The organism is Vibrio sp. 10N.286.52.F8 (assembly GCF_041468745.1).
GTDB lineage: Bacteria > Pseudomonadota > Gammaproteobacteria > Enterobacterales > Vibrionaceae > Vibrio > Vibrio crassostreae_C.
Map to the genome: position 1 here is coordinate 1 of NZ_JBFRJF010000018.1, position 89,853 is coordinate 89,853.

General features: G+C 44.6%; 79 protein-coding genes, 2 pseudogenes and 1 riboswitch. Of the genes and pseudogenes, 38 read left to right on the forward strand and 43 right to left on the reverse strand.

Going from position 1 to position 89,853, the window contains the following annotated elements:
• The first annotated feature begins 710 nt into the window (after positions 1–710).
• Positions 711–1,886 carry a threonine/serine exporter family protein gene (locus tag AB4133_RS10420; RefSeq protein ID WP_229649951.1) on the forward strand — a complete coding sequence of 392 codons (1,176 nt, stop codon included), beginning with the start codon at positions 711–713 and terminating at the stop codon, positions 1,884–1,886.
• Between the two features lie 312 nt (positions 1,887–2,198).
• Here AB4133_RS10420 and AB4133_RS10425 read toward each other — a convergent pair whose 3' ends face one another.
• The 16 genes and pseudogenes from AB4133_RS10425 to AB4133_RS10500 form a co-directional block, all read right to left on the reverse strand.
• A complete protein-coding gene (locus AB4133_RS10425; protein ID WP_032548688.1) occupies positions 2,199–3,182 on the reverse strand; it encodes a GTP-binding protein in 984 nt (327 codons plus the stop codon).
• Positions 3,183–3,274: 92 nt separating this feature from the next.
• On the reverse strand, positions 3,275–4,951 hold the full coding sequence (locus tag AB4133_RS10430) for an amidohydrolase family protein (protein ID WP_017062008.1): 1,677 nt from the start codon (positions 4,949–4,951) through the stop codon (positions 3,275–3,277).
• Between the two features lie 109 nt (positions 4,952–5,060).
• The gene (locus tag AB4133_RS10435) at positions 5,061–5,696 is read right to left on the reverse strand and encodes a hypothetical protein (RefSeq protein ID WP_372123016.1); all 636 of its coding nucleotides are present in this window, start codon (positions 5,694–5,696) and stop codon (positions 5,061–5,063) included.
• Positions 5,656–5,778 (reverse strand): annotated as a pseudogene (locus AB4133_RS10440) (carboxylesterase family protein); the annotation flags it as partial. The pseudogene AB4133_RS10440 and the gene AB4133_RS10435, both read right to left, overlap by 41 nt.
• 44 nt (positions 5,779–5,822) lie before the next feature.
• Positions 5,823–6,107 (reverse strand): hypothetical protein, encoded by a 285-nt coding sequence (locus AB4133_RS10445; protein WP_017062010.1) that lies wholly within the window; start codon positions 6,105–6,107, stop codon positions 5,823–5,825.
• A 377-nt stretch (positions 6,108–6,484) separates the two neighbouring features.
• A pseudogene (gene tnpC / locus AB4133_RS10450) lies at positions 6,485–7,444 on the reverse strand (IS66 family transposase); the annotation flags it as partial.
• On the reverse strand, positions 7,345–8,085 hold the full coding sequence (locus AB4133_RS10455) for a YegS/Rv2252/BmrU family lipid kinase (protein ID WP_372111589.1): 741 nt from the start codon (positions 8,083–8,085) through the stop codon (positions 7,345–7,347). The pseudogene tnpC and the gene AB4133_RS10455, both read right to left, overlap by 100 nt.
• 19 nt (positions 8,086–8,104) lie before the next feature.
• Complete coding sequence (locus AB4133_RS10460) at positions 8,105–9,010, reverse strand: LysR family transcriptional regulator (RefSeq protein WP_372148004.1); 906 nt, start codon at positions 9,008–9,010, stop codon at positions 8,105–8,107.
• A 78-nt stretch (positions 9,011–9,088) separates the two neighbouring features.
• On the reverse strand, positions 9,089–10,471 hold the full coding sequence (locus AB4133_RS10465) for a BatD family protein (protein ID WP_372224377.1): 1,383 nt from the start codon (positions 10,469–10,471) through the stop codon (positions 9,089–9,091).
• Positions 10,468–12,192, reverse strand: coding sequence for a VWA domain-containing protein (locus AB4133_RS10470; RefSeq protein ID WP_280590273.1), 1,725 nt, complete (start codon positions 12,190–12,192; stop codon positions 10,468–10,470). The genes AB4133_RS10465 and AB4133_RS10470 overlap by 4 nt, the downstream gene beginning before the upstream one ends.
• A complete protein-coding gene (locus AB4133_RS10475; protein ID WP_372224378.1) occupies positions 12,185–13,264 on the reverse strand; it encodes a VWA domain-containing protein in 1,080 nt (359 codons plus the stop codon). Before AB4133_RS10475 ends, AB4133_RS10470 begins: the two co-directional genes overlap by 8 nt.
• Positions 13,257–13,817 (reverse strand): DUF4381 domain-containing protein, encoded by a 561-nt coding sequence (locus AB4133_RS10480; RefSeq protein WP_372224380.1) that lies wholly within the window; start codon positions 13,815–13,817, stop codon positions 13,257–13,259. Before AB4133_RS10480 ends, AB4133_RS10475 begins: the two co-directional genes overlap by 8 nt.
• On the reverse strand, positions 13,818–14,780 hold the full coding sequence (locus tag AB4133_RS10485) for a DUF58 domain-containing protein (protein ID WP_102449432.1): 963 nt from the start codon (positions 14,778–14,780) through the stop codon (positions 13,818–13,820).
• A gap of 12 nt (positions 14,781–14,792) precedes the next feature.
• A complete protein-coding gene (locus AB4133_RS10490) occupies positions 14,793–15,776 on the reverse strand; it encodes a MoxR family ATPase (protein WP_004730485.1) in 984 nt (327 codons plus the stop codon).
• 184 nt (positions 15,777–15,960) lie between these two features.
• A complete protein-coding gene (locus tag AB4133_RS10495) occupies positions 15,961–18,369 on the reverse strand; it encodes a tetratricopeptide repeat protein (RefSeq protein WP_372224382.1) in 2,409 nt (802 codons plus the stop codon).
• Positions 18,370–18,561: 192 nt separating this feature from the next.
• On the reverse strand, positions 18,562–20,109 hold the full coding sequence (locus AB4133_RS10500) for an arylsulfatase (RefSeq protein WP_372224384.1): 1,548 nt from the start codon (positions 20,107–20,109) through the stop codon (positions 18,562–18,564).
• 346 nt (positions 20,110–20,455) lie between these two features.
• On the opposite strand from AB4133_RS10500, the gene AB4133_RS10505 reads away from it, so the two are divergent.
• From AB4133_RS10505 to AB4133_RS10525, 5 genes are all read left to right on the forward strand, one after another.
• Complete coding sequence (locus tag AB4133_RS10505; RefSeq protein ID WP_017064704.1) at positions 20,456–22,018, forward strand: arylsulfatase; 1,563 nt, start codon at positions 20,456–20,458, stop codon at positions 22,016–22,018.
• 352 nt (positions 22,019–22,370) lie between these two features.
• The gene (locus tag AB4133_RS10510; RefSeq protein ID WP_017060011.1) at positions 22,371–23,465 is read left to right on the forward strand and encodes a cytochrome-c peroxidase; all 1,095 of its coding nucleotides are present in this window, start codon (positions 22,371–22,373) and stop codon (positions 23,463–23,465) included.
• Complete coding sequence (locus tag AB4133_RS10515) at positions 23,458–25,845, forward strand: ATP-binding protein (RefSeq protein ID WP_372224386.1); 2,388 nt, start codon at positions 23,458–23,460, stop codon at positions 25,843–25,845. The genes AB4133_RS10510 and AB4133_RS10515 overlap by 8 nt, the downstream gene beginning before the upstream one ends.
• 13 nt (positions 25,846–25,858) lie before the next feature.
• A complete protein-coding gene (locus AB4133_RS10520) occupies positions 25,859–26,284 on the forward strand; it encodes a hypothetical protein (RefSeq protein WP_017060013.1) in 426 nt (141 codons plus the stop codon).
• Positions 26,285–26,390: 106 nt separating this feature from the next.
• Positions 26,391–27,056 (forward strand): DUF2057 family protein, encoded by a 666-nt coding sequence (locus AB4133_RS10525; protein ID WP_017060014.1) that lies wholly within the window; start codon positions 26,391–26,393, stop codon positions 27,054–27,056.
• 179 nt (positions 27,057–27,235) lie between these two features.
• Here AB4133_RS10525 and AB4133_RS10530 read toward each other — a convergent pair whose 3' ends face one another.
• From AB4133_RS10530 to AB4133_RS10540, 3 genes are all read right to left on the reverse strand, one after another.
• Positions 27,236–28,258: an adenosine deaminase gene (locus tag AB4133_RS10530; protein WP_372224389.1), complete on the reverse strand. Its 1,023-nt coding sequence runs from the start codon at positions 28,256–28,258 to the stop codon at positions 27,236–27,238.
• A gap of 90 nt (positions 28,259–28,348) precedes the next feature.
• A riboswitch (purine riboswitch) is annotated at positions 28,349–28,448 on the reverse strand.
• Between the two features lie 75 nt (positions 28,449–28,523).
• Positions 28,524–29,018 carry a GNAT family N-acetyltransferase gene (locus tag AB4133_RS10535; RefSeq protein WP_017060016.1) on the reverse strand — a complete coding sequence of 165 codons (495 nt, stop codon included), beginning with the start codon at positions 29,016–29,018 and terminating at the stop codon, positions 28,524–28,526.
• A gap of 166 nt (positions 29,019–29,184) precedes the next feature.
• Positions 29,185–30,168, reverse strand: coding sequence for a DUF2860 family protein (locus AB4133_RS10540; RefSeq protein WP_102332872.1), 984 nt, complete (start codon positions 30,166–30,168; stop codon positions 29,185–29,187).
• A gap of 221 nt (positions 30,169–30,389) precedes the next feature.
• On the opposite strand from AB4133_RS10540, the gene AB4133_RS10545 reads away from it, so the two are divergent.
• Positions 30,390–30,887, forward strand: a complete 498-nt coding sequence (locus AB4133_RS10545; protein WP_372224391.1) for a fasciclin domain-containing protein — start codon at positions 30,390–30,392, stop codon at positions 30,885–30,887.
• Positions 30,888–31,014: 127 nt separating this feature from the next.
• On the opposite strand, the gene AB4133_RS10550 is transcribed toward AB4133_RS10545, so the two are convergent.
• The 6 genes from AB4133_RS10550 to AB4133_RS10575 form a co-directional block, all read right to left on the reverse strand.
• A complete protein-coding gene (locus AB4133_RS10550; protein ID WP_017064710.1) occupies positions 31,015–31,311 on the reverse strand; it encodes a hypothetical protein in 297 nt (98 codons plus the stop codon).
• Between the two features lie 131 nt (positions 31,312–31,442).
• Complete coding sequence (locus tag AB4133_RS10555; RefSeq protein ID WP_017060020.1) at positions 31,443–31,700, reverse strand: hypothetical protein; 258 nt, start codon at positions 31,698–31,700, stop codon at positions 31,443–31,445.
• Positions 31,701–31,865: 165 nt separating this feature from the next.
• Positions 31,866–32,348, reverse strand: a complete 483-nt coding sequence (locus AB4133_RS10560; protein ID WP_372224393.1) for a GNAT family N-acetyltransferase — start codon at positions 32,346–32,348, stop codon at positions 31,866–31,868.
• Positions 32,349–32,446: 98 nt separating this feature from the next.
• Positions 32,447–32,761 (reverse strand): cupin domain-containing protein, encoded by a 315-nt coding sequence (locus AB4133_RS10565; protein WP_065584628.1) that lies wholly within the window; start codon positions 32,759–32,761, stop codon positions 32,447–32,449.
• Positions 32,762–32,821: 60 nt separating this feature from the next.
• The gene (locus AB4133_RS10570) at positions 32,822–33,325 is read right to left on the reverse strand and encodes a YgjV family protein (protein WP_017060023.1); all 504 of its coding nucleotides are present in this window, start codon (positions 33,323–33,325) and stop codon (positions 32,822–32,824) included.
• A 123-nt stretch (positions 33,326–33,448) separates the two neighbouring features.
• Complete coding sequence (locus AB4133_RS10575) at positions 33,449–34,249, reverse strand: PhzF family phenazine biosynthesis protein (RefSeq protein WP_065584627.1); 801 nt, start codon at positions 34,247–34,249, stop codon at positions 33,449–33,451.
• A gap of 581 nt (positions 34,250–34,830) precedes the next feature.
• On the opposite strand from AB4133_RS10575, the gene AB4133_RS10580 reads away from it, so the two are divergent.
• Together AB4133_RS10580 and AB4133_RS10585 are read left to right on the forward strand one after the other, a co-directional pair.
• Entirely contained in the window at positions 34,831–35,862 is a 1,032-nt protein-coding gene (locus AB4133_RS10580; protein ID WP_102449420.1) for an extracellular solute-binding protein, read from the forward strand.
• Between the two features lie 3 nt (positions 35,863–35,865).
• Positions 35,866–38,298 (forward strand): putative bifunctional diguanylate cyclase/phosphodiesterase, encoded by a 2,433-nt coding sequence (locus AB4133_RS10585; RefSeq protein WP_372224395.1) that lies wholly within the window; start codon positions 35,866–35,868, stop codon positions 38,296–38,298.
• Positions 38,299–38,540: 242 nt separating this feature from the next.
• Here the strand turns inward: AB4133_RS10585 and AB4133_RS10590 are convergent, their stop codons facing one another.
• Together AB4133_RS10590 and AB4133_RS10595 are read right to left on the reverse strand one after the other, a co-directional pair.
• Positions 38,541–39,566: a GGDEF domain-containing protein gene (locus AB4133_RS10590; RefSeq protein ID WP_372224397.1), complete on the reverse strand. Its 1,026-nt coding sequence runs from the start codon at positions 39,564–39,566 to the stop codon at positions 38,541–38,543.
• Between the two features lie 9 nt (positions 39,567–39,575).
• Entirely contained in the window at positions 39,576–40,031 is a 456-nt protein-coding gene (locus tag AB4133_RS10595) for a hypothetical protein (RefSeq protein ID WP_017069847.1), read from the reverse strand.
• Positions 40,032–40,492: 461 nt separating this feature from the next.
• Here AB4133_RS10595 and AB4133_RS10600 point away from each other — a divergent pair, with 461 nt between their 5' ends.
• The 6 genes from AB4133_RS10600 (at position 40,493) to AB4133_RS10625 (ending at position 46,056) form a co-directional block, all read left to right on the forward strand.
• The gene (locus tag AB4133_RS10600; protein WP_372155575.1) at positions 40,493–40,867 is read left to right on the forward strand and encodes a cytochrome c; all 375 of its coding nucleotides are present in this window, start codon (positions 40,493–40,495) and stop codon (positions 40,865–40,867) included.
• A gap of 37 nt (positions 40,868–40,904) precedes the next feature.
• Positions 40,905–42,329 (forward strand): cytochrome-c oxidase, cbb3-type subunit I, encoded by a 1,425-nt coding sequence (gene ccoN, locus AB4133_RS10605; protein ID WP_372224400.1) that lies wholly within the window; start codon positions 40,905–40,907, stop codon positions 42,327–42,329.
• Positions 42,330–42,944 (forward strand): cbb3-type cytochrome c oxidase subunit II, encoded by a 615-nt coding sequence (locus AB4133_RS10610; RefSeq protein WP_017064719.1) that lies wholly within the window; start codon positions 42,330–42,332, stop codon positions 42,942–42,944.
• The gene (locus AB4133_RS10615; protein ID WP_372224402.1) at positions 42,941–45,097 is read left to right on the forward strand and encodes a c-type cytochrome; all 2,157 of its coding nucleotides are present in this window, start codon (positions 42,941–42,943) and stop codon (positions 45,095–45,097) included. The genes AB4133_RS10610 and AB4133_RS10615 overlap by 4 nt, the downstream gene beginning before the upstream one ends.
• Positions 45,098–45,363: 266 nt before the next feature.
• Positions 45,364–45,591 (forward strand): PAS factor family protein, encoded by a 228-nt coding sequence (locus AB4133_RS10620; protein ID WP_004730426.1) that lies wholly within the window; start codon positions 45,364–45,366, stop codon positions 45,589–45,591.
• Positions 45,592–45,873: 282 nt separating this feature from the next.
• Positions 45,874–46,056: a hypothetical protein gene (locus AB4133_RS10625; RefSeq protein WP_004730424.1), complete on the forward strand. Its 183-nt coding sequence runs from the start codon at positions 45,874–45,876 to the stop codon at positions 46,054–46,056.
• A gap of 171 nt (positions 46,057–46,227) precedes the next feature.
• Here AB4133_RS10625 and AB4133_RS10630 read toward each other — a convergent pair whose 3' ends face one another.
• The 7 genes from AB4133_RS10630 to AB4133_RS10660 all read right to left on the reverse strand — a co-directional run bounded on the left by AB4133_RS10630 (position 46,228) and on the right by AB4133_RS10660 (position 55,819).
• Positions 46,228–47,520: an alpha/beta fold hydrolase gene (locus AB4133_RS10630; protein ID WP_372224404.1), complete on the reverse strand. Its 1,293-nt coding sequence runs from the start codon at positions 47,518–47,520 to the stop codon at positions 46,228–46,230.
• A 396-nt stretch (positions 47,521–47,916) separates the two neighbouring features.
• Complete coding sequence (locus tag AB4133_RS10635; protein ID WP_017066505.1) at positions 47,917–48,654, reverse strand: DUF3726 domain-containing protein; 738 nt, start codon at positions 48,652–48,654, stop codon at positions 47,917–47,919.
• A complete protein-coding gene (locus AB4133_RS10640) occupies positions 48,651–50,453 on the reverse strand; it encodes a hypothetical protein (RefSeq protein WP_372224406.1) in 1,803 nt (600 codons plus the stop codon). Before AB4133_RS10640 ends, AB4133_RS10635 begins: the two co-directional genes overlap by 4 nt.
• A gap of 279 nt (positions 50,454–50,732) precedes the next feature.
• Positions 50,733–52,340 (reverse strand): BCCT family transporter, encoded by a 1,608-nt coding sequence (locus tag AB4133_RS10645; protein WP_372224407.1) that lies wholly within the window; start codon positions 52,338–52,340, stop codon positions 50,733–50,735.
• 230 nt (positions 52,341–52,570) lie between these two features.
• Positions 52,571–53,566: a membrane dipeptidase gene (locus tag AB4133_RS10650; protein ID WP_136974448.1), complete on the reverse strand. Its 996-nt coding sequence runs from the start codon at positions 53,564–53,566 to the stop codon at positions 52,571–52,573.
• A gap of 206 nt (positions 53,567–53,772) precedes the next feature.
• Positions 53,773–55,233, reverse strand: a complete 1,461-nt coding sequence (locus AB4133_RS10655; RefSeq protein ID WP_017060834.1) for an aldehyde dehydrogenase family protein — start codon at positions 55,231–55,233, stop codon at positions 53,773–53,775.
• 187 nt (positions 55,234–55,420) lie between these two features.
• Positions 55,421–55,819: a RidA family protein gene (locus AB4133_RS10660; protein ID WP_017060835.1), complete on the reverse strand. Its 399-nt coding sequence runs from the start codon at positions 55,817–55,819 to the stop codon at positions 55,421–55,423.
• A gap of 157 nt (positions 55,820–55,976) precedes the next feature.
• On the opposite strand from AB4133_RS10660, the gene AB4133_RS10665 reads away from it, so the two are divergent.
• The 10 genes from AB4133_RS10665 (at position 55,977) to AB4133_RS10710 (ending at position 64,479) form a co-directional block, all read left to right on the forward strand.
• A complete protein-coding gene (locus AB4133_RS10665; RefSeq protein WP_372224410.1) occupies positions 55,977–56,861 on the forward strand; it encodes a LysR substrate-binding domain-containing protein in 885 nt (294 codons plus the stop codon).
• 717 nt (positions 56,862–57,578) lie between these two features.
• A complete protein-coding gene (locus AB4133_RS10670; RefSeq protein ID WP_017060837.1) occupies positions 57,579–57,980 on the forward strand; it encodes a hypothetical protein in 402 nt (133 codons plus the stop codon).
• 1 nt (position 57,981) lies between these two features.
• Positions 57,982–58,752 carry a F0F1 ATP synthase subunit A gene (atpB, locus tag AB4133_RS10675; RefSeq protein ID WP_017060838.1) on the forward strand — a complete coding sequence of 257 codons (771 nt, stop codon included), beginning with the start codon at positions 57,982–57,984 and terminating at the stop codon, positions 58,750–58,752.
• 47 nt (positions 58,753–58,799) lie between these two features.
• Positions 58,800–59,036: a F0F1 ATP synthase subunit C gene (gene atpE / locus AB4133_RS10680; RefSeq protein ID WP_004730405.1), complete on the forward strand. Its 237-nt coding sequence runs from the start codon at positions 58,800–58,802 to the stop codon at positions 59,034–59,036.
• A 54-nt stretch (positions 59,037–59,090) separates the two neighbouring features.
• Complete coding sequence (locus tag AB4133_RS10685; protein WP_017060839.1) at positions 59,091–59,561, forward strand: F0F1 ATP synthase subunit B; 471 nt, start codon at positions 59,091–59,093, stop codon at positions 59,559–59,561.
• A gap of 11 nt (positions 59,562–59,572) precedes the next feature.
• The gene (locus AB4133_RS10690; protein ID WP_017060840.1) at positions 59,573–60,124 is read left to right on the forward strand and encodes a F0F1 ATP synthase subunit delta; all 552 of its coding nucleotides are present in this window, start codon (positions 59,573–59,575) and stop codon (positions 60,122–60,124) included.
• Between the two features lie 9 nt (positions 60,125–60,133).
• Positions 60,134–61,675 (forward strand): F0F1 ATP synthase subunit alpha, encoded by a 1,542-nt coding sequence (gene atpA, locus AB4133_RS10695; protein WP_136974446.1) that lies wholly within the window; start codon positions 60,134–60,136, stop codon positions 61,673–61,675.
• A gap of 46 nt (positions 61,676–61,721) precedes the next feature.
• Positions 61,722–62,591: a F0F1 ATP synthase subunit gamma gene (atpG, locus tag AB4133_RS10700; RefSeq protein ID WP_017064727.1), complete on the forward strand. Its 870-nt coding sequence runs from the start codon at positions 61,722–61,724 to the stop codon at positions 62,589–62,591.
• 44 nt (positions 62,592–62,635) lie between these two features.
• A complete protein-coding gene (gene atpD / locus AB4133_RS10705; protein WP_017068485.1) occupies positions 62,636–64,021 on the forward strand; it encodes a F0F1 ATP synthase subunit beta in 1,386 nt (461 codons plus the stop codon).
• A gap of 14 nt (positions 64,022–64,035) precedes the next feature.
• Positions 64,036–64,479, forward strand: a complete 444-nt coding sequence (locus tag AB4133_RS10710) for a F0F1 ATP synthase subunit epsilon (protein WP_017060844.1) — start codon at positions 64,036–64,038, stop codon at positions 64,477–64,479.
• A gap of 158 nt (positions 64,480–64,637) precedes the next feature.
• On the opposite strand, the gene AB4133_RS10715 is transcribed toward AB4133_RS10710, so the two are convergent.
• Positions 64,638–65,600: a nitrilase family protein gene (locus tag AB4133_RS10715; protein ID WP_372224412.1), complete on the reverse strand. Its 963-nt coding sequence runs from the start codon at positions 65,598–65,600 to the stop codon at positions 64,638–64,640.
• Positions 65,601–65,706: 106 nt separating this feature from the next.
• Between AB4133_RS10715 and AB4133_RS10720 the strand changes: the two genes are divergently transcribed.
• Positions 65,707–66,588 (forward strand): LysR family transcriptional regulator, encoded by an 882-nt coding sequence (locus AB4133_RS10720; RefSeq protein WP_372224414.1) that lies wholly within the window; start codon positions 65,707–65,709, stop codon positions 66,586–66,588.
• 136 nt (positions 66,589–66,724) lie between these two features.
• Here AB4133_RS10720 and AB4133_RS10725 read toward each other — a convergent pair whose 3' ends face one another.
• The 5 genes from AB4133_RS10725 to AB4133_RS10745 all read right to left on the reverse strand — a co-directional run bounded on the left by AB4133_RS10725 (position 66,725) and on the right by AB4133_RS10745 (position 73,061).
• A complete protein-coding gene (locus AB4133_RS10725) occupies positions 66,725–67,261 on the reverse strand; it encodes an RNA-binding S4 domain-containing protein (RefSeq protein ID WP_017064730.1) in 537 nt (178 codons plus the stop codon).
• 117 nt (positions 67,262–67,378) lie between these two features.
• Positions 67,379–69,001: a microcin C ABC transporter ATP-binding protein YejF gene (yejF, locus tag AB4133_RS10730; protein ID WP_372224416.1), complete on the reverse strand. Its 1,623-nt coding sequence runs from the start codon at positions 68,999–69,001 to the stop codon at positions 67,379–67,381.
• Between the two features lie 9 nt (positions 69,002–69,010).
• On the reverse strand, positions 69,011–70,033 hold the full coding sequence (locus AB4133_RS10735; RefSeq protein WP_017060847.1) for an ABC transporter permease: 1,023 nt from the start codon (positions 70,031–70,033) through the stop codon (positions 69,011–69,013).
• 31 nt (positions 70,034–70,064) lie between these two features.
• Complete coding sequence (locus tag AB4133_RS10740; protein ID WP_004730359.1) at positions 70,065–71,153, reverse strand: microcin C ABC transporter permease YejB; 1,089 nt, start codon at positions 71,151–71,153, stop codon at positions 70,065–70,067.
• Positions 71,154–71,165: 12 nt separating this feature from the next.
• Entirely contained in the window at positions 71,166–73,061 is a 1,896-nt protein-coding gene (locus AB4133_RS10745) for an extracellular solute-binding protein (RefSeq protein WP_372224418.1), read from the reverse strand.
• Between the two features lie 336 nt (positions 73,062–73,397).
• Here AB4133_RS10745 and AB4133_RS10750 point away from each other — a divergent pair, with 336 nt between their 5' ends.
• Entirely contained in the window at positions 73,398–74,441 is a 1,044-nt protein-coding gene (locus AB4133_RS10750) for an endonuclease/exonuclease/phosphatase family protein (RefSeq protein WP_372073216.1), read from the forward strand.
• Between the two features lie 115 nt (positions 74,442–74,556).
• Here the strand turns inward: AB4133_RS10750 and AB4133_RS10755 are convergent, their stop codons facing one another.
• Complete coding sequence (locus tag AB4133_RS10755; RefSeq protein ID WP_372169869.1) at positions 74,557–75,069, reverse strand: outer membrane protein; 513 nt, start codon at positions 75,067–75,069, stop codon at positions 74,557–74,559.
• 419 nt (positions 75,070–75,488) lie between these two features.
• Between AB4133_RS10755 and rbsD the strand changes: the two genes are divergently transcribed.
• The 7 genes from rbsD (at position 75,489) to AB4133_RS10790 (ending at position 84,495) form a co-directional block, all read left to right on the forward strand.
• Positions 75,489–75,908 (forward strand): D-ribose pyranase, encoded by a 420-nt coding sequence (gene rbsD, locus AB4133_RS10760; RefSeq protein ID WP_017060853.1) that lies wholly within the window; start codon positions 75,489–75,491, stop codon positions 75,906–75,908.
• 99 nt (positions 75,909–76,007) lie between these two features.
• Positions 76,008–77,513 carry a ribose ABC transporter ATP-binding protein RbsA gene (gene rbsA / locus AB4133_RS10765; protein WP_009844906.1) on the forward strand — a complete coding sequence of 502 codons (1,506 nt, stop codon included), beginning with the start codon at positions 76,008–76,010 and terminating at the stop codon, positions 77,511–77,513.
• A complete protein-coding gene (rbsC, locus tag AB4133_RS10770; protein ID WP_017068492.1) occupies positions 77,510–78,496 on the forward strand; it encodes a ribose ABC transporter permease in 987 nt (328 codons plus the stop codon). Before rbsA ends, rbsC begins: the two co-directional genes overlap by 4 nt.
• A 149-nt stretch (positions 78,497–78,645) precedes the next feature.
• Positions 78,646–79,524 (forward strand): ribose ABC transporter substrate-binding protein RbsB, encoded by an 879-nt coding sequence (rbsB, locus tag AB4133_RS10775; RefSeq protein ID WP_017060856.1) that lies wholly within the window; start codon positions 78,646–78,648, stop codon positions 79,522–79,524.
• Positions 79,525–79,715: 191 nt separating this feature from the next.
• Complete coding sequence (gene rbsK, locus AB4133_RS10780) at positions 79,716–80,660, forward strand: ribokinase (RefSeq protein ID WP_017060857.1); 945 nt, start codon at positions 79,716–79,718, stop codon at positions 80,658–80,660.
• A gap of 151 nt (positions 80,661–80,811) precedes the next feature.
• Entirely contained in the window at positions 80,812–81,813 is a 1,002-nt protein-coding gene (locus tag AB4133_RS10785; protein ID WP_136975001.1) for a substrate-binding domain-containing protein, read from the forward strand.
• A gap of 222 nt (positions 81,814–82,035) precedes the next feature.
• Positions 82,036–84,495: a CHASE3 domain-containing protein gene (locus tag AB4133_RS10790; RefSeq protein WP_372224421.1), complete on the forward strand. Its 2,460-nt coding sequence runs from the start codon at positions 82,036–82,038 to the stop codon at positions 84,493–84,495.
• 118 nt (positions 84,496–84,613) lie between these two features.
• Here AB4133_RS10790 and AB4133_RS10795 read toward each other — a convergent pair whose 3' ends face one another.
• The gene (locus AB4133_RS10795; RefSeq protein ID WP_372224423.1) at positions 84,614–85,405 is read right to left on the reverse strand and encodes a carbon-nitrogen hydrolase family protein; all 792 of its coding nucleotides are present in this window, start codon (positions 85,403–85,405) and stop codon (positions 84,614–84,616) included.
• Between the two features lie 154 nt (positions 85,406–85,559).
• The gene (locus AB4133_RS10800; protein WP_372224425.1) at positions 85,560–85,982 is read right to left on the reverse strand and encodes a lysozyme inhibitor LprI family protein; all 423 of its coding nucleotides are present in this window, start codon (positions 85,980–85,982) and stop codon (positions 85,560–85,562) included.
• Positions 85,983–86,327: 345 nt separating this feature from the next.
• Here AB4133_RS10800 and AB4133_RS10805 point away from each other — a divergent pair, with 345 nt between their 5' ends.
• The 4 genes from AB4133_RS10805 (at position 86,328) to AB4133_RS10820 (ending at position 89,711) form a co-directional block, all read left to right on the forward strand.
• Positions 86,328–87,899, forward strand: a complete 1,572-nt coding sequence (locus AB4133_RS10805) for an EAL domain-containing protein (RefSeq protein ID WP_372224426.1) — start codon at positions 86,328–86,330, stop codon at positions 87,897–87,899.
• A gap of 96 nt (positions 87,900–87,995) precedes the next feature.
• Positions 87,996–88,394, forward strand: a complete 399-nt coding sequence (locus tag AB4133_RS10810; RefSeq protein WP_017064752.1) for a hypothetical protein — start codon at positions 87,996–87,998, stop codon at positions 88,392–88,394.
• Between the two features lie 788 nt (positions 88,395–89,182).
• Positions 89,183–89,431 (forward strand): type II toxin-antitoxin system Phd/YefM family antitoxin, encoded by a 249-nt coding sequence (locus AB4133_RS10815; RefSeq protein WP_004730320.1) that lies wholly within the window; start codon positions 89,183–89,185, stop codon positions 89,429–89,431.
• Entirely contained in the window at positions 89,421–89,711 is a 291-nt protein-coding gene (locus tag AB4133_RS10820) for a type II toxin-antitoxin system RelE/ParE family toxin (RefSeq protein ID WP_005377002.1), read from the forward strand. Before AB4133_RS10815 ends, AB4133_RS10820 begins: the two co-directional genes overlap by 11 nt.
• Positions 89,712–89,853 lie beyond the last annotated feature (142 nt).

Genomic DNA, 89,853 nt, shown 5'->3' on the forward strand with positions numbered 1-89,853 from the left:
GAGATACCGACTACTTCTTGGAAAGCCGCGATGAACCACAAATAAGCGGCTCTTTTTTAGCCCAACTTTCTGCTCTTAAACCTTATCGACTGTATCCGCCCCATGAACCCACGGGACGATATTGTTAATACGTGAGCGCCGCAATCACACTGTTAGCGCTAAGGAACCTTTGAAACCGTCATCAAAGCTCACTCATAATAAGCTATTATTTACAGTAGATTTCGGTTAATTTTCCAAAGGCCATTATGAAAAACAAACTGAGTTTAGCAATTCAAGCATACTGCAACTGGATTGATTCAAACATTATTGAAATTGCTTATGTCGGTTCCATTCTAGTTGTGATTCTAACGCTCATCATCAATCTTATTTAGGCTTCCATTTCCTAAATATTAGTTTCCTTTACTCATTACCGAGCTTTTCTAAAAGCCTCAGAGTTAAATCAATCACCTCATGGATTTGGAGTTTTACGCCTTCAAATAGCTGCGTGAGCGGATCTATTTTTGAGGTTGCAGCTTCAACAATGACTGATTTACCTCAACGATAAACTGATAACCTCTCATTCAATGAATCCTATCTTTTTAACCATTGCCTTGTTCGTTTGTAGGGGCCCGTCCTCTATACACGACTATTGGTTACGCTTGAATGAGGATACTATTGAATTAGAATGCCCCTCAAACATATATCGCCTTGGTTATTGAGAAACAAACAGAATGAAACAAACAAATCATATCGAACAATGCCAGCAAGAAATTTTGAGCTTTTCGGACCGATTACATCAATCTGGTTGTGCGCCTTACTCGGTAGCTCAATACACTCAAGCTTATGCAAAACGCCAGAACATTGATGTCTCTATTGATGTGACCCCGACAAAAGTCATCACTATTTTTGAGCAACCCACGCAAAAAGTCGTGATGGAAAACAAAAAACCACCCTCGGTTAACTTACGTGATTTAGTCGCAACGCTTAAAGGGTTTTCGACTCATTCCCATTACGAAGGTTCAGAAACCTACTCGAATCGTACCTTGTGCTTTGCCAATTTATTGCTTCCGCCATGTTATTTAATGTTAGTTGGCAGTACTTATCTGGCGGTCGGTTTATCCATTATTCTGGGCGCTATAGCCTGGCTAGCACAAATTTTCCTGACTGGGCCAAGAAGCATTCTTGTCGAGTTCTTTGTCGCCTTAGTAGCCAGTTTCTTAACCGGTATGATAGCGGCACAGGTTCCCGGCTTACCAACATTGGCACTGTGCATTTCTTCCATTGTCCTTTTTATTCCTGGGTTAACCGTCACCAACGGCTTAGCCAGTCTTGCTCTCAATGACTTTCGGTCAGGTATCGAACTGCTTGCACAAAGCGCACTCATAGTAATGAAAATATTCATCGGCATTGTTATGGGGTTAGGCTTAGCCAACATAATCAATCAACCATTATCGGTACCGGTATTTATTGATGAAATCCCATTCGTTCTTCATGTCACCGCACTGATCGGGATTTCTGTCGCTATTGGCCTTATTTTCAACGCAAGTATGACAGAAATTCTCTTAGGCCTTCCTGTCGCGGCAATTGGCATGTGGGGGCCACATTGGTTTACTTCCGATTGGGTTGTAGGTACATGGGTAAGCACAATACTCATTACGCTTTACGGGTTGGGGATGGGAAAATTGCGTCACGTTCCACCACTCATATACATTATTCAAGGGATCATCATTCTTGTCCCCGGTAGTCGAATCATTGTCGGAGCAAGTGAGTCCTTCTTTGCGACCTCCATTTTACCCATTCCGAATATTGGTCTGTCCGCCTTGCTGATGTTTGGCGCGATTATGGCGGGACAAGTCATGGTTTATTCTATATTTAGTCGTCATTTTGATTCCATCATTGAGGAATAACCATCGATCTAACAATCGCTGATCAACACGCCCTAATAACCCACGATTGAGTCTTTATCTGCTTTTTGACGTTAACCGATTCTGAGAAGGTACTGATGAACAGAGTCTCGAAAATCGATAAGACTATTTTGTTTCAGATGGCGAGGGGAATGAGCAATATGGATTTGGAAAAACCGAATAGAATCGAAAGTAGCCAATAATTCAATAAGATAAGGATGCTTAGGATGAGTCAATGCAAAGTAGGCAGAGGTAAGCTAGGTATAGGCAAGCGCTAGGTTGATAGGCTTGCCATCTACTCCATTTCCGTTCTAACTACGCCACCAGTGCGTTCAGTTTTTTACGCATACTCTCTTTATCAAGGCCACCTTTAGGTCCAATGAAGACTAACCGTGACGAACGAGATTCATCATCTTCCCATGCATCTCCAACCGTCACATTGGCTCGCTGGCCCGTGCACTGAAATACACAGCGATGATCAGGACGATCGGTTAAATTTAAAATACCTTTCATGCGATAAGCATCAATTGAAAACTGTTGCAGTAGAGGATACAAACTTTGTAGATTAAGCGGTTGATCAGTTTCAAAGCTGAATGTTTCGAAATCATGGTTCACGTGATGACAGTGCTCATCATGACAATCATGGTGCTGGCATTCCCTTTGATCAGCCGCTATTTTGTTAGTAACAAAGCGCGTACTTTCAGGGGCATCAAATAAGATAGGTAAATCCACTTCGCCGAATGAAATATCAATCAATTTAGCAAACGGAGCTTGTACTCGGCACCATGCTTTGACTTGCTCTAGTTTATCAGCATCGACTAGGTCAACTTTATTAACCAGAACAATGTCAGCCACTTGAATTTGCTGCTTCGACAACGTCTCCATTGGGCCTTCTAGCCCTAAAATGTTTTCCGCATCGATCGTCGTCACGATTGCATTTAAAGGTGCGTGTGCTTGCAGTTCCGGATCTTCAAATTGAAGTGCCACTTCTTTGGGTTCTGCGATACCTGAAGTTTCAACAATAATATGGTCTGGGCGTTCCTCTAATGCGAGTAAACGCATTACCGAAACGACTAGTCCTTCTGCAAGGTTACAACAGATACAGCCATTCTCTAGGCTGATCATATTTTCACTTTCAGATTTAACTAACTCCGCATCAACATTGATTGATCCAAAATCATTGACGATCACAGCCATGCGCATTCCATTTGCATTGGTTAATATATGGTTTAGTAGGGTCGTTTTCCCTGCTCCTAAAAATCCGGCTAAAATTGTTACTGGAATAGGCTTCTTGCTCATAGCATGCTCTCTTTCGATTTTCGTTGTCTATATTTACTCGGTAAGCAATAAAAAAGGTTGAGCTAATGCCCAACCTTTTAAGTCAGGATAACTTAGCCAGTAACTTTGTTGCGAACCGCTTCACCTGGGTTTGAATCTAACAACATTTCACCAGCTTCAATGATAGGTGTCCCGTTTACAAGTACGTATTTCATGCCTGTAGAAAGGGCATTTGGTTTATCAAATGTTGCAACGGCTTTTACTTCATCAAGTTTGAAAATAGCTAAATCAGCATCTTTACCTACTTGAATACGACCTTTATTTGCCATTTGTGGCACAGCATCCTCAAGAATACGACATGCGTTTAAGCTAGTTCTTTCCATCGCTTCTACTAATGTTACCGCTTTGTATTCCTCGACATATTTTTCAATAAAACGAGAGAAACAAGCAAGTGAGCGAGGGTGAGCTATTGCGTTGCTTGGAAGTGGCCATACATCACCTTCAATTAATACGCCTTTATCATCCATCCAAGGCATTGCATCTGAAGCGATAGCTGCACCTGGGAACAATACTGAACGGTCCATTTTAGCGCGATCTTCTTTGTTCTCATCGGGTTTTAAGAAGTGCATGACAACCACGGTACCGGGCGCTGATGCTTGTAGTTCAGTGACTTTTTCTTGGTTTAGTGCTTTACCATTCGCTTCCATGTAGCTAGCGCTTGGTACACCCCAACGTTGTAACCAATCGTCACCACGGAAAACTTCTGCGCCAATAACGGAAGAGCCAGCACCATAAGGATAAGCTTCAGTAGTAACGGCTAAACCTTGATCAATGGCGGATTGAACTAAATCGGCACAATCTTCGATATCTTGTACTGACGTGCTGTTGAGGTGACAAATGTGCATGTGTGCACCCGTTGTCGCCGACAGGCTAATGAGTTCTTGGTATGCTTCAAAGCTTGATTGTGGCTCTGCGCTGTTTAGGTAACGAACGTGAGTGTAGGTTGGTACTTCATAGCGTTTTGCTAGTTTAGCAAGATCATAGTACTCTTTGTGGCCATAACCTGGTGCGTAACCCGCGTTAATACCAATGCCTAAGCCCCCCTCTTTAAGACCTTGCTCAACCGAGCCCAGAATTTGTTTTAATTCATCTGGGGTTGCTAGGGTATTTTGCCAATTGTTTTTAGAAAAAGCTTTCTGGAACCAAACAATCGTACCATCAGGAGCAGGCATCGTAGGTTCTTTTGCTTGAATACGAGCGTAAGTCCATGCTACAGAAGCGCCGTAATTAATCGGGCGACCTTCAGCAGCAGTAATATCGTAGTACGTTCCGATTGGGAATAGACCAGATTCCATCTCAAGAGCGGTGGTTACGCCATCGAATGCTTGAGCACGGGCAGCAGGAAGTTGTTGTCCGTGAGCGTGCATATCGATAAAGCCAGGTGCAACCACGAGACCTTCAGCATCGATGATTGTTTTGCCTTGCAGCTTTTTGTCTGAGATTGCAGCAATACGCTTACCTTTAATACCGACGTGACGAATTGCGTCGAGTCCAGTTTCAGGATCAACAACACGGCCATTTTCGATAACGATATCAAATGGCCCTTTCTCGTTAGGCATCAGTTTGATGTTTTGACCAACCAGTTTTTCAGGGGCTGCATGTAAAACAGAGGCAAAAGGCAGTGCCGCAGCCCCAACCGCTAACTTAGTCAAAGTCGAACGTTTATCTGTATCGACACCATCAAGTAATACTTGCGTAGCGTCCAATTCATTTGGGTCGTAATTTTTCATATTGATACCTGTTATGTTTGTTGTAAAAGAATATTAGTTCATGATTGCTATGAAAACTATGCTGCATGTAGAAAAATCAATCGATTGACTAACACCCACCTTTCCATCATTAGAATCCACTGCCAACCGTTATATAAAACGCGCTGTCAACGTCACTAAAAGCGAGGTCTACCCCCATGTGTAACCCATATCGGCAAGCTATCTGATAGCGAAATCCAGCACCATACGCATCGACACTTTCATCGTCTGACAGACTGCCCTCTACTGTCGCTTTACCCAGGCCATAAAACGCAGAAACGGTCCAACGATTATCAATCGTATTATCGTATTCCGCGACAACACCCAGCCCAGAGGTCACCGAGCTTTCGCCCATAAAATATTGAATAACGCCATTGATAGCGTTATTCACATCTTCATTACTGGTCTCAAACTCTACCGAGCTCTGGCCAATAATATGTTTCACACCCAGCATCAATGGTGTGTTTGCCACTCGAAACTGGAGCTGCTGAAGCGCAGCGACTCCCGAGTTTTTTGTGCCGAATTGAATCGTTTTGTTGTACGACGCACCTATACTGAACTCTTTGAAAATATCGAGGTTCGCCTTTCCAGCGCCAACGCCACCCGTATATCGAATGGTATCTTTTAGCCACGACGGTATCACCGTTAATGTCGGTATCAGAACCTGCGCCATATTCAAAGTCCCCACCATGAATAAAGACATACACGGGTAATGACTCTGAACCATTGATCTCCGAAGGACGCCAAATATTAAGATTCAAGCAATCTTCAGATTGCTCTTGCTGGGTTATTTTAAGCTGTGGGCACACGGCGCCAAATTGTGTCGCATCTATAGCGCTATCAGCATTGTGTTCTAATTGACGGAGTGACTGTGCTGAAAACGTTGTTGATCGGCGTAAGTGATTCCTTTAAACGCTTCAATGGATACGCGTTGCTCGTCACCTGCTAAGGTATTGATCACAACAGACTCTCTATTTGCGAAAAGAGTCGCGTCCCCGATGGATACTGAAACCTGCTCTGTTGGTAATGTCTGAAGCGGTTCTGGCTTAATAGGACGTGAGCTGGTTTCATCACTACCCCACGCAGAAAGAGCAACAGTGATAGCGATAACCATGAGTGAGCGATGCGTTAAATTCATGGTTGTACCCATAAATGTGTTCGGCCATCTGACCTGATATTGGTATCATCAAACCTGAGAATCCCTATGCTCAGCCATGCTCATTTCTGGAGTATTTGAAGTATTTTTTCTTTATGGTGCGATATTAATTCACTCTTTAAATTTGAATAAATCGCTTATGCAGGACGTGATCCTACATATATTCACTACCGTGAGTGGATGTCGCTTTTTATTTATCACAAAGACTTCTTGTTGTACCTTCTTTGGCTGACTATCTAGGGTTGATAAAATTTCAACGGGTTCTTGAAACAGCTCTATAGGGGGTTGCTGTGACTCTCCTTCTGAAGCTTCAAACTCATCAAAGAACCCAAATATGTTATTAGAGTCCGATGGCATAGTTAGCACCAAACGTAAGTTTCGAGGCCAAAGCCAATATTGTTGAGGTCTGTTTTGACTTGACCCGAAGAGGTCCAAGGTAGAAGTGCGTCGATATCAGGCTCTGCTTTCGCGAGCTCTTTCATGCACTTGACCATGTAGTCTTAGAGGATAAGACCGTTGGCTTTTGCAGTCTCGACGATACTGTAAAGCATCGCGCTCGCCTCAGCACCGTTTGGTGTGTTGGAGAATAGCCAATTTTTCCTGCCAATAACCAGCGGTTTAATTGCGCGTTCAGCGCGATTATTATCGATAGATAAGTGACCATCGTCGATATAACGAATGAGTTTAGGCCATTGCCCGAGCTAGTACTTTATTGCTTTGCCTAGTGGGCTAGAGCCTATCACCTTCTGGGTTGTCATCCATTGGTAAAGCTCATCCAGTATCGGCTTGGCATACGCTTAACGCTCTGCTTTGCGTTCTTCGGCAGGCGCACCTTTTAAGCGTGATTCTATCCCGTAGAGCTTTTGGGGTTTAGCCAGCACTTTATCAGCCTTGCCCGATTTACCTTCCCCTTGAAGCTTCTTCGCGTCCATGAACTTGCGTTAAGCACCCCACATTAGTGACGTGATGCAGACCATGATAAGCCGTGTAGCCATCGGTTTGTAGATAACCGTTGTAGTCACCTAAAAAGTCCACGGGGCACACCCTCGCGCGACTGTTTTGATAGTCGTACAAGGCGATTTTTTCACATTCGGCAGTGCCGCTTCGGGCGAGTCAGCGCCTGAGCAGTAAAGCCACATATAACACTGCTTCTCTTCTTTGAGCACATTGAGCGGCGTTTCATCCGCCTGAACCACCACTTGTTGAAGTAGGTTCTCCTTCAAGGCCACATACAGCGGGGCGAACTTCTCACTGACTTGGATAACCCACCTTGCCATGGTGGCGCGTGATAGCTCGATACCCGACTGGGTAAACAGCGATCATCAATCAATGCATTGGGTGCTAACTCTTGTCCTCCACCCGCTAAGCGACCATTACAAAAAGCACCAACAAGGATCTCGCCGGTAAAGCTGCCTTTGTCTATGGGCAACGTGCCACTGTAGGGCTTAAAGCCAAGTGCTTTCACCACACCTGTTAGTGTATACGCACCGCCACCGAGAAAATCTTTAAGCTCGACTGGCGTTTCAGCTGTGACTTCAGCACCAAAACCCGCCGCAGCGACATTCATAAAATAGCGGTCATTCGCACGCACGCTATCCACCGCAAACGCCTTGCCTTCCAGCGCTAGTTCAAAAGCACCCGAAATATCGTTAGGTATTCCCGTTGCGGTAGCAAAATCATTCGCAGTGCCCATTGGGACAAGCGCCAGTTGTGGTCTTTCACTGGCACGGAACAGGTTGAGCGCGTTAACGGCTTCATTCACCGTTCCATCGCCACCGACAACAATCAGACGCTTAACACCATCGCATATTGCCTCGCTTACCAAACGAAACATGTCCGACGATTCCCAAGTCACTCTAACTTGCAGGTCAATATCATTGTCCCTCGCCGCAAAGGTGGCTTGCCTTAATTCCGGGATATTGGCTTTCTTTCCGTTTAAAATCACGCGAATGCTGTCCATGGCTATGTCCTTGTATAGGCTAACTTGATAACTCTTTTGCTGCCGCTTTGATCTTAGCTCGTAACCACTTATGGCTTGGTTCATTAGTACGGCTTGGATGCCAAATCATACCAATATCGAGGTCTTCCAACTCGAAGGGTAATGGTAGTGTTTTTACCGCGTACTTTTCAGCAAAACAACGCACTGATGAAACAGGCATTACTCCGATGTACTCAGAGCCTTCGATAACAGGAAGCATCTCTACAATGCCCGCTGCGCGATACACGATTCTACGTTTCTCAAGGTCACTATAGTGCTCAGAGCTTAATAAGCTTTTGCGCGCATGCCACCTAGAGACCACCACATGCTCGAGTGCTAAGAACTGTTCCATATCGATGGTATCGCCAACCGTAGGATGATCACTACTACACACCACGACCAGCTCTTCTGTAGAAATCACCTCGTGCTTAAGCATGGTTCTTCCTTTAGGCGTCATATCAACAATCACGTCGTGTCTTTGCAGCCTTAAATCAGACTCATAGTCTTCGGTAAACAGAGGATGAACCTCTAACGCGATACCTGGTGCGACTTGGCTGATTAACCGCATGACTTTTGGCATCATTTCGTAGCTCGCCGCCGAGACGCAGGCAATGGAAAACACGCGGCCTGAGGTTTTAGGATCGAAGTCTCTTGATGCGGATAAGGTAGAAGTAAAGTTTTTAAGTGCAGCGGCCATTGCAGGATAGATATCAATAGCGAATGTGGTTGGCTCTACGCCTGATGTGGTGCGATGAAACAGTGGCTCATCATAGATATCTCTCAACCTTGCAAGTGCTTTACTCACTGCTGGTTGGCTTATATCCATGCGATTAGCAGCTCTAGATAAGTTCTGCTCTTCATAAATAGCGACAAATATAGGAATTAGATTTAGTTCGGTACTTTTCATACAGTTCCATATTAAAGAAACAGGTTCTCCATAGTAGAGAACCTGTCGATTATGTTCGATGCGAATGACTAAAGTTTGCTACTTAGTTCTATCTTTTAAGTCTGGCAAGGCTTTAGGGATTTTCAAGCGAGCAGCAATTGAACGAGAATTGCTTGAGTTTGATGTGTCACTGGGCAAGTTACGTAACCCTTTCCATAAACGAGTGAATACGTTTTTATCTTCACATCCTTGTTGAAGGGCTTCGCTATCTTCTAGCCAACGCTTTTGTCCATTTGATTTACCATGTTGCGCTTTATCTAGTTGCACTTTATTCAGTTCTAACTGAGAGGTTTGGTTTCGCAATTGACGGTAGATAAAGGTTCTTAATGCAGCCCAATTACCTTGCTTAACTAAACGACGTAGTACCAGCCAACTCGGTGTTGGGCGGTTTGCGTAGTAACGCTTAACGGAAATAATCAACGCAATGCAGACTAATAACGCCAAACCAACAGTAATAAACACCGACATGTAGGCTTTGATGAAAGATTGGACTGTGTGTTTGGCTTCAAACACTTCGCCTTTTATCACCACGTTTTCAAGGCGTTGATTTTTGCTGTCCCACCACTGAAATGAAAACTCTGGCAGCGTAAACTCACCACCCTGCTGAATCACATATACAGTCTGTTCAACTCGGCTTGAGCGATAATCACCACGTTCTTGAGTGTCATCCAAACGGTTGGGCTGTGGGTAAGCTTGGAACTGCTTAGTGGACTTATTGGTTAGCACATCTGGCAGCAACACAGAAAAGCTGTCTTTTGCCTTAATCGTGATAGTTCGAGTAATAGCATCGCCAACTTTTAGCTCTTCACTTGAGCGTTGCCATTGCTGCTCTATATCTACTTTTGTCGCAGAAAACCAAGGCGTTTCATTATCGAGTAAACCTGAAGGCAACGAAGCTTCAAACTTAATCGGCTGCGTGTAAAGCGTACCGCCCACGTTTGAACCATCAGGAGCAGAAACTTGGATACGAACCGGTACGGTTGGAATAACAAACTCACCGGAAGTCATCGGATAAAGCGTCAATTCCCAACGCTGACGTGACCATGTAGTACCACCGACTCTTTCTGTGTAATTAGTCGCGAGTTGGTTACGTTGCTTAGCGATCACGTTAGGGATTTCGATACTGCCGATTCGAGTCCCTCCCGTTAACCAACGCGGCGTCGCCACCTCAATGTTCAGAATTACCTGCTCATTAACGCTCACTTTAGTCGGCGTTATCTTATCGCCTGACTTTGGCTTTTCCCCTACCCAAGCGATCAGTTCAACGTCACCACTTTTTTGCAGATCGAAGATATCGGCAGCAGAAGCAACAAAAGGAGAAAACCAACTCAATATAAGAGTCATCGACAGTAACCACTTATGAGTTCTGAATCGCACTCTCTTTGATTGAATGGCTTCAAGAGCTAAATCATATCGACTCATTGGGTTTGCTCCTGTTTTGATGCCTGTTCCTGTTTTGACGCTTGTTCGATGGAAGGTGCAGGGTCTCGTAGCTGAATTTGGAATTTAGATTTTAAGAAGAACTTAGGGTCCGCTTCTACTCGTTTTAACCACTTATCGGCAAGCTCTTGGCTACCCAAAATTTCATTGGCATTAAGCGTTTCCTTGAGCATCAATTCCGCTACCGTTTCTTCTACAGCGCCATCACCCGTTCTTGGCTGATCGTCTTCGAGTTCTAACGACTCTTCAGGGCCATCTGTAGTTCCGGACTGACTTTCACTGGTTCGGTTTACCTCTTCGACAATTCCACTAAGTACAGCAAGATTGTTCTCCACATCCGTTCTTAGTTCTGGTGACAGATCCTCTTTCTCGCTTAATGATTTCAAAAGGTCTCGCGCAGCAAGGTATTCACGCTGCCTGGCTAACGCACTGGCTGCATTGTACAAACCAAGGTCAGTTTTGGTTTGCAGGAACGCACTGTGAGCGAGCTTAAAATCACGAGCATAGTAATAAGCCGCGCCCTTTCGCATAGGATCAGTAAAATGTTTGGCAGCTTGAAGGTACTCTTTCTGGTTCAACAAACGTTGACCTTGTTGGTCGGGCGTTAGCCATAAGTCCCACCACCATTGAGTGGTCTTATCCCAAGCTGTAAGCGACTCCACCACAACGGGTTTCTCAGCGGTTAAGTTGACCGTTTTCGCCAAAGTGTCTGGTGAATACATGCTGCTTGTGATCATCAAACCAACGACACACCACTGCACCAACCAGCCTTTTCTGAACCACAACAACATGATAATCGCCATTGGGATAAGCAAGCCATAGCCCATGTCTTTCCAAGGCATTGAAGATTCGCCGTTGAGCTGCATGTTTCTTTCAACCGCTCTGTTCAGTTGTTGGATATCCGAATCATCAACGGTCACCTCAACCACTCGTCCGCCCGTCTTGCTCGCTAAGCTACGTAATGAATCGAGATCGACTGGATTATCACTCACCACATTGCTATTTCCTGCGGCGAGAATGAGCAACTGATATGGATTGTCGTTAAAGAAACTCTCGTACGCCCTAATGGTGCTTGGGTTTACACCATCTGATACCAACAGTACAGAAGAGCCTAACTCACCAGACAGTTGCTGATTAATCAATGGCAGTGCTTCTTCTGCTGACTTACCTGATACCGGCATGATATCGGGTGTGATAGCCGCTAGAAACGGTTCGAATACCTTGCTGTCTTGAGTAACGGGCATCGCGACGTGTGCGCTGCCTGCGTAAACCACTAAGCCCGTATTACCGCCTTTCCGAGCTGCCAATAAGTCTCTAATTTTCTGCTTAGATCGTTCCAAGCGACTCGGTGGTAAGTCTTTAGCGAGCATAGATTCACTGTTATCAAGCACAACCAACATCGACGCTTTGTCTTCACCAAAAGGCGAAGCCTCACGCTGCCATGTTGGGCCAGAACAGATAATGATGGCGATAGTTACAATCACCACCAATAGCTTCAATGGCAGCTGCTTACGCCAGCCTGTTTCGCCAATCGTCAATGCATCACGTAAGTGTGCAGGTAGAATGTCTTTCCACGTTGGTTTGGTCTCTTCTCTCCAACGAACCCATAACAGGAAGAACATCGGAATAAAGGCCAACAACCACAAAGGTCGGATAAAATGAAACTGGGTGAAGAACTGTTGTAGAGTGAGAGAATCAGGCATCATCCTCTCCTTTCAAATTTTTCTTTGAAGAAACCAAAAGCGATCTTCTACGGATTGTCGCCAAGCTAAACGCAGTCAAATACATCACAACAACAATGGCCATCAAGTAATGATGTAACCCCTGTTTAGGACGATAAGTCGTACTCTCGTACAGCTGAGGCTCTAGTTCACCGATTTGAGCGTAGGCTTTGGTCAGTTCATCGCGATTGAGCGCTTCAAAGGCTTCACCTCCGGATTCTTGCGCTACACGTTTGATGGTTTCCATATCCAACGCCACTTCTCCCACGGTTTGGGGATCACCCATGGCGATAACGTGAATACGAACGCCTTTCGCCTTGGCGACTTTGGCGGCATCGATAGGTTCGACAAAGCTTCCGGTGTCATTGCCATCAGTTAGCACAATCACAACTTTCTCTTTCACATTCGCATCAATACTTGAATCTTGAACCGCGGCACTCTGCTTTTCGCTTTGTTCAAACACCTTAATCGCAAGACCAATCGCATCGCCTAAGTGTGTGCTTTGCCCTGCCATCGCGACATCGGTTTGATTAAGCAGTTCAAGCCATACATCTTGGTCGGCGGTAAATGGCGTTTGTACAAACGCCGCATCACCAAACAGGATCAAACCGAGTCGATCCCCTTTTCTGGTTTTCGCAAAATCGGCTAACACTTCTTTGGTCGCATCTAAGCGAGAGATTTTATCCCCTTGTTTAGAGGTAAAATCTTGTTCAGCCATTGAGCCAGACAAATCGACAACCACCATCACGTCACGACCTAATTGTTCACGAACTTGCGGCTCACCAAGAATGGTTGGTTTAGCGAGCGCACACACCACTAATGCCCAAGTAATAATGAGCGAGGTTCGTTGCCACCAGCTTGGTGTTAATTGGCTTGCTCCTTCTGACGGCGCTTCCCCAATCGCCTCAACCAACTCACTGAAAAAAGGCACCTTGATGGCCATTTGTTTAGTGCGATAAGCAGGTACGGCAAAATAAACAAGTAAAGGCAAAGGTAGAGCGATAAACCACAGTGGGTGCGCAAATTCAAAGCTGGCAGATAAACTATCAAACATTATCTTGCCCCTCTGGTTTTGCTTGTACATCCGGTTTCGCTTGTAGATATGGTTTATGAAGTTTTAGCCACATCATCGCGGTTTCAATCACCTCTAAACGCTGTTCAAAGGTTAAACGTACCTTAGGGTCAATTAGACTCTGCATCCATAATTCTGAGATTTCATCGGCAAAGAACGCATTGCTGTTTTCACTTGTGTTAGCGCTAACAGGCAGATAAGCGTTTAGACGGTTTACATAGGCTTGTCCAAACAGCTTTGCATTACTGCTGTCTAGGTAACGAAGTACCACTTTCAGTACTTTGAAGGTTCGTTCTGTTGAATTTTTGTCTCGTGCATCCAATATCATGAGCTCTTGAAGCGCTTCTTTGCGATAACGGTTATTCCACCATTTCTGCGCCAAACGATAAGCTAGATAGGTAGCGACCAATAACAGAATAACGCCAAGGATCTTCCAGCCGATCGTTTGAGGAGCCCAGCTCACACTGTCAGGAATCGCTACATCGTGCAGTTCGCGGAGGATATAGGTACTTGGAGGAGTATGTTCAACAGCCATTTAGCGCCCTCCCACTAGCTTCTGCAGCTGTGATATGTGATTGCCCGACGTGTCTAATTCTATATAAGGGAGGTTTTTCATCGCCATCAATTTAGCAAGGGACTGTTTCTGCAGTGCCGCTTTCTGAGCAAGACTTTCACTCGCGAGGTTTACCTTAGATTGGCTATCCAGATTAAGTTGAAAGCGACCATCACCCACCACCCAGTTTGCGCTTGCAAGATCTTGAGGCAATGACTGTTCTAATGGGTCGGTGACCATAATGGCCAAGATATCGTTGTGTTGCTGTAACTGCTTTAGTCGATCGAGATGTTGTTCTCGGCAGTCTCGCCAGTCACTAATGAATATCAAGGTTGATTGCTTGAGTCTCATTCGCTTGATCAGTTCAATCCACTGGCTAAAACCAACACCCTCGCTGTCACTCACACTCACGTCTAAGCTTTGATTAGCCTTGGTAAGATGCTTTAACTGAGCCAATAAATCAGACTGTGAACGCTGCGCTTTGGTATGAAAGAGCTTTTGGTGCGACGCCAAAACGAAGCCGACACGATCACCATCTTTAAGCACTCGCCATCCACACAGTGCAGCGACTTCGGCAGCCACAACGGATTTCATGGTGTTTTGAGAAGCAAAAAACATCGAACTGCGCTGATCAACACAGATCATCACATTACGGTCTTTCTCTTCGGTATAACTACGAACATGAGGTTTACCTGTTCGCATCGTAACTTTCCAATCGAGGTTACGAATATCATCACCCAATTGGTAATGACGTAATTCTTCGAAGTTCAAACCACGGCCACGGAACAGAGAGTTATGTCGCCCCGACAGCACACTACCCGCTTTTAGATGAGGCAGGAGAGAAAACGACTCAGCTTGAGCCTGAATTCGCACTAACCTTGAGTAATCACAATACAATCGTGGATCAAGGCCTTGCGATCTGGGAGCTTGTGTTGGCTTCGCCATGACGCCCCCTAGTTATCCGATCTCAACATTATCAAGCAGTTCTTCAACCACTCTTTGATGGTCAACACCATCGGCCAATGCATCGTAAGACAATGAGAATCGGTGACCTAATACGGTTGGCAACATGGCACGCACATCGTCTAACGTGACGTGGTCACGCCCTTGCAGCCACGCATAAGCGCGAGCACATTTATCCAATGAAATAGATGCACGAGGGCTTGAACCAATTTCAATCCATTTCGATAAGTCTGATTCTGGATAACGCTCAGGTTTACGAGTCGCCATTACCAAAGCCACAATGTAGTTCTCTACTAAATCGGAAACGGCAATGTCTGGAAGTTGGCGGCGCGCTTCAAGCACTAATTCAGGTTCAATATGCTGTGGAGTGACTAATTCCGAACTCGTCTCGCTACCGAGTTCCTCACTGCGCACAAGTCGAATGATGTCGCGTTCAGCTTCATCTTCTGGATAGTCGACCGTGACTTTCATAATGAAACGGTCCATCTGTGCTTCAGGCAGTGGATACGTACCTTCTTGCTCAACTGGGTTTTGCGTAGCGAGCACCATGAATAGATCTGGCAGAATATGAGTTTGACCACCCACCGTAATCGTCCCTTCCGCCATGGCTTCAAGCAGAGCCGCTTGTACCTTTGCAGGAGCACGGTTCACTTCATCGGCTAAAACAATACTGTTGAAAATAGGACCCGGTTGAAAGTGCAACTGAGGCTTTCCATCAAGCTCTTGATACACTTCTGTACCGGTTACATCTGATGGCAGCAGGTCAGGCGTAAACTGAATTCGACCAAAACTGGTGTTCAGTAGGTTCGCCAGCGATTTCACTGAACGAGTTTTCGCTGTACCGGGAAGTCCCTCTAAAAGCACATGCCCATTAGTCAATAACCCTATCACCAGAGCCCGAACGACGTGGCTCTGACCGATAACACTTTTCTCTGTTTGTTCAATCAGTTGGTTAATTGCTTGTTGCGCATGGTTCATAGGTCTTCCCTTAATTCAATCTGGCTGCGTACATCCTACTCACAAGCCCCATAACTATTAGTTATACACGTGATAATTGTTCATCAGCGCGATAAGTTATAAACGTGATAATTGCTCATAAGCGCGATAATTAGTTACAAGCGAAATAAGCAGCAAGCACAATAGCCAAGCTCACCTCATCGCTTTATTTAAACTTAGCTTTCAATTGGTTAATTGCCTCCGGCGGTGCCACTTTGCTCAATGATGAAATACATTGCTCAAACGCCTTTGGTACGCCCGGTATTTGGCTGTTTCGCGCCAACACTTCACACTGGGCATACAGGTGCTGTGGGTTACGGCTAAATTGGTAAGCCTTGTGCAGTGATTGACTTGCCGCAAGCACATCCGATTTCTCCAAAGCCAATCCGTACACATACCAATATTGTGGGTCGGTTTGCGCAGTTTCAGCGGCTTGTTTAAGGTAGTCCGTTGCTTGTTCGTAATCTTTCACACGAAGCAGAGACAATCCTGTGCTGTATGGCAAAACACTCGATTTAGGCTGAGCTTCAATACCTTGCTTCAAGGTCGACAACGCTTTTGCCTCGTTACCTTGCGCTCGATACAAATCCGCTAAATTGGCGTAGCTGTTTTCGAAATAAGGCTCAATCTCGATAGCGCCTAGATAAAACTCAATCGCTTTGTCGTGCTGGCCTAAATCTCGGTAAACGTTGCCTAGGTTAGTACGTCCAAATCCTCTGTCGGCATTAAATTGCTGTATTTCAATGTACTCTTCTAATGCAGGCTTGATTTGGTCTTTCTGCAGAGGGTTCATTTCTCCCCAATAACGCACTAATACGCCTGCGGTTTCTGAACGAATCGACAATACAGGGTCTTTCAGTAGCGGCTCTAGAATTTGCCAACGGTCAGTGAATGGGAAACCAGACGAGCCTTGTACCACACCCAAACGGATCATTTCATCATCATGTTTCACCGCTCTTGCCAGCGAAATAAGCGTATTCTTACCCGTATTACCGCCCAAACGTTCTAAGCTCGATGCACGAATGATATTGCTTAAGCTAGAGTCCTGAGCCGAGTATGCCAACGCATCCTCTGCACCTCTGTGCCCTATCGAGTCAGCATAAAAGGCAACGGCAAAGTGCTGCTGATTACGATACTTAGAATCTGGGAACCACTCACCGATTTGCTTATCTGCCCACTGGTCGGTTTGATCTGCATGACAGCTAGTGCACACGTTCGGCGTTTTAATGTGTTGGCTAATATCAGGACGTGGGATATGCCAACTGTGGTCACGCCTTGGGTCGACCTCCATGTAAGTCGTCTCTGGCATGTGACAAGTCGTGCATTGTGAAGCTTCAGTATTCGCTTCGTGGAATGTGTGCTTTTCAGGCGTGTATTCTGATGCAATATGACATTGGCTACACACGGCTTCTTCCGCAATTTTTAGTTCAGCGGTATGAGGATCGTGGCAGTTAGTACATGTGACGCCTTTTTCAGCCATCACGGATTGAAGGAAAGATCCGTAAACGTAATCTTCATCGTAGATTTGACCATCGTTGTGGTAAAGCTCTGGGGTAATCAAGCTCAAGCGATACTTATCAAAGAAAGACCCGTTAACGTGATCACCCGTTTCATTTAACTGAGTACGACGGCTGTGGCATTGAGCACAGGTTTGAACTTGATTGGTATGGATGATGTCTTTTGGTTGCAGGGTTGAATTACCCTCTTGATAGATCCACTCTTTGACCGACTTCGACAAGTCGCGGTCAAAACCATAATGCGCCGAGACTGGAGCATCCTTTCCACCGTTAGCTTTTGCTAGCTGAGCCTTTTCAACGTGCTCACTCGCAGGGCCATGACACGCTTCACAACCGACATTAATCTCAGACCAAGTAGTGTTGTAGGTATTACTCGCGCTGTCGTAGTTTTTCTCTAGGTTCGTTGAATGGCAATCAGCACACATGAAGTTCCAGTTTTGACCGCTATTGGTCCAGTAGAATTCATCGGTGTTGGTGGTATCAGGATAGAGGTGAAACCAGCGTTGACCGCCTTCGCCCTCAGTGCGAGAATCCCAAGCGAAAGGAATCAACTGTACACGGCCGTCTTCAAATTCAACCATGTATTGTTGTAGTGGTTCAAAGGCAAAGGTATAGCTGATTTTGTAATCTTTAAAGTGGCCGTCTTGCCCTTCAATATTGACCCAGAACTCTTCGCCCTTGCGGAAAAATCGGTTGGGTTTACCGTCATGAGTGAATGTTTGATCGTTGAAATCGCCTAATACAGATTCGTCTGTAGCGTGCTTCATCGCCATATCATGATGAGAGCCCTCCCACGCTTCGACTTCTGCACTATGACAATCAACACACGCTTCCGAACCGACATACGTGGCTTTAGAGCCGATAGGTAAAGCATCAGAGCTAACGGGTGACGCTACAGAGTTGGCCTTTGAAATATCAGAGTTGATATTAGGATCTTGCTCGTTGGCATAGGCGTTCAGACTGAACAGCGACAACATCAGTGAAGACAAGATTGCGGATAATACTGCGACTCGCTGGTGTTTCAATCCGTTTACCAGTGAGCACAACCATGCAGACATAACATTCCTTGTTTTTATACATCCTTATGCTTAATAAGGTAGACGTAAAAACAACGAATTTACAATTATTTAGTGGCAATGAGCTCGATTGTTGTGATTCGTATTCACGACCGGGATTTACTCATCGATATGCGCATAAAAAAAGAGCTCCTAAGAGCTCTTCAATCTGTTCAGTTTCACTCAAACAATCACTTACTTGTTATGAGATTCCTGCAGTTTTTCCATTACCTGATCCAAGCTAAAGCTCGCAGCTTTTTGACGTGGCGGATATTCAGCAAAGGTTTCTAGGAACTTGCCGACATACGCTTGTGCTGGAACGAACATATAAGCATGGTCTAACAACCAGTCGTAGTATGTGTTCGATGTAATGTCTGCGTTTTCGTATGGGTCCATACGCAGGTTAAACAGCTTAGGAAGACGTAACGTCACGAACGGTTCAGCCCAGATTTGCATGGTACCCGTTGCACGCTGCTCCATGAACACCGCTTTCCACTGGTTGTAACGAAGCGCCGCTAAATCACCATCATCGGTAAAGTAGAAGATCTCCGAACGACGGCCTTTCTCTTCTTCACCGGTTAAGTAAGGAAGGAAGTTATAACCATCTAAGTGAACTTTAAACGTTTTATCACCCGCAGTATGACCTTTCAGTAGTTTCTCTTTGATCTGATCATCACCAGCGGCTGCAACGAATGTTGGCATCCAGTCCATGTGGTGCATGATTTCATTTGAAACACTGCCCGGTTCAATCTTACCAGGCCAACGAACCATTGCTGGTACACGGTATGCGCCTTCCCAGTTGGTGTTTTTCTCACCACGGAACGGGGTTGTACCCGCATCAGGCCAAGAGTTCATGTGAGGGCCGTTATCCGTTGAGTAGAAAACAATCGTGTTGTCTTTGATACCCAACTCATCCACTTGCTTCAATAGTTGCCCAACGTGTCGATCGTGCTCAACCATACCATCAGCGTAGTTACCGACACCGGTTACGCCTTTACTGTCGGCTTTCACGTGCGTTCTAAAGTGCATACGTGTCGCGTTCCACCACACGAAGAATGGTTTGTCCGCTTTCACTGCGCGATCCATAAAATCAAGTGCCGCGTCTAGTGTTTCTTCATCAACCGTTTCCATACGCTTACGCGTCAGTGGACCGGTATCTTCAATCTTGCCATCAGCGAATGACTTAATGACACCACGAGGGCCAAATTTCTTACGAAACTCAGGATCGGTTGGGTAATCTTCATTCTCTGGTTCTTCTTCAGCATTTAGGTGGTAAAGGTTGCCAAAAAATTCGTCAAACCCGTGTGCTGTTGGAAGGAATTCATCTTTATCGCCAAGGTGGTTTTTACCAAATTGACCTGTCATGTAACCCATAGGTTTCAGCATTTCTGCGATTGTCGCGTCTTCTGCTTGTAAGCCAATGTCTGCGCCCGGCAAACCTACTTTACTCAAACCCGTTCGTAATACACTTTGTCCCGTGATAAAGGTAGAGCGACCCGCAGTACAAGATTGCTCTGCGTAATAGTCCGTAAACATCATCCCTTCTTTCGCGATGCTATCAATATTCGGGGTTTTGTAACCCATGAGACCGAAGGTGTATGCACTCACATTGGATTGACCAATATCGTCCCCCCAAATAACCAATATATTTGGCTTTTCAGCCGCAAAAGTGGCGCTGGACGCGGCCATCATCGCTGTACCCAAAATCGCTAATCGACGTTTAGCGCCATATTTCGCTGTCATAGAAACCTCTTCGTAAGTTATTTGCATCCTGCCCTACAACGTATAGTCCATTTTTTACACATGCGCGAGATTCCCTAAGCTATTAATCTTTTTGTCATTTTTATTGAGATACGGATACAGAAATCATCGATAAGGTTTACGCCAACAAACATGATAAGGATCACACATACAAACTAAGGCTTTATTCTACGTACCCACTGGAGCTGATATTAATCAATAGGTTACCTAAGCATCATAACGATTGGTTATAAGCACTATAAAAGGACGTAACGGAATTTTGAGAATAACATTTGCTCATCGATGCGTTGTTCTAACGCATTAATCTTAAAAGTGAATCGGAGTCCTTATGGGTACTAAAATTAATAAACTAGCATTAGGTGTTGGCTTATTAGCAGCTTCTTCAGCGGCAACAGCAGCGGAAAAACCGAATATTCTTGCTATCTGGGGTGATGACATTGGTGTTTTCAACATCAGTGCATACAACAACGGTATGATGGGTTACGAAACGCCAAACATTGACCGTATTGCGAATGAAGGCGCACTATTTACTGACCACTACGGTCAACAATCGTGTACTGCTGGTCGTGCTGCATTCCTAACCGGTCAAGAACCTTTCCGTACTGGTCTATTGACTATCGGTATGCCAGGTTCGGACCACGGTATCCCTGATTGGGCTCCAACGATCGCAGACCTTCTTAAAGAACAAGGCTACATGACCGCTCAGTTTGGTAAGAATCATATGGGTGACCAAGACAAACACCTTCCAACGAACCACGGCTTTGACCAGTTCTTCGGTAACCTATACCACTTAAATGCAGAAGAAGAGCCTGAAACATATTACTACCCTAAAGACCCAGAGTTCCGTAAGAACTACGGCCCTCGTGGTGTAATCAAGTCTACTGCTGACGGTAAGATTGAAGATACTGGCCCAATGACGCGTAAGCGTATGGAGCATGCGGATGAAGAGTTCCTAGAAGAATCTCTAGCATTCATGGAAAAAGCGGTAAAAGCTGACAAACCATTCTTCATCTGGCACAACACCACTCGTATGCACGTGTGGACTCGCCTACAAGAGAAATACCAAGGTAAGTCAGGTATCAGTATTTATGCTGATGGTATGTTAGAGCATGATGACCATGTTGGTGTGCTTCTAGACAAGCTGGATGAACTAAAAATCGCTGACAACACTATCGTAATTTACTCTACCGATAACGGTGCTGAAACGGTTTCTTGGCCTGATGGCGGCGCAACTTACTTCCACGGTGAGAAAGGTACAACTTACGAAGGTGGTATGCGTGTGCCTCAGCTAGTTCGCTGGCCTGGGACTATCAAACCTGGAACTAAAATCAACGATATCATGGGCCACCAAGACTGGATTCCTACTCTACTAGCAGCCGCTGGTGATGATAAAGTGGTTGAGAAGCTAGCATCTGACAAAGGTGCAACTTACAACGGTAAAAACTGGCGCGTACACCTAGATGGTTACAACTTCCTGCCTTACTTCCAAGGTAAAGAAGAGAAAGGCCCTCGTGACAGCATGCTTTACTTCTCTGCTAACGCTGAGCTAAACGCAGTACGTTGGAATGACTTCAAGATTTCGTTTGCTGTGATGGATGGTAACATTGTGGATGCAGTTCGTTTCCAACCAAACTGGCCTCAAGTTGTTCACCTACGTGCTGACCCATTCGAGAAAGCACCGCACGAGTCTGGTATGTACCTACGCTGGATGGCAGACAACATGTGGTTATTCGTTCCAGTAGGAAATCAGGTTCAAGAGTTTATGACGACGCTACCAGATTACCCTATGCAGAATAGCCAAGTACTGAACCCAGGTAACTTCAACCAGAATGCATACATGCTTCAAGGTAAACTTAAGCAACTAGAAGCGGCAGCAGCGCAAGCTAAATAAGCCTATCTAGGCGATGCAAACTGTATAGATGTGTATTTAACTAAGATTTATAGTAAGTACATAATCGAGTACGAAAGCCGTGATAACTCACTTGAGTTACCACGGCTTTTTTCGTTTAACGCCATTCGGCTTAAATTCAATTGAAAGAGCTTCATTCAATTCTGACTAAGATCTCCCGATCAATCCCCGCTAGACAACTACCTAAGCGATTTAATTTCCTACCACTTGTCTTGCAACATCAAGTATGCGCAACTAGGTTTATAAATAACACCTATCATTGGAAAGTGAAATGAAGGTGATATCAGAAGGATTCTGAATTGCCATAATTGTCAAAACTAGATGGACTAATGTTATGAAAACGCCATATTTAGCAGGAATAAGCATCACTGTCATTGTCGTTTCAGTCGCTATGCTAGTTTATGACGCGGCCTCTTCAAAAATGCACACCTCGTTCGAACACCAAGAAGATCACGCCCATGAAAGCGATCATGATGACTCTCACTCTTCAGGGCACTCCGCACATTCCGAAGAAAAGCACGCACATAAAACCGTCGCTTCAAGCCAACCCATATCCCCGATTCCAAACTCTCCCGAGATAAATCATGAGCTGGCCAAAATTGGTTGGGTGCTATTTAAAGACCCGAACCTTTCTTCTAACCGCAGTGTGAGCTGTGAAAGTTGTCATAGCCTGCAAACCAACGGCGCAGAGGTAATTCCAGTTTCGATTGGCGTAAACGGCGCAGGGATGAGAAATTCACTCACCGTTTTTAACGCAGTCTTTAACTATCGGTTCTTCTGGGATGGTCGAGTAAACAACCTCGGCGATCAAATTGATGGCCCAGTGCACAACGTCGATGAAATGGATTCAAACTGGCAACATATTACGGATTATGTGTCTCAATCGAAAACTTACATCGACTTATTCCAAGAACAATCAACGCCCATTGACGAAGCTTCAATTAAGGCTGCTCTTATTGAATTTATGCAGGGTTTGACCACACCCAATGCCCCTTTCGACCTGTATTTACAAGGTGACAGCGCAGCACTTTCTGAAACCGCCAAACGAGGTTGGGAAACTTTTCAAGAAGAAGGCTGTATTCGTTGCCACCAAGGTACCAACATTGGTGGAGGCATGGTGATGCGATTTGGTTACTTTGGGTTATCGAAAACAGGAGCCGAGCGAAGTGAAGACCAAGGTCGTTTTATGTTTACCGCTAAACCACAAGATAAGGATTTATTTCGTGTTGCGAGCTTAAGAAACGTGGCGATCACTGCACCCTATTTTCATGACGGGCAAACAGCCACACTCGAAGAAGCGATCAAAATAATGGGTGAAAGCCAACTCGGTAAAACGTTTGAAAAACAGGCCATAAACGATATTAAAGTCTTCCTCGAATCCCTAACCGGTAACCGTCCTCAAATGTTAATGGAGTTTGAAAATGAATAAGATCAGACTCATATTTCTACTGTTTGTATCGCTTTTCATCGGCTTAATTAGCTTTATTATGCTGACCTACTCCGAGCATGAAAAGGTCACCGAATATGGAGTGCCTATTCGGCAGTTAGGCCATGAAGTATTAGAAATGCGTGATCATATCACCAATGCAGCGCTTGCGGGTATTTCCAACCCTTATCAAATGTCTGCAGATTTGGTTGCTTTAGAAAGAGAGTTGCAACTACTCAGAGAAAGTTATCAAAGCGAGAATATTCACTCTACGTTCTTTAAACACTTACCGACAGCGCAATTATTGGATCGCTTTTACGATGCTTCAATGTCGAACTTAGATACGCTAGACAACCTAGTAGGACTTAGTGTGGCTCGTCAGTTTATTTTGCAATCTTTGACTCTACAACTCACAGAGAGCAACTCAACTGATGCTGAGATAAACAATGCAAATATCGACATTCAAAGCGCGCTTCTTGCGAGTGTGTTGGTTGGGGGAATCGAAATTAACCATTCAGGTGTTAACTCCGAGCTGGCGAACCTTTATAAAACGTTTACCGAACTCAACCAACAACAAAGTCAGCTGTTATCTCAAGTACTTTCAGCACACAGCATGGAGTATATTGAACATATTGAGCATGAGTTTACCGATCTGCAAGACCAACTTAAAAGTATCATCGTTAAGCTTATTATCGTTTTGGCGTTGCTGACTTTAGCGTTCTCATTCACCATGTTTATTTTTCGAGTCTTCGAACTCAAAAGAAACAACCTCTCCTATCAAGAAGCCGCAGACAAAGCAGAAAAAGCCAGCGAAGCAAAATCTCTCTTTCTCGCTACCATGAGCCACGAGTTACGCACCCCAATGAATGGCGTATTAGGCATCGCTCAGATAATCAAGGAGGATTCACACAGCGAGAATACTCGTAAACACGCCCAAATCATCATTGACTCTGGTCAGCATCTCGTCACCATATTGAATGACATTCTTGATTTTTCTAAGGTGGAGCAAGGCAAGATGGAGTTGGAATACAGCCCGTTCTCTGTCACCGACGTCGTGACACACCTTGATAAAACATTGACACCTCTTGCAGAAGACAAAGGCCTCGCTTTTATCATTAAAGATAACATTCCTACCAATATTCAGTTGATTGGTGACTCTGCACGTACACGTCAGATCTTATTTAACTTAGCAGGCAATGCAGTCAAATTTACTGAGTCAGGAAAGGTCGAAGTAGAATTCTTGATAGCCCCTACTACTCCACCAAGCGTGAATATTTTAGTGACGGATACGGGTATTGGTATAGCAGAAGACAAGATCGACCATATATTTACCGCCTTTGAACAAGCTGAGCTTTCAACAACCCGTAAGTTTGGTGGCACAGGGTTAGGGCTTTCCATTGTTCAGCAGTTAGTCGAACTGATGGGCGGAACAATTAAGGTTTCCAGCCAGCTTGGTTTGGGCACTCAATTTAAGATCTCTTTGCCGTTAGAAATGCATGAGCTTGAAGAACAAGTCATCGACCAAACGCCAACCAAAACCAATGAGACTCTCGATGACTTCTCAGTATTGTTAGTCGAAGATAACAAGATCAACGCAATGGTGATTAGGAAGTTCTGTGAGTCGATAAACTTAACGGTTGAGAATGCCTACGACGGTTTACAGGCCTTAGATAAGTTGGCGTCAAACCAATATGACCTGATCATAATGGACAACCATATGCCAAACATGAGCGGTATTGAAGCGATTCAAAAAATCCGTGGCGAACTCAAGCTGACTACGGTTGTTTTTGCATGTACCGCCGATGTATTCAAAGAGGCCCACGATGAATTCATCGAATCAGGCGCAGACTTTGTACTCACCAAACCGTTACAGAAAAACAGCTTACAAAACGCCATCAACGAGTTTCACCAACAGTTTGAGGTCAACCGCCATCACTCCGTTAACACACACAATCTTCCAAACAAGGAAAAAAGTAACATCACGATGTTAACGCGTCACCCTAAGAACAAATTGCCACTCACAGAGGAAGAACTGTCGCGTAGCCAATTTTTAACTAACGATGAGCTTAAAACAGACGAGAAACTCAAATGCTTAACTTCTCTCGTTGATGAGCTAGAAAACGAAATCGATGAGTTGATAGAGCTATTTTCGGATGCCAAGCAAGATGATCTATCCAGAACATTAAAGGCGGTTAAAGCGATTGCATCAAGGTATGAAATGAGTGAAGTATTCGAGCTCGCAACCGAAGCTGAGAAGGTAACGGAGAAGCACATCATGCCCGAGGCTGAATTACTTCAGCAACTCATCAATCGCTTGATAGTCAACAGCCATCAAGCAACACGATTAATACACAAACTCCATCAGCAACGAAAAACGGGGTAAAAGAAGGTGTCATATGATATGGAATGTAAATTTACCTAGCACTGGCCCACATTTATTCTTAGCACTCGGTGCCACAATCATTTTTGTGGTCGACTGTCATGTTCCTTTGGGCATTGCCATGGCCGTGCCCTACATAACGATAGTCTTGCTCGCAGCCACAACGAAAGATCCACTATCAGCCGTGATGTGGGCTATTGGCTGCACCTTACTTACCTTATTGGGTTACTACTTATCTGGTAGCGGCAGCGAAACCTGGTTTGTCGCCTTCAACCGAGTCATTACCATCTATACCATTTGGGTGGCGGCAATTATTCCTATTTATATCTCTTTACCTTCTCCTCAAGCCTCACTGGACGTCGATGATGACGTGACAGAGGAAAGTTCAAGATCACGCCCTCACTCGCACAGAAACCATACAATCGACACGTTCAAAAACTAGGCTTTGGTTAAGTTTCGGTGAATTTTTCCAAATCGAGACAAGGCAACTTGAAATACTTCTTTATGCATGCGAGTGTAGAACTACTCACCTAAATAACTGTATGACTATGAAAACATTACAATCCATTGCGCTGCTTTCGACAATTATCGCAGCACCACAAGTGTTAGCTGACGTAACAATTGAAGTTCCTTCTAGCGCAGATGCTTTAGTCGAAGTCTTAGCTGTAAATGAAGCTAAACCCGATCTTGACGGTGGTTTCTTCTCTTCGAGCAAAACGATCACCGTTCCAGATGGCGTAAACCAAATCGTTTTCAAATATCAACTGGCTTTCAGCCAAGGTAACGACCGAGAGTTTGTCGATAGCGATACCATTATTGCTACTTTTGATGCGACAGACACAGCATTGACGTTTGACATGCCTAAGTTCCGTAACACCAACGAAGCGAAAAAAGGCCTTCAAAACTTAGATTGGAAACTGGTTGATAAAAACCAAAATGCAATCAGTGTTAAGCAAGACAAACTTATCAAAGATGGCATGCAGATTGGTCGTAAGTACCCACAAGAAGCGAAGGAGTACAACCAGAAAGGCGGCATCGCTGCACTTACAGTAGGTGCTAGCGCGGGCGTAGCAGCTGCTGTCGCACAACCGGTAACGCTTCCAGCAAAGATTGACGGAAATGCAGCAAATACAGCTGAAGAGATGCTCTATTTCTGGTACGAAAAAGCGGATGCTGAAACCAAGCAGAAATTCAAAGACTACGTGAACAAGTAGCTCAATGAGCTTAATTTAAAAATGAAAGAAGCTGGCAAACTGCCAGCTTCTTTTTTGTCTTCATCTAGATGATTTAGGCTTATAGAGATTAAGCAGACTCAGTCGATAACACTTTACCATCCACTTTAGTTGGCCATCCTAGCGCTTTATACTCAGCTGCTAGTAAATGGGCACAGCGGCTAGAAATTCTGGTCAAAATCAGCTTTAGCTAAGTAACCTTGAACAAGCTCTCGATATTGCTGCTTCAATGGCGCTTCAATAAAGCTCGCGTCTATCGCATTCAAACTAAACTGCGCTAACTCCTGATGCGTCATCTCATGAGCTTGGCTCACCGCATTAAAGTTATCCGACATGTAACCACCAAAATAAGCAGGGTCATCCGAGTTAATCGTTACAGCCACACCCTTTCTGAGCAGTTCGACAATGTTGTGGTCTTCCATCACATCGAATACACGCAATTTAATATTCGACAGTGGGCACACCGTCAGTGGCATTTTGGTTTCAATCAGCTCTTCGATTAGAGCTTCGTCTGTCATGCACTGGACACCATGATCCACTCGACTCACGCTGAGCATTTCAATCGCATCGACAATGTTTTGAGCCGGCCCTTCTTCTCCTGCATGCGCCACCGTCAAGAAGCCCGCTTGTTTTGCTTGTTGGAATACACGCTTGAACTTCTCTGGTGGGTGTCCTAATTCAGAAGAGTCCAGTCCAACCCCGACGATCTTATCTTGATGCTTCAATACCTCTGCGAACGTTTGAATGGCGCTCTCTTCAGATAAATAGCGCAGAAAACATGCGATGATTTGAGAGGTAATGCCCAACTCTTTATGACCCTGTTCAAGCGCACGATGAATGCCGTTAATAGCGGTGTCGAATGCAATGCTACGATCGGTATGTGTCTGAGGATCAAAGAAAATCTCAGTATGGATAACATTGTCGGCTTTACAGCGTTCTAGATAAGCCCATGTTAAGTCGTAGAAATCCTGTTCTGTGCGCAGTGCATCAGCACCTTGATAATAGATATCCAGAAATGACTGTAAATCATCAAATTCGTATGCGCGTCTTAGTTGCTCTGGGGATGAATAAGGCAGCTCAATGCCATTGCGTTGAGCAAGCTGGAAAAGTAACTCAGGTTCGAGCGAACCTTCAATGTGTAAATGCAACTCTACTTTTGGGAGCCCTTGAATAAATGCGTTCATATTTCACCTACTATGGATTTTAGGTGTGCACTTACTCTGAATAATAGACAGGAGGTTTTCTTGAACGCCATTACAAAGAGTAAGAACACAATTGTGATCTAAACCCTTCGTAATCAGCACTTTGCGGGAGCTGGTAGAGACCCCCAAACCATATCATTGGGGTTATACGAAGCAAACGGTTGCTACTATACAGAGTTTAATGGGAATTTCACTAATCAATTGCTCATTAACCGATTTCTAAAGCAGGAACCTGTTTGGTTCGATCTCAACGGTAATCTGGTCGTATTCTCGACATCAGCAACATATCGATGTACTTACCCGCTTTGAACGTACTGAGTCTTTTTGTGCCTTCTAACTGAAAGCCTACACGTTCATACAAAGCAATAGCGGCGTGGTTATCGGCATGAACCTCTAACTCAAGACGCACGAGATTAAGCCAGTTATCCGCCTGATTGATCGCTTCTTGCATTAACGCCTTACCGACCCCTTTACCATGCATATCTGGGTGAATAGCAATACCAAGACCAGCGCAGTGCCTGTCTCTTACCTTGGTGGTCATGAATAAAGTAATGTGACCCACTACTTTGCCGGAGACTTCCGCAACCAGAGTGAAATGGTCTGAATGACCAAACAGTCGCTCCACTTGTTCAGAACTAAGATAAGGCTTTTGTGAGGTGTTTTCTGAAACTGAAGGGCGGCGATAAATATCGAAAATATCTTGGCTATCCGTTGCTTCTAAATGTCTAATTTGTATTTCCAAAGCGCTTCCTTATCCTATTATTTCTATCCATAAGCTAATTTTCATATTACGGATAGCAACGGGAACCTACAACCTTTAAAGGTGTAAGTGCCCGAAATAATTAAACAAATAGTAAGACTGAACTTAAACTTCTGCTTTGATGAGTATTTTTAAAATAGTGTGAATATCAGAATTTATAATCCACACCCACACTCGCTAATACTTGCTCGGAGTTATAGAAATCGATATTAGAATCTATGCTTCTTAAACCCAGTAAAGTAATGAACGCCCAATCTTTATAGCCCATCAAACCACCAAACTCATAAGCTAAGAATGCACCGAATTCATTCTCTTCACGTACTTGCCCGTAAATTGGATTCGACTCATCATATTCACGATCACTTGCATCTAGGGTGACAACAAAACCATGACGACCGATTCTCTTCGCGTAGTTTAATTCAATACCATAACTATCGAAGCTGAGTGCTCCTCCTTCTGCGTCTGAGTGGAAATACACCATTGAAGGAACAAATAGACCTGCGTGGTTTGGTAAGATAAAGCGGTATCCTGCTTTGGCGTACACATAGGTTCTTTCCCTATCCAGCAGCACAGTATCTTCCGGAGATAAGCCTTGGCTACCAGATAGCTCTTCATCAACATCTGATTGCCCAAATGCGAGATCCGTTCGAAAACCAGTTCCACCGATATTAGTGAGCTGCAGTCGTCCTACATTACCTTTCACATCCGTTTCATTTCGATTAACGCCAACAGCATACGGATCCGTCCAAGCCTTACCCGAGATAAGCGTAGGAATAACAGAAAAATCCAATATGGTGCCACCAGAAAGTTGATATCGATAACCGATCTCAAACGCAATGGTACCTGTTGCAATATCCTCTCGTGTCGTACCCGCATACACTTGGTGAGTCAGCGATTCGCCAAAAGTATATTGAACAGTACCCAAAAAGCCGAGTAGCCCTTGGTTTTCACTCTCCCCTTCCTGGGTGTTGGTGGCTTGATTCGAATCTTGTTCAGTACTCAAATTACTACTGTCAGAGTAGAAACCGGCCAATACACTGAAGTTACCGCTGAAGCCTTCACTTGGAGCAAGGCCACTGTATGCAGGCATTGAAGCCAATGCAGAAAAGACTACTGGTAAAACAAACCTCATATTCACATCCATTACTTGAATAATCACCAAATAACTATAAGCATCAAATAACTATAAGCATCAAAATGGAATTGTAACAAGCATTTAACAATATAAGTTTATTCGCTTGACGCTGTCGATATCGCTAACCATTCACTCAAAGACACAACAAATTGATCTATCACGATTGGGCTTTCGTAATACCTCTCGAAAATAACGGACAAAACTCAAAGGAAGACAATATGTTTAATAAATTAATCAAAACCATGTCAGTGCTAGTTGCGACGCTTCTTTTTACGGCTTTTGCTCACGCTGATCACCACGGAATGAAGAAAGATATCGTTGACGTGGCGGCTGAAAACGGCTCTTTCAACACCTTGGTAGCAGCGGTAAAAGCGGCAGGCTTAGTTGAAACATTGAAAGGTGACGGTCCCTTCACAGTGTTTGCGCCAACGGATGAAGCGTTCGCTGCGCTACCAGAAGGAACGGTTGATATGCTGTTGAAGCCAGAAAACAAAGACAAGCTGATTGCAGTACTGACCTATCATGTGGTGCCAGGGAAAATAATGGCGTCTGAAGTGATGAAACTTGATAGTGCCATAACAGTGCAAGGCGAAGCGGTAATGGTAGGAATTGATCACGGCAACGTGATGGTCAACAAAGCGCAGGTCGTGATGGCAGATGTTGAAGCAAGCAATGGTGTTATCCATGTGATTGATGCTGTATTACTGCCTAAATAATAAAGATGAACACAAATCAAAGGTTCTTAGAGGGTGTGACAGGCTCACACCCTTTTGACGTTTAAATACCAAGTTAAGATCGGTATCAAACTAGCCGAACCTGCCTTTATATAAGCAAGAACCCGGATTACATAAACAAGCGCCCGAATATCAGAAAGGCCGCCATCGATACCACCTTCGTGAAGACCACTACCCAGATGCAGTCACCAATACTAGAGTGCGTCGCTTTCCCGAGTAGGAACACAAACAGAATCAACCCTAACACCCAACCTACTGTTGGAATCAATGACACCAGAGCAACGATAACAGCAATAGTAAGAAGGGATTTAAAATCTGCGACCACGAAAGACATTTTAGAGGCGATGTACATACAACATGCGGTGATTAATGCGTCCATCACAAACGCTAAAGCTTCAATACCCACTTTACTTCCTTCACTGATATTAGTTGAAGTGAATATTATCTCTAAAGAGATGATTTTTCTTGAATAAGAGAACAAAAAGCAGGTGAAAACTGTGTCAAAAATGAGATTACCGTTCGTCTGAAGGCATAGGTTTATTTGTTCGAGTCTTCTAAGCCTTTGACCAGTGCTCGCGACCGAGTCTGATTTGCTTTTTGATAGGCATCAAAGCCATCTTCGCGTTTACCTCCGAACAAACAAAGAAACGAGTTGATGACAAATGAAAAGAATGAGATGACGACAACAAAGAGAGGAAATAGCCCCGACACCCCAGCATCTAAGGCAAGAACGCCAACAGCGAAGGACAACATCGACACCAATGTATATAGTTTAGATCTACTCACATGACTCATGAACAACACTCCTTGTATTCATTCAATGTTTAGATTAGACAAATTATCTTGCACACAATTTGAACTCATCGACAATATCAATAGATCAGGAAAAGTTATCCTTAAAAAGGTTCATTAATATTTCAAACTCGGTTTCTGTATCCCTACGAACACTAGCCCGCCTATTCAACTGACTTTTCTATCTTCAACTACCTTTTCCATCACGTAATTGGTCAGCTTTACACCACGCATTTCGACTTCCTGTTCATTCACCACCTTAAAACCAAGATGCTCATAGAAAGGCCTTGCGGTAATACTTACTTCAGAGAAATATCTCGATATACCACGAACTCGACCCACAGTGAAAACATGTTCCATCAACGCTTTCCCTACCCCCTTCCCTTGATATTCGTGGTGACAGAAAAAGTGATCAATCAAGCCACTTGGTTGCAGGTCAGTATAGCCAACTACGCAACCATCGAGTTCAGCCACAAAGGGTTGTAACCCATTCATACGCTTTTGCCATAACGCAAAGTCAAAGCTACTGGGTGCCCAAGCTTCGACTTGCTGTTGAGAATAATCTCGAACATTCACGTTACGTACGGTATGAAAGAAGATCTCCCACAGTGCTTTGTCATCACTCGCTTGATAGTTTCGAATTCTAATCACAACATACTCCTTTTTGTCTTAAGTCCTTTCTGAGGTGAAAATAAACAGCTGAATCAGCAAGCTTTATAACCTAACAGCCTCAGCTTTAGAGCAAGATATCAACGATAAAACACAGCGAGCCAGATCGTCACCGCATCTTTATCCGTCCTCAGCACCTTGTGTTTTTCACCTGCGGAAATATTGAGATAATCCCCTTTAGACAAGGTAACAATGCGACCATCTTCAAACTCAATCACCCCTTGCCCATCGATCACCATTACCCATTCATTCTCATCTTGATCATACCAACCCTCGTCTGGTGAACTGTGACCATATGAGAGTATTCTCTCGATTCGAATGTTGTCGTTGGCAATCAGGTCATTGAATATTTCATTGGGTATTGATGAAGGAACATCATTGTAAATGTTTGGCATCAAGCTCTCCTAGCTAGCATTGAATTGATTAACAACTTGGGCCTTAGCTGTACTGTAAACCTAAGCAGCGGCACTCTTTTTGAAGTAAAAACGGTAATAGCCCACCAAGTTACTGCAGATAAACAGCGCCTCCATAACAACCGCTGTTGGCGAACCAACTAAATAATTGTGAACCAACCAAAAGCTGGTTCCGATGATCATCAATTCTCTTAATCGACGGTCATCTTTATTGAAGGCTGCAAAGGTCTGAAATACGGAGGCAAAGCAACTCAATATGCTGGTCAGCCCTGAGTAAGTCACTGCGGTTGCGACCACCGACATCGAAGAAAACAAATATTTAAACTTAGACGAGGTAGAAAATACGCTCGTCAAATAGCGAATCGTGGCAATCGTCATTAAGCTCGCCGCTGTCCATTGTTCAAGAAGGATAAAGTGACTCGAAATAAGAACGCCAGCAAAGAACAGACAAGTGACGATTTTCTTCCTTTCCTTGAATTGGAATGACAGAAGATCAAAACAAATGGCTATCGCGACTAATACTTGGGAAAGATAAAAGGCAGACACGGTGATTCCTTCAATAATAACATTCCGCCCTAGCCGCTTCTTTCACGGTGAACAGTCGAATAAAACATACTAGGCGGTTACAACAAAACAGAGCAAACAGCGCTCTAAAGCTTCTATAAAAATCTAAAGCTTCAACACACCACTAATCACAGTGGTCGCAGAGCCGATTAACTTTATTCGCCCATTAGCCAATAATTCAGTCGACATATAGCCACCACGACGAGACGCTTGATAAGCACTGAAACTGCTTTTGTTGAGCTTTTCTGCCCAGTGTTGCGTCAATGCGCAATGTGCCGAGCCAGTCACAGGATCTTCATTAACCCCAACCCAAGGTGCAAAGTAGCGAGAAACAAAATCAAGTTCCGTATTTGCTGCCAATGCTGTCACCACTACACCTCGCCCTTGAATACCTTTTAACGCATCAAAGTTTGGTGAAAGCTCCAATAACACTTGTTCGTTGGAAACTTCGATTAACTGCTTAGAGTCAAATTCTCTGAATGAAACTACTTGATGCGGATCTAAACCTAGGTGTTCAAGCAGCGTGAGGTTGGGTTCAGAACGCAATGATAGCTGTGTACTAGGAAAATCAAGCTCGATAGACGATTCACAAACGGCGGCAGATAATTCCCCAGATAAGGTGTTAAACACGACCTTATCACCTGTCTCAAGCAGTCCTTGTTCTTTCATCACATGAACCGTTGCCAGTGTGCCATGTCCACACAGCTTCACTTCGACTTCGGGAGTGAACCATTTAAGCGTCATAGTGTTAAGCGCGAGAAAAGCCGTTTCAGATACCGCCATCTCTTCAGCGATTGAAAACATTAACGACTCATCCAACGGCTCTTTGGAGATACAGACCCCGGCAGGGTTCCCTTTAAACGCTTGAGTTGTAAACGAATCTACTTGATATATCTCTAAATCCACAATGGCTCCTAAATGCACAACATTTCCCAAACCGGCAATCATGGCTCGTTGGGACATAACCTAGATATTGCTGCCCACAATAAGCACAATCACCTTGTGCTACAAGTCTTTAGCAACAACTTTATCGATACTTATTGAGAAACGAAACAAATGATAAACAAAACGTTATAGAAGTGTTTTTAGGGATAAAAGAACATTGAACATAAGAGTAAATCGCGATGGCAAAACAAAGGAATAACGACGATTAATGCGAGCGAAAACCCGAAAAAGGTAATCACCGCATCATTATTTAATGCTTAATATTTGCATAATAACTTGTAAGAATGGATATTATGATGAATATTAATTTAAATAATCCATTCACGGACAATAAACTGGAATACGTACTTGTGTTGAATACGATACGACGGAGTCATCCTTGCCTCACACGATAAAGGTTCGGTATCAAGTAGGAGTAGCAAGTTGCTATTTGCATGAAATGCATGAAGTTGAAGTTGAAGTTAAATTAAGTGCCTAAATTTGAATCATGTCGCAGATTTTGGGCTACGATTTAGTTATCACGTACGAAAGGGAATCCGTCAGTGAAAGCGTTTTGCGTATCAATACTTGCGTCAACATCCTTTTTGGCTAGCCCTGTATTTGGCCAGCAGCATGATATTTATCTCTACAATTGGGATGAATTTTTATCTGACAGCGTCGTTACCCAGTTGAGTGATACCTACGGCATCTCACTAAAGCAACAATTCTTCTCTGATGAGTCAATAAGGGATGAGGTTCTATTAAGCGAACGTCGAGGCGCTTTTGAACTGGTCATCGTCGAAAGCGTAAAACTTAAGGCATTAGCCAAGCAAAACCTGTTCCATAACCTAAGTGACTTACAACAATCCATTGAAAGCAATTTTGATCCCAGGTGGGCGGATGGATGCGGTGAATATGGTATTCCTTACGCTTGGGGAACATCCGGTATCCTATATCGCAGTGATAAAATCTCCGCCCCAGAATCTTGGATGGCCATTCTTGAGCCCGACTCCAAAGTCAGTGGCCGTATAAGTATGTACTACGACCCCACCGACTTGGTAAGTACTGCGTTATTGGTCAATCAATTTGACCCATTTACTAACAATGAACAAGAACTTCGTGTTGCTTACAAAACGCTACAACTGCAGAAGCCACATCTTGAAAGCAATGAGTATGTCATCGACCACATCCACCAGCTTGAGCGCCTAGCCAATATCGACCTCGCCTACGGATACTCTGGTGACAGCTATGTGCTTAATGATGCCGAACCTGAGGCATCTTGGGCCTACACAGTGCCTCTAGAAGGAACAACCTTATGGTTAGAGTGTATGGCTGCAATTAACAACGGAGAGCTATCTCCACAGGCAACCACGACTCTCTCCTTCTTATCGCAACCCGAGATCGCAGCTCAAAACGCAATGGATTCATGGTTTGCAACTCCAAGCTCAAAAGCAAAAGCCTTAACGACACAAGAGTACCAAAATAACCCGGAGCTTTTCCCTAGCAAAGAGGTCTTAGAACGCAGCTATCTGTATCAGCAACTCGAACCCAATAGCATTCAAATTCGCAATCGTATTGTCGACAGTTTGAGATAACTCATGCCAGTATTGAAGAAGCTCTATTTTGTACTTTTACCAACGCTGACATTTGTGCTCCTGATAGCAGGAATCGTGATGTACAACTTCGCATCAAATCATGCTAAGCACATGTATTTGGACAAGGTGCAATCTGATGTGAACACCGCTTTAGTCGCGGCGGAATACGAGCAGCTCGGCTTGTCCTTACTAGTTAAAGATATCGGTTCTTCGTTGCAGTTCCTCCGCTACATTCAAAATCCTGGCGACTACACGACTCTATCGCTATTGGAAAAACGAGTACTCCGAGTATTAAGCCAGAATCACGTCAATCAATTTGGGCAACGCAATGTTTATATCGTGGACCCTAAGTTCAAATTAACGCTTTCGACTCTCAGAGCCGATCCTTTCGAGGGGCTAAAAATCCCTGACAAGATTTATGAAAGAGTCTTCGACATATACACCTCGTTAATCAGCAAGAAGGAACTCTCCTACGAAGGCTTCTCTTATATCTCGATTAGTGGCGAGCTCAGATATTCGTATGTTGCGGCAATTGACCCTTACCTCCTTCCTCAAGATAAACGTGCAAGTAACAGTTTAAATCGCTACATCTTGATTGCTGACGGGCCTCTGATGCAACTCTCTAGCTTATTAATCAAATACAATGACGATGACAATATTCAGTTCTTAATCGAGCCATCCTCTGACGCTGCCAACATCGAAAATACCCAATTCGTTATCAAATCAATTGAGCAAACCCAAGATAATATCAATGTGCAGATGACCAGCCGAAATCTCATCGCGCAAGTAAATATTCGAGAACAAAAGTTCAACCATGAGAAAGCCATCATCGCTAAACAAACCTTGTTAGGTGGCTTTGGCACTCTCTTTACGATCATGTTGATCGTGCATTTAGTGGTGCGTTACCAACTTGTGCGCCCGCTTAAAGACTTACTGCAAGAGATATCGATCGGCGGGCTCAAGCTTAGGTATTTCAAGCGTTCATCGGGGCAAAGTGAAATTGATGGTTTAAAGAACGCGTACATAGACTCATTAACAGAGTTGAAGTTCGAAGCCGAATTCGACCAACTCACCAAGCTAGCTAACCGACGCTCTTTCATCAGACACCTTGATGTACGACTAAAAAGCTCGATGAGCCCACACTGCTATGTGGTTTGTTGGGACATCATCGATTTTCGTAAAATTAACGATCTCTACGGGGCAAAAGTTGGTGATAATGTACTGATAAGCTTAGCTAAAGCACTGAAAGAGACACTACAAAACCAACAAGCCTCTTTGGGCTTTAGTTGCAGTGATTACTCTTTAGCCAGACTGGGAGGGAATCAGTTTATCGCGATCTTGGAGATGGGTAAGAACCAAGTGATAAACGAAGAAATTGAGAACATCAACAATACGCTGACCGGCACCACCTTCCTTGACTACTATGGGTTTCGATTATCACTCGCAACAGGTGTTTTACCGCTCGACACGCCAAAGTTCGATGAGATTTGGCACCGATGCATCGATGAAATGTTAGCTAATGCGAAGTCTCATAGTGATGGCGAAAGTCGTATTGTTTATGGCGAAGAGTTGTTACATACCTTGGAACGCCATGACGTTGTAGAGAAAAGACTCTTAGAGTGCTGCGAAAGTGACAACTTTGAACTTCGCTTTATGCCTATTTTTAACGCCAAGACACTTCAGATAGATGGCGCGGAGTGCCTGATTCGTTGCCCAGCCTTATTCGATATCGATGCGGGACCAGAAGAATTTATCCCAGTTGCAGAAAAGAGTAACCTTATTGCCAGGCTCGACATGTGGGTCATTGGCACCGCGATCAAAAGCTATAAAGAGCTTTCAGAACTTCATAAATACAAGGGCACTCTGTCAATTAATATCTCGGCGATGGAGCTCTACAACCGTAATTTTGCCGACAACATCCGTAAAGTACTCGAACGTTATCAAGTGCCACCTGGCAACATTATTATAGAGATTACCGAGACCAGTTACGTGAAAAGTACCAAGCTTACGGTGCAGACTATCGAGAGCCTCAGAAGCTTAGGTTTAAAGGTCTCCCTTGACGATTTTGGTACGGGCTACACAGCGTTTAACCAACTTCTCCACTACCCTGTGGATGAGCTCAAAATTGATAAGAGCTTTATCGATAACATGGTAGACGACAAGGCCGACCGCAAGATGGTCGAATCTATGGTTAACTTAGGCCACTCTTGTGACACGCTAGTCGTCGGAGAAGGTGTTGAGTCGATAGAACAGTATCATTACCTCAGAAAAGCCAACTGTAACCTAATACAAGGCTACTTCTTCAGTCAGCCACTCACTTATCTGGAATTCATCGAGTTTGTTCGAAACCATAACCCGCAAGCAATTTTAAACCCGCAGTCTGTTAGCAGTTCGAGATCTAACGAGCGAATCGTTGCACTCACTCAAAAGCAGTAACCTTAAACCTAAACCTAAACCTAAACCTCAACCTCAAAGCCTCTCTTCCTATTCAAGCGCGGAAAGCCACTATAGCTATAACTAGTAGTAGAACTATCTTCATCAGAGCAGGAGCTCTCTATTGGCTGCACATTGAATGAGGAGGCAAATAAAGAATGGCAAAAGCCATGATAGTGAAGCGGGAGAATGGTGAGCGTACAGTCAACAAAACCTAATGATCTAACTTATCGCTGATGCGGGGATTAACTCTGCATCGTCGTTAGTAGCTCCATCATATCTTTAGAGCTGATGTTCTTCTTATGTCTTACTACAGCGTCAATCATCAATTCTAAATTGCCCGCTGAAATATAATCCTTGAGCACGTCATTGAATTTTTCCTGGATCTCATCACTTGTGTACAAGTGCTCAGGAATGAAGAATAGAAACTGACTGCCACTACTACGAAACGAGATAGTACTTTCCGGTACCTTTGCCGTCAGGGACTTAGCAGCTGAACTCACCACCAAGTCTCCATATTCAAGTCCATACTTTTGGTTTATCTCACTAAGGTTTCTGATTCTTACAAAGTAAAGGTCGAAATTACCGTTTGTTGGATAGCTGTTCTTAACAAACTGCATGAGCGAGACTCGATTGCGAAAGCCAGTAATGAAGTCGGTAGAATGAAGTTTTCGTTTGATTGCAAAGTCGACGTAAAAAATCGCTCCTGTCACAAGCAGTAGCAACACCAGAAATACGCTGCTTATCTGATGCATCATCACCAACTTGTCGACCATTGTGGTGTTTTCTTCAATAACCGGGCTTTGAAGTCGAAACTTTTCGTTAATAAATTCGACCAGCGTGTTGTAACAAATATCAATTTTCTTCTGCAGTGATTCCTTAGGCAAAGCGCCTTGATTCACCAACTTAATTGAGGATTCTAACGACTTAAACTTTTCAAACTCTGCGGTAAAGTACGGTTTAAAGTTTGCTGAGCGAATAAAATTGGACGATTCAGTGCTGTTGATCAGAATATCAAAACGACTCCAAGTAATGTCATATGCCAACCAAAGTTCATCATAATCAATCATCTTTGCATGGCTAACCATCAAGAAGTTTGCATACTCTTTGACGAGTTGAAAAACAAACCAAGTGGCCTCATTTTGGCGGTTAGAAAAGCTCTTGTTGATGTCATTAATTCGAGTGACACTGTAGATATTGACGGATAGAACAACCACGGCCAAAGACAAAACAACGACTTTGATTGCGGCCATAGACAACAGCTTCTTCATAATTAGCCTCTACAGGTGAATATCACGAATCTGCCAAATCATCTTGGCATGGAAATCAGGGGTATTGGTTTCAGGGTTCGCAGAGATTGGGTAAATCAACCAAAACGGGCCTTTCTCTCTCACAGACATAAACTCCCCATTCTTTTTAATCGCAATGATGGGTTCATAGGTATCAAAATCTTCTTTGGGCACCGCAATTTTATAGTCATTCAATGCTACGAAAGTGACTTGTGATGATATCGGTAGATCCATATTTTCAAGCACCGTTTGTAACGTCACACCACTATAAACGGTCAGACCCTCGACCCAAGGCAAGGTGGTAGTAATTTCTTTTTGAGGAAGTGACAGGAGTTGCTCTCTACTAAAACCATGCTTTTGCCCGGAGTGGTCGAAAACCGTTAACTCTGAGGCTGCAAAAATCGAAAACGAGCAAAGCCAAAGCATCAACAAGAATACAGTTCTCATTCTAAACTCCATTTAAAAGGTCACTAAATTGAGTCTAGTATAAATTGACCATTTAACTTGTACCGATACCACTCAGATTGATTGGTATCACTTTATTCCGAATGCTCCTACACCTCGCTGTTTTTCAATAACTTCGCCGTTTCTCTGTCTCTTCCATCACCGCTCTCGTTCAGCGCTCCCTACCCGCTTGACGTATTTCTTCTCGACTGGTTAGTAAGAAAAACTCGTATTTTACTCTGCGTAAGTAAACCAATCAGCCTTATGAATACGTATCAAACAACAAAATTAACAATAAATATGAGTAAGTAAGTAGCGAGAATGCTGGTTGCTGCATAACCTTTAATCGAACGTAAGCAGCTTTAAGAGACCTAATAACGAGTTCCAGTCGTTTCTTCTCCACCAATTGATCTCGTGTATTGACCTTAGAAAGCTTACTCATTTCATAATCAAGGGAATCGAGAATGAGTTTGAATAAAAAAAAATTTAACCCCATGGCGACACTTTCTACCCTAGTAATGACGCTGGTCATGTTTCCTGTTTCTGCTGAAGTTAATCAAGAACAATTCGAATTAGGTAAACAAAAAGCCAAAGTGTGTATGACCTGTCATGGCGCTGATGGCATCTCAACACAAGATCCCTACCCGAACCTTCGCGGTCAAAAAGTGGGTTATCTCATCTCTTCATTGAAAGATTACCAGACTCGAGAAAGAACCAGTGGCTTAGCGATTCTCATGCAACAACAAGCCGACACGCTCTCAGACCAAGACATCCGTGACATTTCCTATTTCTATTCTGTGCTCGGCAACGAAGCAGGCTCGCTCAGCGATTCAAATTAAGTCAGCGATTCAAAACCTCTAGGCAAGGAGCCTTGTTATGGAACAAGTGACAACGCAATACAGCATTAAGGTCGTGAAGTACTTCATCATTGCATCCTTAGTGTGGGCGATTGTAGGTATGATCATCGGCGTGATTCTCGCCGCGCAATTATATTGGCCAGTCTTAAACTTTGATTCTCAGTATTTCCAATTTGGTCGACTGCGTCCGCTACATACCTCTGGAGTAATTTACGGCTTCGTCGTGAATATCTTGATGGGGACGTCTTTGTACATTGCCCAGCGAACAGGCCATTGTGACTTGTTCAACAAAAGCCTTTCATGGATGGTATTTTGGGTCTGGCAATTCATCCTGTTACTTGCGGTCATTTCCTTACCCGCAGGCCACACTACCTCAAAAGAGTATGCGGAGCTTGAATGGCCAATCGACTTGATGATTGTGTTGGTTTGGGTGCTGTACGCGGTGTTGTTCTTTGGCACCCTTGCTAAACGAAAGGTCAGCCATATCTTTGTGGCTAACTGGTTCTTTGCTGCATTCATTATCGTCGTTGCAATGATTTTCATCGTGAACAACCTCGCGATGCCTGTGTTGGCGATGAAGTCCTACTCTGTGTTTGCAGGCGCTCAAGATGCGATTGTTCAATGGTGGTGGGGACATAATGCCGTCGGTTTCTTGCTGACCGCTGGTGTGATTGGTATGAACTACTATTTCATACCCAAAGCGGCGGATCGACCTATCTACTCGTACCGTTTGTCTGTGATCCATTTCTGGGGCTTGGTCGGCTTTTACACGTGGGCCGGAACGCACCATTTGGTTTACTCTTCCGTTCCTATCTGGATTCAGAACATCGGCATCGTGATGTCATTGATCCTTTGGCTCCCTTCTTGGGCAGGTGCGTTCAATAGCGCAATGACCCTCCTACAAAACAAAGAAAAGCTGAAGTCCGACTACATTCTTTTATTCTTTTTCTCAGCGATTCTTTACTACTGCTTGGCGACATTCGAAGGCCCGCTACTCGCTATTCGCTGGTTCAACATGGTGGCACACAACACCGAATGGATCATAGGACACGTACATTCCGCGGCTCTAGGATGGGTTGGAATGTCAGGGATAGCGGTTTTTTACTACTTCATTCCACGCTTGTGGGGCCAAACCGATCTTTGGTCACGACGACTGATTAAATGGCACTTTTGGCTCGCTCATGCTGGCGTCGCCATCTATGCGATAGCACTTTGGATCGCAGGCATCGGTGAAGGCTATATGTGGCTCGCTCAAAATGAAAATGGCGAACTGATTTACAGCTTTGTAGAGGCTATGGATTTTAAAGCACCTTGGTTATTCATGCGTTTCTTTGGTGGCGCGCTGTTTGTACTTGGATTGTTCTTAATGGCTTTCAACTTGTACAAAACGGTTCGTATGCCCGTAACTCATGATGCTAAACACACTGTTAATGAAGGAGCTTAAATGATGAGTAAAGACTTTACACATTCAATCGTCATTTTAATTTTGACCACTGTTGTCGTGGCCTCCTTCTCTTTATTGGTCTGGGTAGTGCCAAGCATTGTCCGTGGCGATGATATTGCCAAAGGCAGCTTAGCGATGCCTCTCACACCGATTGAGTTAGCAGGCCGAGACATATACATCAGTGAAGGCTGCCATGTTTGTCACACACAAATGGTTCGCCCTCTAGAGCCAGAAGTGAAGCGTAATGGTCGCCCGAACCAAGAAGCAGACGATATCTATGAGTTTCCTAACTTGTGGGGCTCTAAACGTACTGGTCCTGACCTCACTAACTTAGGTAGAAAGTATTCTGACCAATGGCATGCTATTCACTTAATTGACCCTCGAAAAGTCGTACCGACCTCGATCATGCCCTCTTACCCGTGGCTATTTGAGCAGACTCTGACTGGCGATGATATTAGCGCCAAAATGGAAGTGTTACGTACCTTAGGTGTGCCTTATACCGATCAAGAAATTGGTGATGCCCGTTTGCAAGTAAGAGGCAAAACCAAAGGTGAAGCTCTGATTCGCTATTTACAAAGCCTGGGTAAAGATACGTCACAGGAGGTATCACAATGAGCACATTCTGGAATCTATGGGCGGTACTCTTAACCTTAATATTCTTTGTTCTGATGGTGTCTGTTGTCGTTAAATACTGGCGTAGCAATCACAAGGCCGATCACGACCACACCATTGGCACCTTTGATGGTATTGAAGAGAAAGATGCGCCTCCACCTAAGCTGTTATTTATCAGTTATGCAGTGGCATTTCTTTTGTCTGCGGGTTATTTGGTGCTCTACCCCGGGCTTGGAGAATGGGAAGGCTTAGTCGATTGGGAACAAAGCGACGATAAGCTCAGTTCACCATCCACCACTCTCAATGAGCAATTTGCACAAACCAGCGAAACCACGTTAGAGGGATTAGCTGCTGTCCCAGAGATCGTGAACAGCGGTAGGATTCTATTCCAAACTCACTGTGCCGCTTGTCACCGAGATAATGCACAAGGTCAGAAACACTTCCCTAATCTTATCGACCAAGAATGGTTATACGGCGGCAGTGATGAAACTGTGATCCATTCGATTGCCAAAGGGCGAAATGGAGCGATGCCGGGTTGGAGTGAAATCATGCGCCCAGACGAGGTGGCAAAAGTCTCCTACTATCTAGCCTCCCTCAACCAACGTCATACCGATGTGCCGGAGATTAAAGTCGAGCTCGGTAAAACCTTGTTCGTCCAATACTGTTCGTCTTGTCATGCCGATGGTGCTGTCGCTAACCCAGCGATTGGCGTACCTGATCTTTCCGATGATATCTGGCTTCACGGAGGGAGTATTGAAGAGATTCAGCACACCATCAATTACGGTTTGAACAACCTAATGCCTGCGTTTGATGAGCAGCTCAGTGAGAACGAGATACTCGCGCTTGGGGCTTATATCCGACACGCTGGTGACGTAGAGCAACAACGGCTCGCGAGTTTGAAAGCATCATCTGTTGAGCGCGGAGAATATCTCGCTTATGCCGGTGACTGTGTGGCTTGTCATAGTGCAGAAGGTGGCGAACCCTTTGCTGGCGGCCTACCCTTTGTCACCCCCTTCGGCACCGTGTATTCAACCAACATAACGCCACACACTACCGAAGGTATTGGGACTTATGACTTCGATGATTTCCGAGCGGCGTTAGTCGCAGGTAAAGGCAAGAATGGTTACCTGTACCCTGCAATGCCTTACACCTCCTATCAATACCTCACCGACCAAGACATGGTGGATTTATGGGAATACATGCAGTCAATCACCGCCGTGCCGCGACGCAATGATGACAACAGCATGATGTTTCCATCCAATATTCGCTTAGGTTTGCTTGGCTGGAACATCGTATTCATGGATACCGACCCTATTGATTATGAAGTGCCAGAGGAACTCAAAGGAGAAATTGAGAATGTCGATAAGTGGCAACAAGGCAAATATTGGGTCGCAGGACTTGGTCACTGTTCGGAGTGCCATACACCTCGAAATATTGCCCAAGCACTGATACCAGAACGTATTTTCCAAGGTAACTTGATCGACGGTTGGAACGCGCCTGATATTACAGCCAATGAGCTCTATATCGATGGTTGGGATGAAGCAACACTCACAGACTTTTTACACACAGGACATTCAGACAAAGGCACCGCTTTTGCGGGTATGGCTGATGTAGTGAAAAACAGCCTAAGCTTGATGACGCGTGAAGATATTGAGTCGATGTCCTATTACCTACTCAGTGGGGACATCAACAACACCATTGCCAGTGATGCCGTTCAGTTACAGCCTAAAGGGTTTGATGAAGCTGCGTATGCCAGTGAAATCTACACCACGTATCGTCAAACCTGTGGGGCCTGTCATGGTGACGATGGTAAAGGTCGCGATCCAATCGCCCCTACTCTGTTGAACAACGGTATTATCATGCACAGCGACCCATTCAATACCATTGCGGTAACGGTGCGCGGCTTGCAACCCACCTATCTCGACAAAGACAGAAATTTCATGCCAATGGCAAGTTTTGAGGATGTACTGTCGGATCAACGCTTAGCTGAGTTAATCACGTTTGTGCGTTTAAACCTTGGCGACAGAAATGAACCGGTCACGGCTGAGCATGTTCGAGAGGTAAGAGAAACACTTGAAGCAGCAGGCTATGCAGGTGGATTACACACCACACCTGAAATGTACGAAAATCGAGATAAGAACATTAACATACGATAGGCGCTGTAGCTGTGCGTAGCCGATTGGCCCAACAAGCAGCGAACAGCACGTAACTTTTATGTTTGCCTAACAAGCCAAAAGGAGACCACTGTGTCTCCTTTCTTTTGCCCAAACCCAAGTTTTCGATACTTTGCCGTACAACACAATTGTAACTAACTGATTACACAATTAAGCAGAGCTGCACATAATGCGATCAATCTCGCAGAACAAAGATGACACCAAGTGCATAATATGCAAAATTTTCTAAAGATGTACTAAGGACAGTTATGGATACAACTACACTCATCTACGATACGTTGGAAGGCCTATCGAGCGCAAAGCCACAGCAACACGCTCAAATCCGCCAAAATCTATATAACCAATTAGATTTATCATTTGAGAAGCAGTTGGCTTTGTATTCATCAGTTCTTGGTCCAGCAAGTGCTGGTAGATTGACCGATTTGGATAGTGCAGTGATGTCTGCACGCAAGATTGTTGGCTTAGAAAACAGCTAAGCAACCTTTAACCTATCTCAACTTTAACGCTGCCATTGTGCAGCGTTTTTTTATGGACGCTATTTACGATAAGTAAGGTTGGTTACGATAAATGCTGTTAGTTGCGATAAATACGGTTAGTTGCGATAAACGCGGTTAAGAAGATAAGTGCAGTTAGGTCTGTTTTTCAAGTTACACGCATTCTCATTTGGTTAATCTTATGTTCCATTTTTAACAGGTGTGTAACCACAATAATGGCGCTAATGTTAGTAGCACGTTAACCACACATCGGATGGAAGAATCATGAGAGTACTTATTGAATATACACAAACAGGCAAATACCGTGATCATGCGTGGGAAGCATTAACGATTCGTTCAAAAGGCGAAATTCAAGCTGTAACTCCCTCTTATGCGGCTCAGCTTATCGAACAGAACCGCGCCAGCTTATCGACCACTGAAAATCAAGATATCGTCATCCAACCTTAATGGCTTCAAGGGCTACCCCTCCTAGTTCCTTAAATCGAATAGTTCGATGACATAAAAAAACGCTGCATGGGTGCAGCGTTTTCTTGTTTCTGGCGTATCGTATTTCTAACGTAGATAGTTTCTAAAGTAGAAAGCTTCTAACGCATCTTGTTTCTAGTGCAAATAGCTTGATTACTTTGGCAGATTTTCTAACGCTTCAACCATCGTCATCAATTTATCGACAATCCTTTCGCCGTCTACTCGCAAGCCATTGTGTTCATATTCATTGGTGATCCACGCTTTCGAGTTAGGAATGTTCGCCAATGTTTCACGGCTGTAATCCAACTCAACGTACATGTCATCGGCGTAAACGGCACACGCCATTGGCACTGTATTCTTGCTCAACTGCTCTGCGTTGTACAAAGTGCCCCAGTCCGACTTTTCAGCCAACATGTTCGCGGCTTCACGCAGTGGCTTCAGCGTTTCAAGTTGGTCGAACATCCATGGGTACACCATTTCACCAGTAAACCAGAACTCACTGCCCGATTGGTAGTTGAAGTGTGGGTACTGCTCACGAACACGATGTGCAGACCAGTTAGACGCTGTACCTTGACAGTAAATCGATTCATGCAAGATTGCGTAAATTGGGTTAGTTAAGTAACCCTGCTCTTGCTGCATTTGATTTAGGAAGCTGTAGCTCAGCTGTCTGTTACCGTTCACTTCAACAAACGCACTCTCCAGTGTGAAATACATTGGAAAGTTTGCTTCGCCGCCACCAAGATTAATACCTATTAGCTGGAACTGTTCAACTGTGAACACCTGACCGTTTGGCAGTCTCACATCGTTGTTGAGCAGGTAATCAGAGATCTCGCGACACATAGCTTGTGCTTGTGGGAACTGAGCAAAGAAAGCTCTGTTTTTGTCTTCTACACGCTTGTAAGTCGCACGATAAACATCGTCAGCTTCTCGTTCAATAGAAGGAATGCCGCCCGTCACATAACAACGCTGCAAGCTCTGTGGGAACAGTGACAAATAGCTCAGTGTACAGAAGCCACCAAAGCTTTGACCAATCGTCGACCATTGCTTAATACCAAACTGTTCACGAATCGCTTCAGCGTCACGAACGATGTTATCCGCTCTGAAATGCGTTAAGTATTCGACTTGTTGTTCTGGAGACAAATGCGCCAAAGTTTCATGGCTGATAACCGTGCTGTTGCCAGTACCACGTTGGTCTAGAAGCAGAACACGGTAGTTTTGTAATGCACGCTTTAGCCAACCCGATTGACCACTCACCCGTGGAGAAGGAAAACCTGGGCCGCCTTGAAAGTAGATCAACCACGGCAGCTCTTGCTCATCTTTAGCGAGATCAACCAGCTCACGTGCGAAGACTTGGATCTGTTGTCCATCTTTGGCTTGATAATCAAGTGGCAACTCGAAAGAGTGCTGACGGTACAGGGTGGTTCCATCAATAAAGTTAGCTTGCACGCTTCATTCCTTTTTATCTGATTCTAAAGTCATTGGTACGAATAAAAATGGCACCCTTTGGCACCGTAGTTAGCAAGATACGCATACTAGCTTGTAAATGAAACCGTTTGTTGAACCTGAATGTGAAGGTACTTCATTAAATCGCCAAATTAGCTTTATACGCGTAACAACTTGTGTCAAAACAGAGAGTTTAAGATGTGATCTATTGAGAAGAAGAACAAAAGTGGGACACAAATAAAAAGAGCTTAACGAGGTGAGGATACGTTAAGCTCTTTGGTTTTATCTGTTGTAAATGAGGTTTTTAGGTTGAACAAGCTCAGGCTTTATAGGTTTAGTTTCTATAAGCCAAAGATCTATAAACTGAGCTTCTGTAACTTATAGCTCTATAAAACAAAGCTAAGAAGCCTCGAGCTCACCTGCACCTTGAATTGAACGTTGGCTGTTTTCAACAAGGATAGCCGTCGCCGTTTCTTTCAACGCGCCCCACTCTCCATCGTCAACTTCAATGCCCTCGTTCCACGCCTTCTCTTGAGTTTTAAAAAGCGCTTCCGATTCAATGTGTGTTTGGTAGCCATCTGACAAACGTTCGATATCGAAATCCTGGACGGAAAGCTCGATGGTCATATTGTGGATATGATCGTCCGATGTCAGTGGCGAATCTGATAAAAACAGTTCTGGTGCAACGCAACCACGGTTAAGCACATACAAGGTGCTCTTAGGGTTTGAGCCATTGTCCCAACGTGCAGTACACGCGATGCCTTTCGCTGCGAGTTTTACAAGCTCACTGTACGCTAACCAACGGTTATGGCAGTTGTTTAGCTCGATTTTCAGCGTCTTTTTACCGACCATTTTTTCAATGGCGTAATCCATCACCACAGGAAGATGACACGCTAAGCTCGCCTTGTGCAGGTCCACTTCAACTGTGTTGTCGCTTGTCACTTGGATGTCTACAGGGCAATCGTCTTCTAGCCCCATAAAGTTGCTCGCATTGTTAAAATGACGAACACCATCCAAGCCAACCATTTGTAAATCTGCCACCATGTTCGCTATCACATCGGCTTCACCACATGTACGACGCATACCCAGAAAGGCTTTATTAACGGCCGCTACCAGTTCATTGTGAGAAACGATCATAACGATTTACCTCCATGTTGAGCGTTGATATGTGTAGGAACTCTATTTGAGTCAGCGATCTCCGCTTCACTTGGTAAGATTGGGAACACCCATTCGTCCTGATGAATTTCATCAAGCAACGGTGCACCTTGGAAAAACGTCACTCGTACCCAACGGTCTGAGCGAGGATCAAACTTAGTCGCTCCAAACATCGCTAGCTTACAACGCAGCAAATGCATTGGTGGCGAGTCTTGGTGCAGCACGTTCATTTGAATGTCGCCCATCGCCTTGTTACCTAGCGTCCACACACGGCGCGCAATGGCACGATGCTGCGGTTGTTTAACAAGGAATTCAGCCAATGAAAGCTCTGGCGCGAATTGCAATAAAGCATGGTACAGACGGTAAGCTTGACGGCCGATATCCAACGGCAGTTCGCGCTCTTCGCCGAGTTCCTCGCCTCGAACACCGAGCCTTGGCTCTTCTTTGTCCTGAGAGCGATACCAGAACCAGTAGTTATTTTCTGCTTTCGTAAAGTCAGTCGTGATCGCCCAACGGTACTTTTCTTCTAACACAACCAATAGGTCTTGGATCTTTTTGCCACTAGGAAGCGAGAGTGTTTCGCTACAATTCATATGCTCTTGATGGGCGTCCACTAATTCTGGGTACAATTCCATCAAGCATGAGATAAGGATTTCTTGGGCTTCCATACTCATGTGCTTAGATTGTTCAACTAACTGCGCCCATGTATCGCAATGGTTTACAGAAGCTTCTAGTGACTGTTCTGCGTGTTTTAACTCATCAACAGCGGTTTTGTTCAACTCTTGCTGGTTTTCATTGATGGTAACAACTTGTTCTAAATGACAAATCGCTTTTTTAACGTATCTACGTAGTGGCTCGAACAACGCCGTATCGGTCTGACTAGCCAACACGTCCGCCAATGCATGTTCACGGGTTGTCATCCACTGATCGACAATACTAGGGTGGTTAATCAGGTATGGCGCCATACCTAAACCAGTCGCATTACCAACACCAAGGTAACGTTGTAATCCTCGATGCAAGGTAATCGCTTGTTCACCGCCCTGTTGTTCGGCTAGGTAATGAACCCAATCTAGGCTGAACTCACGCAGCATATAAACTGCACACATTTGCGCACTAAATGACTGATTAAAATCTTCATTTTTCTCTAAGATTTTAAAGTCTGCAATGCCAAATTTGCCATTACCATAAACGGCAGTGGTTCGTAGGATGTAGCCTACTTCAGCGAGTTCTTTTGGCGTTGGTTGAACACCTTTCGCCAAGTGACTCACGATGTGTTCAAACACACGTACACTTTTGTTTGCACGCGCTAAAACAAGTACGTTATTTGGATTACGGCCGGCTTCTTGAAGCGGTACATTCGCACGAAGTCTTTCAAGTAGGGTGACATCAACATCACCAAGAACAAGCGCAAACGTTACGTCCCACTTTTCAGCAATTACACGGTCATTTCGTTCGTCATCTGCAATTTCGTCGCAAAAAACAACCAAATGATAAACATGGTTTGGCGTCGCTAGCTTATAGATAACATGACCAAAACCTTGAGCGTCTAATTGCCACTCATGTTTCGTCACTTTCCACTCTTGCTGCGCCATTTTACGAATCAGAGTTCTCACGAAGCTGATGCGTGTTTGGTGCATCGCACCTAGCCTTTCCGGTGCCATGACAACCGTTGCGTCACGTAATGCTGATTCAGTGTAGGTAGAACGATGTGCATCCATTTTGCTCACCACCTTATAGTTATAGGATTTTGCTAGCCATTCAGAACCGATCGTTGCCGTCATTTGAAGCATTCGTTATTACAGTATGCTGGTTAGCTTTCACGTTATGTGGGGCAAGCGAGCTCGCCCCTTATTATTTGTCCTGACTAGATCGATTGACCTAAATACTTTGCCGTCCGGTGTATCTTCACCAGTACGGTTTTGCTGTTCCTTTCGGAATTTTTGCATCAGCCTTCTTTCGAAGGCTGATTTGTTCTTATTCAATCAGTTTCTTTTTTACAGAGCTCTTGTCTTACAGAGCCCTTTTCTTTACAAAATCTGCTCTTTAAAAAAACCTGTTCTTTAAAAACCTTGCTCTTTCGCCATCTTGATTGCGATTTGAGGTGCATTCCAAAGCGATGGCAGTAAGATTATGGACACCGGTACCGCTGTGATCACAATGAACGATTGCAACGCGGAGATTCCGCCTGAACCTAGGGAAATCAGAATCAATGCTGTTACCCCCATCATCACACCCCAGAAAGTACGAATAATTGCATTCGGTTCTGTCTCACCACTGACTACCACACTGATGGTGTAAGTCATTGAGTCACCTGTCGTTACGATGAAGATCGTCGTCAAGATCAAGAACAGAATAGAGATAAGCATTGGCATTGGTAGTTGCTGAGTTACTGCCAGTAGCGCGCCAGGTAAATTAAAGCCTTCGAACGCTTTACTTACGCTGCCTGGGTCTGCAATTTCAAACGCTAGACCAGAACCACCTACAATGGTGAACCAGAAACATGTTACAAACGGCGCAATAATACTGATGGTTGATACCAATTGGCGAATACTACGGCCGCGTGAAATACGTGCGATGAAGATTGCCATCATTGGGCCGTAACCTAAGAACCAACCCCAGAAGAATACTGTCCACCAGCTCAACCAACCTTCGTCACCACGGTATGTTGCCATTGGGATGAAGTTATCTATCATGCTGCCTACACCTTGGATGTAGCCATTGAAAATGAAGTTTGTTGGGCCGAAGATCAGAATGTAGACCATCAATGCCATTGCTAAAATTACGTTGTAACGGCTTAGCATTTGCATCCCGCGGTTAAGACCACTTAATGCAGACAATGTGTATAGAACGATAGCGAACAGGATGATGATAAGCTGCGTCGTGAAGCCATCAGGAATATCAAACAGTGCGTTCAGTGCGTAGCTCACTTGCAAGCCTAAGAAGCCGATAGGACCAATGGTGCCCGCCGCTACTGCGACAATACAACATGCATCAATCAATGCGCCGGTGTGACCTTTCAATGCTCGCTCGCCTAAAACTGGGTAAAGCAAAATACGAGGTTTAAGCGGTAAGCCTTTGTCGTAGTGAAGGTGCATCACCACAATAGACGTTAAGCTACCGACAATGGCCCATGCTAGAAAACCCCAGTGCATAAAGGATTGCGATAAAGCATTCACCGCGCCTTGCTGTGCGTTTTCTTGTGCGCCGTACAATGGTGGTGGGCTAACGTAGTGAGCGATAGGCTCTGCTGCTGCCCAAAATACACCGCCACCTGCCAGTAGCGTACAGAAGATGATCGCCATCCAACGGAAGCCGTCCATTTCAGGTTTAGCGATGCCGCCTAGGATAACCTTGCCTGTTCGCCCTGCCGCCAGGCCAAGACCAATAAGAAAAGTCAGAAGAAGAAGCATTTGCCAGTAAGGACCGAATACTTTTACAGACCATGCAAAGCCCGTATTTACTAGGCTTGATAACAGCTCGCCATCAAATAGAGCAAGTGCCACGAACAGAGCGATAAAACCGCCGCTGTACCAAAGTGCTGGGTTGGATAGGCCTAATTTGTCTGACGTAGACTCAGACTCGTTTGTGTTGCTTTTTGCATTAATTGTTGTGTGTGCTTGACCCGCATTTAAGCTTGAAGATTTCACGCTATTGGTTAAATCAGACATACTCTGACTCCAGAGGTTTCTTTGCAGCTGTCATTTGAATGATGACTACAAGGGTGTATTTAACACCTGCCCTATTGTTTTTTGTGTTGGGCAGGCTAATCCATGTTTGGGTTACCGCGTTGCGAAATAGACCGTTGTTCCTTTTGAATAGTGAAATTGGTTTAAGCAGCACTTGCTTATTGAACGTTTGTTAGAAGGCTGCTAATTCGATGATGGCTCGCGAGAAACCGTTAACCCTTGGTTTGAGGCTCTAGGCCATCTTTCAAGAAGTTAAACCAGTTTTCTCCCAAGACTTGCCCAGCTTCAGACTCGTTGAAACCATGACGCATCAATCCGTTATATATGTTTTCCATACCCGCACTACCACAGAACCAAGGCAACGCATCTGGCCAACCTGAGTTGTTCGCAGAGCCTTCGCCGTAGTCCATTGCTTTAGACCAACGACCATTTCTCATCCATTCAAGAACGGCTTGAGGTTGGTTTAAGCATAGGTCACTGCCAATACCGAGGTGCTCTACGCCGACCATGTCAGCCGTAGTCGCAACCATCTGGCAGAAATCTTCCAAGGTACATTGGCTGCCGTTTGGTAGGTGGAATGGGTACAAGCTGAATCCGATTAAGCCGCCGCGTGCGGTTAGAGCTTTAATTACATCGTTTGATTTATTTCGTAGTGCATCATGAGCAAACGTCGGGTTCGCATGGCTGATACAAATAGGACGAGAAGACAAGTCGATAGCTTCAAGTGTTGAGCGCTCTGCACTGTGAGACATATCTATGATCATGCCCACTCGGTTCATCTCTTCGATGGCTTGTTTACCAAAGCGAGTAATACCTGTGTCGTTCTTCTCGTAGCAACCCGTCGCCAATAAGCTCTGGTTGTTGTACGTCAGTTGCATGATCAAAAGACCTTGCTTACGCATCACTTCGATAAGACCGATCTCATCGTCGATTGGAGAACAGTTTTGAGCACCAAGGAAAATGCCGACTTTGCCAGTCGCTTTTGCAGTCTCGACATCAGCCATTGAGTGAATCGGCATGATAAGGTCTGCGTTCTGCTCGAATCTTAAATTCCATTCTGCAAAGCGAGATAAGGTTTCACGAGCCGTCTCGTGGTAAACCGCGGTAGCGTGAACTGCTGTAATGCCGCTCGCCTTTAGTGTTTGGAAATATTCTCTGTTCCAATTGCAGTATTGCAATCCATCTATAACAATCCGTTGCTGGTACATAACCACTCCTATTGAAAGCTCAGTGTTCTAGCTCGGTTTTGAAAACACGCTCAAATAACATGTTTTCAAAAATGGGTTAAATCACTTGTCTAAGTTCGTTTGCTGCTTTGGTTTGAATGTTGGCCTGACTCTGTGAATCAGGCCAATTCGATAGCTGGATAGCTAGGAAGTTAATTCAGCTATCCAATTCTTATTTAGAAAGTGGATTAGTAAGGACGTTGGTAAGCCGTCTTAACCACTGTGTAGAACTCTTTCGCGTATTGACCTTGCTCACGAGGACCGAAGCTAGACTCTTTACGACCACCAAACGGTACGTGGTAATCCGTGCCTGCTGTTGGTAGGTTGACCATCACACAACCGGTCTGCGCTTGTTGCTTGAACATTGCGCTAGTACGTAGGCTCTGAGTAATGATGCCGCCTGTTAGACCGAAGCGAGTGTCGTTGGTTGTCGCAATCGCTTCTTCTAGGTCAGCGACACGAATCACACTTGCCATTGGTGCGAACACTTCTTCTTGGTTCACTTCCCAATCGTTCTTAGTGTTCAAGAACAGCGTTGGAGACATGTAGAAACCTTCGTGCTTCATACTCAAGCGTTCGCCACCAAATGCCAGCTCACCGCCGCTTTGACGTGCTTTCTCAACCCAACCTAGGTTTGCTTCAAGTTGGTTGCCATCAACGACAGGGCCCATGAACACACCCTCTTCCAGTGCGTGACCCACTTTCAGCTCGCTCATACGTTTAATCAGTGCTTCAACGTATTGGTCGTGAATGCTATCCATAACCACAAGGCGAGAAGACGCGGTACATTTTTGGCCTGCGCCAGAGAAAGAACCTGCAATCGTTGCATCAACCGCAGTTTGGATATCAGCATCGTCAGCAATAACAAGTGCGTTCTTACTGCCCATTTCTAGTTGGCATCGAACGAAGTTTGGCGCTGTAGCCGCTGCCACTTTACGACCCGTATCAACAGAACCGGTAAAGCTCACACCGTTCACTTCTTTAGAGTTGATCAGTGCATCACCTACTGTTGAACCGCTACCCAGTACAAGGTTAAACGTACCTGCAGGGATACCTTGGCGGTGGATGATCTCTGTAAGCGCGACCGCACTTGCTGGTGTTAGGTTTGCTGGTTTCCAAATAACGCTGTTACCGAAAGCCAATGCTGGAGCAATTTTCCAAGCTGCTGTTGCTGTCGGGAAGTTCCAAGGAGAGATAATGCCGATAACGCCCACCGCTTCGCGAGTCACTTCAACAGAAACACCCGGGCGTACAGAATCTGCGTTGTCACCAATTTGGCGAAGCACTTCAGCCGCAAAGTATTGGAAGAACTGACCTGCACGGTAAATCTCACCGCGACCTTCAGCAAAAGGCTTACCTTCTTCACGAGATAGCAAAGTGCCCAGCTCATCACAACGGGCAATCAGCTCATCACCAATCGCTTGAAGCACCGCTTGCTTGCGTTCAATCGGCGTTTTTTCCCACTCTGGTTGAGCGTGTTTCGCCGCTGAAATCGCTTGTTGAACTTGTTCAGCACTTGCTTGTGCAAAGTTGCCAATATTTTCAGAAATATCTGATGGGTTAATGTTCGCTACGGTGCTTACACCCGCTTGCCATTCGCCGCCAATGTAAAGTGCGTTTTCTGCTTGAACATTCTGTAAGTGAGTCATCATTCTGTCCTTGTAACGTTAGGTTGCGGTTGAGTCTGGCAACCATCGGATTAATTAATAAATTGTTAATTTATATAGAGAATAAGTATTAATTTTGTATCTAAACGTAAAGCTATTCGCTTGTATCAGTAAAGATCTGCGTAGACAAACAGCTTTGATTGGCAAATTGCCTCAGTTCACAGTCCATTTATTCAGGTTGAGACGCCGATGCATAAACCACGAACTCAACCAACATCTCTTCTCTAGCTAGCCCTGCAACAACGACTGCTGCACGATTTGGATAAGGTGCGTTGAAGTATTCTCCGTATACGCTGTTTACCGTTTTCAGGTATTCACGGTCAGTCACGTAAATCAGAACCTGCAGCACAGAATCCATCGATTCGCCTGCACACTCCAAGGTATGAACAAGGTTGTTAAAAGTCTGACGCGTTTGCGCTTCAATACCGCCTTCTACTACTGCGCCCGTTTCATCGATTGGAATCTGCGCAGTGTATAGAGTGCCGTTATTAACGATTGCCCACTCTAGTGGTGCTTTTGAAGCAAAAAGAGAGGTTTTTACTGGGTGTTTTTTAGTTTGTGCGTTCACGATTTCATCCAATTTTGTAACAACTATGTTTCAAGATGGTTAAATACTGCACCTTGACGCCTGATAAATCTAACGGTAAATTTTGTGCATTTGATAAATAAAATCTATCACCTTGCAAAAAGTAAAGTATAGCAAGGGCTAGAGAAGGATCGGAGTCATGAGTATTAAGCTACAACAGTTAAAACATTTCGTTTTGGTGGTCGAAGAAGGTGGATTTAGAGCGGCATCTCACCGTGCAAATCGATCGCAAGCGGCACTTTCGACTTCGATAAAAGAGTTGGAAAAAATACTCGGCCAACCTCTGTTTGAAACAGGCAACAAATCGACACTGACGCCTTTTGGAGAAATATGTTTGCCCAAGATCATTCAATTTCTGAACGTTTACAAAGCATTAGACAATGACTTACGCGCAGCGGCAGCAGGACAACAAGGAAGAGTTCGAATAGCGAGCGTGCCTTCGGTGGCCGCAAAACTCATCCCTAGTGTTTTAGGGGCATTTTGTGAGCAGTACCAGAATGTAGAAGTGAGTTTGATTGATGATAATGCGGCAGGGGTAGAAGCAAGATTACTCTCTGGCGAGGTGGATGTTGCCCTCGGTAATAGCTCCCATTTAGAAGAAGAGAGCATCGACTTCACGCCTTTGCTTTCTGATCCTATCGGTGTGGTGTGCCTCAAAGATAACCCTATCGCCTCTCAACGGGAAGGAATAGAATGGCAAACCTTGTTAAAGCAGCCCTTCATTCGTAACGGGACTTGCACCCTACTGGACCCAACACCTGCGCGCATGCTCAGCGAACAAGCCCTGTACTCTGTCGAGAACATTACCTCGCTTTTTTCGGTGTTAGAGCTCGGGATAGGCGTGACCACGCTACCTAAGCTGGCTTTCCCAACCAATGAAACCCGCTTGGTGTGGATTCCGCTAATTGACCCACCCTTGCAACGACAAATCGGCATTTTCAGACTGTCTGATCGTACGATCTCGCCACAAGCACAGGCTTTCCATGACTTATGTATTCAATACCTCAGTTATGAAGAGTCATAAGAGAGCCTAGATTAAGTAAATTAGGCAGCGCTCTGCTGCCATTTACTTCCTCAAAACTCGGTGTTTCTTCTCCGCACCATGCTTCTCGCACACCCAGTCCCCCATTTCACTCCTATATCAAAAACATTTAGGCGCTGAATTTTCACTCTCGCGCACGCAAATAGTGACAAGCTGACGACAATATAAAAAATATTCGCTTATTGATAAGGAGCGACGTACGTTTAATTTACCAGAAAAACCAGATCTTCCATCATTGCCTCAAACAAGCTTAACCCCTACCAAAATCACACTTCACAACTCAGCTTGTAAATGAACCTAAGTGTTTGAATAGTCTTAATTGATAAGATCATAAGTTGAAAATTTAGCTCGCTACTCCCTTCTAAAAAGACCCTCTTTTTCACAAGGATAAAGCATCTTAAATATTCATGAATAAAGTGATAGAACTATTACTTTCATAAATGAAAAACATTCATTTCAAAAATGGAATTATTGATATCAATATTTGTCGTTTTGATCACATAATTTTAGGCGTAGTTTATATTTTGTCGAAACGAGAGCGAACTAGTTTATATCGTTCTATTTCGTCAGGAGATATAAGACCAGCAAGATTATCTCTTTGTTAACAAGCAAAGTTTTATTAACAAGTAAATGCGAGTAGCAAGACATATTCAAACTGTGTTTTATATGAGCTTACACTGTTAAATATAAGGTTTTATTATGAGGCTTAATGGGATAAGTGGTGACATTCTTGTTGCTGCTAAAAGAGTTGTTCTCTGCCAAGTAGTATTAGCCGTCGGTGTAGTTTTATATGAAGTGTTTTTTGGTAATAAAGTAGATATGGAATCGTCGGCTTTGGGTATCGGAATTGCGATGCTACCTCCGCTGTTTGGTTTTATATATGCAAGCCTAAAGGTGCGCAAGAATCCTAATTATAGTTTACGTGACTTAATGCAAATGAGTCGTGTCGTGAAAATAACTTATACGTTCTTAATGTTTATCTTGGCGTTCCAGTTTTTCAAATTGGATAACCCAGTAATATTGTACGCATATATTCTCACTATGGTTGGGTACTTCTTAACACCATTTATTACTGCCTCTACAAGATCGGAGTACGTGTAGTATGGATCAAGTAACTACCGCTCACGAATACATAGAGCATCACTTAACCTTCTTAACTACAGGTGATGGTTTCTGGGCGTTCAATATCGACTCGATGTTGGTATCTTGGATTACGGGTTTACTGTTTATTGGAGCTTTTCGATACGTAGTGACTAAGGGCACCAGCGGTGTTCCAGGTCGATTTCAATGTTTTATCGAACTGATATTTGATTTTGTAAACAACCTAGTAAAAGAGATTTTTCAAGCGGAGGATAAATTAATAGGGCCACTGGCATTAACCACTTTTGTTTGGGTGTTGTTAATGAACGCGGTCGATTTATTACCAATAGATTTCATACCAGCATTAAGTCGTGCAATGGGTCTAGAACACTTTAGAGATCTACCAACGGCGGACGTAAATATTCCAATGTCGATGGCACTCGGTGTATTTATCTTACTGTTGACTTATACATTTAAAAATAAAGGATTGAAAGGCTTTATCAAAGAGCTTACTACGCAGCCATTTGATAACCCTCTTTTATACCCTGTTAACTTAGTCCTTGAATTAATAACATTAATTTCAAAACCTATATCACTAGGCTTACGATTATTTGGAAACATGTATGCAGGTGAGATGATATTTATTCTGATCGCATTAATGCCATGGTGGATGCAATGGGCACTGAGTGTTCCTTGGGCACTATTCCACATATTAATCGTATTCTTGCAAGCATTTATATTTATGGTACTGACCGTTGTTTATTTAGGTATGGCAACAGAAGAACACCACTAATTAATAACTAAAAAATTTAACTAACAAATTATTTATCGGAGATACAAATGGATATCGTAAGCGCAGTTTTATATGTAGCAGGTGCATTACTGATCGGTTTAGGTGCAGCAGGTGCAGCATCTGGTATTGGTAACTTAGCAGGTAAATACCTTGAAGGTGTTGCGCGTCAACCAGACCTTACTCCAATGCTTCGTACTCAATTCTTCATCATGATGGGTCTTGTGGATGCAGTACCGATGATCGGTGTTGGTATCGGTCTATACATCATCTTCGCCGTGGCTTAATCAAACCGCTTTGAAAGATCGATTTGTAAATAATCAAGATTTAGTGAGGAAGGTATGAACTTAAATGCAAGCATGTTTGGACAAGCAATCTCATTCGTGATTTTTGTTTGGCTCTGCATGAAATATGTATGGCCCCCTCTCACCGCGATGTTAGACGAGCGCCAAAAAGAAATCGCTGATGGTTTACGCCACTCAGAGAACGCTGCGAAAGAGCTAGAACTAGCAAAATCAAATGGCGCGCAACTCATCGAAGATGCAAGAAAAGATGTGACTGAACTGGTTGAACAGGGCCGAAAACGCCGCAATGAAATCATCAGCTTAGCGCAACAAGAAGCCGAGCAAGAAAAGGCACGCATCTTAGAACAAGGTAGAGCTGAGCTAGAAGGCGAACGCCAAAAGATACGCCGTGAACTTCAGGCAGATATGGCAGACGCAGTAATTCAAAGTGCACAGAAACTGATTAGCAAAAACCTAGATTCCGCAACGAACCGAGCGCTAGTTGACCAAATGATTAGCGAACTCTAAGGAGAGGCAATATGTCAGATTACACCAATATTGCTCATCCCTACGCCAAAGCATCGTTTGAATTTGCTTTAGGTGAAAACCAGTTACAAGAGTGGCACTCAATGCTGTCCATTCTTGTGGCTGTCGCGGAAGAAGAAACGATCGCTAGTCAGATTTCTTCAGCAGAAGGTGCTTCTACACACCAAACAGAAGAGCTGGCAAACCTCATCATTCATATTTGCCAAGGACTCGTTGATGACCACGTCATTAATCTCATTCGAGTCTTGGCCGAGAACGGCCGCCTTTCTGTTGTAAGAGACCTGTTTGAATTGTACTGCGAGCTAAAGGACGAACATGAACGTGTAGTGCCTGTCACTGTCACCAGTTCAGAAATGCTGACACAAGATCAAGTTACGTCACTAACAGCTGCACTTGAGAAGAAATTAGAGCGTCAGGTTGAAATGAAGCAGGTTATTGATGACACGTTAGTGGGTGGAATGGTCATCAAAGCGGGTGAAACCGTTATCGATGGTTCTTTAAACACATCAATTGACCGATTGGCTCATCAACTTCACGCGAGATAGGTAACAATTATGCAATTAAATTCAAATGAAATCAGCGATCTAATCAAAGAACGCATCTCGAAATTTAATGTGAGCACCGAGGCTCGCAATGAAGGCACTATCGTATCGGTTCGTGATGGCATCATCACAATCAATGGCCTTGCTGATGTTATGCAAGGCGAGATGATTGAGCTACCAGGTGGCAAATACGCACTCGCACTTAACCTCGATACCCACTCAGTAGGTGCGGTGGTTATGGGCCCCTACACTGACCTCTCTGAAGGTATGAAAGTGAAAGGTACAGGTCGTATCTTAGAAGTACCTGTAGGTAACGGACTTCTTGGTCGTGTAGTCAACACATTAGGCGAGCCAATCGATGGCAAAGGCCCAGTGAGTTGTGACCGACTCGACCCTGTAGAAGTGATTGCACCGGGTGTAATCGAACGTAAGTCTGTTGATCAACCTATTCAAACTGGTTATAAAGCGGTTGATACCATGGTGCCAATCGGTCGTGGTCAACGTGAGCTTATCATTGGTGACCGTCAGACGGGTAAAACAGCGTTAGCTATCGATGCGATCATCAATCAGAAAGATTCTGGCATCAAATGTGTGTATGTAGCGATTGGCCAAAAAGCCTCCACTATCGCTAATGTGGTTCGTAAACTCGAAGACCACGATGCGCTAAAAAACACCATCGTAGTCGTGGCATCAGCATCAGAGTCTGCAGCGCTTCAATACCTAGCCCCTTATGCGGGTTGCACCATGGGTGAATACTTCCGTGACCGCGGTGAAGATGCGCTGATCATCTATGATGACCTATCAAAACAAGCCGTTGCTTACCGTCAAATCTCATTGCTATTGAAACGCCCACCGGGTCGTGAAGCCTTCCCTGGCGACGTATTCTACCTTCACTCACGCCTACTAGAACGTGCAGCACGAGTGAATGCAGAGTATGTAGAGAAGTTCACTAACGGTGAAGTGAAAGGCCAAACAGGCTCATTAACGGCGCTTCCTATTATTGAAACTCAGGCGGGTGATGTATCAGCGTTTGTACCAACCAACGTAATCTCAATCACCGATGGTCAGGTTTTCCTTCAAACCCAACTGTTTAACTCAGGCTTACGTCCTGCAGTAGACCCAGGTATCTCGGTATCTCGTGTGGGTGGTGCGGCGCAATGCAAGATCATCAAGAAACTGTCTGGTGGTATCCGTACTTCATTAGCTCAATATCGCGAGCTGGCGGCCTTTGCTCAATTCTCTTCTGACTTAGATGAGATGACGCGCAAACAGCTAGACCATGGTGAGCGTGTTACCGAATTAATGAAGCAAAAACAATACTCTCCAATGTCAGTCGCTGAGCAAGCAACGGTTATCTACGCAGCAGAGAAAGGCTACTTGGCCGGTGTTGAGCTAAACAACATTGCCCGTTTTGAAGAAGAGCTGATTGCTTATGCCAAAGGTCAGAACCCTGCGTTGTTCGAAAAAATCAACGCGACAGGCGATTACAATGACGACATCGACGGTGCTCTTAAAGAGATCCTAGAAGGTTTTGTTGGGATGAAAGCTTGGTAAGTGCTCCGGTTTGTTAGCTGGAAATCAAAACAAATAGGAGCAGATTATGGCAAGTACTAAAGAAATTCGCACCAAGATAGCCAGTGTTAGTAACACTCAGAAAATCACTAGCGCAATGGAAATGGTTGCAGCAAGTAAGATGCGCAAGGTTCAAGACAACATGACGCTAACTCGCCCCTACGCCGAGAACATGCGAAAAGTTATCTCTCATGTTGCATCGGGTTCCCTGGAGTACCAGCACCCTTACCTGCAACAGCGTGAACCTAAGCGTGTCGCTTACATCATTATCTCGTCCGATCGCGGCTTGTGTGGTGGCTTGAACTCAAACTTGTTCAAGAAAGTGTTAGAAGAAATGGAGCAATGGCGCACCAAGGGAGTCGAGGTAGAAACAACCTTAGTGGGATCTAAGGCTATCTCGTTCTTCCAACGCGGCGGCAACGTTATTGCACAAACGTCAGGTCTTGGCGATACACCTAAGTTAGAAGACATCTTAGGTACGGTGAATGCGATGCTCGGGCATTACGACGAAGGTAAAATCGATAGCTTGTATCTCGTTTACAACCAGTTCGTCAACACCATGGTTCAAGCGCCAACGACCTTGCAGTTGCTCCCCCACCCTTCGGATTCTGAGGAAGGTGGTGAGCCTAAAAAAGCGCGTCGTTGGGACTACATCTATGAGCAAGCACCCAAAGACATACTCTCAGAACTGTTACATCGATACATCGAATCGCAAGTGTATCAAGGCATTGTTGAGAGCATTGCCTGTGAGCAAGCAGCCCGAATGGTCGCTATGAAAGCGGCGACTGATAACGCAGGCCAACTCATTGATGACTTGCAGTTGGTCTACAACAAGGCGCGTCAGGCTGCCATTACCCAAGAGCTGAGTGAAATAGTCTCAGGTGCCCAAGCTGTCTAGGGCTAGAAAAGACTGGGTCAAGAACAGAATTTGAGGATTTAAGAATGAGTGTTGGAAAAATAGTTAAAGTAATCGGCGCGGTGGTTGACGTCGAGTTCAGCGGCGGCAACAGCCCACGCGTTTATGATGCATTGAAAGTGACTAGCGACGAAGCAAGCTCGTTAGTATTGGAAGTACAACAACAACTGGGTAGCAATATCGTTCGTTGTATTGCAATGGGTACGTCAGATGGCTTACGTCGTGGCCTAACGGTTGAAAACACAGGCTCTCCAATCACGGTTCCTGTCGGCGAAGAAACGCTAGGCCGTATCATGAACGTGCTTGGTCAACCTATCGATGAGTGTGGTGAAATCGGTCAGAAAGAAAACTACGAGATTCACCGTGAAGCCCCTTCTTATGAAGAACAAGCAAACAGCACTGAGCTTCTAGAAACAGGCGTTAAGGTTATCGACCTTATCTGTCCATTCGCTAAGGGTGGTAAAATTGGTCTGTTCGGTGGTGCTGGTGTAGGTAAAACCGTCAACATGATGGAGCTTATCAACAACATCGCCAAAGCCCACTCAGGTCTTTCTGTATTTACCGGTGTAGGTGAGCGTACTCGTGAAGGTAACGACTTCTACTACGAGATGAAAGAAGCGGGTGTACTAGACAAAGTAGCCATGGTTTACGGTCAAATGAACGAGCCACCGGGAAACCGTCTACGTGTAGCACTTACAGGCCTAACTATGGCTGAGCGCTTCCGTGATGAAGGTCGTGACGTACTGTTGTTCATTGATAACATTTACCGTTACACGCTTGCGGGAACAGAAGTATCAGCTCTGCTAGGTCGTATGCCTTCAGCAGTAGGTTACCAACCAACACTGGCTGAAGAGATGGGTGTGCTTCAAGAGCGTATCACTTCGACTAGACAAGGCTCTATCACGTCTATCCAAGCGGTATACGTACCTGCGGATGACTTAACCGATCCATCACCAGCAACAACCTTTGCTCACTTAGATGCGACCGTTGTACTGTCTCGTAATATCGCGGCATTGGGTCTATACCCTGCGATTGACCCGTTAGATTCAACGTCACGTCAGTTAGATCCGCTGATCGTAGGCCAAGAGCACTACGACATTGCACAAAAAGTACAAACAACGCTGCAACGCTACAAAGAGCTAAAAGACATCATCGCGATTCTTGGTATGGATGAGCTGTCTACTGAAGACAAACAGACCGTATCTCGCGCTCGTAAGATTGAACGTTTCTTAACGCAGCCTTACCACGTAGCCGAAGTGTTTACCGGTCAGAAAGGTGTCTTTGTACCGCTAAGCGAAACACTAAGAGGCTTTAAAGGTCTATTGAGCGGTGAATATGACGATATCCCAGAGCAAGCGTTCTTGTACTGTGGCTCTATCGACGAAGTGCTTAACAAAGCAAAATCACTCTAAGAGGCAGGTGCACCATGGCTATCGGAATTACAGATAATACATTTCAACTTAATATTGTAAGTGCGGAAGGTACGCTGTTTTCAGGTCCAGCGTATGCCCTAGCCGTTTCTGGCGCTGACGGTGAACTGGGGATCCGCCCCGGTCACTCCCCGCTTCTCAGTAAGATCAAACCGGGCGTAACCGTGTTTGTTACAGACCCTAAATCAGAAGGCCAAGTGCTGTATGTCTCTGGTGGGATGCTGGAAGTTCAGCCGGATGTGGTTACGTTATTAGCCGACACGGCCTTGCATGGTAAAGACATTGACCGCGCTCGCGCAGAAGAAGCGAAATATGCCGCTCTAGAGAACATCAACAAGGGCAACATAGACATTAACTTTGCACAAGCTCAGCTAGAACTAGCGAAAGCCGTTGCTCAGTTACGTGCATCAGAGCTAACTTCTTCTCACACAAGACACTGAGAATAGAACTTAGATGCTCGATACTTGATGTGTAAATAGTCTACCCACTTAAACATGATTTAAGTGGGTAGACTACATCAGAAACCCTCACTTCTCTTTCAACTTCCCCACCCTTTTAACCGCTACTAATACATCCTTTTTCACCTGAGCTTACAACATTACTTCTCTGCAAAACGCGCTTGGTGCGGGTCCAGTTCATGACCTAATGGCTGAGTCAGTGAATGATATAGCTCAGGTTTACGACCACGAATCCAACGTCTCCCGGTACACATCTCTAGTTCTTGCGCTTTCAAATTCGCAATCACCATATCGTCATCAACGCTGTCCGTCTCGGTGATGACTTCCCCATAAGGGCTTAAGATCATCGCATTTCCTGTTCTCACTTCATCCATATCAACACCTACACCATTGCTGAACACCACAAACATACCGTTATCGTGTGCTCTTACAGGCAACCAACGCATTAGCCATTCGCGACCATTCTTACCCTGCATTTCAGCACGAATCACCTCTGGGTTTTCATCTCGGTTAAACCATAAATCTGGGTCAATTCGCTTCATCGCATTGGGGCTACGTGACTGACAACCGCCCGTCTGGTGTGGTGCAATCAAAATATCGGCACCTTTCAATGCAGTAATTCGAACATTCTCAACCAAGTTGTTATCCCAACAAATCAAGATACCGACTTTGCAACCGTGGGGCGTATCGAACACCGTGTATTGGTCGCCGCTGCTCATATGTGGGCTAACGAAGGTGTGCAGTTTACGGTGTTTCTGAACTTCTCCATTGGGCATGGCGAATACGTAGGTGTTGTATAGCTCGCCATCGATGCCCTTCTCTATCAAACCAGCCCCAACACTGATGCCAAACTGTGTTGCCAGTGCAATCAGATTTTGAGTCGATTCACCACTCGGCACAGGTTCCGCTAGCGCTTCTATCTCGTCTCGCGACAAAGCAGACACATGCCAGTAGCCAGTGATGCACATCTCTGGGAAACTGATGATCTCCACACCACTCTTCGCAGCTTGTTGAACGTATTGACCTATCACCGACAAGTTATACGCCTTATCGCCTGCATGATGGTTAAACTGAACCGACGCTACTTTGATGTCTCTTTTCATTATTCGTCCTCAAATTTCGCTTTATCTGATTTGGTATGAACTCAGTATAAAAAATCGATTCAATTCCATATAATGAAAGATATTCTTAGTTCAATGAGCATTCGGAATGGAATTTGATTTACTGAAGGCGTTTTGTCAGTTGGCTAAGTCGGGCAATTATCGTATGGCATCAGAGCAGCTCTACATTACTCAGTCGGCACTGACCAAAAAGATTCAACGACTGGAATCCAATATAGGAGCGAGTCTGTTTTCTCGCGGCAGGAACGGCGCAGAACTGACACACGCAGGTAAAACCTTACTAGCCGAAGCCCAACGTTTGGTTCATTCAATGCAAGCGTTTGAGCAGCTTTCAGGCTCCGTAGTGAATGGAACTCAGGGGCATTTGAACATTGGTTTTGGCGTATCTAATTATCACGAAGCACCTAAACTGATTGCCGCCTATAAACAACAGTACCCAGACGTTCACATCACCTTAAATGACACACCTTCTAAGCAGCAGACCGACGAGCTATTGAGCCATGAACTCGATATCAGCTTCAATCGAATACCCGACTCCTCGGATTTAAAGAGCCTAACGCTTTTCAATGATTCGCTTGTGATTGCGGTTCACAAAGATATTCTCAAGCAAGCGCCAGGTAACGATCAGGTTCTCTTTGAGTTATCGAAATGGCCTTATCTAAAATTGGCTCAGCACCGTGGCCCCGGATTAGACAGACAGATTCAACAATATTGTCTTACCAATAAAATCGACTTATCTAAGACACAAGAAGCCGATGATATCCTCACCCTGCTTGCCTTGGTTTCGGCCAATATCGGTTTCACCATCGTACCCAGCAGTGCGCAGTACATTAGTAACACCGATGTGGAATTCATTGCGTTAGAAGGTGAACACGCGACTTGGCCTGTCGGGTTAATCTGGAATGGAGAGAGTGACAACCCACTCAGGGATAGGTTTGTAGAGTTTGTGGCTCATCAAAAAGGAAATTAGACCAAAAGCTAAATTTCACCAACAAAAAAGGCTCACTAAATAGTGAGCCTTTTGATATTTTCTTAACGTAAACCTAAGTCTAAGGTTGCTTGCGTTTTGAAAGAATAGCTTTAGATCAGTAGGTTAGAGCTATAACTTAGAAGAACTCAATCGAATTACGGCCGCTTTTGTCATCACGTGTTGGCTTTGGCGTATCCGCTTTCTTTTTCGGTTTCTTCTCTTTTTTCTCTTTCTTTGGTTCAGCCTTTGCGCTTAGCATTTCTGCTTTGCTTTTCTTAGATTCCTTCTTCTTAGAATCCTTTTTAGACTGACCTTTCTTCGCCTTGTTCTCTTTTTTAGGCGTTTCTTTCTTTTTCGGCTTTTCTGATTCTTCTTGTACTGGCTGATCACACACCACTACATAGTATTCTTGGTTGAATTCAAAGAAGTCGCCATCGTACATTTTACGACGCTTACGGGTTTCTAGCTCACCATTTACCGCTACGTAGCCTTCAGAGATGATGTGCTTAGCTTCACCGCCACCACTCACTAGGTTAGCAATTTTAAACACTTTGTAGAGCTCGATTGGCTGTGATGAAACATCAATACCAATTGCTTCAATTTCAATCTCTTCGCCTTCTTCGCCCAGCTCTTGGCCTTCGTAATCAGCGTCTTCGTAATGTTCTTGGTCCATGGTGACCTCTACCTAAATATGTACTTCTGAAATATTGGGCGCAGTGTAATCTTAAAACAACGAAATGACCATGTTGAATTCAACCAGAGCCCATTTGTTTTAAACAAACCCTCTGCGTTATAAAACACCACCAACATTCGAAAGACTCACCAACTGCTTAGTATATTCATGCTGCGGATTACCAAACAAAGTCTCAGTGTCGCCCTTCTCTATTACCTCGCCAGCTTTCATGACGATGGTGTAATGACACAAGGATTTCACGACATTCAGATCATGACTGATAAACAAATAGGTCAGGCCATACTTTTCTTGAAGTGACTTCAGCAAATCCAATACTTGAGCTTGAACGGTTCTGTCCAATGACGATGTTGGTTCATCGAGCAGGATAAACTCTGGCTTTAAAATCAAAGCACGAGCAATCGCAATACGCTGCCTTTGACCGCCAGAAAACTCATTTGGGTAACGGTGACGCGTTTCAGGATCGAGGTCAACCTCTTTCATTACGTCACAGATGCGTTGGTCGAGTTCGTGCTCATCCAATTGTTGATGCACTAACAAACCTTCGCCAATCACCTGAGCGACCGACATTCTCGGGTTTAGCGCAGAAAACGGGTCTTGAAAGACTACTTGCATACGGCTTCTAAACGGAAGCATCTGTTTTCGATCTAAACCTTGAAGCTGTTCATTCGAGTAGGTGATTGACCCTTCACTATTTACCAGCTTAAGTATCGCCATACCGGTCGTCGATTTACCAGAACCACTTTCGCCAACCAAACCGATTGAGTGCCCTTTCTTCAAAGTGAACTCCATGTCGGTCACAGCTTTAACATGAGAAATGGTGCGCTTGAATAAACCGCCCGTGATCGGGAACCAAACACGAAGTTGATTTACATCGAGTAGCGGTTTGCTTTCGGGTGACACAGGAACGGGCAAACCTTTCGGATCAGAGTTAATAAGTTTTTGAGTGTAAGGGTGAGCAGGCGCGTTAAACAGGGTATGACAGTCGTTACTTTCAACCAAGCGACCATCTTTCATTACCGCTACTCTGTCGGCAATCTTACGAACGATACTTAAGTCATGAGTAATGAAAAGCATTGCCATACCGAGCTCTTGTTGCAGGTCTTTTAGAAGGTCGAGGATCTGCGCTTGTACCGATACATCCAAAGCCGTTGTCGGCTCATCAGCAATAAGCAGCTCTGGTTCATTGATCAGTGCCATCGCGATCATCACGCGCTGGCGTTCTCCACCAGATAGCTCGTGCGGATAGGCTGAAATCTTTTGCTCAGGATAGCGAATGCCAACCTTGGATAGCCACTCTATCGCTAAGGCTTGCGCTTTGTTGGTTCTCATACCTCGGTGAATCGCGAGGGTTTCAACAAGCTGTTTTCCGACTCTATGAAGCGGATTCAGCGAAACCATGGGCTCTTGAAAGATCATGCCGATGCGACCACCACGAATCCCACGTAGCTGTCTTTCAGAACAACTCAGAATATCGGTGCCAGAGAAATTGATCTTACCGTTTAAGTAATGAGACGAGCCTTTTGGTAACAGCTTTAAAATCGAGTTAGCCGTGACCGATTTTCCGGAACCACTCTCACCCACCAGCGCTAATGTCTCACCTTTGTATATTTCTAAAGAGACATCTTGTGTCACTTGCTCTATCGAGTTTTTTCGCCCGAAACCGACAGACAGTTTATCTATGGTCAAAACCGGAGAAGCAGGCGTTGTATTTGAAGTCATAACCTATCCTTACTTCTGTTGATGCGGGTCGAAAGCATCACGCACCGCTTCACCAACGAAGACCAGTAACGTAAGCATCAGTGAAAGCACGACGAAGGCAGAAATGCCAAGCCAAGGCGCTTGTAAGTTAGCTTTACCTTGCGCCAACAACTCGCCTAACGAAGGCGAACCCGCAGGAAGACCAAAGCCCAAGAAGTCTAACGAAGTCAGTGTGGTCACCGAGCCTGAAAGAATAAACGGCATCATGGTTAACGATGCAACCATCGCGTTAGGTAACATGTGACGAAGCATAATACGTTTGTCATCAACACCCATGGCTTGCGCGGCTCGCACATAATCGAAGTTTCGGCAGCGTAAAAATTCCGCTCGCACGATGCCGACTAAACTCATCCAACTAAACAGCACCATAATCCCGAGCAACCACCAGAAATTCGGCTCAATAAAACTCGACAAAATAATCAGCAAGAACAGGGTCGGCATACCAGACCAGACTTCAATGAAGCGTTGTCCGAATAGATCAACCCAGCCACCGTAGTAGCCTTGTGTTGCGCCAACCACGACACCAATCACGCTCGATACAATGGTCAGAATAAAACCAAATAGAACGGAAATACGGAAGCCATAAATGATACGAGCTAATACATCTCGCCCCTTATCATCAGTCCCTAACCAGTTCACCGAATCGGGCTCCGATGGCACCGCACCTGAAATATCGAAGTTTATTGTGTCGTAGCTAAACGGAATGATTGGCCACACGATGTAACCGTTGTCTTCAATGAGCTCGATAACATACGGGTCTTTGTAGTCGGCCTCGGTTTCAAACTCACCACCAAACTCCGTCTCGGCATATTCATTGATAACAGGCACAAACCACTGATTATCATAAGAAACCAAGAGTGGTTTATCATTGGCAATGATCTCAGCGAACAGGCTCAAGCCAAACAAGATGGTAAATATCCAAAGGGAGATAAAACCACGCTTGTTTGCTTTAAAACGTAACCAACGAGCTTCAGCTAAAGGGTTGTTAAACATTTATTATCAATACCTTGTTATTCGTTCGCCATTAACGCGCTTCAAAATCAATTCGAGGATCAACCCAGGTATACGTCAGGTCGGAGATAATGCTCAGCACCAAGCCAAGCAAGGTCATGATATAGAGAGAGCTGAACACCACGGGATAGTCACGTTGAATGGTTGATTCAAAGCCAAGCAGACCAATTCCTTCGAGTGAAAACATCACTTCAATCAACATAGAACCCGTGAAGAAAATACTAATAAATGCGCTTGGGAAACCCGCAATAATGATCAGCATGGCGTTACGGAAAACGTGCTTATAAAGAATACTGCTCTCGTCCAAGCCTTTCGCTCTCGCAGTCACTACATATTGCTTATTGATTTCATCAAGGAAGGAGTTTTTGGTCAGCATGCTGAGCGTGGCGAATCCACCGATAACCATGGCGAAAATGGGCAACGCCAAGTGCCAGAAGTAGTCGCCAATTTGCTGATACCAGTTGAGCTGGTCGAAGTTACTCGACACAAGCCCTCGCAATGGGAACCAACTGAAGTAGTTACCGCTTGCAAACAAGATAATCAGAATAATCGCAAACAAGAAGCCCGGCACCGCGTAGCCGACAATCACCACCGCGCTCGACCAAATATCAAAGCGAGAGCCGTGATGTATCGCCTTCATGATGCCTAAAGGTATCGAGATCACGTAGATGATTAAGGTACTCCACAATCCCAAGGAGATGGAGACGGGCAGTCGCTCGATGATCAAATCAATAACGTTGCCGCCCTTAAACAGGCTTTCACCAAAGTTAAAGGTCGCGTAGTTTTTCAACATATCGAAGTAGCGAACGTGAATCGGTTTATCAAACCCAAACTGCTTTTTGATCTCTTCAACCACTTCAGGATCAAGCCCGCGTGAGCCTTTATAGCCACTGGCAGACGCTTGATCACTTTCACTTAAATCAACTTCTTGTCCACCACCAGAAAAACGCTCCATAATGCCAGAGTTATGCCCTTCTAATTGAGCAACAGCTTGCTCTACCGGGCCTCCAGGCGCTATCTGGATGATGAAAAAGTTGATGGTGATGATCGCCCACAGCGTGGGGATCACCAACAATAAACGTCGAAATATATACGCGGCCATGCTAACTAACTCCTAGCGACGTTTTTCAGGAAGCAAAGCCGCCTTCTCTTCTGAAATCCACCATGTATCGATACCTAAATCGTATTTAGGCAATACATCTGGACGCTCAAACTTGTCCCACATTGCTACGCGATACTCGCCAACGTGCCATTGCGGGATGTTGTAGAAATTCCACTGCAATACTCGGTCTAGTGAACGACCTAGTGTAAGAAGCTTTTCAGGGTGCTGTTGGTTACGCGCAATTTCTTCTGTTAACGCGTCAACCACTGGATCGATAACACCTGCAGTATTGTAAGTAGAATCAATGTAGTTAGAGTTCCAAACGATCATTAAGTTCGGGCTAGGATAAGGGTTTGCGGAAAATGACGACGAAACCATGTCGAAATCACGATCACGCAAGCGCTTGATGTATTGAGTGGTATCGATGGTACGGATCTTCATCTCAATACCCATGCGCTTAAGGTTCTTTTGAACCGGCGTTGCGATACGTTCCGTGGTTGGGCTGTAAATCAACAACTCAAATGACATCGGCTTGCCAGTCTTTTCGTTGGTCATGACTTTGTCTTTCAGCACCCAACCCGCTTCTTTCAACAATTTGAAAGCGGTACGCATTTGGCTACGAATACGACCGCTACCATCGGTGACGGGTGGTTGGAATTCTTCGGTGAAAACTCGCGGTGGAATCTGATCTTTGTATTGAGACAACAACTCGACTTCAGCTTCGCTTGGTAAGCCTTTCGCTTCGTAGTCGGTATTTTGGAAGTAGCTACGAGTACGCTTGTACTGACCATAGAACATGTTCTTGTTCATCCACTCAAAGTCCATCGCATAGGTTAACGCTTCACGCACTTTAGGATCCGAGAACACAGGTGATTGAATGTTGAAGACGAAACCTTGAGTCGTTTCAGGCTTCTCGTGGTTGATCTCTTCTTTAATGATGTAGCCTTTATCGAAGTTCGCGCCCGTATAAGAGTTGGCCCAGAACTTAGCCGAGTTCTCGGTTCGAAGATCGAACTCCCCAGCTTTAAAGGCTTCCAACATTACCGTGTCGTCACGGTAGTAATCGTATTGCACTTGCTTGAAGTTATTACGACCAACGTTAACCGGTAGGTCAGCTGCCCAGTAGTTTTCATCTAGACCATAGGTAACACTTTGGCCTGATTTATAACTGATGATCTTATAAGGACCACTACCGACTGGTGGCTCGCTTAGAGGTTCAGACAGCTTTCTGTCTTTCCAGAAATGTTTCGGCAATACACGAGTGCTTTGCGCAAAGCTGAACAGTTTTTCGCGGTTTGGAATGTTCATTTCAATACGAACAACCAAATCAGAGACCGCTTTTACTGACTTAATCTCTTTGTAATACACACGATACTGAGGCACGCCCTCGGTTGAGAACTTGTCAAAAGTAAAGGCAACATCATGCGCAGTGATAGGCTCGCCATCTTGGAATTTAGCATTTGGGTTGATGTCGATTTCCATCCAAGTGAAATCACTGGAGTAGCGAACCTTTGAAGCGATCAATGGATAGTACGCATCAATCTCGTCACTCGGAGAAAACATCAAGGTATCGTAAATCTCTCCGGTATAACTTGCAGCAACGCCGCGGGAACCGAATCGATTAAAGCTATCGTACGTACCTATGCTGCCATAGGTCACTTTGCCCTGCTTTGGCGCATCAGGATTAACGTAATCGAAGTGAGTGAAATCGGCTGGATATTTTGCTTCACCAAAACCAACCAGTTGTGTGGTTTCAATAACGGTGACAGCAGGAGTTGATTGGGTTTCAGAAGCGTAAGTAACGGAGGGTTGTAAAGCAATAAGCGGCAACATGATTGCACATGACTTCAAATTAAACCTGAAAAACTGAGTGCGTTGCGAGGCTTTGCGTCGAAAAACTGTTCCCATTTGACTCTCCCTTCAAATGTCATGAATTCTATATTCAAGTTGATTTATCGGCTTTGAATGCATGCCGTTAAATCAAGTATAGGTTCAAATCTAACATCATGTAATAACTAATAAAACCATCAGCACTCTATCTCTGACGGTTTATTTACAAATTACTCGTCACCGCTCGAAGTTATTGGATGCAGTGAGCTTTGATTGCTTAGCCTGAATGACACAAGCCTCAACGGCTAAGATTCCTTTGGTTGGCTTCTAAAGTGAAATTTAGGCTCTAAATAATCAACAAACTATACTTTTACTGGAGTATCCTTGCTGCCTAGGTCTAAATGGAATGACACTTTGAACAAACCAAACCAAATAACATTCGCAACGTTCAACCTTCTGAACTATCTCGAGCCACCGAATGCTTATTATGATTTTGAGAACATCTACAGCTTCGAAGAATGGCAGAAGAAGCAACATTGGATGGCTGAAGCGATTCGCTCATTAGATTGCGATGTGATTGGCTTCCAAGAGATATTTAGCCCGCAATCTTTAGAGCTATTGATGAACGAGCTAGGTTATCCATACTTTGCAGTGGTCGATAGCGCCAACGTTGAAGATGATTACCTATACACCTCACCAGTCGTTGGGATCGCTTCCCGTTACCCGATTGAAAACGTGCAGCCTGTTACGCCAGATTCGAAGTTACTGAAAGCATTCAACCTTGACGACAAATTCTCATTCAACAGAACGCCTGTTCACGCGACGATTACGTTACCCCATTTAGGTTCAACCGACTGTTATGTGGTGCACTTCAAATCACAACGTCCGACAGAGCCAAAAGCAGAATCTGTCGATGCGGACAACACTCAGCAAGGTGCAAAACCACAAAGTGACACGCTCACTCGTTTTCACCAAGAACAGCTTGGCTCTTGGCTATCAAGTGTCCAACGCGGTCTAGAAGCTCAGATGCTGCATCAATACATCACCAACCAACGCTACCAAACCGAGCAACCTGTTGTGTTGATGGGTGACTTTAATAAGCCACTGTTTAATGATGAGTTTAAAGGGCTGTTGAATTACTCAATCAACCGAGACGAAAACAGCAAGCATTGGCTATCCCACTTTCGCTTGAAAGACAGCTGGGATCTTTACCATCAACTGCATGAAGAAGACTTGCTTGAACAGCGAAAGCCAACCCATTACTACGGCGCTTCTGGATCTGTACTGGACTACATTTTGATGTCGAACGAGTTTGATTGTCAGAACTCTTCAAGCTTAATGGAGATCTCTAGCTACACAGTGTTAGACCATCACCTGATTAATCCTAGTTTTGAACACGACCAATTCAGTACCGACCATGCCATCGTGTCTGTCACCGCTCATATTCGTGAAGCCTAGAGTTAAACATAAAAAAGCCGCAGTCAAAAACTGCGGCCTTCCACTTTAGTTAAACGGGTTGAGCCAACCGACGCCCCATTTAGAAACCGATTTACCGTTTAGCAAAGTGTGAAACTTAGAATGTGTACATTGCGCCTAAGTAGAAAGAGTCCAGAACAACAGTATCTTCTGTCTTGTGTCCGTTTTCGTAATCTTCGATATCAAAAGCATCGGCTTCGTATGCTAAGCGAAAGCTCAACGAAGACATTGTAGGTGGCGTGTATTCAACACCAACACCCATACGGATGCCATCTCCCGAATCATCAAAACCATCTCCTGACGGGCGAGAGCCATCAGCAAGCTTCATGTCTAGATCAATAGCCGACAGACCGATAGTGCCAAATGGACGAATGCCATTATCAAACGTGTAACCGAGGTTCGCCGTTACCGAAAAGATTTGAGGTGTCCAAGTGAAAACCTTATTACCAGATTTCGTTTTCAGGGCTATATCACCAAAATCTGTGTATTGAGCTTCAACCGATACAATACGGTTAAATTTGTAACCAGCAATTAATCGGTAAGTATTGTCTTCGGCTTTAAAAGTAATAGGCTCACTGATCGTGTCAGTTAACCCGCCCACTTCGACCATTAGCACACTTAAATAATTACCCGCTCCAACAGCAGGCCAATTTGCTCAATCTCCACAATTTAGAATAAGACGAACAGAAAACACGATGAACCACACAATAGACTTCAACGGCTTAATCATTGATATCGACGCAATGTGTTCGCGCGATTAAGAGCATCCAACGTCCAGATCATTACCATTAGTAAGTTCGGATATGCGCTATCGATTGAACCCACGTAAAAGGATTTATGCAATCAATGGCGGTGACTAAGATCACCAAAAAACGCCCCATCGAAACGTTTCGATGATCATTATCACACTCTAAAACAATCAAACGTGCAAATGATAAATCAGACACTATTATCACTATCGAAACGTTTCGATGGCTTTTCTTGAGTTGTTCTCAACCCATCAAGCGTTATTTTTCGATAGGTCGTGATATGAAAAAAAGTACTCTAATAAACTCTGAACTCTCTTACCTAGTGGCGACTCTTGGCCACACAGATGAAATCACGATTTGTGACGCGGGCTTACCAATTCCAGACCACGTAACTCGTATTGATCTTGCTTTAACTCACGGTGTCCCAAGCTTTCAGCAAACGGTAAAAACCATGCTGGATGAATCTCAAATCGAAGGTGTTGTGATTGCAGAAGAGTTTGCGAAAGTAAGCCCAGAGCACCACGCTGCGCTGATTGATTTAATCAAGACAGAAGAAGCGCGTTGTGGCAAATCGCTTTCTATTACTTACATCACTCATGAAGAATTCAAACAGCGTACGCATGAAAGCCGCGCGGTAATTCGCACCGGTGAGTGCACACCATACGCAAATGTTATTTTCCAAGCTGGCGTAACCTTTTAGCTCAAGCAAAACGCAACGACAGCTCAGTGACATCACTGAACCAAAACAATACATAGACAGAACAATCAAATACAACTGGCCCCGAGTAAAGGAACCGACATGACTCAAGCCATTTTAGAACTTAGCTCAATTGAGAAAGCCTTCCCTGGTGTGAAAGCACTGGATAAGGCAAGCCTCAACGTTTATCCAGGACGCGTAATGGCGTTAATGGGTGAAAACGGTGCGGGTAAATCAACGCTTATGAAAGTGCTGACAGGCATCTACCACTTGGACGGCGGCACTATTGCCTACCAAGGAAAACCTGCTGCATTTAAAGGGCCACGTGATTCTCAACAAGCAGGCATTAGCATCATTCACCAAGAGCTGAATCTAATCCCTGAATTGACCATCGCCGAGAACATCTTCTTAGGTCGTGAAATCACGGGCACCATGGGTCGTATCTTGTGGAACGAGATGTACCAAGAAGCAGACAAGCTACTTAAACGCCTTAACGTGAAACACAGCTCGAAAACGCCTCTAGGTCAGTTGAGCCTTGGTGAGCAGCAAATGGTAGAGATTGCGAAAGCCCTATCGTTTGAATCTAAAGTCATCATCATGGATGAACCAACCGATGCGCTAACCGATACCGAAACTGAGTCTCTATTTAAAGTAATTAACGAACTACGTGATGAAGGCTGTGGCATTGTTTACATCTCTCACCGTTTGAAAGAGATCTTTGAGATTTGTGATGACATCACCGTGCTTCGTGACGGTAAGTTCATTGGACAATGTGAAGTAAAAGACACCGACGAAGATGGCCTAATCGAGATGATGGTTGGCCGTAAACTGGACGAGCAATATCCACGTATCGGCCAGAGCCATGGTGAAACTTGTCTTGAAGTGATTGGCCTGACGGGTTCTGGTGTTCACGATGTGAGCTTTACGCTAAAACGCGGTGAAATCCTGGGTGTATCTGGTCTAATGGGTGCTGGCCGAACTGAACTGATGAAAGTGATTTACGGTGCCCTTCCAAGTGAACGCGGCGTCATCAACCTAGAAAATAAAACCATCAACCCTGTAAGCCCGAAAGACGGCTTGGCCAATGGCATTGCTTACATCTCTGAAGACCGTAAAGGCGATGGCTTAGTTCTAGGGCTTTCTGTTAAAGAAAACATGTCGTTATGTTCACTTGACCTACTAACAAAGAGCGGTCAAATCCAACATAAAGACGAAGTGATTGCAGTCGATGACTTCATCAAGCTATTCAACATCAAAACCCCGACGCGCGAACAGATTATTGGCAACCTTTCTGGTGGTAACCAACAGAAAGTGGCTATCGCTAAGGGCTTGATGACCAAACCAAAAGTACTGATTCTCGACGAGCCAACGCGCGGTGTCGATGTCGGTGCTAAGAAAGAGATTTACCAACTCATTAATAAATTTAAAGCCGACGGCATGAGCATCATTTTAGTCTCATCTGAAATGCCAGAAGTGTTAGGAATGAGTGACCGCATCATGGTGATGCATGAAGGCCGTGTAAGCGGTGAATTTGATGCTAAAGAAGCAAACCAAGAATTATTACTGGCGTGTGCGGTCGGTAAAAAGATCAACGAGGACGCAGCATGAGTACTAAAACCATGAGCAAAACAACTGAAGCTCCAAAGAAAAAACCGTTAATCAGCAAAGAGTGGCTGATTGATCAAAAGTCATTGATTGCTTTGCTCTTCCTGATTGTTGTCGTTTCTTTCTTAAACCCGAACTTCTTTACTGTCGACAACATCCTAAACATTCTGCGCCAAACCTCGGTTAACGCAATTATCGCTGTAGGTATGACGCTGGTTATCTTAACCGCGGGTATCGACTTGAGTGTTGGCTCTGTACTGGCACTTTGTGGTGCATTCGCAGCCAGCATGATTGGCATGGAAATCCCAGTGATGATCGCCGTGCCAACCGCTCTAGTAGCTGGTGCAGCATTAGGTGCTATCAGTGGTGTGATTATCGCCAAGGGTAAGGTTCAAGCCTTCATCGCAACGCTTGTAACCATGACTCTATTGCGCGGCGTGACCATGGTTTACACCGACGGTCGTCCTATCTCGACTGGCTTTACAGACACAGCAGACGCATTCGCTTGGTTCGGTACAGGCTATGCAATGGGCATCCCAGTTCCAGTATGGATCATGGTCGTGGTATTCGCAGCGGTATGGTACCTACTTAACCACACACGCTTTGGTCGCTACGTTTACGCATTGGGTGGCAATGAATCAGCAACTCGCCTATCAGGCATCGACGTAGACAAAGTAAAAATCGGCGTTTACGCAATCTGTGGTCTACTAGCAGCGGTTGCAGGCATCATCGTGGCATCTCGTTTGTCCTCAGCTCAACCAACCGCAGGTATGGGTTATGAGCTAGACGCTATCGCAGCCGTAGTTCTTGGCGGGACAAGCTTAGCTGGCGGTCGTGGCCGTATCATGGGCACATTGATTGGTGCTCTGATTATCGGCTTCCTAAACAACGCCCTAAACCTACTAGACGTATCTTCTTACTACCAGATGATTGCAAAAGCAGTGGTTATTCTTCTGGCAGTATTGGTCGACAACAAAAACAAATAAAACCTATTCACACTCTAGGTTAATACAAGTAACACTCTAGTTTAATAAAAGTAACAGTTTGTTTTACCTTAAAATATTAGAATCTATAAATAATGTAACTACGAGTTAGGACTCACCTCCTAACTCACCCTACACAAAGGACTTACACCATGAAAAAATTAGCGACTCTTATTTCTGCTGCTCTTCTTTCTACAACGGTATCTGTGTCAGCACAGGCGCAAGATACAATGGCAATCGTTCTGTCTACATTGAACAACCCATTCTTTGTAACCATGAAAGATGGCGCAGAAGCGAAAGCTGAAGAGCTAGGCTACAAGCTTATCGTTCTGGATTCTCAAAACGACCCAAGCAAAGAGCTGTCGAACATTGAAGATCTAACCATTCGTGGTGTTAAGGCAATCCTGATCAACCCAACAGATTCAGACGCCGTGTCTAACGCAATTCGCATGGCTAACCGTTCAAACATCCCAGTACTAACACTAGACCGTGGTGCAAGCCGTGGTGACGTAGTAAGCCACATCGCTTCTGATAACGTAATCGGTGGTGAAATGGCAGGTCACTTCATCATGGAAAAAGTGGGCGAAAAAGCGAAAGTAATCCAACTTGAAGGTATTGCTGGTACTTCTGCAGCTCGTGAACGTGGTGAAGGCTTCATGAATGCAGTAAACGGCAGCGACCTTGAGCTTCTTGCAAGCCAACCTGCTGATTTCGACCGTACTAAAGGTCTGAACGTAATGGAAAACTTGCTTGCAGCTAACCCAGATGTACAAGCAGTATTCGCGCAGAACGATGAAATGGCACTAGGTGCACTTCGCGCCGTTCAAGCTTCAGGTAAAGAAGTAATGATTGTTGGCTTTGATGGCACAGACGACGGCATCGCAGCAGTTAACCGTGGTCTACTTGGTGCTACAGTTGCACAACAACCTGACCTAATCGGTTCTCTAGGTATCGAAATGGCAGACAAAGTACTGAAAGGCGAAACAGTAGACGAGTACGTACCAGTACCTCTAAAAATCATCGCTAAGTAATCGTTACTAGGTAACGCGATATAAAGCAGGGAGTTCCCTATCTCCCTGCTTTGATTGGCTCGCTGACTCAAACAAAAGCAAACCCCGACAGTGCATCGCTGTTTCTCATTCCGCTCACAAAAGAGAGCGCACTTAACACCATGAGAAAGACCCATGCATTTTCAAATACGATATATCATAAGGCTCGTATCATGACTCAACTGATTGTTTTAGGTAGCGTTAACGCTGACCACGTACTGCAAGTTCCTTCGTTCCCTCGTCCGGGTGAAACCTTGATTGGCGGTAACTATCAGGTCATCCCTGGCGGTAAAGGCGCAAACCAAGCAGTCGCTGCTGCGCGATTAAACGCAGATATCGGCTTCATCGCCTGTGTCGGTGACGACCCATTCGGCATCAACATTCGTCAAGACTTCGCTAAAGACGGCATCAACATCGACGGTGTTATCGTGGCAGACAACACGCCAACTGGCATCGCGATGATCCAAGTATCCGCAACGGGTGAAAACAGCATCTGTCTTTCTGCGGAAGCGAACGACAAGCTGACTTGCGATCAAATCGAGCCGCATCTAGAGAAGATTCGCGGCGCTGAATACTTGCTGACTCAGCTTGAAACGCCAATTGAAGGCATTGAATACGCTGCGAAAGTAGCAAAAGAGAGTGGCACGCAAGTCATTCTAAACCCGGCTCCTGCTCGTCCATTATCGGATTCACTGCTTGCTTGTGTTGACGTGATTACACCGAACGAAACTGAAGCAGAAGTGCTGACAGGCATTACCGTGACGGACAACGCGTCTGCTCATCAGGCTGCATTGGCTCTGCATGCTAAAGGCATAGAAACGGTAATGATCACGCTAGGCGCGAAAGGCGTGTGGGTGAGTCATCGCGGTCAAGGCAATGAAGCCAGCGAAGGTGAATTAATCGCAGGTTTCCGTGTTGAAGCAACAGATACAACTGCCGCAGGTGACACCTTTAACGGCGCGTTGGTGACAGGCTTGCTTGAAGATATGCCACTTGAGCGTGCGATTAAATTTGCTCATGCTGCAGCTGCTATCTCTGTGACACGCTTTGGTGCTCAAACGTCGATTCCAAGCCGTGCTGAAACCGATGCGTTTTTGGCAGAGCAACTGTCTGCTTAGTTTGATACCTATTTGAAGGCCTAACTTCTGAGCTAAACCGTGGTTAACGGATGTTAGCCTTCAAATTCGGTAACAACAAATAATAAGCATAAGCCCCTGTTTTCAGGCAGAATATCGCCAACGTGGAAGGTTATTCCCACAAGGATTTTTTATGGCAACAATGAAAGACATCGCACGGCTCGCAAAGGTTTCGACTTCTACCGTGAGCCACGTGATCAACAAATCACGCTTTGTCAGTGAAGAGATTGCTGAGCGTGTTAACAGTGCGGCTAAAGAACTCAACTATGCGCCTTCTGCATTGGCTCGCAGCTTGAAAATGAAGCAAACCAAAACCTTGGGAATGCTAGTGACCACCTCTACCAACCCATTCTTTGGTGAAGTAGTGAAGGGTGTTGAACGTCGTTGTTATGAGAAAGGCTACAACCTTATCTTGTGTAATACAGAAGGCGATAGCGAACGCATGAAATCCTCTATCGATACCTTGCTACAAAAGCGTGTCGATGGCTTGATGCTGATGTGTTCAACGCTTGAAGGTCAACATATCGATGTATTCGAGCGCTACCCAGAACTGCCTGTTGTAGTCATGGACTGGGGCCCAATGCTGTTCGCAAGTGATAAGATCCAAGACAATTCGCATCAAGGTGGCTACATGGCAACCAAACACCTGATCGATAATGGTCACTCGGATATTGGCTGTATTACTGGCCCACTGCATCGCAACCAAGCTTCTTCTCGTTATCAAGGCTATAAACAAGCAATGGAAGAAGCGAATTTAGAGATCAACCCTAAGTGGATTGTTGAATCAAACTTCGAATGCGATGGTGGCTTTGATTCTTACCAAACATTGAAAGCTCGTGGTCAAATGCCTTCGGCCTTGTTCGTTAGTAACGACATGATGGCGATGGGTGTGATTCATGCGGCAGCTCAAGATGGCACATTGATTCCAAATGACCTGTCTATCATTGGCTACGATGACATCCACTTATCTAAGTACATGACACCCGCTTTAACCACAATCCACCAGCCAAAGCACCGTTTAGGTAAAGCGGCGGTCGATACCCTGTTAAGCCGACTACAAACGCCAGACGCCTACCCGCAAGTCGTTGAACTAGAACCGACTCTTGTAGAGCGAAGCAGCGTAAAAGCGATTTAGGGCTCAACCCGCCCATGATACAGTTGAAAGCTAGCTTATTCGGGCTAGCTTTTTTGTCTTTGAAACATAATAACGCCGCTTAATCGCCCCTAAAATGCCGTTAATATACGAAACTTACACGCTAAAATATGTATTTACGCACTCAGCAACTATTTGCGCACTTAACGACTGATTATCATCTACACTAACAGTGAATAACAACGACATGGAGAGCGCTGTTTTATGATCGCGGGTTGGTTTGACAATATATCCCTACAGAAAAAGCTATTAGTCAGCTTTTTGATTCCTATCGCTTTGATGCTTATCGTGGCTTTTTCTGTCCATGAAAACACCCGAACGGTTGTAAAAGACAATAATTGGGTTGTACACACACATAAAGCCATCGCTCGGGCTCAAGAACTTCTCAGCTTAACAGTCGACATAGAAACGGCTGAACGTGGTTACTTGATCACGGGTGATCCTGTTTTTTTAGAACCCTACCATTTAGCTCTTGATGTATGGCCTCAAAAACTCCAAACCCTTGCGAATCAAGTGAGTGATAACCCACCTCAAGTAGAACGCCTATATAGAATCGATGATATTCATAAAACATGGCTGAAACAGTCTGGAGAGAAAGAGATCCATCAACGCAGCCTGTTCAATAAAGGCGAAGCTGAAATACAAAGTGTCATCGACCTCACTCAGCAGCAAACCGGAAAAAAATTGATTGATGAGATTCGCCAAGAGATTGCTCAATTCATTGAAATTGAACAACAACTTATTATTACCAGGGTCGAAAAATCGGAGAACTCAGCCAATCAAACCAGCTACATATTAATCCTCGGAACACTGTTTTCCGTGTTCATATCACTCCTTGTTGCTGCGTGGGCGTCAAAGCGTATTAATCGAAGATTACACACCCTACTTGAGGCCACTAACCAAGTTGCCGCTGGCCATTTGGATCAAGGTGCTGCAACTCTGGAATTGAGTTCGAATATAAACACCCAAGACGAAATCGCTCATCTCAAACAAAGCTTTCAAAAAATGACAGACAATTTGATCAGTAATGACAGTGAAATGAAAGCGAAAACTCGGGAGCTAATCGCCGAACGAACCAAAGCTGAAGCCGCAGTAAAAGCTAAGGGCGATTTTCTGTCTACCATGAGCCACGAGATCAGAACGCCAATGAACGGCGTTCTTGGAATATCTCAAATCATTGCAAGCCAGACCCAAGAACCCGAAACAAAAGAGAACATCAACATCATTCTCGATTCTGGTCACCACTTGATGACAATACTCAACGACGTTCTCGACTTCTCAAAAGTCGAAGAAAACAAGCTTGAGCTAGATGTGGCACCCTTTAATTTTGTTCAAGTCATGCAGCCTGTATGCAGCGCTCTAAAACCCTTAGCCGATGAAAAAGGCATTCGCCTGTTGATCGAAAATAACATACCGAAAAACATCCAACTCGTCGGAGACTGTGCAAGGCTACGTCAAATCATGTTCAACTTGGGCGGCAATGCGACCAAATTCACCAAAGAGGGTCATGTGTCCATTCAAGCTGACCTCAATCGCCCCAACAATCAACTGATTCTCACGGTAACAGACACCGGAGTTGGTATCCCGAAAGATAAGCACGAGCAGGTATTCAATTCGTTCGAACAAGCCGACACTTCCACAACAAGGAAGTTTGGCGGAACAGGGCTTGGCCTCGCAATCGTCAAGAACCTAGTCAACCTCATGAACGGAGAAATCACATTAACCAGTGCAGTTGGGCTTGGTACAAAATTCCAAGTCTCCCTGCCTATCACATGGCAAGAAAGCAAAGCGAAAGACATCGCTACCCATACAGTCGATGCAGAAACTCTCAGTTATGACTCGTTAAGTATCCTGTTGGTGGAAGATAACCGTATTAATGCCATTGTTGCACAAGGCTTCTGTGAAAAACTCGGCCATCATGTCGATCATGCAGAGAACGGAAAATTAGCGATTGAACGCCTTAAAACTACTCAATATGACCTTATCTTGATGGACAATCATATGCCTGAAATGAACGGGGTCGAAACAACGCATCACATCCGCGAAAAACTGAAACTAGATACCTTGATATTCGCTTACACGGCCGATGTATTCCGTGAGGCGCATGACAACTTTATTCAGGCGGGTGTCGACCATATTCTGACCAAGCCTCTGCAGCAAGAGAGTTTCTTCGACGCCCTACAACAGTTCTCAAGTCGATTACCGAAACAAACCGCAGCCGAAGGTTCGAGTGAGAATGAAAATATTGTCGAGCTTCATCGTAAGCCTATTGAAACGCTGAGGTTAACGGAAGAAGAGATCAGCCACTCAGAAGTGATACACATACTGAAAGACGACACGGAAGGGTTCAGCTTACTCATCGACTCAACCATTATTGAGTTCGAACAGTCGGTTGATCGTGTCATCGAATACTATTTAGATAAAGAATTAGAGCCACTTTGTCGCACCTTGCACTCCATTAAAGGCATGTCACTAAACTTAGGCCTTAACATGCTTTCTAAGCAGGCATTGGAACTAGAAGTCGAAGCCAAAAATCAACAATTGCCGGATATTGAACGACTGCAAAAGCTGCTCAATCGCCTTATGGTCAATATCCATCAAGCTCAGCGGATGAAAAACGCCCATTCAGTCGAGCATCTGAATCAAATGAACGATCAAGCTTAAGAACGCTTCGCTCCCAAGCTAAAACGCAAGGCTTAATCACCTTGCGTTTTTCGATCTTATACCGCGCTAGTCTCTGTTCTAGCGATTTAACGGTTTAACGGTTTAACAGTTTAACAGTTTAACAGTTTAACAGAGTGGTGATTTGCTGCATCTCATCTTCAACATCAACGCCATTGTATTGCGGCGCAATCGAGAGATCTTGAATACTTACGGTTTCTACCGATTGCCTTTCGTTGAGCTGAGTCATTAACTCCCCTTTGGGTGAGTAGACTCGGCTACCACCACAGTATGTCGCGGTAAACGCATTAACCACATCTTGCCCGACGCGATTACAAGTAACCATGTGACACCCTTCCTCCAAGGCTCTCGCTTGAGCAATGGCAAAACTATGATGCCCACCGAAGTTGGCAGGGTGAAGAATAACGTCGACCGACTGATACCCTCTCATGATCTCCGGGAACCAAATATCAAAGCAAATCGCGACACCAAACTTTAAGCCTTTGTGCTCAAACGAGAGGCGTTCCTCCCCTCTCGAGAAATACTGCTTATCGAATTTGGTTTGACTGATTTTTCTATATTTGTGTCGTAAACCGGAAGCATCCACAACCACGACGCTGTTGTAATATTGGCCGCTATCTTTCTCGGCAATACCAGCAACAATCAAGGTGTGATGCTTCGCTGCAAGCTGAGTTAATGAATCAATAGTACTGCTGTCGGCGAAGTCTTCAGCCAATTCGTGAATTTCTTTAGCCTCGTTAAAAATATATCCAGTCGAGAACAGCTCAGGCAGTAAAGTAATATCACCGACTGACGACTTCGCTTGCAAAAGATCAGAGACCGAATCCATATTCTTTTGTTTGTTTTTGTATTCAACTTCAAGCTGAATAAGCGTGATACTGACATTGCTCACAATCGATTCCTTGCTAGGTAATACTTCAAGCTGTAATGCTCAAGCGGGAGACTAAGCACTAAGAACGAAAGAGTAAGGCAATCCCCGATCGTTTTCTTATTCGCCCGCCAAAGGTTGAAGCAGGTGCACAGTCCTGTACGTATTTTAAACCTGCCTACGGCGCTATTTTAGGCTCTGGTAAAACCGGAGGCGTGCTGTCCATGTAGGTTAAGAAATTCGCCCACACCTCATGCGTGCGCTGCTTGGTTAACGTCGTCTTACAGGAAAGCGCCATAACCCCTCGAATAGAACCATCAAGCCATTGGGTGTAAACAGAATCGCAATGTGCTGTCATGTACGCCTGCCAGCTCTCCTGAGCTTTCTTAATTGACGCCACCAACTGAGCATCATAAGCATTGTGCTCAAAGCTGGCTGCAAGGTATTTATCGAGTTCCGCTTGTGCAGATTCCAACTCAATTGCCGCACAGTGATTGATCTCGATGGTATTCATCGCATTCTCGCAATCAACAACACCTTCGTCGGCCAACGCAGAGAATGAGAAGCACAGCGCTATGAGTGCCGATATCAGTTTTGTCATAATCATCCTTTATGCTGCCACCACCAAAACGAATCGTGTCGTGACTTTATTTATTTAAACGTGGCTCAATATTTAGCTCATTCAGCTCATTCAGCCAGAGCAAATAACAATAAAATTTATCAGGATATAAGCATTTGTTATCCGCATAAATCATCAAAAATGACGCCTCGCCAACTAAAATAAATGAGATAACGCTCAGATTTTGCTGGTAAAACTAGAAAACATATTATTTATATCAATAATTTGTGCCTGCATTCACAATATTAATTATTTATATTGCTACGTAATCGTTAACTTTATAAATTAAATCGAATGCTCACATAAATCGGTAACGCTTCTCCAACTATGGATATCAAGTACCAAAACATTGCCAAGACTTCATTTTACTTTGCCATTTCTTTCTTTTTTTCCATGGCAATGCTCATTCCTTTTACACCGTATCACTACCAAACATTAACCGAAGACACATCAAGGTTAGTCGAAACTAGGTTAGAAAGGATCCAATCAAGGTTCGACCGTTTTTTATCTGAAGTTAGACCTGAACAGTCATGCGACGCGATCGTTAGACAGCTTCGACAAAACGTTTTTGAAGCCGATTGGGTAAAAGAAGCAGCGGTATTCAATAAACAGAACCGATTTTACTGTTCAACCACCGATGCTGACGTTTCATTTCGCCTATACAGCACCATTAGGCAGCGACTCAACGACGACCCGAATTTAACGACCCTGTCGTATTCCAACTCGGCTATCACGCAAGTTCAGTCCATCATGCTCATTTTCTCGAACAAAGAAGATGCCGGAGTGAGCCTGATGATTCCGCCACACTTCATCTATGACCTTGTTGAAACAAACCTGAGCAGCCATGGAATACAGGCCAAAGTTGAAGTGATCAAAAGAGATATCCACCCTACCGATATTGACTCATCAATCGCCAAGGTGCGGATACAATCAAACACCTACCCATTGACCATCACCTCATACATTGGGTATCAGTTTTATCTTCACTTCATGTTGAGTTATTTATGGTTTGGCTTTTTGATGGCCGGAATCACCACCATTATTCTCCTTTCCATCAAGCATAAAAAGCAGAGCCAACGCAGCTTAGAATATTCGCTTTCAAGTGCGCTAAAAAACCAACACCTTCATGTTCACATGCAGCCTATCGTTAACCAAAACACCAATGAGATCGTCGGCTGTGAGTCACTATTACGATGGAACGACCCAATTGAAGGTAACGTCTCCCCGGCTATTTTCATTCCGCTTGCTGAAAGCTTAGGCTTAATTGAGGAGCTCACCTACTTCGTGCTGCGCAAAGTATTAATGACGTTGAAAAGCAATCAAGATGTGTTCGACTCAAAGTACATCAGCGTCAACATCAGCCGCAACGTAGTGTCTAACAGTAACTTCTCTAACAAAGTGATCAGCATCTTTAAAAGACACCCTGAGATCCTCAAGCAGGTGGTTTTTGAAGTAACCGAATATGGTGAATGTTCTGATGCCGACATGGTCAAAATTAGAGACAACCTAACTAAGCTATCGAACAGGGGCGTCAGAGTCGCGATTGATGATTTTGGTACAGGCTACGCAGGGTTAGATTTCGTAAGACAGTTCCCGTTCAGCATTCTCAAAATCGATCGCGTGTTTGTGAAAAACATATCCGACGAATCCAGCTTTGGTCTCCCTTTGCTAGAGTCCATGCTTCAACTATCACGCTCCTTAGGCATGCAAGTCATCGTCGAAGGTGTCGAGTATGAATCCCAAGTGAAAATCTTATCTAAGCTCGGTGTCGACTATATCCAAGGCTTCTATTTTTATAAGCCGATGCCGATAAACCTAACTGTCAGCTTACTCAGGCAGCAGCATTTTGAGTCCGATAACGTTGAGGAACAAACCAACCAGACATTTCCTGTTACATAAGCCACTGAAAAACTGCGAAAGAAAACGCGAAGGCTATGGGTCTCCTTTGATGAACATTTAAATCATCGCATCATTGAATGCATCACAAGGGATATCATGGAAAAGACACTTCAAACCAAACTGGCGACTAGCCTACTACTGCTGAGAATCGGCATTTTTATCGTCTTCTTATTCTGGGGCTTGGATAAGATCCTTGTCCCTGAGCACGCGACAAAAGTACTGTCTGGCTTTTACGGCATCGACATCTCGAACAATGCGATGATGGCTCTGGGTGTCGCGCAGCTCGGATTTTTAGGCGCATTCGTTGTAGGCATGTGGAAAAAGTACACCTACGGAGCCATTTTGGTCTTGCATGCAGGCTCAACCTTTTCCTCTTTTGGAAAATACATGGACCCGTTCAACAACCTACTGTTCTTCGCCTCTTGGCCAATGCTCGCAGCCTGTATCGCAATCTTCTTACTTCGCAATTACGACACTTACAGCGTGTCCAACTAACACAAAGGGCGCCGTTATTGGCGCCCTGTTTGGTTGGGTTGATTCTTATCAACCTAAAATACTCTGTTAGCTGTATGACCCTATTTTACATTTCTATAAGTTACTAGAAACCCTGTCAAACCTATTGAGAGAGCAGCAATACATACTCCCCTCAGTATTGCATCATTGAGATAAGCTGAGTAGAAAAGCATTGCAATAAATGCACTACATGACACCAAAAAAGGTGCAATTGAACGATGGGTAAAACGTGAAGTATCAACCACACTATAACGATCTAGAACCAAATCCAAGAGCAAGAGCATGTGCATAACAAACAAAACATTTAGTACTGGAAGTACCCAGTAAAACCAACTATCTACAGGAAAGCTAAATAGTTGAACAAAGGTAAGGTGAGCCAATATAGAAAACAAAATACTTTTCCAACCATTCGAACTACTTTGTACTCTAATGCGGTATGTTCGTCGGGCGACAGAAGCAAGTGGCTTGACTGAAGAAACCCAAATAGCCAACCAAACTATAAGTAATACCATGGTTCAAGAGCCTCTAAATTAAGGTTTACGCAGCTATTCTGAATTAGGTATCTAGAACTATTATCCCAAGATATCGACACTTTACGCCTTGCTAAGGTGTGAGCAAACCAATACCTTAGCCTCCGCATAATACCTTAAACACATAAACCAACGCATAGTAAAAATGCCACGTGTTGCGAATCACTCTTAAGCAACTTGTTATACCGCTTGATTGAGGCTAAAATGACCAAAATAAAGACCACTTAAGAGACCTATTAAATGACCACTAGAATTTTAGCCGATGTTGCTGCAAGCATTACTGAGTTGAAAGCTAACCCTATGAAAGTTGCAACTAGTGCTTACGGTGAACCTGTTGCTGTACTGAACCGAAATGAGCCAGCATTTTATTGCGTACCAGCCGAAGCGTACGAAATGATGATGGACAGACTCGAAGATCTTGAACTACTAACTATTGCGAAAGAGCGTGAATCTGAAGAGAGTATTTCGGTAAATATTGATGACCTATAAACTCGACTTTAAAAAGAGTGCACTCAAAGAGTGGAAAAAGCTTGGCTCAACGCTTCAACAACAATTTAAAAAAAAGCTAATCGAGCGTTTAGATAACCCGCATGTTCCGGCTTCAAAACTCTCTGGAGCTGACAACATGTATAAGATTAAGCTGCGCCAATCGGGCTACCGTCTCGTCTACAAAGTTGAAGACGATGTCATCATTGTAACCGTCTTAGCAGTCGGAAAACGCGAACGTAGCGATGTTTACCGTAAAGCTATGAAAAGGTTAGATGATTGATTGCGGTATCAAGCCGCATTAAGTGGTGAACAACGCGACCACCCAAGCCTAAACCTTGCCACTTTTAGCACTAAAGCCGACCTAAGCTGAAATTGCCAAGCGTTGAGAATCCGTCTTAAATGCTTTGTATGGATAATAAGCA

Coding starts and splice junctions, on each gene's coding strand:
- AB4133_RS10420 (WP_229649951.1), top strand. CDS start 711: ATGAAACAAACAAATCATATCGAACAATGCCAGCAAGAAATTTTGAGC.
- AB4133_RS10425 (WP_032548688.1), bottom strand. CDS start 3,182: ATGAGCAAGAAGCCTATTCCAGTAACAATTTTAGCCGGATTTTTAGGA.
- AB4133_RS10430 (WP_017062008.1), bottom strand. CDS start 4,951: ATGAAAAATTACGACCCAAATGAATTGGACGCTACGCAAGTATTACTT.
- AB4133_RS10435 (WP_372123016.1), bottom strand. CDS start 5,696: ATGGTTCAGAGTCATTACCCGTGTATGTCTTTATTCATGGTGGGGACT.
- AB4133_RS10445 (WP_017062010.1), bottom strand. CDS start 6,107: ATGAATTTAACGCATCGCTCACTCATGGTTATCGCTATCACTGTTGCT.
- AB4133_RS10455 (WP_372111589.1), bottom strand. CDS start 8,085: ATGGACAGCATTCGCGTGATTTTAAACGGAAAGAAAGCCAATATCCCG.
- AB4133_RS10460 (WP_372148004.1), bottom strand. CDS start 9,010: ATGAAAAGTACCGAACTAAATCTAATTCCTATATTTGTCGCTATTTAT.
- AB4133_RS10465 (WP_372224377.1), bottom strand. CDS start 10,471: ATGAGTCGATATGATTTAGCTCTTGAAGCCATTCAATCAAAGAGAGTG.
- AB4133_RS10470 (WP_280590273.1), bottom strand. CDS start 12,192: ATGCCTGATTCTCTCACTCTACAACAGTTCTTCACCCAGTTTCATTTT.
- AB4133_RS10475 (WP_372224378.1), bottom strand. CDS start 13,264: ATGTTTGATAGTTTATCTGCCAGCTTTGAATTTGCGCACCCACTGTGG.
- AB4133_RS10480 (WP_372224380.1), bottom strand. CDS start 13,817: ATGGCTGTTGAACATACTCCTCCAAGTACCTATATCCTCCGCGAACTG.
- AB4133_RS10485 (WP_102449432.1), bottom strand. CDS start 14,780: ATGGCGAAGCCAACACAAGCTCCCAGATCGCAAGGCCTTGATCCACGA.
- AB4133_RS10490 (WP_004730485.1), bottom strand. CDS start 15,776: ATGAACCATGCGCAACAAGCAATTAACCAACTGATTGAACAAACAGAG.
- AB4133_RS10495 (WP_372224382.1), bottom strand. CDS start 18,369: ATGTCTGCATGGTTGTGCTCACTGGTAAACGGATTGAAACACCAGCGA.
- AB4133_RS10500 (WP_372224384.1), bottom strand. CDS start 20,109: ATGACAGCGAAATATGGCGCTAAACGTCGATTAGCGATTTTGGGTACA.
- AB4133_RS10505 (WP_017064704.1), top strand. CDS start 20,456: ATGGGTACTAAAATTAATAAACTAGCATTAGGTGTTGGCTTATTAGCA.
- AB4133_RS10510 (WP_017060011.1), top strand. CDS start 22,371: ATGAAAACGCCATATTTAGCAGGAATAAGCATCACTGTCATTGTCGTT.
- AB4133_RS10515 (WP_372224386.1), top strand. CDS start 23,458: ATGAATAAGATCAGACTCATATTTCTACTGTTTGTATCGCTTTTCATC.
- AB4133_RS10520 (WP_017060013.1), top strand. CDS start 25,859: ATGATATGGAATGTAAATTTACCTAGCACTGGCCCACATTTATTCTTA.
- AB4133_RS10525 (WP_017060014.1), top strand. CDS start 26,391: ATGAAAACATTACAATCCATTGCGCTGCTTTCGACAATTATCGCAGCA.
- AB4133_RS10530 (WP_372224389.1), bottom strand. CDS start 28,258: ATGAACGCATTTATTCAAGGGCTCCCAAAAGTAGAGTTGCATTTACAC.
- AB4133_RS10540 (WP_102332872.1), bottom strand. CDS start 30,168: ATGAGGTTTGTTTTACCAGTAGTCTTTTCTGCATTGGCTTCAATGCCT.
- AB4133_RS10545 (WP_372224391.1), top strand. CDS start 30,390: ATGTTTAATAAATTAATCAAAACCATGTCAGTGCTAGTTGCGACGCTT.
- AB4133_RS10555 (WP_017060020.1), bottom strand. CDS start 31,700: ATGAGTCATGTGAGTAGATCTAAACTATATACATTGGTGTCGATGTTG.
- AB4133_RS10565 (WP_065584628.1), bottom strand. CDS start 32,761: ATGCCAAACATTTACAATGATGTTCCTTCATCAATACCCAATGAAATA.
- AB4133_RS10585 (WP_372224395.1), top strand. CDS start 35,866: ATGCCAGTATTGAAGAAGCTCTATTTTGTACTTTTACCAACGCTGACA.
- AB4133_RS10590 (WP_372224397.1), bottom strand. CDS start 39,566: ATGAAGAAGCTGTTGTCTATGGCCGCAATCAAAGTCGTTGTTTTGTCT.
- AB4133_RS10595 (WP_017069847.1), bottom strand. CDS start 40,031: ATGAGAACTGTATTCTTGTTGATGCTTTGGCTTTGCTCGTTTTCGATT.
- AB4133_RS10600 (WP_372155575.1), top strand. CDS start 40,493: ATGAGTTTGAATAAAAAAAAATTTAACCCCATGGCGACACTTTCTACC.
- ccoN (WP_372224400.1), top strand. CDS start 40,905: ATGGAACAAGTGACAACGCAATACAGCATTAAGGTCGTGAAGTACTTC.
- AB4133_RS10610 (WP_017064719.1), top strand. CDS start 42,330: ATGATGAGTAAAGACTTTACACATTCAATCGTCATTTTAATTTTGACC.
- AB4133_RS10615 (WP_372224402.1), top strand. CDS start 42,941: ATGAGCACATTCTGGAATCTATGGGCGGTACTCTTAACCTTAATATTC.
- AB4133_RS10620 (WP_004730426.1), top strand. CDS start 45,364: ATGGATACAACTACACTCATCTACGATACGTTGGAAGGCCTATCGAGC.
- AB4133_RS10625 (WP_004730424.1), top strand. CDS start 45,874: ATGAGAGTACTTATTGAATATACACAAACAGGCAAATACCGTGATCAT.
- AB4133_RS10635 (WP_017066505.1), bottom strand. CDS start 48,654: ATGATCGTTTCTCACAATGAACTGGTAGCGGCCGTTAATAAAGCCTTT.
- AB4133_RS10640 (WP_372224406.1), bottom strand. CDS start 50,453: ATGACGGCAACGATCGGTTCTGAATGGCTAGCAAAATCCTATAACTAT.
- AB4133_RS10645 (WP_372224407.1), bottom strand. CDS start 52,340: ATGTCTGATTTAACCAATAGCGTGAAATCTTCAAGCTTAAATGCGGGT.
- AB4133_RS10650 (WP_136974448.1), bottom strand. CDS start 53,566: ATGTACCAGCAACGGATTGTTATAGATGGATTGCAATACTGCAATTGG.
- AB4133_RS10655 (WP_017060834.1), bottom strand. CDS start 55,233: ATGACTCACTTACAGAATGTTCAAGCAGAAAACGCACTTTACATTGGC.
- AB4133_RS10665 (WP_372224410.1), top strand. CDS start 55,977: ATGAGTATTAAGCTACAACAGTTAAAACATTTCGTTTTGGTGGTCGAA.
- AB4133_RS10670 (WP_017060837.1), top strand. CDS start 57,579: ATGAGGCTTAATGGGATAAGTGGTGACATTCTTGTTGCTGCTAAAAGA.
- atpB (WP_017060838.1), top strand. CDS start 57,982: ATGGATCAAGTAACTACCGCTCACGAATACATAGAGCATCACTTAACC.
- atpE (WP_004730405.1), top strand. CDS start 58,800: ATGGATATCGTAAGCGCAGTTTTATATGTAGCAGGTGCATTACTGATC.
- AB4133_RS10685 (WP_017060839.1), top strand. CDS start 59,091: ATGAACTTAAATGCAAGCATGTTTGGACAAGCAATCTCATTCGTGATT.
- AB4133_RS10690 (WP_017060840.1), top strand. CDS start 59,573: ATGTCAGATTACACCAATATTGCTCATCCCTACGCCAAAGCATCGTTT.
- atpA (WP_136974446.1), top strand. CDS start 60,134: ATGCAATTAAATTCAAATGAAATCAGCGATCTAATCAAAGAACGCATC.
- atpG (WP_017064727.1), top strand. CDS start 61,722: ATGGCAAGTACTAAAGAAATTCGCACCAAGATAGCCAGTGTTAGTAAC.
- atpD (WP_017068485.1), top strand. CDS start 62,636: ATGAGTGTTGGAAAAATAGTTAAAGTAATCGGCGCGGTGGTTGACGTC.
- AB4133_RS10710 (WP_017060844.1), top strand. CDS start 64,036: ATGGCTATCGGAATTACAGATAATACATTTCAACTTAATATTGTAAGT.
- AB4133_RS10715 (WP_372224412.1), bottom strand. CDS start 65,600: ATGAAAAGAGACATCAAAGTAGCGTCGGTTCAGTTTAACCATCATGCA.
- AB4133_RS10720 (WP_372224414.1), top strand. CDS start 65,707: ATGGAATTTGATTTACTGAAGGCGTTTTGTCAGTTGGCTAAGTCGGGC.
- AB4133_RS10725 (WP_017064730.1), bottom strand. CDS start 67,261: ATGGACCAAGAACATTACGAAGACGCTGATTACGAAGGCCAAGAGCTG.
- yejF (WP_372224416.1), bottom strand. CDS start 69,001: ATGACTTCAAATACAACGCCTGCTTCTCCGGTTTTGACCATAGATAAA.
- AB4133_RS10735 (WP_017060847.1), bottom strand. CDS start 70,033: ATGTTTAACAACCCTTTAGCTGAAGCTCGTTGGTTACGTTTTAAAGCA.
- AB4133_RS10740 (WP_004730359.1), bottom strand. CDS start 71,153: ATGGCCGCGTATATATTTCGACGTTTATTGTTGGTGATCCCCACGCTG.
- AB4133_RS10745 (WP_372224418.1), bottom strand. CDS start 73,061: ATGGGAACAGTTTTTCGACGCAAAGCCTCGCAACGCACTCAGTTTTTC.
- AB4133_RS10755 (WP_372169869.1), bottom strand. CDS start 75,069: ATGGTCGAAGTGGGCGGGTTAACTGACACGATCAGTGAGCCTATTACT.
- rbsD (WP_017060853.1), top strand. CDS start 75,489: ATGAAAAAAAGTACTCTAATAAACTCTGAACTCTCTTACCTAGTGGCG.
- rbsA (WP_009844906.1), top strand. CDS start 76,008: ATGACTCAAGCCATTTTAGAACTTAGCTCAATTGAGAAAGCCTTCCCT.
- rbsC (WP_017068492.1), top strand. CDS start 77,510: ATGAGTACTAAAACCATGAGCAAAACAACTGAAGCTCCAAAGAAAAAA.
- rbsB (WP_017060856.1), top strand. CDS start 78,646: ATGAAAAAATTAGCGACTCTTATTTCTGCTGCTCTTCTTTCTACAACG.
- rbsK (WP_017060857.1), top strand. CDS start 79,716: ATGACTCAACTGATTGTTTTAGGTAGCGTTAACGCTGACCACGTACTG.
- AB4133_RS10785 (WP_136975001.1), top strand. CDS start 80,812: ATGGCAACAATGAAAGACATCGCACGGCTCGCAAAGGTTTCGACTTCT.
- AB4133_RS10790 (WP_372224421.1), top strand. CDS start 82,036: ATGATCGCGGGTTGGTTTGACAATATATCCCTACAGAAAAAGCTATTA.
- AB4133_RS10800 (WP_372224425.1), bottom strand. CDS start 85,982: ATGACAAAACTGATATCGGCACTCATAGCGCTGTGCTTCTCATTCTCT.
- AB4133_RS10805 (WP_372224426.1), top strand. CDS start 86,328: ATGGATATCAAGTACCAAAACATTGCCAAGACTTCATTTTACTTTGCC.
- AB4133_RS10810 (WP_017064752.1), top strand. CDS start 87,996: ATGGAAAAGACACTTCAAACCAAACTGGCGACTAGCCTACTACTGCTG.
- AB4133_RS10815 (WP_004730320.1), top strand. CDS start 89,183: ATGACCACTAGAATTTTAGCCGATGTTGCTGCAAGCATTACTGAGTTG.
- AB4133_RS10820 (WP_005377002.1), top strand. CDS start 89,421: ATGACCTATAAACTCGACTTTAAAAAGAGTGCACTCAAAGAGTGGAAA.